This is a genomic window from Ciceribacter azotifigens (assembly GCF_048159625.1).
In the GTDB taxonomy this organism is placed as follows: domain Bacteria; phylum Pseudomonadota; class Alphaproteobacteria; order Rhizobiales; family Rhizobiaceae; genus Allorhizobium; species Allorhizobium azotifigens.
This window is the reverse complement of record NZ_JBLQTA010000005.1, coordinates 110,998-225,665: the sequence shown is the minus strand read 5'-3', so window position 1 is coordinate 225,665 and position 114,668 is coordinate 110,998. Positions and strand designations below refer to the sequence as shown.

Genomic DNA, 114,668 nt, shown 5'->3' with positions numbered 1-114,668 from the left:
ATGGCAGCATGCGTGTACTGACCGCCATTTTCGCGGACACCCGGCGGATAGGCTTTGATATACCCCGGATCCGCCGCCGTCTTCTCAAAGGGAGGGGTGAAAAGCCGGATGATGCCGGCCTCATCATCGACCAGTTTCGCGACGGCAGCGTCGACGGCCGCCGCCGCGTGCTCCGGCGGAGCCTGATGCGAGAGAACGCTCCAGGACTGGGCGATCGAGTCTATGCGGCATTCTTCCGATTGGGCCGACCCCAGTGGGGTGCCGTCGTCGAAATAGCCACGGCGGTAGTATTCACCGTCCCACCCGGCACTCTCGAGAGCGGAGGCGAGTTCTGTAAGGTGCGCCGTCCACCGCGTGATGCGGGCGCTGTCGCCGCGCTCTTCGGCATAGGCAAGGAATGATTTCAGAGTCCCTGCTAGGAACCACCCGAGCCAGACGCTCTCGCCCTGTCCCTTGTGGCCGACGCGATTCATGCCGTCGTTCCAGTCGCCGCCGAGAATCAGCGGCAAACCGTGAACGCCGGTACGGGCGACTGCCAGATCAAGGGCGCGGGCGGCATGCTCATAAAGGCTGAAGCGATCTTCCGTCGGCTGCGGCAAGAAGAATGAGTCGGCCTCGCCTTCCGGCAATGCGGGCCCATCGAGGAACGAAATCTGCTCCTCAAGGATCGCCCTGTCGCCGGTCACGGTGACGTATCTGTCAACGGCATGGGCGAGCCAGACGACGTCGTCCGAGATTCGGGTGCGCACGCCGGCGCCGGTCTGCGGCAACCACCAATGCTGTACGTCGCCTTCGACGAACTGCCGGGAGGCCGCGTTCAGAACCTGCCGCCGGGCCAGGCTCGGATCGACGGTGAGGAATGCCAGCGTGTCCTGCAGCTGATCGCGGAAGCCATAGGCGCCGCTTGCCTGATAGAAGCCTGCGCGTGACAGCAGCCGGCAGCTCAGTGCCTGGTAGGGCAGCCAGGCGTTGACCAGACAGTCGAACGACTTGTCGCCCGTCTTTACCTGCAGTCTGCCGGTGAAGTCACGCCAGAACGCCTGCTGCGTCTCCAGCATGTTTGCGGCGCCTTCGTGGCGGATCTCGGCGATCAGTCTGCTTGCTTCAGCAGCGCTCGCGCAATCGCCAAGGAAGAAGCAGACTTCCTTAGTTGCACCGGCAGGCACTTCGATATCGAAGGCAAGTGCGGCACACGGATCGCCTTCGGTTTCGATCGAGTTCAAGAGCCTCGATTGCCGTGCAACCGCCTGCGGCAGTTCGATCGAACCGTTCCGTCCGATGAACTCCCGGCGGCTGGCCGTGTAGCTTGCGGCGGGCTCGCTTGCGGCGAGGAAGGCGATGCGGCCCGGATAGTTGATGTCATAACGATTCGTCGCGAAGAGCGCTCCCGTTTCCTCGTCGAACGAGGACAGGATAAACGGAGCTGTCTTCTGGGCATTGTTGCCCAGAACCCATTCGGCATAGCCGTAGACCCTCAAGGTGCGGACTGCCTTGCCGGTATTGCGTATCACCATCCGCGACAGCTTTACCGGACGCCCGCGGTCGATCGTCTGGGTCAGTTCGAGCTCTAGTCCGTCATGCCGGCTCTTGAACACGCTGTAGCCCAGGCCGTGCCGCGTTTCGTAACGGCTCGTCTCGTCGAGGTTGAGCGTGCTGAAGGGCGAGAACGTCTTACCGTTCACAAGGTCGGCGAGATAGAAAGCCTCGCCCGGTCGGTTGGTGACCGGATCGTTGCTCCACGGTGTCAGCTGATAGTCGCGCGAGTTCTGGCTCCAGGTGAAGCCGGCGCCTTCGGCCGATACGTGGAAGCCGAACTGTTCATTGGCGATGACGTTGATCCACGGATGGGGCGTTGTTCCGTCGGCACCGAGACGCATGACGTATTCGGTGCCGTCCTTGTCGAAACCGCCGAAGCCGTTCCAGAAAAGTAGATCGCTCTGCTCCGCCGGAAGAACGTCCTGCGCCTTACGCGGTTGAGCGGGCGGCAGCCCGCTCCAGTCGGGTTCGGCGCCCTCTGGCAGCCGAGGTGTGGCGAACAGGGAAACCGCGCGATTGACTTGGTCTACGATCTTACCGTTGCGGGCATGGAGGACGACGCGGGCCGCCGCCACCAGAGCCTGGGTCGTGCCCTCCTCCATGAGGTCATTGCGCACGGTGAACACGTGCTGGCGCCCGCCGTCGGCCTGCCTGTAGCGCAGGTTTTCAGCGAGCCGTTCCAGCGCGTGTTGCATGTCCTGCGCATAGGAGGTTGCCCGTTCGTTGATGACCGCAAGATCGGCGACCACGCCGCGTCGACGCAGGAATTCAAGCGCGCTCAGCGCTTCGCGTGCGATCTCCATATCCATGTCGTCGTTGATGCGGAGCGCGAAGATCGGGAAGTCTCCCGAGATCGCCAGAGGCCACAGCGCGGGCTGCGACGCCAGCCCGGTCCTGACGGTTTCCGGGTCTGCCCGCAGGTGGTTATCCGGATAGACCAGATAGCGTCCGAGATGCTGGAATGCGGCGGCCTGCTGCGAGGTGATGCCGATGTGCCGCAACTCGACCTGCGCGCGCGTCCAGGCATGCACCAGCTCGTGGCTGAAAGCATCAGGGTGACGATAGCGCTCGATGGCGCGATCCACGTCCGGTCGACTCGGTGCCGCAATCGTCCAGAAAATCACGCTGACCTTCTTGCCGGAAGGCACCCGCACGACCCGGCGCAGGCTGAGAATTGGATCGAGCGTGTAACCCTCGGTCCCCGTGAGCGTCGCACCCGGGTCGAAGGCCGCGGCATTGGCAAGGTTCCGGCCGCGACCGAGGAACTTGCGTCGGTCGGTTTCGAATTCGGTCGGCCTGCCCGGGCCTGCATTGTCGACAACGAGGTGTGCGACACAGATATCCGGATCGGAGGGGCTGCGCTTGTTGCGCTCCGCACGAATGACGTCGCGACGGCGGCCGAACTCGGTTTTGATGAACATCCGCGAGAATGCCGTGTGGGCGTTGTCGGCGTCTTCGAAGGCGAGAACCGGTTCGAGGTAGGACGTCACCTCGATGAACCGGTCTTCGGGTCCGGTGTTGAGGAGTGTGACGCGGCGGCCTTCGGCGTCGTGCTCGGTCGCGACAATGCACTCGACGGAACTCGAAATATCGCCGACGGTCTTGAAGAATTCCGCCTTGTCGTCCCCGAAGATTGCCTTGGTCTTCTCGTCCTCGGCGCGTCGGGGCGTCGCCGTGGTCGACCACCACTCGCCGCTTCCCATGTCGCGCAAGAAGATGAAGGTGCCCCAGTGGTCCTCGGTCGGATCCGCCTTCCAGCGTGAAACGGCCTGGCCGTTCCACCGCGAGAAGCCGGAGCCGGTCGCTGTGAGCATGACGGAGTAGTGTCCATTCGACAGGAAGACCACTTCGCGGTCCTTCGTCGCGGGATCGACGATGGTGCGAATTTCGGGTCGCAGAAGATCGGCCTGACCCTTGCCGGGGGTCTGCGGCTCGTATTTCGCGCTCATGACAGGGATTTCGCGCGGCGCCTTCTCCTGCAACAGGAGTTCCGCCGCCTCGATCACGGGATCGGAGTGGAAGAGTTCACGCAGACGGCCATTGAAGGCGACGTTGGCAATGGCCGCAATCGACATGCCATGGTGGTGGGCATAATAATTGTAGATGACCGCGCAGGTCTTTCCTTCAGGCACGCGGGTTGGCGTGAAGTCGACAGCGTCATGGAAGCCGTAGGCGCCCAACGCCCCGAGCTTGCGCAACCTCTCGAGGTTCTCCAAGGCAGCCTTGGGGAAGTATTGGCTGGCCAGGATCGACGCATAGGGCGCGATGACCGCGTTCTGGCCGAGGCCGCGCTTCAGCCCGAGGGTCGGGACCCCGAAATTGGTGTACTGGTACGTCAGTTCGTGGTCGCGTGCGTTGAACGCGGCCTCCGAAATACCCCAGGGAATGTTGAGGCGCTTCCCGTGATTCATCTGCTCCCGGACGACGAGATTGTTCGTCTGGTTGAGAATGCCACCTTGCCGCTCCTGCATCACGAGCGGCGGCATCAGATATTCGAACATCGAGCCGGACCAGGAGATCAGGGCGGCGCGGGCGCCGATCGGCACGACCTGGCGGCCAAGGCGATACCAGTGCTCGGTCGGGAGATCTCCCTTGGCGATGGCGAAAAGGCTTGTGAGGCGGGCTTCGGAGGCCAGCAGGTCGTAGCAGGCCTCGTCGAGTTCGCGGCTGTCGACGCGGTAGCCGATCGACAGAAGGCGACGTTCGGGACGGAACAGGAAACCGAAATCCATCGAGAAGGCGATGTCGCGGGCGCGGTCGCGCAGGACCGTAAGCCGCTGACGGAGCGGTTCGATGTTGGAAAGGTCAAACGTGCTGTCGGAGATATGTGCCTCGCAGGACTCCACCAGTGACTCCGTCCAGCGCGTGACTTCCTTGCTCTGTTCGGAGCGCACCTCGTGGTGGAGGGTCGAAGCGAGCTTCTGGATGTCGCGAGCGAGCACCGCGAGATTGATGACTCGAATGGACGCGAACTCGTGTTCGCGCTTGACGGCTGCAAGCGCGTTATTGAAACCGTTGATGCGCTCTTCGAGGCGGCGGCGCAGCGGGCGCACGGTCTTGCGATCGTCCGGCAGTTCGGCAAGCGCTTCCAGCAGGATACCTCCGACATCGCCGATGCCGTCGAGATTACCCTGCAGGTGCGCGGAAGGCGCCTCGGCCCATTCCCGGCAGGCGGACGAGACGGCGATGAGATGGCCGGCAAGGTTGCCGCTGTCGACGGCCGAAATGTAGCGCGGCCCGAGTGTCTTCAGCGTATCCGTATAGTACCAGTTGTAGAGATGGCCGCGGTATTTCTCCATCTTCTCGACGGTCGCGATTGTCTGTTCGAGCCGCTCGATCGTCTGTTCGAAGCTGATCCAGCCGAAATGTCGCGCCGAAACCACGGAGAGCAGATAGACGCCGATATTGGTCGGCGAGGTACGGCGGGCAAGGACCGGCTCCGGGGTCTCCTGGAAGTTGTCGGGAGGCAGGTAGTTGTCCTCGGCAGTCACGAAGGCTTCGTAGTAACGCCAGGTCCGGCGAGCGATCTTGCGCAACTCAATCGTGACCTCTTCAGGCACGAACAGGCGATCCTCAGTCTCTGCCGACTGGCTGACATACCATGCGACAACGGGCGACAGGATCCAGAAGATCGCGAACGGCAAGCCGATCAGGAAGCCGTAATTGCCGGATAGAGAGGCTAGGCCGATTGCCGCGAGTGCGAGCGCAGGTGCATGTCGCATCGACCGGTAATAGGAGAGGGGGCTCCCCTGGGCGACGGACTGGATGCTACCGGCAGTGCGCCACTCGAGCAGGAGCTTGCGGCTGACGAAGAGGCGATAGAGAGAGCGAACGATCGCGTCCCCCATCATCCACGCGGCGTCGGCGATGAAGACAATGCGGAGGGCAACCTGCGCATTGGCGGACCGGACCTCGGACCAGAGAGACTGGAAATGGGCCTTGGGAACGATATCGGTTTGGCGCGGAACGAGGCCCGAGAGCAGCGACAACGTCGGCGCGACGAAGATGCAGAAGATCAGCAGAAGCTGCCAGATCGCCGCTCCGACCGGGGTCATGGCGTACCAGCCGATCGCCGAGGCCAGGAACCACGCCATCGGCGTCAGGGAGCGGCGAAGATTATCGACCATCTTCCATCGACCGAGCGCGGTGATGCCGCGCGAGGGATCGAAGATATAGGGGAGCAGCTGCCAGTCACCGCGTGCCCAACGGTGCTGGCGGGAAATCTCGACCTCATAGCGGGTCGGGAAGTCTTCGACGAGTTCGACGTCTGTGACGAGAGCACACCTTGCCATCGAGCCTTCGAGCAGGTCGTGGCTGAGGACCGTGTTCTCATCGATGCGGCCCTTCAGCGCACGTTCGAAGGCGTCAACATGATAAAGGCCCTTGCCGGTGAAAGTACCCTCGCCGGTAATGTCCTGATAGACGTCGGACACCGTGAACACGTAAGGGTCGACGCCGCGGTTGATCGAGAAAACGCGCTGGAAGACCGAAGCGTCTTCGCCGGTGGTCAGGGACGGCGTCACACGGGGCTGCAGCACGCCGTAGCCGCTGACGACCCGGCCCGTTTCCGGATCGTGCACGGGCCGATTGATCGGGTGGTGCATCTTGCCGACGAGCTTCGTCACCGCATCCCGCATGAGCCGGGTGTCCGCGTCGAGCGTCATGACGTACTGGACGCCTTCCGGCACGATGTTGGCGCCGGGCAGGTAAGTCGTATCGCGGTCGCCGCGCAGCAGGAGATTGAGCTCGTGTAGTTTGCCGCGCTTGCGTTCCCAGCCCATCCAGACGCCCTCAGCCGGATTGAACAGCCGACGGCGGTGAAGGAAATAAAAGCGCGTCTTTCCATCGTGGGCGTAGCGGGCGTTGAGGGTCGCTACTTCACGCTTTGCATATTCCAGGATCTCGATATCCGCAGGCGTCTCCTCCACCGCGCTGTCACGCCAGTCGCTGAGCAGGGCGAAGGAGATTTCACCCCGAGGGTTCGTGAGGTGATGAACCTCGAGATTGCGGATAAGTTCGTCGACGTCATCGCGCCGGGCGATCAGGCAGGGTACGACGACCAGCGTGCGCGCGTCTTCCGGAATGCCATCCTTGAATTCGTAACCGGTGAGGCGGGCCGGCTTGACGATGAAGGTCACCAGCGTATTGAAAAGGCCGGTCGCGCCTTCGGAGGCCGGCAGCGACAACATCAGCAGCAGCACCAGGATCAGCGGTGAGGAAAGTCCGGCACCGGCGAGGAACCAGCCGACCGCTGCCAGGACCGCGATCGTGATGGCGATCACGGGAATGGCGATCGCCATCCAGTTCATGCGGCGCACGAGATCGGCGATGCGCAGGTGCAGCGGTGGACGGTAGCCGATGGCCTGTTCAAGGCGCTTTCGTTGCGATCCCACCAGGAAGCCGCCGACATTGGAGTGCGCGTCGGCACTTTGCGGATCGCGGGCGGAAGCGGCTGCCATGTCGATTGCAAGCTGCGCGATCTCGATCTCGGTCTTTTCCGAGCGACGGGCGAGGCGTTCGACGGTGTTGCGGTAGGCGTTGCGAGAGCCGAAATCAAGTTGGTGGTAGTCGGTGTGCTGGCCGAGGATCTTGTCGACCTGCGATACCTGTTCGACCCAGACCGACCACTCCTTGTCGTCGATTTCACGAAGACTCTTGACGATGTTGCCCGTGGTGACGTTGCCCGAGGAGAGCCGATTGTGTTCGGCAGTCATCGCCTCGTCGGCAGTGCGGCCCGAGCGCTCGAGGCGTTCTTCCAGCCAATTGACGGCAAAGCTCGTGTCCTGCGACCCGTTTCGCATGCGATAGAGGAACTGGGTGGCGAAGGTGTTGTCCTCAGCCAGAGGCTCGATGCGACTGAAGAGCTCCTTGCATGCAGACGGGTCGTTGAGACGGATGACCTCGTCTGCGATCTCGTTCGACTTTCGCCGCATCCGGCGAGAGCGGTCGACGCGCGTCGAAATGCGTCGCAGGTTTTCGATCAACACGAACCGCACGATCGAAGGCAGCGCCCACAGCTCGCCGATTTCCAGCGTCTGCGACGACTGAAAGCCCTCGACCAGCGCAGTCATGCTTTCCTGGGATACGGTACTGTGGGTATGAGCGACGTAAAGCCAGGCGAGCGCCATCGTGCGCGGGATATCGTATTCCCCGATCTTTATGGTCGGCAGCTGCCGATAGAAGCGGCGCGGGAAGTCCCGGCGGACCTCCTGGATGGCCTCTTCGATGACATAGTGATTGTCGAGCAGCCATTCGGCTGCGGGCGTGATCGTTGCGCCATTTTCGACGTCGGCGGCGGTTGCTCGATAGACCCGCAGGATTTCCCGTTCGTTCTCCTTATGGCGCGCGAAGAAGTCGAAGGCGAAGAGGGCCGGCAATTCGCTGGCGCCGTCGCGTGCGAGCGCTGCTGCGCTTTCGTACAGTTCTTCGTTCGAGAAGTAGGCAGCGCGGATCGAATCGTTGTGATCGATCTGTTTCGTCTCGAAATCTTGCGACGAGGTAAGCAGCGTCATGGGTAAGGACATATTCTCGAGTTCTGTCATAAAGATGATTGCCGGACTGTCCTGACCTGCCCCTGTCCCCGCGCGCACCAATCTGACGGCCATGCTCTTGTTCCGATACCGAACTTTAAGCCGCCGATGGATAACGCTGGTGAAAGAAAACCGGACCTAGACGGAGATAGACTGCCCTCTACGGGAAAATTGGCTTTTTTATGCCTTATTTCAAAGCGGTAGCCAAGAGCTATTGCGCCGAAGCCCGCATGAGGCGACTTGGCCCCCGACCCCTTTGTCCCTTTTACTTCAGTGCCCGGAGGCTTCCGAATCGGTGCCGCGACTCTCCGAAAGGCTCAGACCTCCAAGAAGTAGTTCCACAGCTGCGAGGGCGATGCCGGGCAGAGGGTCGTCCTCGAAGAGGTCCTCTGCCAACGAACCCTCAAGCCAGAGACCATCGATCATGCCATTGATGGCGATGGCAAGCTTTCGGCAGGTGTCGGCGGGCGCGGGCCGCCCGGCGTCCGCGAGGAATCTCTCCACCAGTTGCTGGAGGACGGCCAGATAGGCGAGGTAGTTTTCCCGCTGGATCTTCGCAAAACCCGGATCCACCCGAACGTGACTGATGAAGGCCGCCCACAGCGACATCGTGCGGGGATCGGTAACCGGCGGCGTCAGGTTGGCGACAATGAAATCGTGCAGGCGTGCTCTTGGGTCGTCGCCGGCTTGCTCCAGCGCATGAAAGGCGGCGGAACTCATCGTGTCCATGATTTCGCGGTAGGCGGCCTCCAGCATCTGGTCCTTACCCGAAAAGTAGTGACGGATGAGGCCGCCGGTCACGCCGGCTCTTGCGGCAATCTGCCGAACTGTCGCGCCTTCCAGGCCATATTCGCTGATGCAGTCGAGCGTCGCCCGGATAAGGGCCTTTCGTCGCTCGGCTTCCCCCGCGCGGTGGAAGCTCCGCCGAACCGGCATTTCCTGCGCCTGGTGGGTAGGCTTTTTCTCCGCCATTTGAAGAATCCTCGGGCGCCGACTGGCTTCGCAGGCTGGTTATACGCTTGAAGAATTGCAGGACAAGTGCAAAACTCACCCGTCTCGCCGGTCGAGTTCGCGGCCGGCGAGCCACTTTCATTTTCGCCGGAATCACCGCTGGTGTCCGGATTTCCCCTTTCAATCAACAGCCCGTGAAAAGATGACGATACGCTTTTCGAATTATATGCCCGAGATCGTGGCAACGCGACGCTATCTCCACCAGCACCCCGAAATCGGCCTTTCCGAGTTCGAGACCTCCGATTATGTCGCGGCTCAACTTACCGCCATGGGCTACGAGGTCACACGTGGGCTCGCCAAGACTGGCGTCGTCGCGACGCTTCGCAACGGAAGCAGCAGCAGAAGCATCGGTATCCGCGCAGATTTCGATGCTTTGCCCATCCTCGAAGAAACCGGTGCCGAATATCAGAGCCAGAACCCAGGTGTGATGCACGCCTGCGGACATGACGGCCATACGGCCATGCTGCTCGGTGCTGCGAAGATTCTCGCCGAGCGGAAGAATTTCGACGGTGTCGTGCACCTGATCTTCCAGCCGGCAGAGGAAAATTTCGGTGGCGCCAGGTTGATGATCGAAGACGGTCTCTTCGATAGATTTCCGTGCGACGCGGTCTTCGCGCTCCACAATGACCCCACGATTCCTTTCGGTCATTTCGCTTTTCGCGACGGGCCAATCATGGCAGCGGTCGACGAGTGCAAGATCACAGTCAACGGGCGGGGCGGACATGGCGCCGAGCCGCAGGATACGGCCGATCCCATCGTCGCCGGCGCCAGCATCATCATGGCGCTGCAAACGATTGTCTCCCGCAATGTCCATCCGCTTGATCCGACTGTCGTGACGGTCGGCGCGTTCCACGCCGGCGGGGCCAGCAACGTCATTCCCGAACGTGCCGAGATGTTACTCAGTGTCCGTTCCTTTGATGCCAACGTGCGGGACCAGCTCGAACAGCGGATCCGTGGGATCGCGGAGGGGCAGGCGGCCAGTTATGGCATGACGGCGACCGTTGCCTACGAACGTGGCTACAACGCCACCATCAACCACAAGGCGGAAACCGATTTCGTCCGGGCGCTCGCGACACGGTTTGCGGGATCTGAAAAGATCATCGAGATGGAGCGCCCGACAATGGGCAGCGAAGACTTTGCCTACATGCTGGAGCAGCGGCCGGGCACTTATTTCTTCGTCGGCACGCAGCGGACGCCGAACGATCCTCCGCTTCATCATCCGCGTTACGATTTCAACGACGATATCCTGCCGATCGGTACGAGCTTCTGGGTCGAGCTCGCGGAGGCTTGGCTTCCGACCAAATGAACGCCATCCGGCCGAGCCATTGAATAAGGAAACGCCCGCAAAGCAGTCGCTTTGCGGGCGTTTGCTTTTATCGTTTGGCACGTCAGGTCCGGAGGACGCGGTAGATCGCCGGGATGACGAGGACCGTCAGCAGCGTCGATGACGCTAGCCCGAAGAGGAGCGAGATCGCGAGCCCCTGGAAGATCGGGTCGGTGAGGATGACCGCCGCTCCGATCATCGCCGCAAGTGCTGTCAGCAGGATCGGCTTGAAGCGGATCGAACCTGCCTCGATCAGCACGTCCGTCAGCGGGCGCTCCGGTGTGCGGGCATGGCGGATGAAGTCGACCAGCAGGATCGAGTTGCGCACAATGATGCCCGCAAGCGCGATGAAGCCGATCATCGATGTCGCAGTGAACGGAGCGCCGAACAGCCAATGACCTCCGAGGATGCCGATGAAAGTCAGCGGAATCGGCGTGAGAATCACCAGCGGCACCTTGAACGAGCCGAACTGTGCGACGACCAGAATATAGATCCCGAGGAGCGCGACCATGAAGGCGGCGCCCATGTCGCGGAAGGTGACCCAGGTCACTTCCCACTCGCCATCCCAAAGCAAGATCGGCTTGCTCTGGTCGGCCGGCTGACCGTGCAGGGCGATCTCGGGCTTCTGCAATCCGGTCCAGTCCTGCGCGTCCAGCGCGTCCTGGACGGCAAGCATACCGTAAAGCGGCGCCTCGAAGTCCCCGGCAAGCTCCGCTGTCACCATCTCTGCGTAACGGCCGTTATGGCGGAAGATCGGGAATGAGGCCTGTTCTTCTTTCACGCGGATGACGTCACCAAGCTCGACAACCGATCGGGAGCCGGGCAGGAGATTCGCCGGGATGGGGGTCGCAAGGAAGGTCTCGTCGAGAACCTTCGTGCCCTTCGGTCGAGTGATTTCGATTGGGATCGGCGCGCGCCCTTCACCGCGGTGGCTGTAGCCGATCGTCGTCGTGCCGTTGAGGATCGACAACGTATCGAACACATCGCTTTCCGAGACGCCGTAGAAATCGAGATCGTCGCTCGAGATCGTTGCACGCAGACGCCGGGCAGGCTGACCGTAGCTGTCGTCGACATCGACGATGAAGGGAACCGAGCGGAACGCTGTCTTTACCTTCTCCGCAGTCGTACGGCGGGTGTCGGCGTCGGGGCCGTAGATCTCCGCGAGCAGCGTGGCCATGACCGGAGGGCCCGGCGGCGGCTCAACCACCTTGATCGACGTACCCTCGGGGACATTCACCTGTGCGGCAAGGCGTTGGCGCAGATCGAGAGCGATCTCGTGACTGGAGCGATCGCGCTCCCCTTTCGGCAGCAGGTTGATCTGAACGTCGCCCATTTCAGGCTTGGAGCGCAGATAGGCATGCCGGACGAGACCATTGAAGTTGAACGGGGCCGCGGTCGCCGCGTGGGTCTGAACGGAGACGACCTCCGGCGTGTCCAAGACGACCTTGGCGATGGCCTGTGCGATGGCATCGGTCGTCTCGACAGAGGAGCCTTCCGGCAGGTCGATCGTTACCTGGAGCTCCGACTTGTTGTCGAAGGGGAGCAGCTTGACGGTGACGTCCTTCGTGTAGAAGAGCGCCAGTGAGCCGAGCGTGGCCACGCCGACCAGAAGGAGGAAGATCCAGCTCCTCTTCTTGGACGCCAGGATGGGTGAAGCAACCGCTGCATATCCCCGTCCGAGCGTGCCTCCTGAGCTGTGGTCGGTGTCGTGATGCAGCTTAGCCTTGCCGGCGATCTTCAGCATCAGCCAGGGCGTCACGACGACCGCGACAAAGAAGGAGAAGATCATCGCGGCCGAGGCATTGGCCGGGATCGGGCTCATATAGGGGCCCATCATGCCTGAAACGAACATCATCGGCAGCAGCGCAACGACGACGGTCAGGGTCGCTACGATCGTCGGATTGCCGACCTCCGCGACGGCTTCGATCGCCGCCTCTCTCCGGTCGGATCCGACAGACATACCCCAATGGCGGGCGATGTTTTCGATCACGACGATGGCGTCATCGACCAGGATACCGATCGAGAAGATGAGCGCGAAGAGCGAGACGCGGTTCAGCGTATAGCCCATGAGGTTCGCGGCAAACAACGTCAGCAGAATCGTGACCGGGATGACGATGGCCACAACAAATGCTTCGCGGCGGCCGATCGCAATCCACACCAATGCGATAATGGAGAGGGTAGCGAGCCCGAGGTGGAACAGCAGTTCGTTCGCCTTCTCGTTGGCCGTATCACCGTAGTCGCGGGTGACTTCCACATCCATGGATGTGGGAATGAGGCTGCCCTTCAGTTCTTCGACACGGTGAAGGATCTCTTCCGACACCAGAACGGCGTTTGCTCCGGCGCGCTTGGCAATCGCCAGCGTCACGGCCGGAACGCGCTTCAGTTCGCCGCTTTCGCTACGGGTCACGGTGGAGGCGCGTGCTTCGGCAGTGTCGGTGACGAACGAGACGTCGGCGACGTCACGGACATAGACCGGACGGTTGTCGCGCGTGGTCAGCAGCAGGTTGCCGATATCGGCGGGGGTAGAGAGTGTCTCTCCGGCCACGACCTCGATCTGCTGTCCGCCATCGCGCACGAGGCCGGTCGAGAACGACCGGTTGGCCGCCGTCACCTTGCCGGAAAGCTGCTGGAGCGTCATGCCGTAGAGCGCAAGCTTTTCCGGGTCCGGCGCGATGCGGATCGCCTCGCCGGTTTCGCCGACGAGATAGCTCAAGCCGACATTCTCGATCTTCGCCACCTCGACCCTAAGCTCGCGGGCGATGCGCGTCAGGTCGTTGGCTGTAACCTCAGCGCCTTTTTCGAGAGACGGTGTCAGCGTGAGCGATACGATCGCCACGTCATCGATCGTTCGGCCGACGACGAGCGGCTCCGGAATGCCGACCGGGATGGAGCCCATATTCGCACGGATCTTGTCATGGACGCGCAAAACGGCCGAATCGCCGGACGTGCCGACCACGAACCGCGCCGTGACCATCACCTGATCGTCGGCCGTCTGCGAATAGACATGTTCGACGTCATTGATCCCCTTGACGATCGTCTCCAGGGGTTCCGTGACGAGCTTGACCGCATCCTCCGCCTTGAGGCCATCGGCGCGGACCATGATGTCCACCATGGGAACCGAAATCTGCGGTTCCTCTTCGCGCGGCAGGGTCATAAGGGCGACGACGCCGAGCGCGAAGGCAGCAAGCAGAAACAGAGGGGTCAGCGGCGACGTGATGAAGGTCTTCGTCAGCCCACCGGCTATGCCCAGATTCTGGATTTTCATGGCAGTACGACCTCGTCGCCGGCCCGGATGCCGGTCAGGATTTCCGTCATCGGCACGCCTTCAAGGGTGATCGGCTTGGCCGTCACGACGGTACGTTCCGCGGTCGCCTCTCCGCTCTTTACGGTGACGTAGTCGACGCCGTAGCGGCTCGTGACTGCGGCTTGTGGAACGAGCAGAGCCTGCCGTTCCCCAACGGGCAGGCGGATCAGCAGCCGCTTGTTGACGAAGTTCGTGGGCAATGCGTCGACTTCCACGTCTGCGATCACGCGGCCGTTGTCGATTTCGGGGTAGATCTTTGCAAGGCGGCCCGTGCGATGCTCGCCGGTGGTTCCGTCGATTTCGATCGTGGCGCCTTCCTTAAGCAGGTCGGCATGGCGTTCCGGTACCGCAAGGCGCAGGAAAAAGCCGCCACCACCGATCGTTGCGACCGTTTCTCCAGCCATGATGACGGTGTCGCGGGTTACGGGTACCGTCAGGACCTTGCCGGTCGTCGGCGCGAGCACCGAGCCTTCCTTGCCCTGCTGCACGATCACCGAGCGCTGTGCCTCGGCCGCGGCGATCTGGTTGCGAACCACATCGACCTGCGTGCGGAGTGCATCGAGCCGTTGGGCGGTCGTCACGCCGCGCTTGATCAGTTCCTCGCCGCGCGTGAGTTCGGCCTGGGCGTTGTCGAGCGATGCCTTGAGGCCGAGGAGCTGTGCATCGATCGCCGCGATCTGAAACTCGATCTTGTCGTCCCGAACGGTCGCGATGACGTCACCGGTTGAGACGCTGTCGCCTTCCGTGACCTTCAGTTCGACGACAGTGCCGCCGATGCGCGCGCGCGCCGGCACGCTGTCGCGGGCTTCGACGCGCCCGTAGACGGCCTTCCATTCGGGAATGGTCACCGGCTTGACCTGCAGGGTTTCTGCGGCGGCGGCGGAGGCGGTGAGAGTCAGGGCGAGCGCAACCAGGCGAGCGAGCGGCGGGCGATACATTTTGCTTTTCCTTTTCAGGACTGCGTCAGAAAGCCGTTCCCGGACGGAAGCCGAGCTTCTTGAAGATCATGGCGGCGGGGCAGAATCCGGTGAATGCCGACTGGAGCATATTGACGCCGATGAAGACGGTAAACCAGACGAAAAGCGGATGGACGTAGACCGTCAGAACGACAGACAGGAGAACCATCACGCCGGCGAAGGCGAGTACTGCACGATCGAGAGACATGGGAAACCTCCACAAGACTTTTATCTACAAATATTCGTATATACGATGGTTGATCCGCTTGCAACAGGATTTGCGTCACGAGTAATCTTCACAACACGTTCCGGCGCCCTAGGTGCGACCGTCCGATGTCGTTCGACGTTTCGGCGGGAAACAAAATGTGAGCGCGATTGAGGGAGGTGTTGCTTGCGAGTTCAATCGATTTAAATAGATTGCAAGCGCTTGCAGTGGAGGAAATCATGACCGAAACCCGATGTGAGACGGCAGTTGGAACAGCGACGCGCTCCCTTTTCCCGGCAACGCGCCGGGCCGTATCCCTGCTCTTCTTTCTGAACGGGCTGCTGATGGGATCCTGGGCACCGAAGATTCCGCTCTTTGCCGGCACCCTCGGCCTCTCCGAAAGTGGCCTCGGTATCATGCTCTTTGTCTTCGGGGCAGGGTCGCTGCTTCTGATGCCGATCGCCGGGTTTCAGATCGCCCGTTTCGGATCGCGTCAGGTCGTTCAGGTCACGACCATTCTGTTCATCCCCACGCTACTCGGAATCTCGTTGGTCGATAGTGTCTGGTCCGGCGCCATCGCTGTCTTTCTGTTCGGCGGGCTGACCGGTGCGATGGATGTCGCCATGAATGCCAATGCGGTTGAAGTCGAGCGGGCGATGCGGCGCTCGATCATGTCTTCCTGTCACGCCTTCTGGAGCCTCGGCGGTCTGGTGGGGTCGGCCCTCGGGGGATACCTGATCGCCGTCACCGGGGACCTTGGACACTCGGTGCTCATGGTCGCTACGGCGCTGATATTGTTCCTGATCGCTCGCCCGAGCATCCTTGCCGACCGGCCGCATGTCTCCGAGCAGCGGACGAAAGCACGGCTGCCCTTGACGCCGCTTCCGTGGCTGGTCGGGCTCGTTGCGCTCTTTTCTATGATCCCGGAAGGGGCGACGCTCGACTGGGGAGCGCTCTATCTGCGCACTGAGCTCGGTGCGTCAGTCTCCTTCTCCGGCTTTGCCTTTGCCGCCTTCTCGCTCGCAATGGCGGGGATGCGGTTTGCCGGCGATCTGGTGCGCGACCGCCTGGGTGCCGTCCGAACCTTGCGCCTCTGCACTGCGGCATCCTTCATCGGATTGGTGACCGCCGGCCTTGCTCCCAACCTGACCGTCGCATTGTTGGGGTTTGCCGTTGCCGGCGTCGGCATCTCCAATATGGTGCCGATCGCATTCTCCGCCGGCGGCAACATACCGGGGCTTGCTCCCGGCATCGGGCTGTCGGTGGTGACGACCCTCGGCTACTCCGGAATTCTCTTTGCGCCGTCGGTGATCGGCTTCGTCGCGGAGCACACCTCCCTCTCGGCAGTATTTACCGCCGTCTCGTTCCTGAACGTCGTCGTCTTCGCGCTTTCAGGTCTGGCGAGGCACGCCGACCGCACGAGCGGCTGAGCGCCATCAGGCGAACGTTACCTCTTCGGAGAACGGCAGGCGCCGGAGGCGCTTGCCGGTCAGGGCGAAGATTGCGTTTCCGAGCGCAGGCATGGAGGGCGGCGTTCCCGGTTCGCCGGCGCCACCCAGCCGCGGTGCATTCTCGAGCAATTCCACTTCGATCAGCGGACACTGATTGATACGCAGCGCGTCGTAGTCATGGAAGTTCGACTGCTCGACCATGCCATCGGCGAAGGTGATCTGCTGCCCGACCGCGGCCGACAGGCCGAAGACGATGCCCGACATCATCTGCGCCTTGACATTCAACGGATCGAGCACGATCCCCGGGTCCGCGGCGCACCATACGCGTTCGATCCTGATGTCGCCTGATGCTTCGGCGACCTCGACCACCTGGGCGACCCAGGTCCCGAAGGAAAGGGCGAAGGCGAGGCCGCGTGCTTTGCCGGGTTCCGGTGCTATGCCCCAACCCGACATCGAGGCCACCTTTTCGAGGGCGGAGAGGGCCACCGGATAATCGCGCAAGAGTTTGCGCCGCAATTCAAGCGGATCCGTACCGCCGGCATGAGCGATCTCGTCGACGAAGCTCTCATGCATGAAGGTGTTGTAGGAAAAGCCGACCGAACGCCAGAAGCCGACTGGCACGGCGATGTCGACTTTCCTGCCGTCCACGCGGTAATTCGCGATGCCATAGGGCTGGTTGTAGGCTCCATCGATGAGAGTGCTGTCCGGTCCGCCTGTGGGGAGATCCGGGAAATAACGCCCGAGCGTGCTGCCGACCACCGACGGAGCGGCAACCGATCCGACCAGCGCTTTCGGGAGGCCGTCGTCATCAAGCACCGCCTTGTAACGCCCCATGGCGGCCGGCCGATAGGGCCCGTGGCTTATGTCTTCCTCCCGCGTCCAGGTGACCTTGACCGGCTTGCCATCTGCTTCCTTCGCCAGACGGAGCGCGTAGTCGGAGAAATCGGGCTCGATGCGCCGGCCGAAGCCGCCGCCGAGAAATGTCGTATGAACCGCGATGCGGTCTTCAGGAGCTCCCGTCACACGGCTTGCCACGATCTTAATGAGAGAGGGACTCTGGTTCGGCGCCCATATGTCGACAATGCCGTCGCGGATACGGGCGGTCGCGTTCATCGGCTCCATGGCGACGTGTGAGAGGAAGGGAACCTGGTAGACGGCCTCCAATACCCTTTCCCGCGGCGCGTCGGCAAAGGCGAGGTCCGGATCGCCGATCGTCCTCAGGGAAAAGGAGTCGGTGCCGTTCAGCGCAGCCTCTAGTGCCGTGTCGACGTCGGCCGAACTCGCTGGACCCGGTCCACTCTCCCACTCGATCTCGACAGATTCTGCCGCTTTGAACGCCCGCCATGTATTGTCGGCGATTACGCCGATGCCATGACCATAGGGACTGTCGATCTCAATGATTTTTTGCACGCCCGACATGGCCATCGCGGCCGTGGCATCGAACTGCTTCATTCGCCCGCCCGGTCTGGGGTTCATCCGCACGGTCCCGTAGAGCATGTCCGGCAGGCTCACATCGATTCCGAAGATCGCGGCACCGGTGACCTTGCGCACCATGTCCTGGCGTGGCTGCGACTTGCCGAGAATCTTCCATTGTGACCGGTCACGAAGCACGACGTTTGAGGGCGGATCGAGCTTTGCGGCGTCGAGGGCGAGGGCACCGTAGGCGAGGCGTTTGCCGGATTTGGGATCGGACACGGAGCCCTCGGCTGTCGTCAAGCTCTCCCGTGGCACGCCCATTTGCGCCGCTGCCGCTGCCTTCAGCATTTCGCGGGCAGTTGCCCCTGCGAGACGCATCTTCTCGAAACCGTCGGCCATGGAGGTCGACCCTCCGGTGAACTGCAGACCGGCGAATTTGGCGACGACCCCCATGACATCGCGAAGACTTTCCGCGAGAAACCCGTCGTCGAATTGCGGAAACGGGGCGCCATCGCGAAATGCCGCTTCGTTGAAATAGGCCGGAGATGCCGGACCGTGCTCGATCGCAACCTGCTCGACGGTTACGTCCAGTTCCTCCGCGACGAGTGCCGCCAGTGTCGTATACACCCCCTGGCCCATCTCGGCACGGGGCGCGATGATTGAAATCCGATTGTCGGTGCCGATCTTGACATACGGGTTGAAGGCGACCTCATCCTCCCCGAGTCCATCGCGGAGCGGATTCGGATAAGGCCGCTTGTACTGATAGTAGCCGAATGCAACGCCACCTGCGACAGCGGCGGCGCCGACAAGCAGTGTGCGCCGGGTAATCTTGCCGATGGTGCCCATCCTCATGCTCCCGCCAGCTTAGTCGCCGCCTTGTGAATGGCTGCCCTGATGCGCGGATAGGTGCCGCAGCGGCAGAGATTGCCTGCCATCGCCGCATCGATCTCGTCATCGCTGGGAGAGGGATTGGCTTGGAGAAGCGCGACCGCATTCATGATCTGACCGGCCTGACAATAGCCGCACTGTGCCACCTGTTCCTCGATCCAGGCCTGCTGAACCGGGTGAAGTTCGTTCCCGGCAAGCCCATCTATGGTCATGACCGGTTTGTCGACGTCGCCGACAGCAGTCTGGCAGGAGCGGACCGCCTCCCCATCAATGATCACTGTGCACGCGCCACACAGACCCGCGCCGCAGCCGAACTTCGGACCCTTGATGTCCAGGATGTCACGGAGCGCCCACAGTAACGGCATCTCCGCCTCCGCCTCCAGAATATGCTCTCTGCCATTCACGGTCAGCTTCACGTAGGTCCTCCTCGAGGCCGGAAGAATAAGAACTTTGACAAAGTATCGGCAAATGCCGAAGCGTCAACGATGGATGGCGTAGCGCTACGGCAAGGCTCTCGCGTCCGGGCCTGATGCTCGACCGCTCGTTATGCCGCGAGATCAGCCGCAGAGTTGACAAGAAGCCATGTTTGATCCACCTGAAACACAGGATTTCCCGCAGATTGCGAGCAAGTAATGGCTTCGGCAGAAGAATTTGATCCCAAACCGCGTCGTGCTTCCGTTGCGGTGGACGTCGGCGGAGTGATTGTCGGCGGTGGCGCGCCGGTCGTCGTTCAGTCGATGACGAACACGGACACGGCCGACGTTGACGCGACCGTCGCCCAGGTGGCGGCCCTCTTTCGCGCGGGGTCCGAAATCGTCCGTATCACCGTCGACCGCGACGAGAGTGCGGCGGCCGTGCCGAAGATCCGCGAGCGGCTGCTTCGGATCGGCTTGGACGTGCCGCTGGTTGGTGACTTCCATTACATTGGGCACAAGCTGCTCGCTGACCATCCGGCCTGCGCGGAGGCGCTCGCCAAGTATCGTATCAATCCGGGCAATGTCGGCTTCAAGGACAAGAAGGACAAGCAGTTCTCCGAAATCGTCGAGACGGCGATCCGTCACGACAAGCCGGTCCGCATCGGCGTCAATTGGGGATCGCTGGACCAGGAACTGCTGACCCGGCTGATGGACGAGAACCAGGCGAATGGATTTCCGCTGTCCGCCCGGCAGGTGACGCGTGAAGCAATCGTACAGTCGGCGCTGCTTTCGGCCGATCTTGCCGAAGAGATCGGCCTGCCGCGCAACCGCATCATTCTCTCGGCGAAGGTCAGCCAGGTACAGGATCTGATTGCCGTCTATTCGATGCTTGCCGCGCGCTCGGATCATGCGCTGCATCTTGGACTTACCGAGGCGGGTATGGGTTCGAAGGGCATCGTCGCCTCGTCGGCGGCCATGGGTTATGTGTTGCAGCAGGGGATCGGCGACACGATCCGCGTCTCGCTGACGCCCGAGCCGAACGGTGACCGCACGCGCGAGGTGCAGGTGGCTCAGGAGCTTTTGCAGGTCATGGGCTTCCGACAGTTCGTGCCGGTCGTTGCCGCCTGCCCCGGGTGCGGGCGAACGACGTCCACGGTGTTCCAGGAACTCGCACAGCGTATCCAGGAGGACATTCGCAAGAACATGCCCCTCTGGCGGGAGAAATACCCGGGCGTCGAGGGCCTGAACGTCGCGGTCATGGGCTGTATCGTCAACGGGCCCGGTGAGAGCAAGCATGCCAATATCGGCATTTCGCTGCCCGGCACCGGCGAAAGCCCGGCCGCTCCCGTCTTTATCGACGGACAGAAGGCCATGACGCTTCGCGGCCCCAACATCGCCTCCGACTTCGAGGCGCTGGTGATCGACTATATCGAGAAGCGCTACGGGCATAAAAACGCGGCGGAGTGAGCCCTGCGCAGGGTTGTAACTTCATATTGCCGCAATTGATCTGTTGAGGCCTTTTAGGAAAACCTTTGGAGTGATTCCGACGATGCTCAAGAAAATTGCCGTCCTGGCCCTCGCGGCGACCTATCTTTCTGCCTGCACCACGACCGATCCGTATACCGGCGAACAGAAGATGTCGAACACGGCAGGCGGTGCGATGCTGGGCGCTGCAGCTGGCGCCCTCGGCGGCCTTGCCATCGGCGGCGGCGGTCGCGAAGGCCGCAATGCCGCGCTCATCGGCGCGGGTATCGGCGCCCTCGCGGGCGGCGCGATCGGCAACTACATGGATCGCCAGGAAGCCGAGCTTCGGGCGCAGCTTCAGGGCACCGGGATATCCGTGACCCGCATGGGCGACCGGATCATTCTCAACATGCCGTCGAACATTACGTTTGCGACAGACCAGGACGCGGTGATGCCGCAGTTCTACCCGACGCTCAATTCGGTCGCGATCGTGTTGCGCAAGTTCGACCGTACACTGATCGACGTCAACGGCCATACCGATTCCACCGGCAGCCTTGCTCACAACCAGGCGCTGTCCGAACGTCGCGCCATGTCGGTTGCGAGTTACCTGAACTCGCAGGGGATCGATCCCCGCCGAGTCTCGTCGCTGGGCTTTGGCCCGAGCCAGCCGGTCGCCTCGAACGCGACGCCGGAGGGCCGCGCTCAGAACCGCCGTGTCGAGATTCAGATCGCGCCGATCACTGCAGGTTGACGGATCGACAGACCTGTTCGTCAAAGGCGCCGCCTCCGCGGCGCCTTTTTTGTAGGCGTCACAGGCGCGCGGTCAGCAATTTCACGCCGGCGGCACAGAAGAGTACCGCCATGGCGCCGTCGATCCAGCGGCGCATCGCCCTGTAGGCGTAGAGTGCGCGTTCCGTCGAGAATAGCAGGGCGTAGCCCGTAAACACCGTCAGACCGGTCAGCAGGCAACCACCGACAATGGTCGCAACCGCGCTTGCCGGAGCGTTCGCCGGCAGCCCGAGCGAGATGATCGCGACCCAGGCAAAGATCGCCTTGGGGTTTGTGAGGTGTATGGCATAGCCCCGCAGAAATATCTGTCTCGAGCTCTGCAACTTGTTCATCGCCGGAGTGCTCGGTGTTTCCTCCTTTCGCAGGGCAGACCGCAAAGCCTTGTAGCCGAGATAGAGAAGATAGAAGCCGCCGGCGATCTTCAAGGCATAGAGGAGTTCAGCATAGGTCTGAAGGATGGCAGCCAGCCCCAGAGCAGCACCGACAGCCCACGTGAACGAACCGGCGAAGACGCCGGCGGCAAGCGTAAGACCCGTCTTTCTGCCGCCGCTGATCGAGGACGCGATGATCGCCATGACCGCGGGCCCGGGGCTGATCACCGCGACGAGATAGATGGTGTAGGCGGCCGCAACCTGCGACCAATGTTGCAAGACGAGATCCATGACGCCTCCCTGTATGCCGTAGCACATCGACTGACGATCATTACAGAAAACGCCTTCAAAGCAATCCGGGATAACTGCCCGACGATCAGAGGAGCCCGTCGATCGCTTCGATCAGGCGCCGGCATTCGTCCTCCGTGCCGATCGAGATCCGCAGGAAATCGGCAATGCGCGGCTTGGCGAAGTGCCGGACCAGAACGGCTCTTTCGCGGAGCCTTGCGGCGAGGTCGGCGCCCGGGCGGCCGGACAGGCGGGCAAAGACAAAATTCGCTTGCGACGGCAATACCTCGAAACCGCGTTCCTGCAGCTGCCTTGTCAGCGTGGCACGGTTTGCCATCACCTTGCCGCGACTTTCCTCGAACCAAGCGTCATCATCGATGGCGGCACAGGCGGCAGCCTGGGCGAGCGTGTCCAGCGGATAGGAGTTGAAGCTGTCCTTCATTCGTTCGAGCGCCTCGATCAGGGGACGCTGCCCGATCGCAAAACCGATGCGCAGCCCGGCAAGCGCCCGCGACTTCGAAAACGTCTGCACGACGAGGAGATTTTCGAAGCGCGGCACGAGGGCGACTGCGCTTTCGCCGCCGAAGTCGATATAGGCCTCGTCGATCACCACCACTTGGTCAGGATGCGCGGCGAGGAGGCGTTCAATTTCCGGGAGCGGAAGGCCGATACCCGTCGGGGCGTTCGGATTGGGCAGGATGATCGCCCCACAGGGGATATCGTAATCGTCGACGGCGATGTCGAATTGCTCGCGCAGCGGGATGGTACGGGTCTCGATGCCATAGAGCTTCGCATAGGTCGGATAGAAGCTGTAGGTGATATCCGGGAAAAGCAGCGGCGCATCGTGCTTCAGCAGACTCGCGAAGACGAACGCGAGCACCTCGTCCGAACCGTTGCCGACGAAGACCTCGTCGGCGGAAACGCCGTTGCGGCGGCTGATGGCTTCGCGCAGCCGGCGGGCGGTCGGGTCCGGATATCGGCGCAGATCCGCCGTCGCCGCGTGTCTGATCGCCTCCAGAGCTTTCGGCGACGGACCGTAGGGGTTTTCGTTGGTGTTAAGCTTGACGAGGTTTGGAATGGCCGGCTGCTCGCCGGCGACATAAGGCTCCAATTCAGAGACGATCGGCGACCAGTACTTGCTCATGTCAGCTCTTCCTGTTGGCCACGAAGCGTGCTGCTGCAATCAGCGTGGCGGCGCGTTCTTCATAGGGCGCAAGCAGTGCCTCGGCTTCACCGACCAGTCGTTCGAGCTCCGCCTCTGCCCAGGCCTGGCCTTTGAGGCTCGCAAGCGTCGCCTTGCCCCGCGCGGCGTCCTTGCCGGTCGCCTTGCCCAGGGTTGCGGCGTCGGCGGTGAGATCGAGCAGGTCATCGGCGATCTGGAAGGCACGACCGATCACCTCGCCGAAGCGACGGATTCGCCGGCGGTCGACGTCGGGTGCGCCTGAGAGGATCGCGCCGGCCTCACAGGCGAAGCGAAGGAGTGCGCCCGTCTTCATTGCTTGCAGCGTGACGATGCCGTCCTCGTCCGGCGCCTGCTTTTCCGCGGCCAGGTCGAGCGCCTGACCGCCGGCCATGCCGCCCAACCCGGCAGCGCGGGCAAGCGCCAGGACCAACTCAGTCTTCGCCCGATCCGGCAATGCGGTTTCCGGCGCGGCGATGATATCGAAGGCATAGGTGAGGAGGCTGTCGCCCGCCAGAATGGCTGTCGCCTCGTCGAAGGCAATGTGCACGGTCGGCTGGCCTCGACGCATGTCATCGTCATCCATGGCGGGGAGGTCGTCGTGGACCAACGAATAGCAGTGCAGGCACTCGAGCGCGGCGCCGACACGCAGCGCAGCTTGGCCGTCGCCGCCGAATAGAGCCGCACTTTCGGTCACCAGAAAGGGTCGCAGTCGCTTTCCGCCGTTCAGCACTGCGTGGCGCATTGCCGCCAGCAGGTGATGGGGGCGCGTAACCTCGCCGGCAAGCGCCTCACCCTCCAGCAGTGAAGACAGCAGACGTTCCGTTTCGACGGCGATTTCGCGCAGATGTGTTTCAAACATATTGGCCGAGAGAGTCATGGTGGTTCTTTGGCATGCAAGCCGTGGGGTGGCAACGGCTTTTGCGCGGAAAATGCGGGCGAACGGCGCGCGTGGACTGGCCAATTTCCAAGAGGGAAGCTAAGAGAAAAGGCTCTTGCAGTATTGGACACAGTCACTTTTTGGTGGAACAGAGCGACATCGGAGAAATTATGGCGGATGCGCCCGAATGCGCTCGCTCCGGCCTGCCTGTCGTAAAGAAGATTGCCGCGGTTCTCCTCGGGCTTCTGCTGCTGCCCTATCTTCTCATCCTGCTTTATCGCCCGAGTTTCATACACCCCGTGTCCACGCTCATGCTCGCGGATCTATTTCTCCTGCGCGGCTATGACCGTGAATGGGTGGCTTTCGACGACATCTCGCCGAACCTGGTGCGTGCGGTGATGATGTCCGAAGACGGGCAGTTCTGCTCGCACTACGGTGTCGACTGGGGACAGATGAAGGAAGTTGTCGACGACGCCCTGTCCGGCGAAGCGACACGCGGCGCGAGCACGATTCCGATGCAGACCGTCAAGAACCTTTTCTTGTGGAACAGCCGTTCTTTCGTGCGCAAGGGCCTCGAAGTGCCGCTCGCCGTCGTCGCAGATTATCTCTGGTCCAAGAAACGGGTGATGGAGATCTATCTGAATATTGCCGAGTGGGGCCCGGGGATCTACGGCATCGGTGCCGCGGCGCGGCATCATTTCAAGGTGCCGGCATCGAAGCTCTCGGCCCGCCAATCGGCGCTGCTCGCCGTTTCCCTGCCAAATCCCATCGATCGCGTCGCCAGCCGCCCGAGCGGCAGCATGAAACGCCTCGCCGCCGTGGTCGACCGCCGCGCCAAGCGTTCGGGTGCATATATCACCTGTCTTTATGACTGACTTTCCAAAGATTCGTTGGTGCGTGTCCGTGATGGTCTTTAAAGTCCCGTCGGTCACGATCTGGCGGAGTTAGGATATGGACAGGTTCATTCTCTACATCGGCAACAAGAATTACTCGTCCTGGTCCTTCCGTCCATGGATGGCCCTGACCGGATGCGGCATCGATTTCGACGAGCGGCTCATCCCGTTCGATTTCGACGCCGGCAATCCCAGGATTCGCGAGATTTCCCCGACCGGTCGGGTTCCCGTTCTCTATCACGGCGACGTTTGTGTCTGGGAATCGCTGGCCATCATCGAATATGCCGCCGAGATTTTCCCCGATGCCGGAATCTGGCCAAAGGCTCGCTCCGACCGGGCGGTTGCGCGCTCTGTTTCCATGGAGATGCTGTCGGGTTTTCGCGCCTTGCGAAATGCCTGCCCGATGAACATACGTCGCAAACAAGCGCGGATTGACGTCTCTGACGAGGTCCGTGCCGATGTCGAGCGTATCGAAACGATATGGCGCGAACTGCGTGCGGCTTCCGGTGGGCCCTTCCTCTTCGGAGCTTTCTCGGCGGCAGATGCGATGTTTGCGCCGGTCGTCAATCGCTTCGACATCTATGATCTGGTGCACAGTGAGGACACGCTCGCCTATATGGCGGCCGTCAAGTCACATCCGGCCTGGGCAAAGTGGCAGTCGGCCGCCTTGGCAGAACCGTGGGTCGTTGCCGAAGATGAGGTCTGAAGCACAGGTCATCCGCGTACCACAGGAAAAAATGAATTCGGGGACTGGTCAAGGGCGCGCTTGACATGTATAAGCCGCCCAAATTCCGATACTGAGACGTGTGATCTTCGGCTCCGGTTCTAGCCGATCTGCATGTCTTGCCCGTCAAGTGGAGTAGTTAAAATGGCTGTACCGAAGAGAAAAACGAGCCCGTCGAAGCGCGGTATGCGCCGTTCTGCCGACGCGATCAAGGCCCCGACCTATGTCGAAGACAAGAACTCCGGCGAACTGCGCCGTCCGCACCATATCGATCTGAAGACCGGTATGTATCGCGGCCGCCAAGTCCTGACGCCGAAGGAAAACGCATAAGTCACACCACCGTATGTGCTTTAATCAAGGCCGGCTTTCGCCGGCCTTTTTGCTTTTGTGATAGGACGTTTTCTCAGAACCTTTAATCGTCTATGACATCGTTGAGCGATGCTGACGCGGCTTTATCTGGAGGTACCGAGATGCTGACTGCCATTCCGCTGATGATCGTGCCTCTTGCACTCTATAATCTCGCGCTGGCCGGAGCCTTCGGCGGCGGAGGTGTGGCAGGCCTTTCGCGGGTGGTATTTACGCTGCCGATGCTCTCCGGCGCGACATGGGTCATGTCGGCGGCGGACGTTCTCATTCTGGTGGCGCTGGTGCTTCTATTCGCGGAGATTCTCAAGTCGACACGCAATGGGTCCAGAGCGCTCCTCAACCATATCCTATCGATGCTGGTTTTTGTGGCATTTCTGGTGGAATTCCTGCTGGTGCGTGATGCTGCCACGCAGGTCTTTTTCGTTCTCCTGACGATCGCCTTCATTGATGTCGTTGGTGGATTCGTGATTTCCGTCCGCTCTGCAGGTCGCGACGTATCCATCGGGCTGTAAGCCGCGGGCAGGCCTGGTTATTGTTCAGAGCCTCAGAGGCTGTCCAGTTTGTTCTGCAGGTTGCGGAGCTGTTCCTTCAGCTCATCGATGTCCTTCGATTCCGCCTTTTTCGTTTCCTTCGCCGGTTGCGGCGACAGGAACGGCGAGAACATCTGCATGGCCTGATGGAACATGTCGGTGTTGCGCTTCACCTGCTCCTCCATCAGTTGCATAGGGGCCTGCAGGTTCTTCGACAACGGACTTTCACCGAAGGCGCGTGTCATCTGTTCGCGCATTTGAGTCTGCTGTTCGCTGAAAGCCTTCATCGAATGCTCCAGAAAGCTTGGAACAACCATCTGCATCTGGTCGCCATAATAGGAGATCAGCTGGCGCAGGAATGATATCGGCAGCAGGGTATTTCCGGTTTTTGACTCTTGTTCGAAGATGATCTGGGTCAGGACGGAGTGGGTGATATCCTCGCCGGTCTTGGCGTCCTGAACGACGAATTCCTCGCCTCGCTTCACCATTTTTGCCAGATCGTCCAGCGTGACATAGGTGCTGGTTCCGGTGTTGTAGAGGCGTCGATTGGCGTACTTCTTGATAGTGACTTCGCCGTCGACTTTAGCCATTTCGTTCTCCACCCCATTGAACATGCGTAGATTTCTCTTCCCGATCCAAATCTAAGCCCAAAAGAAGGGTGGTGACAATCTCTTTGTGCGTTGCAGAAGCGACGCCCCTGTGACCCGGACAGAGTCTCGTCCTATACGTGTCTTCAAAGGAAGATCGAGGAACACGTGCTTGCCGTTTGACTCCGGTCGAGAGCTTTGCCAGTTTGGGCGCAAACCGGAACATACGCGAGGACACATCCATGAGCAGTTCGTCAGTCGTCATTGCCAGTGCAGCTCGAACCGCCGTCGGTTCGTTCAATGGTGCATTCGCAAACGTGCCGGCGCACGAACTTGGTGCCGTCGCAATCAAAGGTGCACTTGAACGTGCCGGCGTTGACCCCAAGGAGGTCGACGAAGTCATCCTCGGTCAGGTTCTCTCTGCGGGCCAGGGCCAGAACCCGGCGCGCCAAGCGGCCATGAAGGCGGGAATTCCTCAGGAGGCGACGGCCTGGGGGCTCAATCAACTCTGCGGCTCCGGCTTGCGCGCGGTCGCCGTCGGCATGCAGCAGATCGTCACCGGCGACGCCAAGATCATCGTCGCCGGCGGCCAGGAGTCGATGTCCATGGCGCCTCACTGCGCCCACCTGCGAGGGGGCGTGAAGATGGGCGACATGAAGATGGTCGACACGATGATCAAGGACGGTCTTACCGATGCCTTCTACGGCTATCATATGGGTAGCACCGCCGAGAACGTTGCGCGCCAATGGCAGCTCTCGCGCGATGAGCAGGACCACTTCGCAGTTGCATCGCAGAACAAGGCGGAAGCGGCGCAGAAGGCCGGACGCTTCGCCGATGAAATCGTTCCCGTGACGGTCTCGTCACGCAAGGGCGATGTTATTGTCGACGCCGACGAGTACATTCGTATGGGGGCGACCCTTGACGGCATGGCCAGGCTGAAGCCGGCCTTCGAAAAGGAAGGTTCGGTGACGGCGGGCAACGCTTCCGGCATCAACGACGGCGCGGCTGCAGCCCTTCTGATGTCCGAAGCGGAGGCGAACCGCCGTGGAATTTCGCCACTTGCGCGCATTGCGTCCTGGGCTACGGCCGGCGTCGATCCGCAGGTCATGGGCACCGGTCCGATTCCTGCCTCCCGCAAGGCGCTGCAGAAGGCCGGCTGGAGCGTTTCCGACCTCGATCTCGTCGAAGCCAACGAAGCCTTTGCCGCCCAGGCCTGCGCGGTCAACAAGGACCTCGGCTGGGATACCTCGATCGTCAACGTCAATGGCGGCGCTATTGCAATTGGTCATCCGATCGGCGCCTCCGGCGCCCGCATCCTGAATACGCTTGTCTTCGAGATGAAGCGACGTGGCGCGAAGAAGGGCTTGGCCACCCTCTGCATCGGTGGCGGCATGGGCATCGCCATGTGCCTCGAAGCGCTCTGAGACACGGGGGGACTGGGAGGGCGATCGCAAACCGGCGCAGCGTCTCACGAGCAAACGATACCGACAACGACCCCGATAGAAGGGCCGGTGCACGATCAAATGGCCTCAGAGGAGAGAGAGCATGAGCAGAGTTGCGTTGGTCACCGGTGGTACGAGGGGAATTGGTGCGGCGATCTCGGTCGCGCTCAAGACGGCAGGATACCGCGTCGTTGCGAACTACGCGGGAAACGATGAAAAAGCCAAGGTTTTTGCAGAAAAAACAGGGATCCAGGTGCGCCGCTGGGATGTCTCCAATTACCAGGCCTGTGCTGACGGAATTGCGGAGATTGAGGCGGCGGTGGGTCCGGTCGAGGTTCTGGTCAACAACGCCGGGATCACCCGCGACGCGATGTTCCACAAAATGACGCCGCAGCAGTGGGAGGAGGTGATCGGCACCAATCTCACCGGCGTCTTCAACATGACCCATACGGTGTGGTCCGGCATGCGCGACCGGAGCTTCGGGCGCGTTATCACAATCTCCTCGATCAACGGCCAGAAGGGGCAAGTGGGGCAGGCGAACTACTCAGCGGCCAAGGCGGGCGATCTCGGTTTGACCAGGGCTCTTGCGCAAGAGGGAGCGGCCAAGGGCATAACAGTGAACGCTATCTGCCCTGGTTACATCGCAACCGAAATGGTGCTGGCTGTTCCGGAAAAGGTGTTGAACGAGAGGATCATCCCCCAGATTCCCGTTGGCCGCCTGGGACAGCCGGAGGAAATCGCGAGAGTCGTGGTCTTTCTCGCCTCGGATGAAGCAGGTTTCATCACAGGATCAACAGTCTCTGCCAATGGCGGACAGTTTTTCGCCTAGAGCTTCTCTATCTTTGGCAAAGCGGAAGGACCGGCCCTTTGCGGCCGGTCTTTTTTGTCCGAGTAGACGTGCCTTGATGACTATGTCGCTGCCGTGAGTCCATGAATATCAACGGCCTGCTATGCGCTGTGATCGCGGCAAGATACCATATGTAGTCGTGAACAAATCGGGAAAACTGGCGAGTCAGCGATTCGTAGCCGATTCGTTCCGGATTCATTCGACGAGGCAGGAGAGCGCCAAAAGGCCGACAGAAAACCTGCCGGCCCACCACAATTTCAGTTCTGTCAGCGGCACCGCGCTTCGTAACGACGGCCGTAACGGTCACGGTAGATGCAGTAGCCTTGGCGGTCCGCCTGGGCGATCAGAACGCCGGCCGCACCGCCGATCAGGGCACCGGCCGCGGCCCCTCCAACCGAATTGGTCGCTACCCCTCCGACGACCGCGCCGGTGGCTGCTCCGATACCAGCACCCCGTTCCGTTGCGGTACAGGATGCGAGAGACGCGACGAGCGCAAGCGCGAGCAATGTCTTCTTCATCGTCAGATTCCTTTGCTGTGTCGATTCGGCGTTGTCAGATCTTGTCCATGAGCATCAGTATGATGAGGATGACGACAATCAGACCGAGGCCGCCCGAGGGTCCGTACCCCCAGCTTCGACTGTAGCCCCAATTGGGCAAGGCCCCAATCAGAAGCAAGATGACGACAATGATGAGAATTGTGCTCAGCATGATGGGCTCTCCGTCTCAGCTTCTTGGTCACATTCGGGCTTTCCAACGTCTTTGCCACCGAATGGTTCCACTTGTCCGAGACACCGGCCAACGAGCGCCGTGCGAAGACCTCCCGGATATCGCCGGATCATCCCCGCAGGCCGCGTAACTGGGAATGGGCAGCTCCGTCCTTGTTTTGCCGGCTTGCCTTTGATGACAATCATCGCCATGTCTGTGCCAGACCGCTTCGGCCGATCGCCTTCATTGGCGCTATCCATCCCTATGGAGCAGGAAAGTGAATTCGCAACCCATGATCCTCAGTGGCCGCGGCGTGACGGCGGTGCTGGGGCCTACCAACACCGGCAAGACGCACTATGCGATCGAGCGTATGCTTTCCCACGGTTCCGGCATCATCGGCCTGCCGCTCCGCCTGTTGGCGAGAGAGGTCTACGGCAGAGTCGTCGAACGCGTCGGTGCCGCACAGGTTGCGCTCGTCACCGGAGAGGAAAAGATCGCGCCGCCGGGAGCGCGCTTCTCCGTCTGTACCGTCGAGGCGATGCCGCGGGAGACGCGAGCTTCCTTCGTTGCGATCGACGAAGTGCAGCTTGCCGGCGATCTGGAGCGCGGCCACATATTCACCGACAGGCTATTGCATTTGCGTGGCCGGGACGAGACGCTTCTCCTCGGTTCCGGAACCATGAAGCCGATCCTGCAGCAGCTTCTTCCCGGCATTACGGTGGTGGAACGGCCGCGGCTGTCTCAACTCTTCTATGCGGGGCAGAAGAAGATCACGCGCCTGCCGGAGCGGACGGCAATCGTCGCGTTTTCGGCCGACGAGGTTTATGCGATCGCGGAACTGATCCGGCGCCAGCGCGGCGGCGCGGCTGTGGTGCTTGGGGCGCTCAGCCCCCGAACACGCAACGCGCAGGTCGCGCTCTATCAGGAGGGCGAGGTGGAATATCTCGTCGCGACCGACGCCATCGGTATGGGCCTCAACCTCGACGTCGATCACGTCGCGTTCGCCCAGGATCGGAAATTCGACGGATATCAGTTCCGCAATCTCAATCCGGGTGAACTGGGTCAAATCGCCGGTCGTGCCGGACGTCACCTCAAGGACGGCACGTTCGGCGTGACCGGGCGGGTGGACCCGCTCGACGACGAGTTGGTGGAACGTCTCGAAGGCCACGAATTCGAGTCGGTCAAGGTCCTGCAGTGGCGTACGGCAGAGTTCGACTTTGCCTCGATCGATGCGTTGCGACGCAGCCTGGACGCGGCACCGCGCGTGGCGGGACTGACGCGGGCTCTTCCGGCCGTCGATCAACAGGCGCTCGACCATCTTGCAAAGTATCCTGAGATCAAGGATCTGGCGACGACTCCCGCGCGGGTCGAACGACTGTGGGAGGTTTGTGCCCTTCCCGACTACCGGCGTATCGCGCCTGCCCAACACGCCGATCTTGTCGCGAGCCTCTTTTCCGATCTGGTCCGCTATGGCACGGTGGACGAGAACTTCATGGCGGAACAGGTTCGCCGGGCCGATCACACCGATGGTGAGATCGACACGCTTTCCGCACGGATTGCGCAAATCAGAACATGGACCTATGTGTCGAACCGGCCGGGATGGCTTGCCGATCCGACACACTGGCAAGAAAAGACGCGCGAAATCGAGGACCGATTGTCGGACGCGCTACATGAAAGGTTGACGAAACGCTTTGTTGATCGCAGGACATCTGTGCTCATGAAGCGCTTGAGAGAGAATGCGATGCTGGAAGCTGAAATCAGTGTGAATGGCGATGTCTTCGTTGAGGGGCATCACACGGGACAACTCGCAGGGTTCCGCTTTACGCCCTTGGCGGGCATGGAGGGCTCCGATGCGAAGGCTGTTCAGGCGGCGACGCAGAAAGCTCTCGCCCTCGAATTCGAGGCACGGGCAGCCCGACTGCACGCCTGTGGCAACAGCGATCTGGCGATCGGATCGGACGGTGTCGTGCGCTGGCTCGGCGACCCGGTGGCAAGGCTCACTGCGGGCGATCATGTGCTGCATCCGCGCGTCATCCTGCTGGCGGACGAGCAACTCACCGGGATTGCCCGTGATCATGTGGCGGCTCGCGTCGAGCGTTTCGTCAACCATCACATCTCGACGGTTTTGAAGCCACTCGACGACCTGTCCCGCGCCGAGGATCTGCAGGGGCTCGCCAAGGGCTTGGCGTTCCAGCTGGTCGAGAGCCTCGGCGTTCTCTTCCGCCGTGACGTATCCGACAATGTAAAGTCGCTCGATCAGGATGCGCGCGCGTCGATCCGGCGCTACGGCGTTCGCTTCGGGGCTTACCACATCTTTATGCCGGCACTTCTCAAGCCTTCGCCGGCGGAACTCATCACGCTGCTGTGGGCGCTGCAGAACGACGGTATGGATAAGCCGGGCTACGGTGACCTCATTCCCGTGCTTGCAGCAGGTCGGACGTCGGTGGTCACCGACCCCGGCCTCGACAGGACATTCTACAAACTCGCCGGCTTCCGCTTCCTCGGCAAGCGAGCGGTTCGCATCGATATCCTGGAGAGGCTTGCGGATCTGATCCGTCCTCTTCTGCAATGGAAACCTGGCCCGTCTCCGCGTCCGGAAGGCGCCTATGACGGTCGACGCTTCACGACGACAACGGCCATGTTGTCGATTCTCGGGGCGACACCGGACGACATGGAAGAGATCCTGAAGGGGCTCGGATACCGCGCCGACAGTGTCCCCGCTGACGAGGCCAAGGCTTTCCTCGCTGCTCAGGATGCGAATTCCGCCCCGACTGTGGGCGAGGATGCAGGTTCGACCGAGCCTCAGGTCGAAGACGAGACCTCCAGTGTCGAAGCTGCGCCCGAAAGCGCGGAGGCTGGCGACGTTTCGGCGGAGGCGCCTGCCGACGTAGTTGTCGAGGACGCCGAAGCCAACGAGCCAAAGAACGTACTCCTCTGGCGGCCGGGTGGCCGAAACGAAAGCCAGCAGAACGCCCGCCAAAAGGGCGGCCGCCCGGCGTCCGAAGAGCGTCGCGACGGGCGCCGTCCGGGAGTATCAGCTGAGGGCAAGAACCGTGGCAACGGAGCGAAGCGTGGGGATCGCCAGGAACGCGGTGACCGCAAGGATCGTCCGCAACGCGGTGAGCGGGACAGCAAGCCGCAGGCCGCGCGGTTCGAGGCAAAGCCGCCGCGCAAGGAGAAGCCGGTCGACCCCGACTCACCTTTCGCAAAGCTGGCAGCGCTCAAGGAGCAGATGAAGAAATAGGGCGATGAGCGAAGAGAAACAGCCGCAGTCGGATTCGCGTCAGCGCCTCGACAAGTGGCTGTTCTTCGCTCGTATGGCGAAGTCTCGCTCGATCGCCCAGCGTCGAATCGCGGCCGGAGACGTTCGTGTGAACGATCAGAAGATAGTTCAGGCGAGCCATACGGTGAAAGCCGGTGACCGGGTTGTTTTGACTGCCGGTGCGCGCAGCCGCCTTCTTGTCGTGAAGGCTGCTGGCGCGCGGCGCGGACCTTACGAGGAGGCCCGGCAACTTTATGACGACGTCACGCCTGCCGTGCAGGAGCAGCCGCTTCCCAGCACATCTGGTCACGCGTCTCGTGAGGCGGGGACCGGACGTCCGACCAAGAAGCAGCGCCGAGTGCTCGATGAACTGCGTTCGGACGGCGACTGGTGGAGCGAATAGAAAAACCGTTTCAAATGCGACGTCTTGTCGTAAGGTTTATTCTTGCATTCGCGGAAATAACCCATTAGCTGACTTGCCAGTCCCGCAGACACTATGAGGGTGTGCCCTCCGTCTGTCTCCCGTGTTTTGCCTGTTCGTATCTGTGGCCGGTCGCAGTCCGCCACGGCGCCGAGAACGAAAGATTGCTGGAGTGCCGCAATGACATACATTGTCACCGACAATTGTATCCGCTGCAAATATACCGATTGCGTCGAGGTCTGCCCTGTAGACTGCTTCTACGAGGGCGAGAATTTCCTGGTCATCCATCCGGACGAGTGCATCGATTGCGGCGTTTGCGAGCCCGAATGTCCCGCGGAGGCCATCAAGCCCGATACCGAACCAGGGCTTGACCATTGGCTGAAGATCAACACGGAATTCGCGCAGATCTGGCCGAACATCACTAGTAAACGGGATCCGCTGCCCGAAGCGAAGGAAATGGACGGCGTCCCCGGAAAGTTTGAAAAATACTTTTCGCCAAAGCCAGGTCAGGGTGATTGACGCTCTTGCCGGGGGATGTCGGGATATTTCTTCCCGCGAGTCTAAGTCGTTGAGGGAAAGGACAAACTTTCCTTCCGCAGCCGTTGGAGAGCGGCTGCAGCAAAATATTGATTTATTCATCTTTTTGTGTTAGTTTCGGCACACTGATCCACGTTGCGGCATTGCTATGCCCTGAGCCATCACGAAAGCAAACACCAGACCAAGCGCGGTTTCCGTGACATAAGCGGCAGTTCTGTTGTCGCGTCGCAGTCGCGATGGAGGGTTTTGTTTGCGCCTTGGCCTACCGGATTGGTGTGGAATGATCCGACGGCTTCCCCCGTCTCATCCGGGCCTGACCGACCCGGCTCCGGCAATGCCGGGAGCTCAACAGGGAGTTTTTGATTCGAATGACAATCCAGCAGAAAAAATCTTCAACGCGCCAGGGATTCAAAACCGGCGAGTCGATCGTCTATCCCGCACATGGCGTCGGTACCATCACCGCAATCGAAGAGCAAGAAGTCGCCGGCATGAAGCTTGAGCTTTTTGTGATTGATTTTGAGAAGGACAAGATGCGGTTGAAGGTGCCCGTCGGCAAGGCTGTCAACATCGGCATGCGCAAGCTGTCGGAGACGGATTTCGTTGATCGTGCGTTGAAGGTCGTGCAGGGCAAAGCGCGCGTTAAGCGCACCATGTGGTCGCGTCGCGCGCAGGAATACGATGCGAAGATCAACTCGGGTGACCTGATCTCGATCGCGGAGGTCGTGCGCGATCTCTATCGCGCAGAGAACCAGCCGGAACAGTCGTACTCCGAACGACAGCTTTATGAGGCCGCGCTCGACCGCATGGCCCGTGAGATCGCTGCCGTCAACAAGATGTCGGAGACCGAGGCGGTCCGTCTCGTGGAGGTCAACCTGGCGAAGGGTCCGAAGCGTGGCAAGGTCGTGGACGACGAGGACGCGCAGGAAGAAGAAGCTGCCTGACCCGCGATGATTCGCGGGCCGAGCAAGTTCTGTCGACAAGAACCTCCGGGATCAACCGGAGGTTTTTTGTTGCCTGTGCAGGCAAAGGCCGGTCCAGCGCGAAGAGCGGTTGATGGGTGACATTGATCGCCTCTCTGTCCACCAATAGATGTTCAAGGGCAATAGCCGATTGACGCCCTTTCGCCGCTTGTCTAAGTGCTAGGGAAAATCCCGTGCCGAGTGCCACGGACAGTTGTGTTGAAACTATCAGATCTGCGATGTTTAGATGACGGTAGAAGTAATCGGGCGTGCATGCGCCGCACCTGGAGCGAATTCGCCCGAGGAATTGTTCGAGTTGATGCGCGCCGAGTTATGCTCCGTTACGAGCATACCGGGCGACCGCTGGGATATGGCGCGATTCTGGCACCCGGAAATGGGCGTGGCTGGCAAGTCCTATACTTTCGCCGCGGGCGTTCTCGGCGATAATATCTACAGCTTCGACCCTGCGCTGTTCGGTATTTCGAAACGCGAAGCCGTTTTCATGGATCCGCAGCAGAGGCTGCTCCTCGAGGTCACCTGGCGAGCGCTCGAGGACGCCAATATCCCGGTGGCCAAGATTCAAGGGGAGAGGGTCGCCGTCTTCGTCGGTGCATCCAGTCTCGACCACGCCAATCTTTCAGTTGAGGATCCGGCGGCTCCCGGTCCGTACTTCATGACGGGCAATACGCTTTCGGTCGTCGCCAACCGTATTTCTCACGTCTTTGGTTTGAACGGCCCCAGTTTGTCGGTCGACACGGCCTGTTCATCGTCGCTCGTGGCGCTCGATCAGGCGGTCAAAGCGCTTGAAAGGGACGAAATCGACACCGCAATCGTCGGTGGCGTCAACGTTCTCGTTCATCCTCTTCCGTTCGTCGGCTTTGCACAGGCGCGCATGCTCTCGATGGACGGTCTCTGCAAGGCCTACGACGACGACGGTATCGGTTATGTCCGCGCGGAAGGAGCTGCCGCCCTTGTGCTCAGACGGTCTGACAGGGTGCGCCGGGAGGGCGATCGCAGTCGCGCCACGATCGTGGCGACGGGCACCAATGCGGCCGGTCGAACGAACGGCATCTCGCTTCCCTCGCGGGAGGCGCAAGCAGAGCTGTTGAAGGCTGTCTATGACGGCAATGGCATCGACCCCAACGACGTTGTCTTCATCGAGGGGCATGGGACCGGCACTAAGGTCGGCGATCCGGCCGAAGTGTGGTCTCTCGGCCAGGTCATCGGCAAGCGTCGCCGCCAGCCTATCCCGATCGGATCGATCAAATCCAATATCGGCCATACCGAACCGGCTTCCGGTCTCCTTGGCATGATAAAGGCCATGCTGGCGCTGGAGAATAACTATCTTCCGGCTTCGCTGCATTTCGAGAAGCCGAATGAGGACATAGACTTCGAGGGCCTGAACGTCCGGGTGGCCAATGAGCCGATTCTGCTTGAGAAAACCGACCGTCCTCGTCTTGCCGGCGTCAATTCGTTTGGCTTCGGTGGTGCTAACGCCCATGTCGTCATCTCGGACCCCCAGACGGACGCGGAGCAGTGTGCCGCTGACGATCAGCGCGAGACGCCAGTCTTTTTGGCGTCTGCCCATACGATCGAAAGCTTGCGAGGCCTTCTCGAAGGCTACCGTGAACGGCTGGAAGAGGCCTCGAGCGCAGCGGAGAAGATGGCTATTGTCGCCGCCGCCGGCGCGAACAGAAGCGCGATGCGACACCGCTTCGTCATGCGTGGCTCCGCCGAGAGTGTGTCGGAGACGATCTCAGCCTATCTTGCGGGTGCCGGTCGCGGCGTAGCGGAGATCGGTGAGGCCACGGCACGTGACCCCAAGGTTGCGCTGGTGTTTTCCGGCAACGGTGCCCAGTGGGCTGGCATGGGGCTGGACGCGTTGAACCGTAACGAGGTGTTCCGCACCACGTTCTCGATGGTCTCCCGATTGTTCCATGCCTATTCGCAGGTCGACCTCCGTGAGGTTCTGTCCGATCCGGAACTTGCGGAGAAGCTCGGCGACACCAAGATCGCCCAGCCGCTGCTGTTTGCGATTCAGGTCGCATTGTTCGATGCTCTGGTAGCTCTTGGTCTGGAGACACGGGCGGTGCTCGGTCACTCCGTCGGCGAAGTGGCGGCGGCTTATGCGGCGGGTGCCCTGACGCTCGAGGATGCCGTCACGGTGATCGCAAAACGTTCGCTTCACCAGGATGTGCTGGCGGGTGATGGTACAATGGCCGCCGTCAAACTGGGCGAGCAGGCTACACGCGATCTCATCGAGTCCCTGGAGCTTGATGGAATTACCGTCGCCGCGATCAACGCACACAACTCCGTGACCGTATCCGGCACCTACGAGCAGGTGAAGGCCCTGCGAGAAAAGGCGCGCAAGCGGAAGGTGGCGGTTCAACCGCTCGACATCAACTACCCCTTCCATCATCCGCTCATCGACCGGGCACGCGACGCTTTTATGGCGGACATGCCCGCCATTTCCCCCCGGTCTTCGGCGACTGCCTTCATCTCGACGGTCACGGGAACGGTTCTGGACGGCGCCTCGCTTACGCCGGAATACTGGTGGCGGAACGTTCGCCAGCCGGTGAAGTTCATGCATGCCGTCGAGGAGGCGATAGCGCAGGGCTGCACCGTGTTCGTCGAGGTCTCGCCTCGCGCCATTCTAGGCGGCTATATCGGCGACATTGCCAAGAACCGCTCGGCCTCAGTGAGCGTCGTTCCGACGCTTTCGCGGGATGATCACGAATTCGGCGTCGACCCGGTCTTCCAGTCGATGGCGCGCGCGATGGCGAGTGGTGCGGCTTTCGACGAGGAGCGCGTTTTCGGACGCCGGAATGCATTCGTCTCTCTCCCGGCCCTTCCGTTCGACAAGGTCGATCTGCGTCCCGACCGGACCAGCGACCGCGCTGATATCTATGGTCGTGATAACGAATACGGTTACACGCTCGCCGGCTGGCGCATCGATCCCAACGGGGCATCGTGGAAGAACCATGTCGACGCCCATCTCTTCCCCGATCTTGCCGAGCACGTGGTCGACGGGCGCGCGATCATGCCGGGCAGCGGGTTCATCGAAATCGCGCTTGCTGCCGCACGGCAATTCTATCGCCATGATCAGGTGGAGATCTCAAATCTCGAGATCGTGCGTCCGCTCGAACTCAGCCGTAACCGCCTGATCGAGCTGTCGACGATTATCTCACCGGAAACGGGAGACCTCGAAATTCGTTCACGCGAACGGTTGAGCGAGGACGACTGGTCGGTGCACGTCGTGGCGCGTAGCCGGAAGCTGACGGCCGCCGAGTTGGCATCGGCCCCGGAAATCGAGGTGGACGGCGCCAGTGCCGAGATAGATCCGGCCAACGCCTACCGGATTGCTTCCAATTTCGGTCTTGATTACGGTCCTAGCTTCCAGCTCATGGCGCAGACCGTCTGCCATGGCGAGCGTCTGATCGAGGTGCGCCTCAACGAGGCCTCAAAGCCGGCGCACCCGCACCTGCGGTACAACTTGAACCCCATGTCTGTCGATGCAGTCTTCCACGGTCTGGTCGCGCTATTCGATCGGTTCAGCGGCGATCATGGCGGGGCACCTTATATTCCGGTTCGTTTCGGAGCGATCCGGGTGGGGGCGACGGAGAAGCCGCTCCGTCGCGCCGTCATCGAAATTGAACGATTGAGTCCGACGTCGATCAAGGCGAAGTTCCACCTTTTCGACGAGGACGGCCGCCGCGTTGCGACGTTTGAGGATTGCCGTTTCCGGCGCACCTATCTGAAGCAACGCAAGACGCTTGGCGCGCTCTCCTTCCACTATGAGATACTGCCCGCTGCGGGGCGACGAATGGTTGCTTCGCCGGCGGAGGCAACGTTCGGCAAGGCGCTGTTCAACGATGCCCCTGAAAGCGCGCTCGACAACGAAACGTTTCTCTTCAATGCGGCCGTCTTCCGCGCGATGCATGACCTTCTGTCGATTGTGGGACAAGGGAAACGGATCATTACAGCCTCGGATCTACCGGAAGATCCGCGTCTTCGTCCGTTCCTGTTCAATGGCCTCCATCTTTTGACCGACGCCGGTTTTGCGGAGCAGCGGGAAGACGGATGGGAGCTTGCCAGCGAATGCTCTTTGCCGCCGGTCAGCGAGATCCTGGGAGAACTCTATACGAGTGCGCCCGAACGAGCAGTCGAGGCGGTACTGATCAACGACTGCTATCGGGAAGTCCTCGAGCGCCTTGGCGCGATGCCGGCGACACCCGGCGAGGAAGGCGGAAGGGCCGACCGATTCATCAGCGAGGCGACGCTGGAGCACTTGACGATCCATTCGGTCGCGGCGCGAAACCGCGCCGCTATGCTTGTTGAGGCGCTGCGACATGCGCTCGCAGATGGCAGCGGAACTGCCCGCATTCTCGAGCTTGGAAGCACGTCGGCACACCTGACGCGCAGGCTCGCGGAGATTGCCGAGGCGAAGAATGCCACGCTCGCCATTTACGAGCCGGACAATGGTCTGCGGCACCGCCTTGAGCTGGCCTTCGAAAACGATCCCCGTGTGACGGTGCTTGACCGGCTCGAGACAGAGCTTGCGGCTGATATTGTCGTGAGCGCGAGCGATCGGCTGCGAGCGCTCATCGAGGATGATGTCGCCAAGCTTCCCTCGGACTGGCTTGCGCACTCGGCCGTCTTGCTGGCAGCCGTCAGCGCACCCGGCGTCTTCAAGGATTTCGTCCATGGCTTGAGCGAAGGCTGGTTTTCGCGAAGCAGGTCGGAAGAGTTCCCCATTGGCTCTCTCCCGTCCGCCCCTGAGTGGTCGGAGCTCCTCGAGCAGAGAGGCTACACGAACGCCAATGTTCGCCAGCGGGACATGGCGGGCGGGAGCGCGATCCTGATCGAGGCGAGTGCGAGCCAGGCGACTAGCGCCGAAGCCGTCGTGGAAACCTCGGCGGTTGTCGAACCCTTCCGTCCGGTCCTCATGGTTCGTGGGGGTGGCACCGATAGCAGCACGCTCGCGGACACCGCCAAGGCGGCAGGCTTTCCCCGCACGCAGGCGTTCGCCACCAGCGGCGATCTTGCCGTCGACAAGGCGGCTTTCCTCGACGTGTTCTCCCGCGATGGTGGCAGCAGCGAAAAGATCGTGTTCCTCAGCCCCCGACATTTGCCTGCCGAGGACGCTTCCCGTGAATTGCAGCGCCGAGTTCTGGTGCTGAGCGCACTGGCGCTGGCGCAGGCCGAATATCGCAACACCGCCACTCAGGCGCAGAAGCTTCGCCTGATTGTCGTCGCTCCGGGCGGCGCTCCAGCCTGTGGCTCGTCGGCCGGCCGGCCGGCTGATCCTGTCAATTCCGGCCTGTGGGTGTTCCTGCGCGTTCTGCGCAACGAATTCGACTTCCTTGACGTGGAGTGCGTCGATGCCGCCGGCGAAAGCGATGACCTGAAGGTGTTGCTCGAAGCGGCACATCGGGTCTCCGAGAGCACGGGACGTAACAGAGAATGGCGGATCGAAGCCGACGGAACAGTCTCCGAGATCCGTGCAGTCCCGGGTTCGGCGCCGCACGCGTTCGGCGTTACCAGTGATTTCACGGCGGCGGTCATCCGCCAGCAAGTGCCGTCGCAGGTGGCGAGCATACGGTGGGAAAGCTGTGACTTGCCGAAGATCGGCCCCGACGAAGTGTTGGTCGAGGTCGCTGCGACAGGGCTCAATTTCCGTGACGTGATGTGGGCGATGGGCCTGCTGCCGGAAGAGGCTCTGGAAGACGGTTTTGCCGGCGCTTCGATCGGTATGGAGTTCTCCGGCCGCGTGGTCGGAATCGGCAGCGCGATAGACGATCTGACGATCGGCGATCCGGTGATGGCGATCGCTGCGTCGGCGTTCTCGACGCACGTGGTGGTGAAGCGGAGCGGCGTCGCAAGACTGCCGGCCGGTATCGATCCGGTTGCTGCTGCCTCTATTCCCGTGGTCTTTCTCACGGCATATTACGCGATCGTCGAGCTTGGCCGCGCGCGGCCGGGTGAAACGATCCTGATCCATGGTGCCGCCGGCGGGGTCGGCCTTGCAGCCCTGCAGGTTGCCAAGCATGCCGGTCTCAAGGTCATCGCGACCGCGGGAACCGAGGAGAAGCGCCGGTTCGTCGAGATGCTCGGCGCCGATCACGTCTTCGATTCCCGCACTCTCAGCTTTGTTGGCGACGTCCTCACCGTGACCGGTGGAGAAGGTGTGGATCTCGTCCTGAACTCGCTCTTCGGCGAGGCGATGGAAAAGAGCCTGTCGCTGGTCAAGCCGTTCGGGCGGTTCCTGGAACTCGGCAAGCGCGACTATTATGCCGACAGCAAGATCGGCCTTCGTCCTTTCCGGCGTAATGTCAGCTATTTCGGTATCGATGCCGACCAGCTGCTGGTCCTGCATCCGGAACTGTCGCGTCGTATGCTGGCGGAAATCGGTGCGCTCTTCGAAGAGGGCGTCTTCTCGCCGCTCCCGTATCGCGCCTTCGATCATGACGAGATCGGCGATGCGTTCCGTCTGATGCAGAACGCCGGGCATATCGGCAAGATTGTCGTCCTTCCTCCGAAGGCCGGCATTGACCACGTCGCCGCGAAGCCGCCTAGGACGATGAAGGTCGACCCACACGGTGCCCACCTCGTCGTGGGCGGCATTGGTGGCTTCGGTCTCGTTGCCGCGGAATGGCTGGTGGAGAAGGGCGCACGGACGATCGCGCTCTGCTCCCGCCGAGGAATTGCCGACGAGGCGACCGCCGCGTCCATTTCCCGATGGACACGGAACGGCGTCGACGTCAGGCTTTTTGCCTGCGACGTTACGCGCGAGAGCGACGTAAGGGCAATGCTCGCCGATCTGCGTCGGGCAGCCCCGCTGAAGACGGTGATTCATGCCGCGATGGTCCTGGATGATGCTCTGATCGGCAATCTGACCGAAGAGCGGAACCGTCCTGTCATAGACGTCAAGGCCAAGGGTGCCGCGATCCTTGATGCCGAGACCCGGTCGGACGAGCTCGACAACTTCATCCTGTTCTCGTCGGTCACCACCCTCGTCGGTAACCCGGGCCAGGCAAACTATGTCGCCGCCAACGGCTTCCTGGAGGGGCTTGCGCGGGCGCGCCGGGCCGAAGGTCTACCGGCTCTCGCCGTCGGTTTCGGGGCGATCGCGGACGCCGGCTATCTGGCGCGCAATACAGATGTTGGTCAGCGGCTGGACCGACGGCTCGGCAAGACGGCGATCAATGCGCGCGACGCCCTGAACGCGGTCGGGGAGTACATCGGGAGTGCGCCTGACACGGTCGATGCGGCTGTCGTCATGATCTCGGAGTTCGACTGGGCCGCCGCGCACAATCTTGCGGTGGTGAATGAAGCTCTCTTCGACGTTGTGATGCGTAAGGCTGCTCATCACGCCAGCGGTACTGAGGGCGGTGACATCGACCTCGTTGCGATGATCGAAGGCAAATCGCCGGCCGAGGCGCAGGATGTCCTCTTCGACATTCTCGCCTCCGAGATCGCGACGATTCTCAGGGTTTCTCGCGAAAGTATCCTCAAGGAAAGCGTTCTCAAGGATATCGGGCTCGACAGCCTGATGGCCGTTGAACTCGGCTTGAACTTCGAACAGAATACGGGCTTCGACATGCCGCTGAGCAGCCTCGCCGATAACGCGACGGTGGGCGATATAACGCGTCGTCTCTACGAGAAAGTGAAGGCCCGCAACGGAACGGAAGAGACTGATGCGGACGTCTCGGCGGAAACACGCATTGTCGACGACTTGAGCCGTCGGCACGCCGGAGCGGAGTAGCGACGAGCCGACCAGCGGTCGGGTGCCTGGAGTTATGGACTTATGGACGAAAGCAAGCGGCAGAATATCCTGAATAGGATGAAGGGCCTGCAGAAAAACGTGGATCAGGGGCGAGTTTTTCGAACGGAACAAGCCCTCAATTCGCTGCCTCGTCGTAAGCAGCCGGGATTTGGCGATCTGCCCGAGTACAAGCAGGTGGTCATGCAGCAGCGTGCCAGCGAGTATCTTGGGATGGAGAACCCGTTCTATCGGGCTCACGAGGGCGCAAGCGGGGCAACTGCAACCATCGACGGACGCACCCTCGACAATTTTGCCTCTTACGATTACCTCGGTTTGAACCGGCATCCGGATGTGCTCGGTGCGGGCGAACGTTCTATCCGGCAGTTCGGCATCTCGGCATCTGCGAGCCGGCTTGTGGCCGGAGAGCGCACGATCCACCACGAGCTGGAATCGGCCATTGCCGAGAACTACGGTTCGGAGGCCGCGATTTGCTTCGTCAGTGGCTACCTCACCAACGTGGCGGCTATCAGCTGCCTCATGGGCCCGCGCGATCTGGTGATCCACGACGAGTTCATGCACAATAGCGGGTTGGCCGGTGTCAAACTCTCGGGGGCTACTCGTCGCTTCTTCAAACACAATGATGTTGCCGATCTGGAGCGCGTACTCAAGTCTCTCGCCGACCAGTATGAGCGGATACTGGTGATCGCCGAAGGCGTCTACTCGATGGACGGTGACATCGCGGACCTTCCCGGGCTTCTCCGTCTCAAGGAGCAATACGGCTTCTGGCTGATGCTCGACGAAGCGCATTCGCTCGGCGTGCTCGGGGACAACGGTCGGGGCGTTTTTGAGCATTACGGCGTTGATCCGACCTCTGTCGACATCTGGATGGGAACGCTTTCGAAGACTACATGCAGCTGCGGCGGCTATATCGCGGGAAGCGAGGCCCTGGTTACCCTCCTGAAGGCCCAAGCTGGCGGCTTCGTCTATAGCGTCGGTCTGGCACCGGTTCTCGCAGGTGCGGCCATCGCCAGCCTCGGAGTGCTGAGGGCTGAACCGCAGCGAACACAGGACCTTCGGCGAAACAGCCAGCTGTTCCTCGAATTGGCCCGGCAGCGCGGACTCGATACGGGGCTGAGTCAGGGCTACTCCGTCGTGCCGGTTCTGGTGGCCGACTCGCTTCGTGCCGTGCAATTGTCGAACGAGTTGTATCAAGCAGGTGTGAATGTTCTGCCGATCATTCACCCGGCGGTTCCTGAAGGGCTGGCTCGGCTGCGCTTCTTCATCACAAGTGCGCATACCGAAGAACAGATCTGCCGTGCGGTCGATCTCACGGCGACAATTCTCGAAAAGCTGAAGCAGCAGAACTTCGGGCTCGCGTCCGTGGATGTCGGCCAGTTGATGGCGAGGCTCGGCAAGAGCTGAGGCACCAGCACGCGGCGGCGCCGTATGTGTGGTTGGCCTTTGAGGGATCGAAGAGCCGATGGTTCATGTCATCGTCACAGGCGGATCGAGCGGGATAGGGCTCGCTGTCGCGCGCTGCTATTTGCAGCAGGGCGCTGCCGTGACCCTTATCGGGCGAGATCCCGGTCGGCTGACCGGTGCCCGCGATCGTCTGTGTGGCGAAACCGGTTGTTCTCAGGGGCGCATTCAGCTCGGACAGGCGGACGTTGCCGACGAAATCCAGCTCGAGAGTGTGATCGCGGCGGCAGAGGCGATGCACGGTGCGTGCGATATCTTGGTGGCGTCGGCGGGCGTCGTTGCGCCGGCAGAGTTCCATCTGCAAGAGGCGCAGGACTTTCGTCGGCAAATCGACACGAACCTGGTTGGGGCGGTGAATGCAGTGCGGGCCGTCTATGCCGGGATGAAGGCGCGAGGGCGGGGCAAGATACTGGTGGTGTCCTCCGGTGCCGCGCTCATCGGCATCTTCGGTTATGCCGCCTATTGTGCTTCAAAGTCCGCCCTCATGGCGTTCGTCGAGGCGTTGCGTCTGGAGGCGACAGCTCACGGGATCGACGTCTCGATTTGTTTCCCCCCGGACACCGATACGCCGCAGCTCGCCGCAGAACTGCAGGTTCGCCCGGCACAGGCGGCGGCCATGATGAAAGCCGGCGGTGCCTGGACTGCCGAGGCCGTAGCGTCCAGAATTGTCCGGGCGCTCGACCGAAATGAGCGCACCGTCTATTTCACCGCGACCATCTTCCTCCTTGGCCGCTTCGGCTCGGTTGTACGTCCGTTCGTCTACTGGTGGTTCGAGCGCAAGCGCATCAGGCTGCGGTGACCGGCGCCTGTTCCAGCTCCGGCTGGTAACGGTAGCCATTGACGACTGCAACTGGCCGCTCAAGTGCGGAGGAGGGGGCGAGGATGCGCTCCACGACGTTGCGCGCTCCGATGGCGATTGCTTCCGCACCAAGAAAGCCGCCGCGAACCTGGGTCGTCGCGACCAGTGCTTTTGCAAGTACCTCAGGCATTCCCGGTTGCGGCGTTTGCGGTGCCCTCCAGAAGCTCGCGAGGCTATCCTGATGCGTGATACCGGCTATGTCGTAGATCGCGGCACCGAGTGTGATCACCGGCTTGCCTGCCATAACAGCCGAAAGGCCGACGGTCGAATTGACCGTCACAATTCCGGTTGCTCTGGAAATCAGCTTGTCGAGGTCACCGCCATCAATGAGGTCGACGCGTTTCTCGACGCCATAACGCCCGGCTTCTCTGGCGATGACGCCGGCCCATCCGCTTAGTCCGTTATCGATCGGATGGATCTTGAACAGCAGCCTTGTTTCAAGTGGCGCCTCACGCGCGAAAGACGCGATCGTTGCGGCTACGATCTCGAAATGGTCGCCGAACGGGGCATGGATGCGGATCTGGTAGTCCCCCGGCAGTTGGAGCGGAAACAGGAAGTACCGAGGTGGCGACGTTTCCTTCGGCAGATAGATCCGTTGCACTTCCTGTGCATGGGTACGCCGACGGCGGGAGGTCAGTCCCTTTCTGATCCAGCCGGCGTATTCCACCGCCGGCTGAACGGGGCCGTGCGTCCGGTAATGGGGATGAAGGAGCCAGCCCAGGAGGACATTGGGCACGTGGTAGGCAAGATCACAGAGCGCGTAGGTGAGAAAACTGCTCCTGAAGTGGCTCCGCATGTCGACGGCTGGAACATCATCCGCGAGTGCGCGCAGCGTGGCGGCGTCGCGCGGAAACCAGGAGCGTCCGGACATGCCTTCCGGCTCGATGGTGAGCCAGTCAGGACGAAGATAGCCGTGTTCCAGGATGTGGGCCCTGACACCCGCCTCGCGTGCGATCTCCACTGCGGCGGCGTGTTTCGGGCGGCCGTCTCCAAGCATCAAGATGTCGGTGATGCCGTTACGACGAAGATAGTTACGAAGGAAAACGGGCCAATCCTCGCTCTGGCTGGTAAACCAGTCGGCGTTTCGCGGCCACCAGAAGACGGCGTCTCCCAGGCAGAAATTAATCTTGAAGACTTTCGCGCCGGCGCTCTCCGCTTGTCTCGCGACTTCCTTGAGGAACGGCGAGGCGGGCCCCTGCAAAATAAGGAGTGTCAAACGGCGCATGATCCCGACCTGCAAACTTGTTCGTCCTTGACCGGCCTCTTATAGTCACCTAACGAGAGCGACAAAAGCTCGGTGTTAGCGGATAAGATGTAATGGTCTCGCATATTTCCAGCCTCGGACCTGCCGTCTGATGCAGCGGTCGGTTAATGGGCCTGTCGTTTTATTCCTTCAGGGGCCCCCTTCAGTTTTTTGGCGAGAGCTGGCCGAGGCCTTCGAGCAGGCGGGCGTGCCGACACATCGTGTCAACTTTTCGCTCGGTGACCAAGTCTATTGGCTGAAGCGGGGTGCGATCAACTATCGCCGCTCGTTGCAGCATTGGCCCGGCTTTCTCGAAGAGCTGATCCGGCGGGAAAAAATCACCGATATTCTCTATTATGCGGACCAGTTGCCCTATCACAAGATTGCTTGTGAAGTCGGGGCGAGGCTCGGTGTCCGCTGTCATGCGGTGGAATTTGGTTACCTAAGACCCGACTGGATCACGCTCGAGCGTGACGGGATGGGCCATCTCTCCCATTTCCCCAATGATCCTGCCGCGGTTAGAGCAATCGCGGAAAAGATCAATGTGCCAGATCTTCATGTCCGCTATCCGCACACCTTCGGGCAGGAGGCGTTCAACGAGGTCCTCTATAACCTCACGGCGTTTTTCGGTCGTGCCTTCTTTCCTCTCTACGCGGCGGACAAGTACTATTCGGCGCTGGTCGATTACCTGCCCTGGCTCGTGCGGTGGATACATCGACCTCGCACGACGCCGCCCGAGCTCTTCGAGAACGGTCATGTGCCTTTCTTCATCGTCGCCCTTCAGCTGCAGAGCGACTATCAGATCCGCGCGAACTCCCCCTATCGACATCTGGAGGAGATGCTCGACGAGGTTATCGCGTCGTTCGCGGCACATGCGGCCGTCGGTCACTCCCTCGTATTCAAACAGCATCCGCTCGACAACGGACTGGAGCGATGGGGCAAGAGGATCGCGCGGACCGCTGAAAAATACGGTGTCTCCGAACGGGTCATGTTCATCGAACAGGGTAATCTCGACGCGATCCTCCGGCAGGCGTCTGGGACCGTCGTAGTCAATTCGACGGTTGGTATTCACAGCATCAGAAAGTTGAAGCCGACGATTGCCCTCGGCTGTGCCGTGTACGACATCCCGGGACTGACACATCAAGGAAGTCTGGATGCGTTCTGGACCAATCCTGAGCCGGTTGACGAGCAGCTTCTTCACGATTTCATAGCCGCCTTGGCCGCTACAATTCAGGTCAAGGGAAGCTTCTACAACAAGGAAGGCCGGCACGTCGGAGCGACCGAAGTCGTGCAGCGGATACTCGAAGCCCGGGTCAACGAGCCGGGTGCCTTCGTCGATCCGGCGCCTCGTATTGGCTCAGCCAAGGCATCGCCGCGGCGATAAGGCCCGCACTGCAGTCCGTACAAACGGTAGCGTTTAAGACCCGTTCGACAACGAAAAACCCGCTGGCGTAACCAGCGGGTTCTTGTCCGTTACAGCTGATGTCGCTGTTACTCGCGGTTGCCGAGGAAGCGAAGCAGAAACAGGAACAGGTTGATGAAGTCGAGGTAGAGCTGCAGCGCGCCCATGATCGCCTTGCGGCCGGCGGTATCGTTGCTGTCGGCTTCGTAATAGGATTCCTTTATCCGCTGGGTGTCCCAGGCCGTGAGTCCGGCGAAGATCAGTACGCCGATGATCGAGATCGCGAACTCGAGCGCCGACGAAGCCAGGAACAGGTTCACGAGGCTCGCGATGATGAGGCCGAACAGGCCCATGATCAGGAACGAGCCCATAGCGGAGAGATCACGCTTGGTCGTATAGCCGTAGAGCGAGAGGGCGCCGAAGGACGCTGCCGTCACGAAGAAGGTCTGCACGATGCTCTGCCCGGTGTAGATCAGGAAGATCGAGGAGAGCGACAGCCCCATCAGGGCGGCGTAGATCCAGAAGGTAAGCTGTGCAGCCGCAACACTCATCGTGTGGATGCGGAAGCTCATGAAGAAGACAAGCGCAACCGGCGCGAAGATGACGACCCACTTCAGGCCGCTGACATAGATCGCCTGACCGAAAGCGGTCAGTTGACCGTTGTCTACGGCAAGATTGAAGCTCAGATATGCTGCAACTCCCGTGATCGCCAGACCAAGTGCCATCAGGTTGTAGACCTTCAGCATATAAGCGCGAAGGCCTTCGTCGATCATCGTGGCCGATTGAGCGGTGCCGCTCGCCCGGCTTTGGTAGTTACGAAGTTCAGCCATTGTTTCCTCTTTTCAAGCTTCGGAATGGATACGGTGTCGGGTCATGATCCCGAGGCGCCGCTGCGAAGCTCAGCATGCCTGTGGACAATATGAGGTTTTCCGGGGTTTGCTACAAGAGCAAGCGCCCTCAAAAAACCGGGAGCATCATTCGCCGGTACGCGGCGAGGGAGGTCTCAGAGCTCTCTCAGCACGGGAGCCGCCTTCTGTCCGAGTATCCGCCAGGTGCCCGCGAGCCCGACACCGACCGTAATCAGAAGCGAAAGCGCGAGCGTCGTCAGGGCCACCGCGGGCAGGAACGAAGACGTCAGATTCATGATTCGCGCGGTGACGTACCAGGCCGCCGCGCCGCCGCCTGCAAGCGCAAAAGCAGCCGTGGTGGCGCCGAGTAGGAGGTATTCGTAGGTAAAGGCGCGGATCAACAGGCCGCGCGTGGCACCGAGGGTTTTCAATATGACGGCGTCGTGAGTCCGCGCGCGGTTGCCCGCGGCCAGCGCCCCCGACAGAACAAGGACCGAGGTGACAAGCGCAATTCCCGCCGCCGCCCGGATCGCGGTTGCCAACTGCCCGACCAGACGTTGCACGACGTCGAGTGCGTCCTTGACCCTGACGCTTGTGATGGTCGGATATGCGCGGGTTACCGCTTTCAGGACAGCGGCCTCCTCCGCGCTCGTCGCGTTCGGCAATGTGAGCGTCGCCAACCACGTGTGTGGCGCGCCGGCAAAGGTATTCGGGGAGAAGATCATCACGAAGTTGATCGACAGCGATTCCCAGTCGACTTTGCGGAAATTGGCGATCCGGGCCGTGATGCTTCGTCCAAGGACGTTGACCGTCACCGTGTCCCCGATCTTCAGCCCGAGCTGCGCCGCCTCCTCCGCGGAGAACGAGACCAGAGGCTCGCCGGTGTAGTCCGCCGGCCACCATTCGCCGGCGGTGACTTTTGCATTTGCGGGTAACGTATCCGCATAAGTGATGCCGCGATCGCCGCGAAGCACCCAGCGTCCGGCTGACGGTACCTCCATCTTGGATACGTCGGTACCGTTGAAGGCGAGAATGCGGCCACGCAACATCGGTACTTCTTCGATCTTGCCTGCCGGTGATCCGTTGGCGAGGAGAGTACGGAAGCCGTCAAGCTCTGTCTTCTGGATGTCGACGAAGAAGAAGTTCGGCGCCCGTTCTGGCAGACTGCTGGTCAGTTCCCGGCGCAGGTTGCCGTCGACGAGTGCGAGCGCCACAAGGAGCGTGAGGCCGAGCCCGAGGGAAAGAACCACGGAAGGCGTGAGCGCGCCCGGACGATAGATATTTCCGATCGCCAGACGCAGGGCTGCAGACGACGGGCGCGGGGCGCGTCGCGCCGCCAGTGCGATCAGGACTGCGACGAAACGCAGGACGATGAAGCCGACGGCCATCGAAACCAGAAAGAGGGTTGCGATCCAGCGATCGTCCGAGACACCGATCGCCAACGCTGCGAGCGCGACAAACAGGAACGCGGCTGCAAGAATGTAGGCGCGCGAGGGCCAGCCGCCGGCCTCCAGGCCCTGCTCCCGAAAGAGAGCGGTTGCCGGTATCTCGCGGACGTGCCCCAGAGGCAGGACCGAAAAGGCGAGCGTGACAAGCATGCCGAACAGCGACGCAAGCGCCAGCGCACCCGGGTAGAGCGCCGGCACGAGGGGGATCGGCAGCATCTGCGCGAGATACTGTGCTGCGACGATCGGCGCCACGATCCCGATGACGATCCCGCCGACGATGCCGAGGGTCGCGATGATGGCGATCTGGATGAAATACACCAACACGACCACAGTCGCGGGGGCCCCGAGACACTTCAGGGTGGCGATCACCACGCGCTTGCTGTCGAGGAATGCGCGAACGGCATTGGCAACGCCGACGCCTCCGACGATCAGGGCCGTCAGGCCGACGAGCGTGAGGAACTGCGAAAAGCGTGCGATATTCTCGCTCAACGCCGGCGCTGCGCGATCGCTGGTGCGGATGGACCATCCGGCATTCGGCAGTGTCGTCTGGGCCTTTTCGCGCAAATCGGCGGGAGAGAGCTGCGGATCGCGGAGCCGGACCTTGTAGGCATGTTCGACCAGACTGCCCGTCTCGACGAGGCCGGAGGCCCTGAGACCGTCGAGACTCGTCAGCAGACGAGGAGCAAATCCCATTCCGTCGGAAATGGCGTCCGGCTCGTTCGCGATTATGCCTGCGATGTAGAAGCGGACTTTTCCGACGAGAAGCTCGTCGCCGGCGGCAAGGCCGAGACGTTCCAGCAGGAGCGGTGCGGCGAGCGCCCCGAAAGCGCCGCCTTTCTCTGCGAACGCGTCAGAAAGGGACTGCGGCGGATCGGCGACAAAGATACCATAGAGCGGATAGCGTTGATCTACCGCCTTCACTTCAACCAGCGACTGGTCCGAGCCATCCGGCAGGCGGGCCATCGAGCGCAGGACGGTCGACACCGCAAGAGTTCCGAATTCGTCCAGAAAGCGTCGCTCCTCAGGCGTGGCTTCGCGGTTGTTCAGTTCAAAGCGCACATCGCCGGCAAGCAGGGCCTGGCCTTGCGAGGCGATGGCGTCCGTAATTGCCGTGGAAACCGAATTGACGGCCGCAATCGCCCCCGTGCCCAGCGCGATGCAGGCGAGAAAGATGTAGAAGCCGCGCAACCCGCCGCGCAACTCGCGGACCGCTATCCTGAAAGCCACGCGAAGCCGCGGAAGAAAGGCTTTCATGCCGGCAGCCGCTCATCATGTCGTTCGCTGTACAGGCGGTCCTCGACGATCGTACCCGACATCACCTTGACCTGCCGTGAACAACGCGCGGCCAGCTGTGGATCGTGCGTGACCAGCAGCAACGTCATGGTGCGCTCGGCCTGTTGGGCGAAGAGAAGATCGGCGATCTGGCGGCCAGTCTCCGTATCGAGGTTGCCCGTCGGTTCATCGGCGATCAATAAGGCTGGAGAAGGTGCGAGCGCCCTCGCTATGGCGACACGCTGCTGTTCTCCGCCCGAGAGTTGTCCCGGATAGTGGTTCAGCCGCTCGCCGAGACCGACCGCCTGAAGCTCGCGGCGGGCGATCTCAAACGCATTGCTGACGTTCGCGAGTTCGAGCGGCACTGCGACATTTTCGAGAGCGGTCATGTTGGCGATCAGGTGAAAGGACTGAAAGACGATGCCTATGTTGCGGCCGCGGAAATCCGCCAGCGCATCCTCGTTCAAATCATGCAGCGCCGCACCATTGATGAAGATTTCACCCCGATCGAGCCGCTCGAGCCCGGCCAGCACCATGAGAAGCGTCGATTTTCCCGATCCTGATGGGCCGACGATCCCAACTGCCTCGCCGCGGTCGATGGTGAGGTCGATTCCCTTCAGCACGTGGACTGCCGCCGCCGCGCGTCCGAGCGTCAGGTCAGCCTTCTTCACTTCGATGATTGTTTTTCCCACGCGCGCTCGCCCTATATGTTGAGTATCACCTGCAGGACCGGTCTGCCGTTCTGCCGCGGGCTCTGGTCAATTTAGGGAAGGCAATATGAGATTTAAAGCAGCGATCCCCCTTTTTGCCGCTCTGGCATTCGTTGTCACGCTGATGCCCGGCCCGGTCGAGGCGGAGGATGGCGGCCCGGTTCAGATCGTCGGTCTTGGCGACAGCCTCATGGCCGGCTATCAATTGCCTCCGGAAGACGCACTTCCCGCGCAGCTCGAAAAGGCCTTGGCTGCTGTCAACCGCCAGATCGTCATTACGAACGCCGGCGTGTCCGGTGACACGTCCGCTGCGGGGCTGGCGCGCGTGGATTGGTCAGTGCCCGACGGGACCGACGGCGTCATGCTCGAGCTTGGTGCCAACGACGCCCTGCGCGGCATAGCGCCGGAGGAGACCGAGAGGAATCTCGAGGAGATCATCAAACGGCTGCGCGGACGAGGCATCGAGGTTCTTCTCATCGGCATGATGGCTCCGCCCAACATGGGAACGGATTATCAGCACAGATTCAATCCGATCTACAAACGGTTGGCCGAAAAATACGGGCTGGAATTCTATCCCTTCATCCTCGACGGCGTGGTGACTGAGGCCGATCTGAAGATCGAGGACGGAATGCACCCCAACGCGAAAGGGATTGCCGTCATCGCCCAGCGGATGCTGCCGGCCGCGGAGCGCTTTCTCGACCGCATCTCCTCCGCTACAAATTAGGGGGTTGCGCGGATCGACATTGCGTGATTCGCTATTGTTATCTGCAAGAGATTCGGGGAGCTCGCTATGCCGAGATTATTCACTGCCCTCGAAATTCCGCGTAATGCGGCTCTCAGTCTTTCCCTGTTACGTGGCGGACTTCCCGGAGCTCGCTGGATCGACGTGGAGAACTACCACATCACCTTGCGCTTCATCGGGGACGTCGACGGGCGGACGGCTGACGAGATCGTCGACCGGTTGGACCGGATCGATCGCCCCGAATTTCTCCTCAGTTTGAGCGGCATCGGTTCCTTCGGCTCGAAGAAGCCGCATTCGGTTTGGGCCGGCGTTTCGCCGGCGCCGGAAATGTACGCGCTTCAGGCCGAAATCGAACGCATCTGCCAGCGTATCGGCTTGCCGCCAGACCCCAGAAAGTTCAGCCCGCACGTCACGCTGGCACGGCTCAAGTCTTCAAGGGTCGACGACGTCGTTCACTATCTCTCCGGTCGGGGTGATTTCCACACCGGGCCCTTCCTCGTTCCGCGTTTTGTTCTCCTCTCGTCGAAAGAATCGGTCGGAGGCGGACCCTACCTGACCGAGGAGGTGTTCCCGCTTCACGAGGCCCGTCCGGCTGCAAGCTTTGCGAGCAGGGACTCGCAGTCGGCGAAGAGCATGCTGTAGACGACCCGGAGGCCGGCGTCTCCGCCGTCGTAGAGATCCGGGCAATGAGAGCATGGCTGGTCTCTTGCTGGCGGATTGCCGTCGGCAAGTCATGAGCCGCTGTGGCGAGGGCAATTGAATTCCGCTTCCGTTTTCCCATATCGTGACGGAATGCGAGGACGAACCATGGACGAGATCAAGTTCGGTGAGATTCTGCTGCCCGGGGATGAAGAGACCCAGGAGCGACAGGAGAAGACTGTTCGGGCGAGGTTCTGGCCGACAATGCGCAAGGCCATACGCCAACTGCCCTTCGGACGCGACGTCGTTGCCGCGTACTACTGTGCGACCGATCGACAGACGCCGTTGCGCGTGCGCGGCATCCTGCTGGCGGCGCTCGGCTATTTCGTGCTTCCTTTTGATACGGTGCCCGACGTGCTGGCGCTCGTCGGCTTCACCGATGATATCGCAGTCTTGACGACAGCGTTTGCGTTGATCAACAGCCATATCCGGGAGCACCACTACGAGGCGGCGGATCGTGCGCTCGCCTACGAGCCCGGCGTTGCCGCCCGGTGACGGACGCAGCGACAATCCGTGCGGAAGCGATGTCACTATGTCGACCGTGCCGCTGCCGGGAAAGGACAAACTCTCGCCGGATTTGTTCTGTTCTGATCAGGCTGCTGGGGTGGTGCGCAACGTCAGATGACGTTAGCGATCAAAAATCGGTCTGATCGGCTGAAATGCTGCCTTCGGCGACGAGATCGGATGCCTTGTTGACGGTTTGGTAACCTAAATTAAGTCAAACTGAATCAGGTTTTAAGATGATGGCTCGGCGCGCGGTCGGGTCTTGGACGGAAACGTAAGCGGCAGGACAACATGTTTGTAAGACGTATCGCAACCGCATTGGCAATCGTGCTAGCAGGCTACGGGACAGCCGCTGCTCAGGCGCCGACCCGCATCGAGCAATTCAAGGCATGGGGGGCGTATTCCTACAAGTCGAACGGCGGAACGGTATGCTATGTGCTTTCGGTTCCGACGGCGAAAGAACCTCCGGCCGTCGATCACGGCGACATATTCTTCATTGTCTCGCAGCGTCCCGGCCAGAATATCTCCTACGAGCCGCAGGCGATGATGGGCTACAAGCTGAAGGACGGCTCGAAGGTGAACGTCACCATCGACAACAAGAACTTCGTGATGTTCACGAAGGACAAGGCGGCCTGGGTCGAGAATGCCGCGGAGGAACCTGCCCTGGTCGCGGCGATGAAGGGCGGCTCCTCCATGACCGTGAAGGCGACATCCGCCCGCGGCACGCCGACGTCCTACACTTATTCGCTCTCCGGCATTTCCGCAGCGCTCAGCAAGATCGAGGCCTGCAAGTAACTCGGCGCGGCACGCACATAACAGTCCGCACGTGACGGGGCGACTTACGTCGTCCCGTCACTTAGCGTTTTTGGCTGCCGTCGACGCTGCGTCCACATTCCGGATGACGCCGTCCCCGTTTGGTGGTAAAGGGCCGCCGGAAAACCTATATGGTCCGGATAAAATCCAATTCCTCCGGTGGAACTCTACAGGAACTAACGACCGGCACGCCCGTAACGACAAGATCGCGGGTGAGGCGTGGTGCGTGAGGTGAAACGGTATGGCTTCTCTTGACGCTGTGATTTCAGGCAAACCCAAGATGGCGCTCGCGCCGCTGCAGGACACTGTCTCCGGCAAGCCGTCGCTGATCGGCCTCGACCGGGAGCAGCTTGCTGCGGCGCTGCGCGACAAGGGTGTCCCCGAGAAGCAGATCAAGATGCGTGTCGCGCAGATCTGGAACTGGATCTATGTCCGCGGGATCTCTGATTTCGACGCCATGAGCAACGTCGCCAAGGACATGCGCGAAATGCTGAAGGCCAATTTCACCATCGCCCGGCCGGAGATCGTGGAAGAGCAGGTGTCGAACGACGGCACCCGCAAATGGCTGCTGCGCTATCCGCCGCGCGGCGCCGGCCGCCCGGTCGAGGTGGAAACCGTTTATATTCCCGAAGAAGGTCGCGGGACGCTCTGCATATCGAGCCAGGTCGGCTGCACGCTGACCTGCTCCTTCTGCCACACCGGCACCCAGCGCCTGGTGCGCAACCTGACGGCCGAGGAAATCCTCTCGCAATTGCTGCTCGCCCGTGACCGGCTTGGCGATTTCCCGGATCGCGACGTGCCGCAAGGCGCCATGGTTCCCTCCAGCGACCGCAGGATCACCAATATCGTGATGATGGGCATGGGCGAACCTCTCTACAATTTCGAGGAAGTAAAGAAGGCGCTGCTGATCGCAACCGACGGCGATGGCCTTTCGCTTTCCAAGCGACGCGTGACGCTGTCGACCTCGGGCGTGGTTCCCGAGATCTACCGCACCGGCGAGGAGATCGGCTGCATGCTGGCGATCTCGCTGCATGCGGTGCGCGACGAGTTGCGTGACATGCTCGTGCCGATCAACAAGAAATATCCGCTGAAGGAACTGATCGAGGCCTGCCGGGCCTATCCGGGGCTTTCGAATGCACGCCGCATCACCTTCGAATATGTGATGCTGAAAGACGTCAACGACAGCCTGGAGGACGCCAAGGGCCTCATCCAGTTGCTGAAGGGCGTGCCGGCCAAGATCAATCTCATTCCGTTCAACCCCTGGCCGGGCACCAACTACCAGTGCTCGGACTGGGCGCAGATCGAGAGATTCGCCGATTTCATCAACCAGGCCGGCTATGCTTCGCCGATCCGCACCCCGCGTGGTCGGGACATCCTCGCTGCCTGCGGCCAGCTGAAATCGGAATCGGAGCGCATGCGCAAGACCGATCGCCTGGCCTTCGAGGCGATGATGATCGTCGGTCACGGCGAAGACGACTGAGTCTTTTTTGGCTGGCGAAGACGTTTCACTAGAATTCATCGGCACTGTATCGGGTCATGAATTGATTTCCGGCGTAACGTTACCTAAGACCATCAGTGTAATCTCAGTTAACGGAGGAATTCATGCGCGCCACCCTACTTGCCCTTTTCGCTGCCACCGCCCTGATCTTGCCGGCCAAGGCCGAAGAGGTTACGGTCGCCGTCACCGCCATCGTCGAACACCCGGCGCTCGACGCCGCGCGTGACGGTGTCAAGGCAGCCCTGGCGGAAGCCGGCTATAAAGAAGGCGAGAACCTGAAGTTCGTCTACGAGTCGGCCCAGGGCAATCCGGGCACGGCCGCGCAGATCGCTCGCCAGTTCGTCGGCGATGCCCCGACCGTCATCGTTCCGATCTCGACCCCATCCGCCCAGGCCGTCGTTTCCGCGACCCGCGACATTCCCGTGGTGTTCACTGCCGTGTCCGACCCGCTCGGCGCCGAATTGATCAAGGACATGGAAAAGCCGGGCGGCAATGTCACGGGCCTTTCCGACATGTCGCCGGTGGCCGACCATATCGCGCTGATCAAGGAGATCACTCCGAACGCCAAGTCGATCGGCTTCATCTACAACACCGCCGAAGCCAACTCTGTCTCGACGCTTGCTGCCTTGAAGGCAGAAGCCGAGAAGGCAGGGCTGACCGTCGTCGAATCCGTCGCCACCAAGTCGGCTGAAGTGCAGGGCGCCACCCGCGCGCTGGTCGGCCGCGCAGACGTGATCTACGTGCCGACAGACAACACGATCGTCTCGGCATTCGAGGCAGCCGTCGGCGTCGCCGAGGAAGCAAAGATCCCGCTCTTTGCCGGCGATACCGACTCGGTGAATCGCGGTGCGCTAGCAGCGATCGGCTTCAACTATTTCGACGTCGGCAAGCAGACCGGCGCGATCGTCGCCCGTGTCCTCAAGGGCGAAAAGCCGGGCGATATTCCTGTCCGCGTCGCAGCCGGCACCGACCTCGTGATCAACAAGAAGGCTGCGGCCAAGATGGGTGTGACTTTCCCGGAAAGCATCACCAGCCGCGCCACCAAGACGATCGAGTAATCTTCGACAACCGGGGCCGTGTTCGCGCGGCCCCGCCAACTGCCTGCGCACAGGGCCGTGGCAACCGGCTGTGCGTGGCCTTCAAGGACTTATCCACCGTGAGCCAAATCGCCTTCTGGGGTGCCGTCGAGCTGGGTCTGGTCTTCGCCTTCGTGGCGATCGGCGTCTATCTTGCCTTCCGCGTCCTCGACTTCCCCGACCTGACCGTCGACGGTTCCTTCCCGCTCGGCGCCGCTGTCGCAGCCGTTCTCATCATCGCGGGGCTCAATGCCTGGGCTGCAACAGCCATTGCTATGATTGCCGGATCCGCTGCCGGCCTCGTGACCTCCGTTCTCAATGTCCGGTTCAAGATCCTCAATCTGCTGGCCTCGATCCTGACGATGATCGCGCTGTTCTCGGTGAACCTGCGCGTGATGGGCAAGCCGAATGTTGCGCTGCTCAACCAGGATACGATGCTGACGCCGTTCTATGGCCAGGGTATTCCCGAATATCTGGTGCGCCCGCTCTTCGTCTTCCTGCTGGTGGTCGCCGTTGTCTTCCTCGTTTGGCGCTACCTCGAAAGCGATGCGGGGCTCGCAATGCGGGCGACCGGAGCCAATGCGCGCATGGCGCGGGCGCAAGGGGTACAGACCGACAACCAGATCTATCTCGGCATCGCCCTTTCCAATGCGCTGGTGGCACTGGGCGGCGCCCTGTTCGCCCAGACCAACGGCTTTGCCGACGTCACCTCGGGCGTCGGTACGATCGTCGTGGGGCTGGCCGCCGTCATCATCGGCGAAACGCTGTTTGGCAAGCGCGGCCTGCTGATCGCGCTCATCGGCTGCGTCTTCGGCTCGATCGCCTACCGCCTGGCGATCCAGCTCGCGCTGTCGAGTGACGTGCTCGGCCTGAAGGCCTCTGACCTGAATTTCGTCACCGCCGTTCTCGTTGCTGTCGCGCTCGTCCTTCCGAGACTGCGCCGTGGAGGAGCATCGGCATGATCGCACTCGAAAACATCGAAGTCGTGTTCGGTCGCGGCACGCCGCTGCAGAAGCAGGCGCTGAAGGACGTCAATCTCACCATCGAGACCGGCTCCTTCGTCACCGTCATCGGCTCCAACGGCGCCGGGAAGTCGACCCTGCTCGGCGTACTCGCCGGCGACGTTCTGCCGACGTCCGGCCGCGTGACCATCGGTAAGACCGATGTGTCGCGCAAGACAACGGCGACGCGCGCCGGCCTTGTCGCGCGCGTCTTCCAGGATCCGCTTGCCGGCAGTTGCGGCGCACTGAGCATTGAGGAGAACCTCGCGCTCGCCTCGATGCGCGGCAAGCGGCGCGGGCTCGTGTCTGCACTCGGCGGCTCACGCCGCGGCGAATTCCGCGACCGCATCGCCTCTCTCAATCTCGGCCTGGAAAACCGTATGGCGGACCGCATGGACCTCTTGTCCGGCGGCCAGCGTCAGGCCGTATCGCTGGTCATGGCGACGCTCGCCGGATCCGAGGTGCTGCTGCTCGACGAGCATACGGCCGCGCTCGATCCGGGCATGGCGGAGTTCATCATGAACCTCACCCAGTCGATCGTTTCGGAACGCAAGCTGACGACCCTGATGGTGACCCATTCGATGCGTCAGGCACTCGATTTCGGTACCCGCACGATCATGTTGCATGCCGGCGAGATCGTCCTCGACGTGGCCGGCGACAATCGAAAGGACCTGCAGGTCGAGGATCTGATCGACATGTTCCGCCGCATTCGCGGCCAGACGCTGGATGACGACGAACTGTTGATCGGCTGATCGGCTGAGCCGGTCGTGACGAGGCATGAAAAAGGCGCCATCCCCGCGGGGGCTTGGCGCCTTTTTCTATTCGAGCCTGTTGATCAGCGGGCCTGCGTGAACAGGATCTTGATGGCGAAGATCGAGAAGACGCCGGCGAAGGTGTAGTCGATGGCGCGCAGGATCCTGCGGTTCGTCTGCAGCCAGGACGACAGAACGTCAGCCATGAATATGATGGCAAGACCGATCGGAAGGGAGAGAATGATCGACCAGATGCCGAGGAAGAGCAGCTTGCCGGTCACGTTCGGGTCGCTGGCGCTGACGAATTGCGGCAGGAAGGTCATGAAGAAGATAATGACCTTGGGGTTCAAGAGGTTGACCCAGAGGCCGTTGAGGAAGGCCTTCGTGGGCGAAACCTGCCGCTCGCCATCGGCCCGTACGACGAAATTGGAGCCGTGGCGAACGGCCTGGATCGCCAGCCAGAGAAGATAGGCCGCGCCGCCCGTCTTGAGCAGGGTGAAGGCGGTGGGCGAGGCGACAATCAAGGCCGAAATGCCGAAGGCGACCAGCATGGTGTGGATAGAGATACCGAAGCTCGTGCCGGCAAGCGTCATCAACCCGGTTGCGCGACCGTCGCGCAGCGAGCGGCTGATCCAGAGCGTCATGTCGGGTCCGGGGGTAATGGCGAGCAGGAATATCGCGAGGCTAAAGGCAAGAATGGTGGGCAAGCTGGGAATGAAATCCATGGGAAATGTCCGCAACGAAAGAAGCCCGGAACGGGCGACGCACAGGCGTCATCCATATCGGGCTCCTTGCGGCTTGCCAATCAGCTTTGCTTCTCGACGAGATGGGCCTTGAAACTGTCGGCGTAGTCCGCATGCCAGCGGGAGAGCGGCGGGCGGTTCTCCACGATGTCTCCGGTCGCCCAGAGCATGCGTATTTCATCGGTGCGGCGATCAACTTCATTGTCCGGGCATAGAATGTAGAAGTCTCCGTCCGAAAGACGTTCCATCATGAAGTCCACCGTCTGTTCCGGCGTCCAGGCGCCGGCCGGCTTTTCGGTTCGTCCCTGTGCCGTCAGCGCAGTGAAGACGAAGCCGGGAATCAGCAGATGGGCCGAGACCCGGCAGTCCGGCGTGTTTCGCAACTCGTGCTGCAATGCCTCGGTGAACACCTTTACGCCGGCCTTGGAGACGTTGTAGGCGGGATCGCCCGGCGGCGTGGTGATGCCCTGCTTCGAGCCGGTGTTGATGACAAGCGCCGGTTCTCCGTGGGAAATCATGCCGGGGCCGAAGGTGCGGCTGCCGTTGACAACACCCATCAGGTTGACGGCAAGTACATTCTCCCAGTTGGCCTGCGGCCCGAAGATGGCGCTGCCTGGCTGTATGCCGGCATTGTTCATCAGCACGTGGACGCGGCCGAAACGCTGAACCACGGTACGCTCCAGCGCCTCTAGCTCCTCCCGCTTCGACACGTCCGTCGGAATCGCAACCACGTCGGTCGCACCGCTCGGCGAGAGCGAGGCGACTGCGGCCTCGGCTTCCGCCAGCCGCTCGCCGACCAGATCGGCGATCACGACGCACATGCCGAGGCGCGCGAAGTGCTTCGCAGCGGCCAGGCCGATGCCGGATGCCCCGCCGGTGATCACAGCGAGATTCCCCTTTTTGAATGCCGGGTGAAGTCTTGTCATGCAATTCTCCTCAGCTCATCGGGTGAAGAGGTGATATGGCCCATGGCGGCTGGAAGGTCAAATCTGCAATTTGCCGCGTATTCGGTCTGACGCCGGCAGTTCACCTCGGCACGCTTCCCCTTGCACCCGGCGATAATCTCGCTAAAAGTGCCGCCAAACGCGCACTCCGCTCACCGCTACCCGATACAAGTGGAACTCAACATGGCACTCCCAAAAGACGTCAAGAAGGTCGTCCTCGCCTATTCCGGCGGTCTCGATACTTCCATCATCCTGAAATGGCTGCAGACCGAGCTCGGCGCCGAGGTCGTTACCTTCACGGCCGACCTCGGTCAGGGTGAGGAACTCGAGCCCGCACGCAAGAAGGCCGAGATGCTCGGCATCAAGGAGATCTTCATCGAGGACGTGCGCGAAGAATTTGTCCGCGACTTCGTCTTCCCCATGTTCCGCGCCAATGCGGTCTATGAAGGCGTCTACCTGCTCGGCACCTCGATCGCCCGGCCGCTGATCTCCAAGCACCTCGTCGACATCGCCCGCCAGACCGGCGCCGACGCGATCGCTCATGGCGCCACCGGCAAGGGCAACGACCAGGTCCGCTTCGAGCTGTCGGCCTACGCGCTCAACCCCGACATCAAGATCATCGCGCCGTGGCGCGACTGGGCCTTCAAGTCGCGCACCGACCTGCTCGAATTCGCCGAGCAGCACCAGATCCCGGTTGCCAAGGACAAGAAGGGCGAGGCGCCCTTCTCCGTCGACGCAAACCTTCTGCACTCCTCCTCCGAGGGCAAGGTGCTGGAAGACCCGGCGGTCGAGGCGCCCGAATATGTCCACATGCGCACCATTTCGCCGGAGGCCGCCCCGGACAAGCCGACGATCATCAAGATCGGCTTTGAGAAAGGGGATGCGGTCTCGATCAACGGCGTGCGCATGAGCCCGGCGACGATCCTCGCGAAGCTCAACGATTACGGCCGCGACAACGGCATCGGCCGCATCGACCTCGTCGAAAACCGCTTCGTCGGCATGAAGAGCCGCGGTGTCTACGAAACGCCCGGCGGCACGATCCTGCTGGCAGCTCATCGCGCGATCGAGTCCATCACCCTCGACCGCGGTGCTGCTCATCTCAAGGACGAGCTCATGCCCCGCTACGCCGAGCTCATCTATTACGGCTTCTGGTTCTCGCCGGAACGCCAGATGCTGCAGGCGGCCATCGACCTCAGCCAGAAGGATGTCGAGGGCGAGGTGACCCTGAAGCTCTACAAGGGCAATGTCATGGTGATCGGGCGCGAGAGCGAAAAGTCGCTCTATTCCGACAAGCTCGTCACCTTCGAGGACGACCAGGGCGCCTACGACCAGAAGGACGCTGCCGGCTTCATCAAGCTCAATGCCTTGCGTCTGCGCACACTCGCAAAGCGCAACCTCGGCAATTGATCAGTCACGATTTGTGAGGAGCCTGCCGCGCGCGCGGCAGGCTTTCTTATGTCATTCGCCGGTTGGCTTGGCGAAAGCTACGTAGGCGAGGATGGCGATGAGCTCCATCGCCGGAATGACGATGCCGAATGCGCGCAGCAGATCGCCGATCAGCGCCGCCGAGAAAGCCGGATCCCATCTGTACGAAACCGATCAGGGCCGCGGCAGAGCCGGCAATCGCCGGATGCGGCTGCAGACCCGCCGTGGTGATGTAGGGGATGACGGATGCCATCCCGAAGCCGCAAATCGCGACCGGCATCATGATGGAAAGGAACGTCGGTTCGACAATTGCCACCGAAACGGCAATGCAAGCACCTCCGGTTCCGGCAAGCGTCAGGCCGGTCAAAAGCGCTCGTCGCTCGCCAAGACAAGGCGAGAGAATCCGCAGTGCGACAGATCCGAAAAAGGAAGAGCCGGTCTGCATCAGCATTCCAACTCCGAATTCGGCCGGGTTCAGACCGACGCTCTTGATCAGGATGAAGGGCAGCATCGTCGACTGGGCGTAGAGGGCGCCGACGGTGCGGGCCAACACGAAGGCTGCAATGTCTGATGTTCAAGTCCGCCTGGCAGGCGCGCCGCGAAGAATTCGTGCGGTGCAGGTGGGCGGACCATAGGTCACCCGTCCAAATTTGACGAGAGGCCTATCGGCGACCCAGGGTCGGATTCGTGCCGTGGCTTTGAAGAACCGTAGACCGTTCCGGTTTTGCCTTGCCGGTCCTTGCCAAGGCAGCGTTCGCCGCCCCATATCGGTAGGAAATGTGCAACGCAGCGGTCGGCCGCGACCAGATGAAGGGAATACGAGATGGCTCCAGCTTCTTCGCTCAATACCGCACTCACCGAATGGAATGGTTTCCAGGGATTGCCCCGGTTCGACGCGGTGTCCGACAACGATTTCGCGCCGGCCTTCGAGGCGGCGTTCTTGGAGCACGACGCAGAAATCGAGGCGATCGCAGGCAATCCGGAGCCACCGACCTTTGTAAACACCGTCACGGCACTGGAGATCGCCGGTGAAAGCCTGTCGCGAATTTCGGCGCTGTTCTGGAACCGTGCCGGCGCCCACACCAATGAGACGATTCAGGCGCTGGAGCGGCAAATCGCGCCGAAGCTGTCGCGCCACTATTCGAAGATCGGAATGAACGCGGCGCTTTTTGCACGAATTGACTCGCTTTGGCAGCAGCGTGAGGAACTCGACCTCTCAGTCGAGGAGATGCGTGTCCTCGAGCGTCATTGGAAAGGTTTTGTGAAATCCGGTGCCTTGCTCGCCGAACCGCAGCAGCAGCGTCTCGCCGAGATCAACGAACGACTGGCGGGTCTGGGCGCAAGGTTCGGCCAGAACGTGCTCGCTGACGAGAAGAACTGGTCGTTGATCTTGTCCTCCGATGCGGAGCTTTCTGGGCTGCCGGATTTCCTCAAGGACGCGATGGCCGCAGCCGCGCGTGAACGCGGCGCCGAGGGCAAATATGCTGTTACGCTCTCACGCTCGATCATCGAGCCGTTCCTAACTTTCTCCGAAAGGCGGGACCTGCGCGAGCAGGCCTTCAGGGCCTGGACCGCTCGTGGCATGAACAAGGGTGAAACCGACAACCGTGGCATCGTGAGCGAGACGCTCTCGCTTCGGCAGGAGCTGGCCGGCCTGCTCGGTTATGCCAACTTCGCGGAGTTCAAGCTGGACAATACGATGGCGAAGACGGCGAGTGCCGTGAATCATCTTCTGATGACCGTCTGGGAAAAGGCCGTCCGGCGCGCGGCAGAAGAGGAGGCGGACATCGCTCGGCTAATTGCCGCCGAAGGCCGTAACCATGAGGTCATGCCGTGGGATTGGCGCCATTACGCCGAAAAGATCAGAGCGCAGAAGTTCGATTTCTCGGAAGCCGAGCTGAAACCATATCTCCAGCTCGAGAAGATCATCGATGCTTGCTTCGATGTAGCCGGCCGGCTCTTCGGCATCATCGCAGTCGAAAAGAAGGGAATTCCTGCCTACCACCCGGACGTCCGCGTCTTCGAGATCCGCGACCGGAGCGGGACGCTGGTCGCGCTCTTCCTCGGCGACTATTTCGCCCGTTCCTCCAAGCGGTCGGGCGCGTGGATGAGTGCTTTCCGCTCGCAGCACAGGCTGACGCTGAAAGACGGCACGACCGGCGAAATGCCTATCATCTACAATGTGTGCAACTTCGCGAAGCCCGCGGAGGGTAAGCCGGCGCTGCTTTCGCTCGACGACGCGCGCACGTTGTTTCACGAATTCGGCCACGCACTGCACGGGATGCTTTCGAATGTCACCTATCCCTCGGTCGCTGGCACCGGCGTTTCCCGGGACTTCGTTGAATTGCCCTCGCAACTTTACGAACATTGGCTGACGGTGCCGGAAATCCTGACGCGTTATGCGGTCCATTACGAGACCGGCCAACCAATGCCGAAGACACTCCTCGACAAGGTCCTGGCAGCCCGCACCTTCAACGCGGGCTTCAACACCGTGGAGTTCACATCGTCTGCCCTGGTCGACATGGCGTTTCACACCCGGACCTCAGCCGATGATCCTATGGCCGTACAGGAGGAGGTCTTAAAGGAGATCGGCATGCCGCGTTCGATCGTGATGCGGCACGCCACGCCGCATTTCCAGCACATCTTCGCCGGCGGCTATTCGGCAGGATATTATTCATACATGTGGTCGGAAGTCCTCGATGCGGATGCGTTCGCGGCTTTCGAGGAAGCTGGCGATGCCTTTGACGCGACGATGGCCAAAAAATTGAAGGATAACATCTATTCCGTCGGCGGTTCGATCGACCCGGAGGACGCCTATCGGGCTTTCCGAGGCAAATTGCCGGACCCGGAGGCAATGCTGCGCAAGAAGGGGCTGGCGATGATGGAGGAGATCCACGGCAGCGATGCCTAGATCGTCGGGGGAGTGTCACAGAACGGTGACGTAAGTTTCATCTCCGGATCAAGTGACTGACATGAAGCTCTGATTGTTTCCGCCGGCGGGCGATGGTCGCCCGCCGGCCAAAACGAGGAGAGGTTTCATGACGCAGTCACCGAGGGCGCTGTCGCGCCGTTCGTTTCTTCTGTCCGCAGGTGCGACCGGCGCCGTCGCCGTGTCGGGCCTGCCACTGCCGTTTTATGCCCGTGCCGCGGAACGGCCGCTCTTCACCCACGGTGTCCAGTCGGGCGACGTCGACGTCTCTTCGGGTATGATCTGGGGCCGGGTTGATCGCCCCTCGCGGATATTCATGGAGTACGCGACGAACGAGAGCTTCTCCAACGCTGTCAAGCTGGCACCGCTTGATGCGCTGCCGGAAAGCGATTTCGCCGTAAAGCGCCTGTTGACGGAACTGCCGTCCGATCAGGACATCTTCTACCGTTTTGTCGCAGCCGACCTCTCGTCCATCAATACGCTTTCCGAGCCGGTTACGGGTCGCTTCCGCACGGCGCCGGCCTCGAAACGCTCGGTACGTTTCGCTTGGTCCGGCGACACCGCCGGGCAGGGCTGGGGCATCGACGAAACCGGCATGAAGACCTATTCGACGATGGCCAAGCATCAGCCGGACTTCTTCATTCATTCCGGTGACACGATCTATGCGGACGGCGCGATGAAGGACGAGGTCACGCTTTCGGATGGCAGTGTGTGGAAGAACGCGGTGCTGATCGACGAGAAGCGTAAGGTGGCCGAGACGCTTGCCGAGTATCGCGGGCAGTGGAAGTACAACATGCTGGACAGTCATGTCCGCGACTTCAATGCCGTTTGTCCGACCTTCTTCCAGTGGGACGACCACGAGGTCGTCAACAACTGGTCTGCGTCGAAGGACCTGACGAGCGACGATCGTTATACGGAAAAGTCCGTCGCCCTCCTTACGGCCCGTGCGGCGCGCGCTTTCCACGAGATGGCGCCGATCCGCTACACGCCTGCCGAGCCGGGCCGCGTCTATCGCAAGATCGCCTATGGCCCGCTCGTCGACGTCTTCTTCATCGACCTGCGCTCCTACCGTGGTCCCAATCACGACAGCATGGAAACGGAGCTTTCGCCCGAGGCACGGATCATGGGCATCGAGCAGGTCAACTGGCTGAAGCGCGAGCTCGCCGCCTCGAAGGCGACCTGGAAGGTGATCGCCTGCGATATGCCGATCGGAGTCATCGTCTGGGACGACTCCAAAAACCGAAAGGGGGCAGAAGCGATCGCGCAGGGCGACCATGGTTCCGCAAAGGGGCGCGAGCTCGAGATTGCCGACCTTCTGCGCTACATCAAGACCGCTGGCATCACGAACACCGTATGGTTGACCGCCGACGTTCATTATACGGCAGCCCACTACTACAATCCTGACAAGGCTCAATTCCAAGATTTCGAACCGTTCTGGGAGTTCGTCTCCGGTCCGCTCCACGCCGGCACGTTCGGGCCCAATGATCTCGACATGACCTTCGGACCGGAACTCAAGTTCGTGAAGGGGCCGACTGCCGAGCAGGGGCAGAACCTACCGCCCTCGATGGGCCTGCAGTTCTTCGGCCTTGTCGACATCGACGGGCAGAGCGAGCAGCTGACGGTTCGGCTCATGGACCGCGACGATAACGAGCTCTATAAGATCACGCTCGATCCGGTGCGTAGCGCCTAAGACTTGGAGGCAGGGTCGGCTTTCCGGCCCTGCCTCCGCGAAATGCGTACCGGCGGCAGAGGTCCCCGGAAAGGGCCGCAGCCGGGGCTTTTGCCTTTTTTTCTTTCGCAAACGCAAAAAACACGGTATGAGCGCGCCAAACAAACAAGGCGCCCACAGTTTTGCGCCCAGCCCCAGAGATACCTAATATGAAACTTCGCAATATCGCCATCATTGCGCACGTCGACCATGGGAAAACGACCCTTGTGGACGAGCTCCTGAAGCAGTCGGGTTCATTCCGCGAAAACCAGCGCGTTGCAGAACGCGTGATGGACTCGAACGATCTGGAAAAGGAACGCGGCATCACGATTCTCGCCAAGGCGACTTCGGTCGAATGGAAAAACACCCGCATCAATATCGTCGACACCCCCGGTCACGCCGACTTCGGCGGCGAAGTGGAACGCATCCTGTCGATGGTGGATGGCGCGATCGTTCTGGTTGATGCTTCGGAAGGCCCGATGCCGCAGACCAAGTTCGTCGTCGGCAAGGCGCTGAAGGTCGGCCTTCGTCCGATCGTCGCGATCAACAAGATCGACCGTCCGGACGGCCGCCACGAAGAAGTCATCAACGAAGTTTTCGACCTGTTCGCCAATCTCGACGCGACCGACGAACAGCTCGACTTCCCGATCCTCTACGGTTCGGGTCGCGACGGCTGGATGAACGTCAATCCGGAAGGCCCGAAGGACCAGGGGCTGGCTCCGCTGCTCGACCTCGTGCTTGAGCATGTTCCGGAGCCGAGCGTCGGCGACGAGGACGGCGCTTTCCGCATGATCGGCACGATCCTCGAAGCCAACCCTTTCCTCGGCCGTATCATCACCGGTCGTATCCATTCCGGCTCAATCAAGCCGAACCAGGCCGTGAAGGTGCTCGGCCAGGACGGCAAGCTGATCGAAAGCGGCCGCATCTCGAAGATCCTCGCCTTCCGCGGCATCGAACGCACCGCCATTGACGAAGCCCATGCGGGCGACATCGTTGCAATCGCCGGCCTTTCCAAGGGCACGGTTGCCGACACGTTCTGCGATCCGGCCGTGACCGAGCCGCTCACCGCGCAGCCGATCGACCCGCCGACCGTTACCATGTCCTTCCTCGTCAACGATAGTCCGCTGGCCGGCACCGAGGGCGACAAGGTCACCAGCCGCGTCATCCGCGACCGCCTGTTCAAGGAAGCCGAAGGTAACGTCGCTCTGAAGATCGAAGAAGCCGAAGGCAAGGACTCCTTCTTCGTCTCGGGTCGCGGCGAATTGCAGCTGGCCGTCCTGATCGAGACCATGCGCCGCGAAGGCTTCGAGCTTGCCGTTTCGCGTCCGCGCGTCGTCATGCACAATGACGAGACGACCGGTCAGCTCATGGAGCCGATCGAGGAGGTCGTCATCGACGTGGACGAGGAGCATTCCGGTATCGTCGTGCAGAAGATGTCCGAGCGTAAGGCCGAGATGGCCGAGCTTCGGCCTTCCGGCGGCAATCGCGTCCGTCTGGTGTTCTTCGCGCCGACCCGTGGCCTCATCGGCTACCAGTCGGAACTGCTGACCGATACCCGCGGCACGGCGATCATGAACCGCCTGTTCCATGATTATCAGCCCTATAAGGGCGCGATCACCGGTCGTACCAACGGCGTGCTGCTGTCGAACGGCGCCGGCGAGGCTGTCGCCTATGCCATGTTCAATCTCGAGGACCGCGGTCCGATGATGATCGAGCCCGGCGAGAAGGTCTATGCAGGCATGATCATCGGCATCCACACTCGCGACAATGACCTCGAGGTCAACGTTCTGAAGGGCAAGCAGCTCACCAACATCCGAGCCGCGGGCAAGGATGAAGCGGTCAAGCTCACCCCGCCGATCCGCATGACGCTCGACCGTGCGCTGTCCTGGATCCAGGACGACGAACTGATGGAAGTCACGCCGAAGTCGATCCGCCTACGCAAGATGTATCTTGACGCCAACGACCGCAAGCGGTTCGACAAGGCCCGCGCTGCACAGGCTTGATTAGTTATCGCTCATATAAATCATTAACCCCGGTTCCAGAAACCGGGGTTTTTATTTGTGGTTACGAATCCTCCGGTCTTGTCGGAGCGTTTAAAAAAGCGTTAAATTTCCACCTATGGTCCAGATGACAAGTCTGTTGGCAATGCCGGTTCGCACGACGGGCGGATGGTGAGATTGTCCAGACAGGACGAGAGTGGCGTTATGAAGACGTTGTCGATTGATGTTCGGCCTGCGGAACCGCAGGACGCTGCAGCCATCGCGGAGGCGCACCGCCTCTCGTGGCAGCATGCCTATGCCGGACTCATTCCACATCGCGCCCTGACCAAGATGATCGAGCGTCGCGGCGAGACCTGGTGGCGCAAGGCCACGCGTGGGCCGGCGACCATCCTTGTCGTCGACGTTGCCGGTACGATCGCCGGGTATGCGACCGTCGGCCTCAATCGCTCCCGAGCCTTGCCTCAGGAAGGCGAGATCTACGAGATCTACATCCGTCCGGAATATCAGGGAATCGGCCTCGGCTACCTCCTTTTTGGAGAGGCGCGGCGTCTCCTGAAATCACTCGGTTGCTCCGGTTTAGTGGTCTGGTGCCTTGAGGAAAGCGACCACGCCTCGCAGTTCTTCCGTTCGAACGGCGGTGTCGACGCTGTCGAAGGCATGGAAGACTTCGGCAACCTGCAGCTGAAGAAGCTCGGATTCATCTGGAAATAGGCTCCCGCCCTGGAGCAGATCAGGGGGAGGTTTCTGGCCAGACGTAGGTTGGTTCGCCGCTCTTGTCGCCGCGTTTCCCGAACCACGTGCTCTTGTCGCGACCGCAGGCGAAGTCTTGCGCCTGCTCATCGGCCACCTTGCGGGCGAGTTCGTTGGCGTCCGGATTGGATAGCGCATCCACGTAGCCGACGACGCAGCCGAGGCCGTCACCCGGCTGAGCGACACGGGAAATCACGAGAACCTGCCCGGTACTTTCCTTGGTCGGCATTCCGGCCTGGTCGTCGACGTTCTCAGTGAACCAGCGCAGGATTGTTGCGAAGGGTGTCCCCGTGGTATCGCGCCTCCATTCGATCTTGCTGCCGACATGGTTGAAAACCTCGAAGGACTCGAAGACTTCGTTCTCCAGTATCTTGTCGACTGCGCCGTAAAGGATGCTTTGGCGCAGATCGCTCTCGGCGAAGTGCACGTCATATCCAGCGTACCCACGGCAAAGCAGGCTGGCGCCCATCTCGTCCTCGGCGACGGTGCGGCACTTGTCGAGGTCGAGGTCCGTATAGGCGCTGTCGTTGGCCTGTGCCGCATGCGTGATCACCGGCCAGATCAGGGCCGCCGCCAGCAATGTGAAAATAGGTGGTTTCATCGTCCATCCCCCGTTTGTGTCATTATAACAGTCATGCGACGGTTGGCGCGAGATGCCGTCGACAAAACAGCGGGTTTGGCGGGCCGCGCGCGGCGACGGCGGACGCGACGTTCTCCCAAAGCCGTGTTGCATTGCGCAATGAATCCCATTAGGACAGCCGGGATTTCAACATACCCATGGGGTTAGACATGCGCATCGATGCAATTGCCGTTGGCAAGAACCCGCCCGACGACATCAACGTCATCGTCGAAGTTCCGGTCGGTGGTCATCCGATCAAGTATGAAATGGACAAGGACGCCGGCGCACTCATCGTCGACCGTTTCCTTTATACTCCGATGACCTACCCGGGCAACTACGGCTTTGTACCGCATACGCTGTCGGACGACGGCGACCCGATTGACGTCCTGATCTGCAATACCCGTCCGCTGCTGCCTGGCTGCGTGATCAACGTCCGCCCGATCGGCGTCATGATTATGGAAGACAATTCCGGCAAGGACGAGAAGATCATTGCGGTTCCGTCCCACAAGCTGACGCAGCGCTATGACAAGATCGAGAACTATACCGATCTGCCGGAAATTACGCTGAAGCAGATCGAGCACTTCTTTGAGCACTACAAGGACTTGGAGCCTGGCAAGTGGGTGAAGATCGGCGGCTGGCAGGACGTCAACGTCGCCAAGCAGCTCATCCTCGAAGCCGTGCAGCGGGCCAAGGATTCAAAGTAAGGCTTTCAGCGCGAGAGCAGTTCGCTAATCTTCTCTGCCACTTCCTCCGGGTCGCCGTCGATCCGGAGGATTTTTTGTCTGGCGGTGTCACCGGATACGACCGAGATAGAGGATTTCGGAACCCCGATCGCCTTTGCGAGCAGAGCGATCAGCGCCTTGTTCGCCTTTCCCTTCTCCGGGACGGCAGTCACCTTCGCCTTTAGATAGACGTCATCGTTGGCATTCATCTCCACGCCGTCCACCTGGTCACGCCCGGCATTCGGCGTCAGCCGAATGGACAGTCGCAAGTGGTCGCCGTTGATGCTGTATGGCGGCTTCAAGCGAAGATCGGATAGATGCTCGTCCACATCAGGGACCGGACGAAGAAGATGATTAGTAGGACGATGATCGGGGAAATGTCGATGCCGCCGAGATCCGGCAGTACGCGCCGGATTGGCCGCAGCGCCGGCTCGGTCACATTGTAGAAGAAAGTTCCGAGCGAATTGACGAAACGGTTGCTCGAATTGATGACGTTGAAGGCATAGAGCCAGGAGAAAATGGCACTCCCGATCAGGACCCAGGTGTAAAGGCTGAGGGCCAAATCGATCGTTTGAAACAACGCCAGCATAATCGTCTCCATTTCAAGGTTGACAGAGATGTAGACATTGGCAGCTTATCGGGCAAGTGCCGCAGGTAGGCACAGGGGGAATCATCCTTAATGGTCCCCCGGATTTCGGCCGAGTCCCACCTTCCGAAAGGATTGCTTCCCGACCATGTCTGTACATCTGTCCGGCGACCGCTTCGCAGCCTTCAGGCATGCCTCCTACCTCCGCTTCTTCCTGTCGCGGTTCCTCGCCGCTTTCGCGACGCAGATCCTCAGCGTCTCGGTCGGCTGGCAGATGTATGACGAGACGAAAAGCGCCTTCTATCTCGGGCTGATCGGTCTTTTTCAGTTTCTGCCGGCACTGCTCCTCATGCTTGTGACTGGTTCGGTCGCGGACCGCTATAACCGGCGCGCCATCGTCGCGATCTGCATGATCGTCAGCGCCCTTTGCGGCGCGTCCTTTCTCGCGCTCACGCTCATGGACGCATTTACGCCGGTTCTGGTGTTCGCGATCCTCGTCGTCTTCGGGATCGAGCGCGCTTTCAACGCGCCGGCGACCCAGTCGCTCGCGCCCAATCTCGTTCCGGAGGAGGATCTGCCGAATGCCGTTGCGTGGAACTCCACCTCCTGGCAGACGGCTTCGATCCTCGGGCCGGTTGCAGGCGGCCTGCTTTATGGCGTGAGCCCCGTGGTCGCCTACTCGGTCGCTTTGGCATTTTTTTCAACCGCGGCGCTTCTCGTCTTTCTAGTCGAGCGACCGGCGCAGAGGATCTCCAACAAGGCAGTGACCTGGACGACCGTACTCGCTGGGTTCCGCTTCATCTGGAGCGAAAAGGTCGTTCTCGGCGCGATATCCCTCGATCTCTTTGCGGTGCTCCTCGGGGGTGCCGTCGCCCTCATGCCGATATTCGCGCGCGATATCCTCGTGCTCGGTCCATGGGGACTCGGCTTGCTGCGTGCGGCTCCCGGCATTGGCGCCATTCTCGTCGCGATCGTGCTCGCCGGCTTCCCGGTCCGTCATAATGCCGGTCTGTTCATGTTTGCGGGCGTCGCATTGTTCGGTGCCGGCACGATCATCTTCGGTCTTTCGGAAACGGCCTGGATTTCGATTTTGGCGCTCATGCTGATGGGCGCTGCCGACATGGCGTCGGTCTATGTCCGCGAGACGCTGATCGCACTCTGGACGCCGGATGACGTGCGTGGCCGGGTGAACGCCGTCAATATGGTGTTCGTCGGCGCTTCCAACGAGTTGGGTGAGTTCCGCGCCGGCACGATGGCGTCGCTGGTCGGAGCCGTGCCCGCGGTCGTGATCGGTGGTGTGGGAACGCTTGCGGTTGCCATCCTGTGGGCCGCCGGTTTTCCGCAACTGCGGCGCATCGATAGCCTCGACGCGCCGATGCGTCAGGATACGCGCTGAGACTTTCGCTCGAAGACGAGATCGAGAAAATCAGAGAGCCATGCTCTGAGCGGGGCATCAAAGATCATCCGCCCTTCGAGATGGTCGTGCCCGGGCTGCGCGTTGGGCATGACGAAGCGATGGGCACCGTGGACGACCCAACGCTGCATCATGGCGCGGGTGAGCTCGGCGTGAAACTGCAGGCCCCAGGCATTCTCGCCGTAACGGATCGCCTGGTTGCGGTAGACGTCGCCCTCGGCGAGCAGTTCGCACCCATGCGGCAGGTCGAAACCCTCCCGATGGAAGTGATAGACCATTTGCGGCCAGCGCATGAGCAGGCGGCCCCGTTCGGTCGGGCGGATCGGATACCAACCGATCTCGACCAGACTGTTGTGGTCGGCGGAGACCTTTCCGCCGAGATTGCGGACCATCATCTGCGCACCGAGGCAGATCCCGAGAAACGGCTTCTTCTCCTTGAGCGGAACGTTGATCCATTCGATTTCGTCGAGGATGAACTGATCGGGATCGTTTGCGCTCATCGGCCCGCCGAAGATGACTGCTCCAGAGTGTCCGGCCAGCGTCTCTGGGAGCGGGTCGCCGAGCGGCGGTCTGCGGATGTCGAGCGGGTAACCTTTCTCGAATAGCATTTGGCCGACACGGCCGGGGCTCGAGCGCTCCTGATGGAGTACGAGCAGGACTGGTGCCTTCTGCCGCGATCTCAAGGGATCATGAAGCATCCTTGCTCCCCTGGGCCGCGCGCATGACCGCTTCGCGGCGCTGGCTCACGCGGTCGCGGTCGGAGACTCCGAGCAGATCGGCGATCCGCCAGACGACGTGATCTTCCATTTCGCTTCGGCTGCCATCGGCATAGACGATGTCCCACAGGATGCCGAGCAACTGAAGCCGCTGCTCCTCGTCGAGGTGTCGCTTGATGTCGGACGTGAAGCGATAATAGTCGACGGCTTCACTTTCGGCCCTCTGGCCCGCCTTCAGCAGCGCCTGGAGCTCCTCGTCGTCCAGCCGGTATTCGTCCTTCAACAACTGTTCGAGTTTCTCGCGTTCTGCCTCGTGGACGACACCGTCGGCTTCCATTACCTGGAAACAAAGGGCTGCGACTGCGACCCGCGGGTCGTCGGGAGATATCGCGTCATTGCCGCGACCCTGTGTCAGACTTTGGAAAAAGGCCTGGAGGCGTTCGAGCATCTCTCTTCCTTCAGAAAAGGCGCAAGCGGTTTTTGTCTTCGGCCGGCCGTTGGCCTTCGCGCACGCCCGGGTCGTCCGGAGGATGGCCGAAGAAGGGCGTGGTCGTTTCGGCTTGCTCCGGCTTGCGGACCGGCTCTGCGAGCGTTTTGGGTGACGCCGGCACGTCTGTCTTCTCGATTTGCTCGACGACCGCGCGTTCCTCAGTCGAGGACTGAGCGTTCTTGACCGGCGGAAGCGCATTGATCGCGGCGTCTCCGCGCGAGACGACGCCCTCCTCGACGGGACCTTCCAGTTGATCGAAGGGAACCTTCCACTCGAAGGCGTCGAGGCGACCGGTCACGGGGGACACGGGCAGCCACTTTTCCGAAATGTGACCGTCGGCGATCCACACCGGATCGCGCGGTGCGCGCAGGGCCTGGGCCATCCAGTAGCGTACGCGTCCCTGGTCGCCGGTTTCCGCTTCCTCGATATCGGCCAGCAACAGGTAGACCCGCTCGCGGGCATCCATGCGCGCCGCCTCCTCCGCCCTGGCGCGGGCCCTGGCAAAATCCTGGGCGTCGAGCGCCGCTTCGGCGACGATCAGAAGACTTTCGACGTTGTTCGGGTGCAAGGAAGCCAGCCGTTCGGCGCGTTTCAGGCGATCGACGGCGCTGTCGCCGCCGCGGGCGCGGAGGTACGTTCTGGCAACATCCGGATGCGGAGAATTCTTCCAGATCTGCTCGAGGACAGATGACGCCCTGCGTACATTGTCTTCCCGCAAGTAGGCTTTCGCCGCGACAACGGCCGCCGGAACGAGATCCTTTGCAAGCTTGAGGGCGTGCGCGGCGTTGTCTCGGGCACCGGCAGGATCACCTTCGAGCTGCTCTTCGGCCCTGGCCGTCAGCAGGACCGCTTTCAGGCGATCAGCCTCAGGCCGGGTGAGGACGTGGGCTACGCGCTGCTGGTCGAGCAGACGAATGGCATCTTCCCACTGGCTGGACTGGCAGCGGTATTCAAGCGTGGCTTTTGCGGCCCAAGGCAGATAAGACGCCTGCTCTGCGGCCGTCTCCGCATACTGCCGTGCGGCTTCATGCGCGCCGAGCCGACTTGCTTCCGCATAGAGGCCGTGGAGGCCGAGCTCTTTGGTTTCAGGATCCTCTGCCATCTGCTGGTAGAGCCGACGCGCCTCGTCGTGCCTGCCTTCGATCGCGGCCGTCTGTGCTTCGAGAACGAGGATCAGCGGCTCCTGTTCCGCCCGGAGAAGACCACGGGCGCGGGAACTCATCTTGTGAGCGAGCAACGCGTTGCCGGCGCCGGCGGCGATGAGGCCCGTCGAGAGCGCCTGATAGCCGCGGTCTCGCTTGCGCGCGCGGAAGAAGCGGCGGGCCGAGTGCGGTGATGTCCAGAGCAGGCGGACGATCCACCAGGCCAGCATCACCGCAACGATGATCGCGAGGACGACGGTCGCGGCAACGGTCAGACTCATCTCGATCAGTTGACCCTGCCAGAGGATCGAGAGGGAGCCCGGCCGCTCGGCAAGCCAGGCAAAGCCAAATCCGAGGGCCAGAACGATGAGAATGAAAAGAAGTGTCCGGATCATCGCGCGCTCCTCAGCCCCGGTTGCCGCCGACGGCGCTGGTCATGGCGGTGCCCACCAGCTTCTCGACCTCGATCCGGGATTTCAACGCCTTGGCGAAGTCGGCCGATGCGGCCTTGCCGGCCTCCGGCAGCGTGTCCCATTCGAGCGAAGCGCCCTGGAGATCACCGTTTCGAAGCTTGTCCTCCATGCGCGCGACGATCGCTTCCGGCGTGTCGCCCTCGACATTGCCGACCGGCCGCACCTTGACGACCGAAAGTGCACTCGAAAGCAACCGCTCGGCTAGCCCCTGGTTCGGATCCGGCTGGTTGACCGCTGAGAGAATGGAGCTTGCGGTATCCTGGAACTGACGCACGAGATCCGCACGCGAGGGAATTCCCGTGCGTGCGTAATCCCGGAGCGAGCCAACGATCGGGTCGTCGGGTGTGATGCCGGCGAGGGTGTCGAGTTCGGTCAGAAAGGTTCCGCCACGATCAACGGCAGCCTTCAGTCCGGCGACGGCGATCGCGCGGGCCACTTCGACGTCATCCCGCGGTTCTTCAAGCTTTTTCTCGATTTCGGCGATGCGACCATCGAGGCTGGTCTCAAGCTCTGAAAGTCTGGTTGTCGCCGCTTCCCCGCTCGTCCGAAGGGTCTCGAGCGTGCTCTGCAAACCTGTCAGTTGTTCCCGCACCTGGTCGAGCCCGGTGGTATCGGCGGCCGGTACCGGCTGGCTTGCCGCGCTTTCAAGAGCCGCCAGCCGCTCCTCGATCTGCTTTGTGTCCGCGCCCTGCGAAACGGCCGAGCGAAGGCCTTCAACCTCGCTCCTCAGGGCGGCGAGCTCCGCAGTCTGGTCGGCGGTGGAGCGCTCCGAAGTGGGAGACAGTGCGGGTAGATAGCCGGCATATTGCATGCTGCCGGCAGCGGCGAGGGCGACGAGGCCACCAACGATGCCGGCAGCCGCAACGGCTGCCATCGTGGGTGTCCCTTTGGGCTGACGTGGTGTCTCAAGGGGCAGGGATCCGGATTTCGCGTCGTCCGCCTCGATGGTGTCGGTCGCCGGCGCGGCCTCGGTCTCTGTGTGAGCCGCTGTCTCCGTCCCGTCGGACGCCAGCATCTCCGCGTCCGTCGCACGTTCTTTCGGGCTCTCCGTCTCGGAGGCAGATGCGGCGGCATCAGCTGAGGTTTCCTCTGCCTGCAGGTCGATGGTGACCGGTTCGTTCGAGGACTTGGAGCGACGTGGCGGCTTTCCGGAAACCATGGGTACCTCTTCTTCCGTGCAGTGCTTCGAAGTTAGTCAGTGACGGCCTTCATGGGAAGGGCTCATGTCCATTTTGCGCCTAAGGAAGGGGTTCCAGCAACGCCAGAAGCGCCGTTTCGTCGGGTGATGTCGCCACGAATGCCTTTTCATGGAATTCGGGAGGAATGGCGTTGAGTACATTGCTGCTGAGGCAGCAAAAGCGCATGTCTAGCAACGTCTCGCCTGCGCCGGAGGTTTCTGCTGCGGCTAAAAACCGCTTCGCGGTCTCCGCCGAATAGAGAAGTACGACGTCAATCCGGCCACTTTCGAAGATGCGCCGGAGCGCGTCCGGTGCGTCCTCGGCGGGCTTCATCTCGTAGCATTCCGCGACCGTGACCTGGATGCTGTCCTCGGCGAGGCGGGCTTCGAAGCCGGGTGCCCGCGGTGTGCCGGTGAGATAGAGGAGAACACCGCATTGCTTTGTCTCCCTTAGGTGAGCGCTGACGGAGGTCGCGAGAGCGGCCCCATCTCCGGCTGCGGCGGTGACGTTTGTAAAGCCCAACTTCCGCGCAGCATCGGCAGAGGCCTCGCCGACTGCGAAAACCGGTTCGGCGAGAAAGGGTTTCAGGCGATCTGCGAGCACCGAGAGCGTTCGGACCGCCTCCGCGCTCGTGATGGCGATGGCTGCATGGGGAAGGACAAGGGCGGCGAGCGCCTTCTCCGGATGGCGGATCGGTGTGCTCATCGGCAGAAGGACGGGTTCATGACCAAGTGCCCGCAGCTTCGCGGCCGTCTTTTCTCCTGCGTCCAAAGGACGGGTCACGAGGACGCGCATCGGGTCAGGTCCAGTCGACGAAAAAGCCGCTGCCTGCCCTGCTCCGGATCGTCTCGCCGGCAGTCCGTCCGATGACAGCGGCTTCACTTGCCTTGCCTTTGGCGCGGATCTCATGGAACTGCGCACCGTCCGGTGTGAGAATCATGCCATGGAAGGCGATATGCGGACCTTCGACCTTCGCCAGTCCTGCGATCGGTGTCCGGCAGGAGCCGTCGAGGGCGGCAAGGAAGCCGCGCTCGCAGCTGACCGCGGTCCATGTGATCGGATCATTGACGGCGGAGACCAGGTCGTCTGTCCGCTTGTCGCCCAGCCGGCTTTCGATACAGATCGCGCCTTGGGCGGGTGCCGGCGGGAAGTGTTCCGGGTCAAGGACTTCGGTTGCGACGTCAGCCTTGCCCAGCCGATTCAATCCCGCCATGGCAAGCAGTGTCGCGTCTGCTTCGCCCTCGGCGAGCTTCCGCAGGCGTGTATCGACCTGGCCACGAAAGATGGTGACGTTGAGGTCGGGGCGCAGGTGGCGGATTAGCGCCTGGCGGCGGAGCGAGGCCGAGCCCACCACGGCGCCGGATGGAAGATCCATGAGTGTCGGAGCCGTCTTTCCGACGAAGGCGTCGCGAACATCTTCTCGTGGCAGGAAAGCGGATATGTAGAGGCCTTGTGGCAGGAGTGTCGGCATGTCCTTCGACGAATGCACGGCGAGATCGAGACGTCCGTCGGCGAGCTGTTCTTCCAGTTCCGCCGTGAAGAGGCCCTTGCCGCCGATGGCTGCCAGCGCCCGATCCTGAATCCGGTCGCCCTGCGTCGAGAGCGCGACGATCTCGAACATCTCCTCCGGCAGGCCATGCGCTTCCATCAATCGTCTGCGGGTTTCATGAGCCTGAGCGAGCGCAAGCGGACTGCCCCGGGTTCCGATTCGGAAAGGTTTTGTTTGCATCCGATTTCATCCGTTGTTACCGACGTTCCTCGTAAACGGGTTTCCCGACCACCGCAATTAACGATCAGTTCCATGGGTTCCTTTCTTCGCATCCTCGGCATCGAAACCAGCTGTGACGAGACGGCAGCGTCCATCGTCCTGCGTCATGACGACGGGCGCGGCGAGATTGCTGCCGACGTCGTGCTCAGCCAGCTCGACGAGCACAGCGCCTATGGCGGTGTCGTGCCGGAGATTGCCGCCCGTGCGCATGTCGAGGCGCTCGATACGTTGATTGAGGAGGCGCTGGCGCGCACCGGCACGTCTCTCGGCGACATCGACGCCGTTGCCGCAACCGCAGGTCCCGGCCTCATCGGCGGCCTGATCGTCGGCCTCATGACCGGCAAGGCGATTGCAAGGGCCCTGTCGAAGCCGCTCTATGCCATCAACCACCTCGAAGGTCATGCGCTGACCGCAAGGCTGACCGACGGACTTTCCTTTCCCTATCTGATGCTTCTGGTGTCGGGAGGGCATACACAGCTCGTCCTGGTGCGCGGTGTAGGGCAGTACGAACGTTGGGGCACGACGATCGACGACGCACTGGGCGAAGCCTTCGACAAGACGGCGAAACTACTCGGGCTTCCTTATCCGGGCGGGCCGGCCGTCGAGCAGGCGGCGGCAGCCGGCAATCCGAGGCGTTTCGATTTCCCCCGGCCGCTGGTGGGCGAGACGCGACTCGATTTCTCCTTTTCCGGTCTGAAGACGGCCGTGCGCCAGGCTGCGGAGACCATCGCACCCGTCACCGAGCAAGACATCTCGGATATCTGTGCCTCGTTCCAGCGGGCGATTTCCCGGACGCTTGATGATCGTATCGGTCGCGGCCTCGCGCGCTTTTCCTCCGAATTTCCAGCTCTTGGCCACCCACCTGCGCTTGTCGTCGCGGGCGGCGTTGCCGCAAATCAGGAATTACGCCGCACTTTGCAAACCCTTTGCGAGCGGCACGGCTTCCGCTTTGTGGCGCCGCCGCTTCGCCTCTGTACCGACAATGCCGCCATGATCGCCTGGGCCGGGCTCGAACGCATGGCTGCCGGCTTTGCCGCTGATCCGCTGGACGTGCAGCCGCGGTCGCGCTGGCCGCTCGACAGCAGCGCAGAGGTGCGGATCGGTCATGGAAAGCGTGGGGCAAAGGCATGAGTGACGGGCACCGGATCGCCGTCGTCGGGGCGGGAGCGTTCGGAACCGCACTCGCTGCGGTCATCGCGCTCGAAGGAAGATCCGAGGTAACGCTCCTCGGACGCGATCCGTCACTGATGGCGGATTTGCGTGCCGACGGCATGCACAATGCAGCGTTGCCGGGTATCCATCTGCCGGACGCGCTCCAATATTCGGCGGAACCGGAGATCCTCGCCGGCGCCGAAACCGTGCTCTTTGCAATGCCGTCGCAGGCGCAGGCCGACGCCGCCGCGCAATTCGGCCCGTACCTTGCCCCCGGCGCGACAGTGGTTACTTGTGCCAAGGGTATCGATCGCGGCACTTCACGGCTGCTCACCGAAGTCCTCGAAGCGGTGCTGCCGCATCATCCGGTTGCGGTTCTCTCGGGGCCCGGCTTCGCTGCCGATATTGCCCGGGGGCTGCCGACGGCGATGGCCATCGCCGCGGCAGATCTTGCCGCTGCAGAGCGGCTGGCCTACGCCATTTCCGGGCGAACCTTTCGGCTATACGCATCTTCCGACCGAACGGGCGTTCAGCTCGGCGGGGCGCTCAAGAACGTGCTCGCCATCGCTTGCGGCATCGTCGAAGGCATGGGACTGGGTGATTCCGCTCGCGCGGCATTGATCGCACGAGGGCTGGCCGAGATGTCACGCCTTGTCGAGGCGCTCGGTGGCCGCGGCAGCACCGTCCAAGGCCTTTCGGGGCTCGGCGATCTCGTGCTGACTGCCACCAGTCACCAGTCGCGAAACCTGCGTTTCGGCATCTCGCTCGGCAAGGGAGAACCTCCGGATTTTGCGCGCGGCGACCTTGTCGAAGGTGCGTTTGCGGCGGCTGTCGCTGCCCGCCTCGCCGAAGGACATGGGATCAGCATGCCGATCACCAGGGCGGTCGCCGAAATCATCGAGGGCAGGCTCGATATTCCGTCCGCCATCGAGCAACTGATGACCCGTCCGATCACTACAGAATAGACCAAGTTCCCTCACGAAGGAGTAGCCGATGCTTTTTGCCGTTCTTTGCCGCGACAAGCCCAACCACCTCAACGTCCGCATGGAGACGCGTCCCGCACATCTTGAATGGCTGAACGGGCTGAATGCCGAAGGTGTTCTGAAGATTGGCGGGCCTTTCCTCGATGACAATGGCAAGCCGTGCGGCTCCATGCTGCTCATAGCGGCGGAAGACATGGCGGGTGCGAAAAAGGTTGCCGCGCAGGATCCCTATGCTGCTGCCGGTCTCTTCGAAACCGTGGAGATCAAGGCCTACAACTGGGTCTTCAACAATCCGGAGGCATGACGGCGGATGGCTTACTGGCTCTTCAAATCCGAACCCTTCAAATGGTCATGGGACATGCAGAAGGCCAAGGGTGAGGTCGGCGAAGAATGGACCGGTGTGCGCAACTATCTGGCACGCAATAACATGCGTGCGATGAAGATCGGCGACAAAGGGTTCTTCTATCACTCGAACGAGGGACTTGAGGTCGTCGGCATCGTCGAGGTTTGTGCTCTCTCGCACCCCGATTCGACGGCTGAAGGTGATCCGCGGTGGGATTGCGTCGACATCCGTGCCGTTATCGACATGCCGAAGCCGGTTTCATTGAAGGATATCAAGGCGAACGAGAAGCTCTCGAAGATGTCGCTGGTGACGTCGATGCGTCTCTCCGTTCAGCCGGTGACGGAGGAGGAATATCTCGAAGTCTGCCGTATGGGTAAACTCGATAACCCGCCGCATTGAGGCCGTTTCCTTGAAAACCGACCCTGAGCGCTTCATTCGTGCCAATACATCGCTGCTGGCGCCGCCGCACGTGCCCGAGGTCCGGCTTCACCTTGCGAGCGAAGTGCACGATCTCTGGCTCAAGACCGAAGACGAACTCCAAGAGATCGGTCTGCCGCCGCCTTTCTGGGCCTTTGCCTGGGCGGGCGGGCAGGGGCTTGCCCGGTATGTGCTGGACCATCGGGAAACCGTCGCCGGCAAACGTGTCCTCGACTTTGCAAGTGGGTCGGGGCTTGTGGCGATCGCAGCCAGGCTCGCCGGCGCGGAAAGTGTCGTGGCGGCCGACATCGATCCCTGGGCGGAAACGGCGATCCGCCTGAACGCGGACGCGAACGGCGTCGCGATCGAATTCACCGGAAGGAACCTGATTGGCGAGACGCTGGAGAGTGACGTCGTCCTTGCCGGCGACGTTTTCTATGACAGTGGCTTTGCGGCGGCACTAATTCCCTGGCTCGATCGCCTTGCAGGGGCGGGCGTCGAGGTGCTGGTCGGAGATCCCGGCAGAAGCTACCTGCCAAAGGAGCGGCTGACGGCACTCGCTTCGTACCGGGTGCCGGTGACGAGGGCGCTCGAAGACAGCGAGATCAAGAACACGACGGTCTGGCGATTTACGCCACAGTGACTGCGCTGCTCAGGGCCTGATGACGCAGACCCCGGCTTCGTAGCGGCAGGCGCTTTCCATGGACTTCTTGTCCGCGGTGATGTTCGCGTTCACGTCGATGATGAGCGCCTTCGGAGCGAGATGGAACGGAGCCGGCCTATAGGTCGAACGCTCGACCATGAAGTAAATCCCGTTTCCACGGATGCGCAGCGCGGAAACATCCCCCGCATATGTTCCGATGCCCGGCAACACCGATGGAAGGCCCGAGCCGGCGACGACGCCCGGATTCGGCTGGTGTCGGCCGCGTGCCTCAAGTTCGCCTGCCGAAAAGACAAACATGGCTGTCGCAATAATGGCGCCCGTTCGCTTCAGCGTCGCCATGGTGTTCTCCGGTGACTCGACATGTTAAGAAATGTTTAACGGCACCATGGCGCAAAATCGTAGCAAAGTCATCCCGCACCTTGTTTTTCGCTCTTTGAGAGAACGTGTCGACGTTCGTGCGACCAAGGTCTAAGCTCTCGTTCGTCCGAATCGATTAAAATCCATGCGGACCGCAATTGTGCTTGTCGTGCCGCCTTCTGGTGAGTAAACGTCGCCCTGACGCAATGCACTGCAGCAGGCGGTTGCATGGCGCTGGGGACAGTCCTGATCAGGACCGCATTAGAACGCCGCGAGGTTCAGATGGCGAATGTGACAAACAAGCGGCCGTTGTCGCCGCATCTGCAAATCTACAAGCCGATCCCGACCATGGTGATGTCGATTCTGCATCGCGTCACCGGTGGTGCGCTCTATTTCGGCACCTTGCTGGTCGCGTGGTGGCTGATTGCGGCGTCCTCCGGCGCCACCTACTTCGAGTGGGTCAGCTGGTTCATGGGTACCCTCCTCGGTCGCCTGATTTTGTTCGGTTACACCTGGGCGCTCGTCCATCACATGCTTGGCGGCCTTCGCCACCTGCTCTGGGACATGGGTTACGGTTTCGAAAAGAGTTTTTCGACGAAGCTCGCCAAGGCAAATCTCATCGGCTCGATCCTTCTCACCCTCGTGATCTGGGTCATCGGCTACATGGTCCGCTTCTGAGGTGAACGACATGGATATGCGCACTCCACTCAGTAAGGTTCGGGGCCTCGGCTCTGCGAAGGACGGCACCACGCACTTCTGGCGCCAGCGCCTCACATCAGTTGCCGGCATCCCGCTCCTGATCTTCTTCATCCTCTTCCTCGTCGCCTACAACGGGGCTCCCTACGCCGAAGTCGTCGGCGCGCTGTCCAATCCCGTCGTTGCGGTGATCATGGCTTTGACGGTGATCAGCAGTCTCATCCATATGCGACTGGGCATGCAGGTGATCATCGAGGACTATGTTCACGCTGAAGGCATGAAGATCATCCTTCTGATGCTCAACACGTTCTTTGCGGTTATCGTCGGCGGCCTCTGTCTTTTCGCCATCTTGAAGATCGCTTTCGTAGGATAATTCATCATGGCACCGAACAGTTCTCCCGCCCAAGGCGGCAAGGCATACAAGTACGTCGATCATTCTTATGACGTGATCGTTGTCGGCGCCGGCGGCGCCGGTCTTCGCGCGACGCTCGGCATGGCGGAACAGGGCTTCAAGACCGCCTGTATCACGAAGGTCTTCCCGACCCGCTCGCACACTGTTGCAGCGCAGGGTGGCATCGCCGCCTCGCTGACCAACATGACGCCCGACTGCTGGCAGTGGCACCTCTACGATACCGTCAAGGGCTCCGACTGGCTCGGCGACGTCGACGCGATGCAGTATCTTGCCATGGAAGCGCCGAAGGCCGTCTATGAACTCGAGCACTATGGCGTGCCGTTCTCGCGCAACGAGGAAGGTAAGATCTACCAGCGCCCGTTCGGCGGCCATATGCAGAACTACGGCGAAGGCCCGCCGGTGCAGCGTACCTGCGCGGCCGCGGACCGGACCGGCCACGCGATCCTCCACACGCTCTACGGCCAGTCGTTGCGCAACAACGCGGAGTTCTTCATCGAGTACTTCGCCCTCGACCTCATCATGTCGGATGATGGCCGCTGCACAGGCGTGGTCGCCTGGAACCTCGACGACGGAACGATCCATCGCTTTGCCGCCAAAATGGTCGTGCTTGCGACCGGCGGTTACGGCCGCGCCTACTTCTCGGCGACCTCGGCGCACACCTGCACCGGTGACGGCGGCGGCATGATCTCGCGTGCAGGCCTGCCGCTTCAGGACATGGAATTTGTGCAGTTCCACCCGACCGGCATCTACGGCGCCGGCTGCCTGATTACCGAGGGCGCACGCGGCGAAGGCGGCTATCTCGTCAACTCCGAGGGCGAGCGCTTCATGGAGCGTTACGCGCCGTCGGCGAAGGACCTTGCCTCCCGCGACGTCGTCTCCCGTTGCATGACGCTGGAGATCCGCGAAGGCCGCGGTGTGGGCAAGAACAAGGATCACATCTACCTGCATCTCGATCATCTGGATCCGGCCGTTCTGCACGAGCGCCTGCCGGGCATTTCCGAGAGCGCGAAGATCTTCGCGGGCGTCGACGTGACCCGCGAGCCGATCCCGGTTCTGCCGACCGTTCACTACAACATGGGCGGTATCCCGACGAACTATTGGGGCGAAGTCCTGAATGCCGACAGCCAAAACCCGGAACGCGTCGCGCCCGGCCTGATGGCCGTTGGCGAGGCCGGCTGTGCCTCGGTGCACGGCGCGAACCGCCTGGGTTCGAACTCGCTGATCGACCTCGTGGTCTTCGGCCGTGCCGCCGCGATCCGCGCCGGTCAGGTGATCGACAAGTCCGAGCCGGTCCCGGCTCTCAATACGGCTGCCTGCGACAGGATCATGGAGCGCTTCGACCGCATTCGCTTCGCCTCCGGCGCAACGCCGACGGCGGTCGCTCGCGACAAGATGCAGCGCGCCATGCAGGAAGACGCCGCCGTGTTCCGCACGCAGGAAGCGCTGGAATCCGGCTGCCGCCGCATTTCGGCGATCTGGAAGGGCGAGTTGCAGGATGTCAAGGTCACCGACCGCTCCCTGGTCTGGAACTCCGATCTGGTCGAAACGCTGGAACTCCACAACCTCATGGCCAATGCGATCACGACCGTCCATGGCGCCGAAGCGCGCAAGGAGAGCCGTGGTTCGCACGCTCGCGAGGACTACGCGACCGGTCCGCTCGGTGGACGAGACGACGTCAACTGGCGCAAGCATACGCTCGCCTGGGTGAGCGAAGCGGGCGAGGTCAAGCTCGACTACCGTCCGGTTCACACCGACCTCATCGCCGAGGGCATCGATCCGCAGAAGATCGCGCCGAAGGCGCGCGTCTACTGATCTGAGAGGAACAGGACATGGTTGAACTCGCTCTTCCCAAGAACTCGCAGATCACTGAAGGCAAAGTCTGGCCGAAGCCGGAGGGTGCCAAGAACCTGCGGGAGTATCGAATCTACCGCTGGAGTCCGGACGACGGACAGAATCCGCGCATCGATACGTACTATATCGACGTCGACAACTGCGGCCCGATGGTTCTCGATGGTCTGCTGTACATCAAGAACAACATCGATCCGACGCTGACGCTCCGCCGCTCCTGTCGCGAAGGCATCTGCGGCTCGTGTGCGATGAATATCGACGGCACCAACACGCTCGCCTGCACGAAGGGCATGGACGAGATCGGCGGTACGGTGAAGGTTTATCCGCTGCCGCACATGCCGGTGGTCAAGGACCTCGTGCCGGATCTCACCAATTTCTATGCCCAGCATCGCTCGATCGAGCCGTGGCTGAAGACCGTCTCTCCTCCGCCGGCCAAGGAATGGAAGCAGAGCCACGAGGACCGTCTGAAGCTCGACGGCCTCTATGAGTGCATTCTCTGCGCCTGCTGCTCGACCTCCTGTCCGAGCTACTGGTGGAACGGAGACCGTTATCTCGGTCCGGCCGTCCTGCTGCAGGCCTATCGCTGGCTCATCGACAGCCGCGACGAAGCGACCGGCGAGCGTCTCGATAACCTGGAAGACCCCTTCCGGCTCTATCGCTGCCACACGATCATGAATTGTACGCAGACCTGCCCGAAGGGGCTCAATCCGGCGAAGGCGATCGCCGAGATCAAGAAGATGATGGTCGAGCGCCGCGTCTGATCGGCGCCGATTTAAGCGTACTGAACGGGTCGCATCCGAAAGGATGTGACCCGTTCACGTATTCGGCATCGGTCGACGCCCGGTTGCAGAAGCGAATGGATCGTAATATTTGAGTGCCGACTTGATTTGAAAGGTCGCTGGCGATAATTCCGCCGTGTTCCTGCGCGATTGACCCAATGAAGCGGATGAACGGGAGTATCGATATGAAATTCAAATATGCCGCGACGGGTGTTGCTGTCGTGCTTTCACTTGCTGGCTGCCAGCGGACCTCTTACAGCGGTCTCGACAACTCGTCGTCATCGCTGCCGCCGTTGCAGGCCCAGCCGGTGCCGTCGGTACAGTCCGGTCAGCTTCCGCCACCCGGTGGGGCAACCGATTCATCGCAGTTCCCCGCAGCCCCCGCCGGCGCGCCGACTTCGGTCGCTGCTGCGGCGCCCGCGACCGCTCTCGACGTCACCAAGGAGTCGATGGTCGGCAACTGGCGCGTCACGAATGCGGGCGCGTCGTGCGATATGTTCCTGACACTCACCAATCTCGGTTCCGGTTCGCGCGGAGGCACGCGCGGCTGTGCCGGCCCGCTGACGACCATGGGTTCCTGGGAAGTCGAGGGCAAGCAGGTCGTTCTGAAGGATCGCAACGGTAACGTGATCGGTCGGCTCTACAAGACGGCGGATGCCCGTTTCGACGGAACGACGAACAACGGCCAGCCGGTCAGCCTCAGCCGTTAGTCCCAATTCTGGAGCGGGCCCAGCCTTCCTCGTTCCCGCTCGGAGCATCATATGCAGCCCATTCCCGATTATGCGCACAGCGTCTGCGAGCACTTGCGCTCGCAGGCCGCCGCCGGCTTGTTGCAGGCCGATTCCGCCCAGATGGAGGTTGCGCAGTCTCTCGACAACATTCTGTTTGACCTGAGGCAGCAGCGCCCTGCGGCAAAGTCGAGCGCGCTCGGCTGGATGTTCGCCCGCAAGAAGAAGCCCGTCGGTACACGACGTGGCCTCTACGTCCATGGTAGTGTCGGGCGCGGTAAGACAATGCTCATGGACCTCTTCTTCAAGTTTGCCCCGGTGGAGAAGAAGCGTCGCGCGCATTTTCACGAGTTCATGGCAGATGTCCACGCACGTATTCACGCCCATCGTGTGAAACTGAAGAACGGAGAGACGCGGCAGGCCGACCCGGTTCCTCCAGTGGCGGCCGCCCTGCGCGAGGAAGCGGAGTTGCTCTGCTTCGACGAGTTCGCCGTCACCGACATTGCCGACGCGATGATCCTGTCACGGCTTTTCACGGAGCTCTTCTCGCGAGGCTGCATTCTTGTCGCCACCTCGAACGTGGAGCCGGATAGTCTCTACCGGGACGGACTCAACCGCGGCCTCTTCCTTCCCTTCGTCGCGCTTCTGAAACGGCACGTCGACGTCGTCAGCCTCGACTCGCCGACCGACTACCGAATGGAGAAGAACCAGCACCTGCCGGTCTATGTGACGCCGCTTGACGAGCGAGCCGATCTCGCGATGAATGCGGCCTGGCATAGTCTCGTTGCCGGCAGAGCCGAGGGGCCGGTGGAGATCGAGAGAAGCGGGCGGTCTGTCCACGTCCCTCACGCTGCCGGCAGGATGGCGCGGTTTACCTTCGCCGACCTTTGCGAAAAACCGCTCGGCGCATCGGACTATCTCGAGATCGCCAAGAGGTTCGACACGATCTTCCTCGAGCACGTACCTCTTCTCAGTCCCGAGAAGCGAAACGAGACGAAGCGGTTCATCATCTTGATCGACGCTCTCTACGATCATTCGGTGCGATTGTTCGTGTCTGCCGCGGCTGTCCCGGAGGAGTTGTTGGTGGTGCGAAAGGGAACGGAGGGCTTCGAGTTCGACCGCACGGTTTCGCGCCTCTTCGAGATGCGGAGCGCCGACTATCTTGCACTGCACAAGCGGCAGCGTTCGGAAATGTGACGATCTCAAGTCGAAAAATCTTACGTTTACGTAAGAAAATAATGATCTAACCGATTGAAAATCCTATCTCCAAAAGAATCGGTTGCGGTTCTGCGCGCTTTTGTCTATGCGATCTGACGCAACGGTCGGCATAAAGCCAATGTCTGCCCGGGTTTTGGATCTAGAAGGAAGCTCTTCAATGGCGCGCAAAAAGATCGCACTTATCGGTTCTGGAATGATCGGTGGCACGCTGGCACATCTCGCCGGCCTCAAGGAACTGGGCGATATCGTCCTGTTCGACATTGCCGACGGTATTCCGCAGGGCAAGGGGCTGGACATTGCGGAGTCCGCGCCGGTTGAGGGCTTCAATGCGAAGCTTACGGGCGCCAGCGATTATGCCGCTATTGAAGGTGCGGACGTCTGCATCGTGACCGCCGGTGTCGCCCGCAAGCCGGGCATGAGCCGCGACGATCTGCTCGGCATCAACCTGAAGGTCATGGAGCAGGTCGGTTCCGGCATCAAGAAGTATGCGCCGAACGCCTTCGTGATCTGCATCACCAACCCGCTCGACGCCATGGTGTGGGCGCTGCAGAAGTTTTCGGGTCTGCCCAAGAATATGGTCGTCGGCATGGCCGGCGTACTCGACAGCGCACGCTTCCGCCACTTCCTCTCTGAAGAATTCAACGTTTCGGTCCAGGACGTTACCGCCTTCGTTCTGGGCGGTCACGGTGACAGCATGGTGCCGCTCGCCCGCTACTCGACCGTTGCCGGCATTCCGCTCACCGATCTCGTCAAGATGGGCTGGGTCACCAAGGAACGCCTCGAAGAAATCATCCAGCGCACCCGTGACGGCGGCGCCGAAATCGTAGGCCTGCTGAAGACCGGTTCTGCCTATTATGCACCGGCCGCTTCGGCGATCGAAATGGCCGAGTCCTACCTCAAGGACAAGAAGCGCGTTCTGCCCTGCGCGGCTCATCTTTCCGGCCAGTACGGCGTCAAGGACATGTATGTCGGCGTGCCGACCATCATCGGTGCGGGTGGCGTCGAGCGCGTCATTGAGATCGACCTCAACAAGGCGGAAGAGGAAGCCTTCCAGAAGTCTGTCGGCGCCGTCGCCGGTCTCTGCGAAGCCTGCATCAATATTGCCCCGGCGCTGAAGTAACCGCCGCGACCCATCAAACAGGGACAAGACGATGAACATTCATGAATACCAGGCCAAGGCTCTCCTGAAGGGCTACGGCGCACCGGTTGCCGAAGGTGTTGCCATCCTCAAGGTGGAAGAAGCCGAAGCTGCCGCGAAGAAGCTTCCCGGGCCGCTCTACGTGGTCAAGAGCCAGATCCACGCCGGTGGCCGCGGCAAGGGCAAGTTCAAGGAACTCGGTCCCGACGCCAAGGGCGGCGTCCGCCTCGCCAAGTCGATCGACGAAGTCGTCGCGCATGCCAAGGAAATGCTCGGCAACACGCTGGTGACGGCACAGACCGGCGAGGCCGGCAAGCAGGTCAACCGCCTCTATATCGAAGACGGTGCCGACATTGCCCGCGAACTCTACTGTTCGCTGCTGGTCGACCGTTCGGTCGGTCGCGTTGCCTTCGTCGTGTCGACCGAAGGCGGCATGGACATCGAGGCGGTTGCGCACGACACGCCGGAAAAGATCCACACGATTGCGATCGACCCGGAAGCCGGCGTCACCGCATCGGATATCGCCAAGATCGCAAAGGCGCTCGAACTTGAAGGTGCCGCTGCGGAAGACGCTAAGTCGCTGTTCCCGGCGCTCTACAAGGCCTTCGACGAGAAGGACATGTCGCTCCTCGAGATCAACCCGCTGATCGTCATGAAGAACGGCCACCTGCGCGTCCTCGACGCCAAGGTCTCCTTCGACGGCAACGCGCTGTTCCGCCATGACGACGTCCGCGCCCTGCGCGACGAAACCGAAGAAGATGCGAAGGAAATCGAGGCCTCCAAGTGGGATCTCGCCTATGTCGCGCTCGATGGCAACATCGGCTGCATGGTCAACGGTGCCGGTCTCGCCATGGCGACGATGGACATCATCAAGCTCTACGGCGCCGAGCCTGCCAATTTCTGCGACGTCGGCGGTGGCGCCGGCAAGGAGAAGGTGGCTGCGGCCTTCAAGATCATCACGGCCGACCCGAGGGTCGAGGGCATCCTCGTCAACATCTTCGGCGGCATCATGAAATGCGACGTCATCGCCGAAGGCGTGATCGCCGCAGTGAAGGAAGTTGGCCTGAAGGTTCCGCTCGTCGTGCGCCTCGAAGGCACCAATGTCGAACTTGGCAAGAAGCTCCTGAACGAATCCGGCCTCGCGATCACAGCGGCCGACGATCTGGACGACGCTGCCAAGAAGATCGTCGCGGCGATCAACGGCTAATTGAAGGACCGGAACATATGTCCATTCTCGTAAACAAGAACACCAAGGTCCTCGTGCAGGGCCTGACCGGCAAGACCGGCACCTTCCACACCGAACAGGCGCTCGCCTACTACGGCACGCAAATGGTCGGCGGTATCCATCCGAAGAAGGGTGGTGAAACCTGGACGGGTTCCAAGGGCGAAACTCTGCCGATCTTCGCGACCGTCGCCGAAGGCAAGGAAAAGACCGGCGCCGACGCGACCGTGATCTACGTTCCGCCGGCAGGCGCTGCCGACGCGATCATCGAGGCGATCGAAGCCGAGATCCCGTTCATCACCTGCATCACCGAGGGTATCCCGGTCATGGACATGGTGCGGGTGAAGGCCAGGCTCGACAAGTCGAAGTCGCGTCTGCTCGGACCGAACTGCCCGGGCATCCTGACTCCGGAAGAGTGCAAGATCGGCATCATGCCGGGCTCGATCTTCCGCAAGGGTTCGGTCGGTATCGTTTCGCGCTCCGGCACGCTGACCTATGAGGCCGTGTTCCAGACTTCGAACGAGGGCCTCGGCCAGACGACGGCAGTCGGCATCGGCGGCGACCCGGTCAAGGGCACCGAGTTCATCGACGTCCTGGAAATGTTCCTCGCCGACGAGGCCACGACGTCGATCATCATGATCGGTGAAATTGGCGGCTCGGCCGAGGAGGACGCCGCCCAGTTCCTGATCGACGAAGCCAAGAAGGGTCGCAAGAAGCCGATGGCAGGCTTCATCGCCGGCCGCACGGCGCCGAAGGGCCGCACCATGGGCCATGCCGGTGCGGTCGTTTCCGGCGGCAAGGGTGATGCGGAATCGAAGATCGCCGCGATGGAAGCTGCAGGCATCAAGGTATCGCCTTCGCCGGCGCGTCTCGGCAAGACTCTGGTCGAAGTCCTGAAGGGCTGACCTATCTAAGGCAATAGGCCGGGCAAGGGGAGATCAGAAATCCCTTTGCCCGGATCAGGCATTTCCGCCACTGCGGTTGCGGATCGCATCGAGAGTGGCAAAGCGGCGGGCCGGTTTCCGGCCATCACCACAAGTGGGAGGCGGGCGCGAAAGCCCGCGAACAGTATGGCAAGGCAAGAAGCCAACGAGCAGTTCCTGATCACGTCGTTCCTCGACGGATCGAACGCAGCCTATATCGAGCAGCTTTATGCGCGTTACGAGGACGATCCGGCCTCTGTGCCGGCCGAATGGCAGTCCTTCTTCAAAGCGCTGGACGACAAGCCTGAAGACGTGAAGAAGGCGGCAGCCGGGGCATCCTGGCAGCGCAAGAACTGGCCGATTGCGGCTAACGGCGAGCTCGTATCCGCACTCGACGGCAACTGGGGTCTGGCCGAGAAGGCCATCGAAACCAAGGTCAAGGCGAAGGCTGCAGCGGCTGGAACGCCGCTCAGCGAAGCCGAAATCATGCAGGCGACACGGGATTCCGTCCGCGCCATCATGATGATCCGCGCTTATCGCATGCGCGGTCACCTCCATGCCAACCTCGATCCGCTCGGCCTTGCCGCTCCGGTCGAGGACTATAACGAGCTCTCGCCCGCGGCCTACGGCTTCACCGACGCCGACTACAGCCGCAGGATCTTCATCGACAACGTTCTGGGGCTGGAATATGCCACGATCCCGGAAATGCTCGATATCCTGAAGCGGACCTATTGCTCGACGCTCGGTGTCGAGTTCATGCACATTTCCAACCCGGAAGAGAAGGCCTGGATCCAGGAGCGCATCGAAGGCCCGAACAAGGGCGTCGAGTTTACGGCAAACGGCAAGAAGGCCATCTTGTCCAAGCTCATCGAGGCGGAAGGCTTCGAGCAGTTCATCGACGTCAAGTACAAGGGTACGAAGCGTTTCGGCCTCGACGGTGGTGAATCGCTTATCCCGGCGCTAGAGCAGATCATCAAGCGCGGTGGTCAGGAGGGCCTCGAGGAAATCGTTCTCGGCATGGCCCATCGCGGACGCCTGAACGTACTCACCAACGTGATGGCCAAGCCGCATCGCGCCGTGTTCCACGAATTCAAGGGTGGTTCGTTCAAGCCCGACGAAGTCGAAGGCTCTGGCGACGTCAAGTACCACCTCGGTGCTTCGTCCGACCGCGAATTCGACGGCAACAAGGTACACCTGTCGCTGACGGCCAACCCGTCGCATCTCGAGATCGTCAACCCGGTCGTCATGGGCAAGGCCCGCGCCAAGCAGGACCAACTCGCCAAGGTCTGGGAGGGCGACATCATCCCGCTCAAGGAGCGGTCGAAGGTTCTGCCGCTCCTGCTGCACGGCGATGCGGCCTTCGCCGGCCAGGGCGTCGTTGCGGAAATCCTCGGCCTTTCCGGCCTGCGTGGTCACCGCGTCGCCGGCACCATGCACTTCATCATCAACAATCAGATCGGCTTCACGACCAATCCGGCCTTCTCGCGTTCGTCCCCCTATCCGTCGGATGTTGCGAAGATGATCGAGGCGCCGATCTTCCACGTGAACGGCGACGATCCGGAGGCGGTGGTCTATGCGGCAAAGGTCGCGACCGAATTCCGCATGAAGTTCCACAAGCCGGTCGTGGTCGACATGTTCTGTTACCGCCGCTTCGGTCACAACGAAGGCGACGAGCCGGCGTTCACCCAGCCGAAGATGTACAAGGCGATACGCGCCCACAAGACGGTCGTACAGCTCTACGCAGAGCGCCTGATCGCCGAGGGGCTGATCACCGAAGGCGAATTCGAGAAGATGAAGGCCGACTGGCGCGCGCATCTCGAACAGGAGTTCGAGGCGGGGCAGGCCTACAAGCCGAACAAGGCCGACTGGCTGGACGGCGTCTGGTCGGGTCTGAGGACTGCTGACAACGCAGACGAACAGCGTCGCGGCAAGACCTCGGTCCCGATGAAGGCTCTGAAGGAGATCGGGCGCAAGCTTTCGACGATCCCGGAAGGTTTCAAGGCACATCGCACCATCCAGCGCTTCATGGACAACCGGGCGCAGATGGTCGAGACCGGCGAAGGGATCGACTGGGCGATGGCCGAAGCGCTCGCTTTCGGTTCGCTCTGCCTCGACGGGCACAAGATCCGCCTCTCGGGCCAGGATTGCGAACGCGGCACCTTCTCGCAGCGTCATTCGGTGCTCTACGACCAGGAGACCGAGGAGCGCTACATTCCGCTCGCCAATCTGTCGCCGACCCAGGCGCGCTACGAAGTCATCAACTCGATGCTTTCGGAAGAGGCAGTGCTCGGCTTCGAATACGGCTACTCGCTTGCCCGTCCGAACGCTCTGACGCTCTGGGAAGCGCAGTTCGGTGACTTCGCCAACGGCGCCCAAGTGGTCTTCGACCAGTTCATCTCCTCCGGCGAACGCAAGTGGCTCCGCATGTCCGGCCTCGTCTGCCTTCTGCCGCACGGCTACGAAGGGCAGGGGCCTGAGCATTCGTCCGCCCGTCTGGAGCGCTTCCTGCAGCTTTGCGCCGAAGACAACATGCAGGTCGCCAACGTCACGACGCCGGCGAACTATTTCCATATCCTGCGCCGGCAGATGAAGCGCGACTTCCGCAAGCCGCTGATCCTGATGACGCCGAAGTCGCTGCTGCGCCACAAGCGTGCGATCTCGTCGCTTTCGGAGATGGCGGGCGAGTCGTCGTTCCACCGTCTGCTGTGGGACGATGCCGAAGTCATCAAGGACGGCCCGATCAAGCTGCAGAAGGACAACAAGATCCGCCGGGTCGTCATGTGCACGGGCAAGGTCTATTACGACCTGCTCGAGGAGCGCGAGAAGCGCGGCATCGACGACATCTACCTCCTGCGCATCGAGCAGCTCTATCCGTTCCCGGCCAAGGCTCTCATCAACGAGCTGTCGCGCTTCCGGAACGCGGAAATGGTCTGGTGCCAGGAAGAGCCGAAAAACATGGGTGCGTGGTCGTTCATCGATCCGTATCTCGAATGGGTGCTTGCTCATATCGACGCCAAGTACCAGCGTGTCCGCTATACCGGGCGCCCTGCAGCTGCCTCGCCGGCAACCGGCCTCATGTCGAAGCACCTGGCACAGCTCGAAGCATTCCTCGAGGACGCGCTGGGGGGCTGACGCTCCCCACGCTCAACCGACCCATTCGATAGAAACCGATAACTGATCAACGGAATTAAATCATGGCCACAGAAATCCGAGTCCCCACCCTGGGCGAGTCCGTCAGTGAAGCCACGGTCGGCACCTGGTTCAAGAAGGTTGGCGATACCGTTAAGGCCGACGAGCCTCTCGTTGAACTTGAAACCGACAAGGTAACCGTCGAGGTGCCGGCTCCGGCTTCCGGCGTCCTCACCGAGATCGTCGCCGCGAACGGCGAGACTGTCGGTCTCGGCGCACTTCTCGGTCAGATCGCCGAAGGTGCCGCTGGTGCAGCCACGGCTGCTTCCGCTCCGGCAGCCGCTCCCGCTGCAGCGCCGAGCGCTGCCCCGGCCACCGCCGCTCCCGCGGCCTCCGTCTCCGCGATGCCGGCTGCGCCGGCTGCCGCCAAGATGCTCGCCGAGAGCAATCTCTCGGCCGACCAGGTCGAAGGCAGCGGTAAGCGTGGCCAGATCCTGAAGGGCGATGTCATCGCCGCGGTCGCAAAGGGCGTTTCCGCGCCTGCTGCCGCTTCGGCTCCGGCAGCACCGCGCGCTCCGTCGGCTGCGGAAGATGCCAGCCGCGAGGAACGCGTCAAGATGACCCGCCTGCGCCAGACCATCGCGCGCCGCCTGAAGGATGCGCAGAACACGGCCGCCATGCTCACCACCTACAACGAGGTGGACATGAAGGCGGTCATGGACCTGCGCAACAAGTACAAGGACATCTTCGAGAAGAAGCATGGCGTGAAGCTCGGCTTCATGGGCTTCTTCACCAAGGCCGTCACGCACGCGCTCAAGGAACTGCCGGCGGTCAACGCCGAGATCGACGGCACCGACATCATCTACAAGAATTACGCCCATATCGGCGTCGCCGTCGGCACCGACAAGGGCCTTGTCGTGCCGATCGTGCGCGACGCCGACCAGATGTCGATCGCCGAGATCGAGAAGGAAATCGGCCGCCTCGGCAAGGCCGCCCGTGATGGCGCGCTCTCCATGGCCGACATGCAGGGCGGCACCTTCACCATCTCGAACGGCGGTGTCTACGGTTCGCTGATGTCCTCGCCGATCCTGAATGCGCCGCAGTCGGGTATCCTCGGCATGCACAAGATCCAGGAGCGTCCGGTCGCCATCGGCGGTCAGGTCGTTATCCGCCCGATGATGTATCTGGCGCTTTCCTATGACCACCGCATCGTCGACGGCAAGGAAGCGGTGACCTTCCTCGTCCGCGTCAAGGAAAGCCTGGAAGATCCGGAGCGTCTCGTTCTCGATCTCTAAGGACAAAGACGGGGCGCCTCCGGCGCCCCGTTGTTTCCGCGGGTGGCCGTCTTGCGTCGCATCTGGGTCGGCAGAGTGCCTAACGATCTTCAGCCGGGGTGTCGCAGTGGATCGCCTGCTGCTAGAGTCGCAGTGACGTTTTCCGGATGCGGAGTTCCTTTCGATGATGCAGCAGTACCTTCTAGAGCTCCTCTCGCTGATGGCGATCTTCTCCTTTGCCATTGTCTCTCCGGGTGCGGACCTCGCGATGGTCATCCGCCAGTCGCTGGTACATGGCCGGCGGGCGGCAATCATTACCAGCTTCGGCATCGGCGTATCGCTGATGGTCCACGTTGCCTACACGATCCTCGGCCTCGGCCTGGTCATCTCGAAGTCCATTCTGCTCTTCAACGTCATCAAGTGGTGCGGCGTCGCCTATCTCGTCTATATCGGCGTGCAGGCGCTGCGCGCGGGCGAGGCGAGTGTCGGTCCGGCGGAGGCGACGGAGGCGGATGCCGAAAAGCGGCAGTCGGGTATCAAGGCCTTTGGCCTCGGCTTCATGGCGAACGCGCTCAATCCAAAGGCCGTCTTCTTCTTTCTTTCGATCTTCTCGGCGGTGGTCAGCCACGAGACGCCGGGGCTGGTGAAACTCGGCTACGGCGTCGTCATGGCGGCCTGCCTGATCGCCTGGTTCGTGGGTGTCTCCTTCTTCATGACGACTCCGCGGATGCGCGCGGCGTTTTCTCGGGCGAGCAAATGGATCAATCGAACCTCTGGTCTCGTCTTCATCGCCTTCGGGCTGAAGCTTGCAGCAGCAAAGGCGAGCTGACATGCCGGGCATGAGGTCCGTCCCGATCGTCGCGTTCTCGCTCTTGGGCGCGCAGTCGCTCGCGGCTGCCGAATGCCCGATCGAGAAGGCGATTTACAGGGAACCGGAGGTGCGCGCCGAGTTGCGGTTTGCGCCTGCCAATGGTGAGAATTCGCCCCTCAGTCATCGTTTCTCCCTTGTCCTCGGTGGCAAGCACTTCGATGGGCATGTGATGTACGACCCCGAGATAGAGCGGCCGGTTGCGATGGTGCTCAACAACTGCCCGGAAGGAGACGTTACGGGCGCCGATATTGCGGCATGCACCGTCTGGCGTGGAATCATCTACGCGGGAGACCAGCGGAACGGTCGCATCGACCTGCTGCCGTCCGAAGGAGAGCCGGCGGCGCCAGCGATCGTATTGCCCGGTTTCGGGCCGGCATGGATGGCGTCGTCCGCGGGTAAGTCTGCCGACGCAATGCCATGGGATGTCTTTTCCCTGGAGGGATGCGACCAATGAGTGACGGGCCGGTTCTTCTGATCACGGGTGCGAGTCGCGGCATCGGAGCGGCCGTGGCGCGCAAAGCCGCCGGGCTCGGCTGGCAGGTACTGATCAACTACGTCTCGCAAGAAGGTGCCGCCTTGGCTCTCGCTGAAGAGATTGCGGCTACCGGCGGTGTTGCCGACGTCGTTCAGGGCGATACCGGTACCGAAGAAGGCATTTCGGCGATTTACGCGAAACTCGACGCGCGCTTTGGCCGCCTCGACGGGCTGGTCAACAATGCCGGCATCGTCGACGTGTCCGCCCGCGTCGAGTATTTCAGCCGTGAGAGGCTCGAGCGCATGTTCGCCATCAATGTGATCGGCAAGATTCGTTGCGCCGCCGAGGCGGTAAAGCGCATGTCGACGAACAGTGGCGGCCGAGGCGGTGCCATCGTCAACGTCTCGTCGATGGCGGCGGTTCTCGGCAGTGCGGGTCAATACGTGGACTATGCCGCATCGAAAGGTGCGATCGACACCTTCACCGTTGGCCTCGCGCGCGAGGTGGCCGACGAGGGCATCCGCGTCAATGCCGTTCGGCCAGGCATCATCGAGACCGATATCCACGCGTCCGGGGGCATTCCCGATCGGGCAAGTGCACTTGCTCCGAGGATTCCCATGCAGCGTCCCGGAAAGCCCGATGAGGTCGCTGATGCGATCCTTTATCTCCTCTCCAGCCAGGCATCTTATGTGACTGGCTCCATTTTGAATGTCAGCGGCGGACGATAGTCGCCGAATACGAAGGAAGCAGTCATGTCTTATGATGTCATCATTATCGGATCCGGCCCCGGCGGTTATGTGTGTGCAGTCAAGGCGGCACAACTCGGCCTGAAGGTCGCCGTCGTCGAAAAGCGCGCGACCTACGGCGGGACCTGCCTCAATGTCGGCTGCATCCCGTCGAAAGCGCTCCTGCACGCGTCGGAAATGTATCACCATGCGGCCCATGGCATGGATGCGCTCGGCGTCGAGCTTGCAGCTCCCAAGCTCAACCTCGCAAAGATGATGGCGCACAAGGACGCGACCGTGAAGTCGAATGTCGAGGGGGTCTCGTTCCTGTTCAAGAAGAACAAGATCGATGGTGTCCAGGGTACGGGGAAGATTCTCGCCGCGGGCAAGGTCGAGGTCACCAACGACAAGGGTGAGACGCAGGTTCTCGAGACCAAGAACATCATCATCGCGACCGGATCCGAGGTTGCCGGCATTCCGGGCGTTCAGGTCGACATCGACGAGAAGGTGATCGTTTCCTCGACGGGCGGTATCGCGCTCGACAAGGTGCCCGCCAAGATGATCGTCGTCGGTGGTGGCGTGATCGGCCTCGAACTCGGTTCGGTCTGGTCGCGCCTCGGCGCGAAGGTTACCGTCGTCGAGTACCTAGACAACATTCTCGGCGGCATGGACGGCGAAGTATCGAAGCAGTTCCAGCGCATGCTGGCCAAGCAGGGCATGGAATTCAATCTCGGCGCCAAGGTCACGGGCGTAGAGAAGACCGACAAGGGCGCGAAGGTCACCTTCGAACCGGTCAAGGGCGGTGAGGCGCAGACGCTCGAAGCGGATGTCGTGCTGGTCGCCACCGGCCGCAAACCCTACACCGCCGGTCTCGGGCTGGAAGAAGCCGGTGTCGCGCTTGACAATCGCGGACGCGTCGAGATCGACGGCCACTTCCGCACCAACGTCGCCGGAATCTATGCGATCGGCGACGTCGTCCGCGGTCCGATGCTCGCCCACAAGGCCGAGGACGAGGGTGTCGCGCTGGCGGAAATCCTCGCCGGACAGCACGGCCATGTGAACTATGACGTCATCCCCGGCGTCGTCTACACCCAGCCGGAAGTCGCCTCCGTCGGCAAAACGGAGGAAGAACTGAAGGCTGCCGGCGTTGCGTACAAGGTCGGCAAGTTCCCCTTCAGCGCCAACGGACGTGCTCGTGCGATGCTGGCAACCGACGGCTTCGTGAAGGTGCTGGCAGACGCTGCAACTGATCGCGTTCTCGGTGTCCACATCATTGGTTTCGGTGCCGGCGAGATGATCCACGAAGCCGCCGTTCTGATGGAATTCGGTGGCTCGTCGGAGGATCTCGGCAGGACCTGCCATGCGCATCCGACGATGTCGGAAGCCGTCAAGGAAGCGGCGCTCGCTACCTTCTTCAAGCCGATCCATATGTGACGTACACGCTGGATTAAATGTTCTTCACAATAGAAGCCGCGGCTTGCGAAAAGGGCCGCGGCTTCTATCATCTGGACGTAATTGCCCTGAAACGTTTGACAAAAGGCAAGAAGATGACGTCCTCCCCTGTAATGTCCTATTCGCTGTCCCAGCGGCTGATCCACTGGATCATGGCCGTTTTGATCCTGTTCAACCTCCTGTTCACCGAAGGCATGGAGGAATTCACAGAAGCCGCCGAGGAAGGTCAGGCTGTCACGCCTGACATGATCGCTTCGGCCAACGTCCATGCCTACGTCGGCATTGCAGTGCTCTGTCTCGCCGTCGTCCGGTTGATCCTGCGCTTCACCCAGGGCGCCCCGGCGGCCCCCGCCGATGAGCCACCGCTGGCGCAGATGGCTTCGAAGGTTACTCACGCGACGTTCTATTTGCTGTTCTTCGCGCTGCCGCTCGCCGGCATTGCCGCCTACTACTTCAACATCGAGGCCGCCGGTTCTCTTCACGCAGGGCCGCTGAAACTGCTGATGTGGGTGCTGATCGTCCTCCACGTCGGTGCGATTCTCGTTCACCAGTTCTTCTGGAAGACGCCCGTCGCGCAGCGGATGATCAGAGGCTGAACCCCGCAGTCCAGCCATAGCGTAAGACAAAAACAGGAAGCGCCGTGATCTTTTTTAGAAGAGCCGGCGCTTCCGCATACCGCGTTGATAGAGGCGGACTGGGCCGATCGATATGCGGTGATCAGTCCGGAACGGGCGATGCGAGAACCACGCTCGGCCGTCTTGCGGGTCCGCCGGTCATCAGCCGTTGATTGCCGTTACGCTATAGCCCCGTGCGCGCAGTAGTTTCACAAGCCCTTCTTTGCCCGGCAGGTGCAGGGCTCCGACTGCAATGAAGACACCGCCTTTTTCGAGCAACGGCGTTGCACGTTCCGCCATTGTCTTGTTGCGGTCAAGAACGATCCGGCGTTCGAAGGCGACGTAGCCACTGTCCTTCTCTCCCCCCTTGCCCGGCGCGACCTTCTGCAACATCGGCATGGTCATGCCGATCTCGCCCGTCGTGTAGAGCCTGATCATCGTCTCGACGACGTCATTCATCCGGTCACCCAAGGCAAGCGTTTCGATCAGGGCTTGAAGGTGAAAGTCGACGGGCAGAGAGGATACGGCCTCGAGTTGCTCGGCAAAGGTTTCCAGGCCGACCACCGGCTTGCCGGCCTTCACCGCCTCCTCGGCAATGTGCTTGTCGAGGAAGGAAGCGCCTTTCGCCTTGCGCGCGACTTCGCAGCCGGGAAGCGCGACGAAGCTCGAGATGATCCACGGCTTCATGCGCAGGACTGTCGCGAGCGGAATTCCGCGTTTCTCCAGTCCCGCCTTCAGCCGGGTCGCATCCTCGGGCGAGAGGCGATCGGTGATCGACGTGCCATCGGTGAACATCGTAAGATCAGGCCGGAGCAGAAAAGCAGCCGCCGCCTTCTTGTCGTCGAGGATCTCGTCGGACTCGACGACGATGGTCGACGAAGCGGCGAGTGCTTCGGGCGCGCCCTGCGGCATCTTGAGGACGCGTGGATCGGTCACGTGCATGGTGCCGAGCAGATAGGATGGTGCGAGGCCGTCCTTCTCGATCTTCCAGAAGATGCCCTTGCCGTTCGGGGTCTCTGCCGCCTCCCGGAGGATATCCCCGTAGGCGCCGGGATCCTTCTGCTTCAAGTCCGCAAGAAGATCAATGCCCGGACACTCGCTGTCACTTTCCGCGCGAGCGGGCGAGAGAGATGTCAGGACAAGAAGCAGCGACAACGCGAGCGCCACATGGAGGGCGGCAAGGAACCAGAGTACCAGATCGCCTGCACGCGCGAGGGAGTGATGAGATCTGTTTCGGTTGAAGAGGCTGGCGACCATCGAAGCGTTCCGGTTGCAATCGTGGCAGACTACGGTGTCCGTCCCTCACGTTTCTTTAACGCCCTTGGTTAACGCCCGTATCAGGCGCGCGGGTGGGCCTTCTCGTAGACGTCGAGAAGCCTCGCGGCATCGACGGCGGTGTAGACCTGCGTGGTTGAGAGGCTCGCATGTCCCAACAACTCCTGGATCGTGCGCAGATCGCCGCCGCCGCTCAGGAGGTGTGTCGCGAAGGAGTGGCGGAGCGCGTGGGGTGTGGCGGAATTCGGCAGTCCAAGCGCCGAGCGTAGCCGCTGCATCTCGCGTTGGATAATCGCCGGCTGCAATCTGCCGCCGCGCGCGCCGCGGAACAGCGGGCCGTCTGGGTCGAGATGGTAGGGACAAAGTCGTACATAGCTCTCGACGGTCTCGTTCACGACCGGCAATAGCGGAACGATGCGCGTCTTGCGGCCCTTGCCCGTGACCCGCAACGTGTTGCCCTTGCCGTCGAACGCTTTCGGCGTCAGGTCGAGCGCTTCGGAAATACGCAGTCCGCAGCCGTAGAGGAGAGTCAGGACGGCGGCGTTGCGCGCGGCGATCCAGGGCTCGTCGCTCAGTTGGGAGTCCGCCTGCACGACGGAGATCGCCTGGTTCCCGGTCAATGGCTTCGGCAGTGATTTCGGCTGTTTCGGTGACCGAATGGCGCCGGCGCCGGCGGCGTTGACGAGCCCTTTCCGTTCCATGTGGCGCAGAAACGAGCGAAGCCCGGCAAGATGTCGCCCGAGCGAGCGGGCGCCTGAACCTTCCCGTCTGCGGGCGGCCAGGAAGGCTCTGAGATCTGCCGGCCGGAGCTCGGCGATATCATTCACGCCGGGCGGTGCGCCAAGATGCGCGGTGAGAAAGGCGAGGAATTGGCGGGTGTCCCGCTCATAGGCTTCGAGCGTGTTGTCGGCGAGCCGCCTCTCGCCCGCGAGGCTCTCCAGCCATTGTTGGCGTTCCTTCATGAGGTCGGGTGCGGCGATGACGAGCAGCACGTTCAAGTTTACGAACCTTTACTTTGGGAGACTGCTGAACCAACATGCCCGGCATGTGTTAGTGAAGAGCTAACATACAGATTCGTCACGCTTCCATCACATTGAGCTGCGATGAAGCAGATCGACAGAACCGGGGTATTCCATGGCTCGCCGTGATTCGACGATGTTGGGACAGTTCGCAGAGGCGGTCGCCCTGATATCGCAAGGTCAACCCGGACACATCGTCGATACGCTGATTGCCGAACGCGGCGAGAAGATCGTCAAGCACCCGCTCTGGCCGGTGATGCGGCCATTCCTCTATACGCTGCTGCGCTATGCCAAGGCGATCGAGTTTGCCGACGACGTTGCCAACATGCCCGGCTTTCAGGCGTTTGAATATCTGAGTAACGTGCTGCGGCTGGACATTCAGGCGCGCTACCTCGAGCGCATTCCCTCGTCGGGCGGCTTCATCATGGTCAGCAACCACCCGACGGGTATCGCCGACGGGGTGGCAGTCTTCGACCTTTTGAAGGAGCGGCGGCCGGACATGATGTTCTTCGCCAACCGGGATGCCGTGCGCGTGAACCCGCGGCTGGTGGAGATGGTCATCCCGGTCGAGTGGCGGGAGGAATACAAGAGCAAGCTCAAAGCGCGCGAAACGCTGCAACTCACCAACCGTGCCGTCGCCGAGCAGAAGGCGACGATCCTCTTTCCCTCCGGACGCATTGCCTACTGGGCGAATGGACGCCTCAACGAACGGCCGTGGAAGACCTCGGCTGTCGGTCTCGCCCGCAAATACAATCTGCCGATTTTGCCGGTCCATATGAAGGCGCGCAATTCCGGACTGTTCTACTGGTTCGCGAAGTGGTCGACGGAGTTGCGCGACATGACGGTCTTTTACGAGCTTCTCAACAAGAAGGGTGATCGTTTCGAATTCACCATCGGACAGATGATTCCGCCGGAACAGCTTGAAGGCGATGCTGCGGAGGTGACCGCCGCGCTCGAGCGGCACACGGTTCACCATCTCGCGGCGGACGGGGATATATTGTTCTCGCGGTGAATGACTGGCCTCGTGTCGACCATATTGCTTTTGCGGTTTCCTTTCGGGCGCACGAGAGTCAATTTGCAGGCCGATGAAAGACGATTCGCCCGAACTCTTCGCCGCTCCGAAATCCCGCCTGGTCCCGGTTCTGGTTCCCATGCCGGCGCCGGTTCCCTATTCCTATGCAGTGCCGGAAGGCATGGCAGTCGAACCGGGTTCGATCGTGCAGGTGCCGCTCGGGCCCCGTCAGGTGATCGGCGTCGTCTGGGACGGACCGGAGGGAGGCGAGGTCGACCCGCGAAAGCTACGACCGATCGAGAAGGTTTTTGACTGTCCGCCTATCGACAAGGACATGCGCAGCTTTCTGGACTGGGTGGCCGGCTATACTCTGTCGCCACCGGGACTCGTCGCCCGCATGGCTCTTCGGGCCCCGGCGGCCCTCGATCCCGACCCTATGGTCGAAGGATTGCGCTTTTCCGGCATTGTACCGGAGCGCGTGACACCGGCACGGCGCAAGGTGCTCGACCTCGCGGGAGATGGATTGTCCTGGACGAAGAGCGGCCTTGCCCACGCGAGCGGCGTGTCGGCGAGCGTAATCGACGGGCTTGCTGCCCAGGGTGTGTTCGAGACCGTTTTCCTGCCGCCGCCGCCTTTGGTCGCGAAGCCGGACGCGGACTACGCCCCGGCGCGTCTGGAGGGACCTCAGAAGGCGGCGGCGGAGGATATCCTCGAAGGCATTCGGAGCGGTGGGTTTTCGGTTGCCTTGATCGACGGTGTCACCGGGTCCGGCAAGACCGAGGTCTATTTCGAGGCGATTGCGGAGACGATCCGGCAGGGCCGGCAGGTACTCATCCTCTTGCCGGAAATCGCGCTCACGGCGAATTTTCTGGAGCGTTTCCACGATCGCTTCGGATCGAAACCGGCGGAATGGCATTCCGATCTCGCCACCCGCACTCGGGAAAAGGTCTGGCGACAGGCCGCGACCGGCGAAGTCCGCGTCGTCGCGGGTGCGCGATCGGCCCTGTTCCTCCCCTTCGAAGATCTCGGCCTGATTATTGTCGATGAGGAGCACGACCCGGCGTTCAAGCAGGAGGATCGTGTTTTCTACAACGCCCGCGATATGGCGGTGGTTCGCGCCAGGATCGGGGATTTTCCTGTCGTTCTGGTTTCCGCGACGCCTTCTGTGGAAAGCCAGGTCAACTGCCTTGCCGGGCGCTACCGACGCATCCATCTGCCGACACGGTTTGCCGGTGCTGCGCTGCCGGACCTTCATCTTGTCGACATGCGGCGACATCCGCCGGAACGTGGCGGCTTCCTTTCCCCAGTTCTGCTGAAAGCTGTCGGCAAGACGGTGGAGCGCGGCGAACAGGCACTGCTCTTCCTCAATCGCCGCGGTTATGCGCCCCTGACGCTGTGCCGAGTCTGCGGCCATCGCTTCCAGTGCCCGCAATGTTCCAGCTGGCTGGTGGAACACCGCTTTCGCGGCCAGATCCAGTGCCATCAGTGCGGTTATGCCGAGCCGACGCCGCAAGCCTGTCCGGAATGCGGGACGCTTGATCACCTGGTGGCTTGCGGTCCGGGCGTGGAGCGCATCGCCGAGGAGGTCGAACGGCATTTTCCGGATGCGAGAACGCTGGTGCTTTCCTCGGACTTGGGAGGTGTCAAACGTCTTCGGCTCGAACTGGAGGCGATTGCCAACGGCGAAGCGGACATCGTGATCGGCACGCAACTCGTCGCCAAAGGACACAACTTCCCTCTGATGACCCTGGTTGGCATCGTCGATGCGGATATCGGCCTCGCGAACGGTGACCCGCGTGCGGCCGAGCGGACTTTCCAGCTCCTCTCGCAGGTCACCGGCCGCGCCGGGCGCACCGGGCGCAAGAGTCACGGCCTCATCCAGACGTTCCAGCCTCCGCATCCGGTGATGCAGGCCCTTGTTTCCGGCGATGCCGCAGCCTTTTACGAGCGCGAGATCGCCGAACGCGAGCGGGCGAGTCTTCCTCCCTTCGGACGCCTGGTGTCGATCATCGTCTCTGCCGATACGCGCGGGGAAGCGGAAACGCATGCGCGACAACTACGGAATTCCGCACCCTCTATAGACGGCGTCGCGATCCTGGGACCGGCGGAGGCACCTCTCGCCCTGATCCGCGGACGGCACCGCTTCCGCCTGCTGGTCCATGGTCGGCGCAGCAGCGACATGCAGGCCTTCATCCGCACAATGCTCGAGCGCGGACCGAAGGAGAGGCGGTCAATCCATGTACAGGTGGACGTCGATCCGCAGAGCTTTCTCTGAGCGACCGCACAGGTGCTCTGGAAAATGGCCGGCGATTCCACTAGGGAGAGAAGCGGAAAGCCGACGAATTCCGGCAAGACGAAGACTGGCCGGCGCAAGAGAGGGGCATCATGGAATTCTATTTTCCGACCGAGTTTGGCGAGCAACTGGCCTTCGTATCGGCCGTCATCACGACATTGATCGGTCTTGTCGTAATGTTCGCTCCAGGACTGACGCTCAGGTTTTGCGGGCTCCAACCGCGTGAAGGGAAGGTAGAGGGTTTCGCGGCCGTTCGTTCCTACGGCGGAATGCTTTTCGGCTTCGCGGCGAGTGCATTGCTGCTGGCCCAGCCGATGGTCTACCTCGCCTTCGGCGCTGCGCTCGCAATGTCCGTCTTTGGACGAATACTCTCGGTCATGTCGGACGGCGGCAGTTCCTTGCGCGGAATTCTACTTTTGGTTGTTGTTTCGGTGCTTGCCTCACTGCCGATAGCCTATGTCTTCGGACTGACTTGAGCTCTGTCAGGCCAGCCTGACCGAGGTCTTTGTCCAATTCGCCGCGGCCGGGTACAAAATTGCCGGTTTGGGCTTGTGCTAAAGGCGTAATCGGGCAATACGCGTGTTGCGAGTCTAGACTTCGTATGCTAGACGGACCGCGAAATTAGGAGAAAGCAAGTCCAAAAGGCTTGTGTTTCTGGGAAAAACGTAACGATTTCAATACCGTAGCGCTTCCGTCCGGAAGTGGTGGCGGTCTTGGGTCAAAATCAGGGAATTTTTGCCCGTGGCAGACACATCCCAGCTTATCTCAGGTGTGGCGGAGCGGTATGCTTCCTCGCTTTTCGAGCTCGCGCTCGAAGCCGGCGCCGTCGACACCGTGAGTGCCGATCTTGATCGTTTCCAGGCAATGATCGATGGCAGCGCTGATCTGAAGCGCCTCGTTCAGAGCCCGGTCTTCTCTGCGGAGGACCAGGTCAAGGCCGTTTCGGCGCTCTGCGAGAAGGCGGGTATCGGCGGTCTCGTCGGTAATTTCGTCAAGGTCGTGGCCGGCAATCGTCGGCTTTTTGCCGTCTCGGGAATGATCACGGCGTTCCGCCGTATCGCCGCTCGTCACCGTGGCGAGATCACGGCGGAGGTAACCTCCGCCCATGCGCTGACCGGCGAACAGGAAAAAGAACTGAAGGCGGCGCTGAAGGGCGTGACGGGAAAGGATGTGGCGGTCTCGCTAACCGTTGATCCCTCCATTCTTGGCGGCCTGATCGTCAAGGTCGGCTCCCGCCAGATCGACACGTCTCTTCGCACCAAACTTTCCACCCTTAAGCTTGCACTGAAAGAGGTTGGCTGATGGATATCCGCGCCGCGGAAATTTCCGCAATTCTTAAAGATCAAATCAAAAATTTCGGCAAGGAGGCTGAGGTCTCGGAAGTCGGCCAGGTGCTCTCCGTCGGTGACGGTATCGCCCGCGTCTACGGTCTCGACAATGTTCAGGCCGGCGAAATGGTCGAATTCCCGGGCGGCATCCGCGGTATGGCGCTCAACCTCGAAGCCGACAATGTCGGCGTCGTTATTTTCGGTAACGACCGTGACATCAAGGAAGGCGACACCGTCAAGCGGACCGGCGCAATCGTGGACGTTCCGGTCGGTCCGGAACTGCTCGGCCGCGTCGTTGATGCGCTTGGCAATCCGATCGACGGCAAAGGCCCGATCAACGCCACCCGTCGCGCTCGCGTCGACGTCAAGGCTCCGGGCATCATTCCGCGCAAGTCGGTTCACGAGCCGATGTCGACGGGCCTCAAGGCCATCGACGCCCTGATCCCGGTCGGTCGTGGCCAGCGCGAGCTCGTCATCGGCGACCGTCAGACCGGCAAGACCGCCATCATTCTCGATACCATCCTCAACCAGAAGGCCATTCACGACAATGGTCCGGACGGCGACAAGCTGTTCTGCGTCTACGTGGCCATTGGCCAGAAGCGCTCGACCGTTGCCCAGTTCGTGAAGGTTCTGGAAGAGCGCGGTGCTCTGAAGTACTCGATCATCGTTGCTGCGACCGCGTCCGACCCGGCTCCGATGCAGTACCTCGCTCCGTTCGCCGGTTGTGCGATGGGCGAATACTTCCGTGACAACGGCCAGCACGCCCTGATCGGCTATGACGACCTGTCGAAGCAGGCCGTCGCCTATCGTCAGATGTCGCTGCTGCTGCGTCGTCCGCCGGGCCGCGAAGCTTATCCGGGTGACGTGTTCTACCTGCACTCGCGTCTCCTCGAGCGCGCTGCAAAGCTCTCCGACGAGCGTGGCGCCGGCTCGCTGACCGCTCTGCCGGTCATCGAAACCCAGGGCAACGACGTTTCGGCCTTCATTCCGACCAACGTGATCTCGATCACCGACGGCCAGATCTTCCTCGAAACCGACCTTTTCTATCAGGGTATCCGCCCGGCCGTTAACGTCGGCCTCTCGGTTTCCCGCGTCGGTTCGTCGGCCCAGATCAAGGCGATGAAGCAGGTTGCCGGCTCGATCAAGGGTGAACTCGCCCAGTATCGCGAAATGGCCGCCTTCGCACAGTTCGGTTCTGACCTTGACGCCGCAACTCAGCGCCTGCTGAACCGTGGTGCGCGTCTGACCGAACTTCTGAAGCAGCCACAGTTCTCGCCGCTCAAGACGGAAGAACAGGTTGCGGTGATCTTCGCCGGTGTGAACGGTTACCTCGACAAGATCGCCGTCAATCAGGTCGGCAAGTTCGAGCAGGGCCTGCTCTCCTACCTGCGGTCGGAAGGTAAAGTCATCCTCGACACTATCCGTGCCGAAAAGGCTATCAGCGATGACACCAAGGGCAAGCTCAAGGCTGCTCTTGACGCCTTCGCCAAGTCTTTCGCGTAAACGGGGCTCAAGCCAAGGACGGATAACGGATGCCTTCACTTAAGGATCTGAAAAACCGGATCGCCTCCGTCAAGGCGACGCAGAAAATCACCAAGGCGATGAAAATGGTCGCCGCGGCGAAGCTGCGTCGTGCGCAGGAGGCGGCCGAGGCCGCTCGTCCCTATTCGCAGCGCATGGGTGCCGTCCTCGCCAATATCGCCCAGGCGGTTGGCAGTGATGACAGCGCCCCGCGGCTGATGACCGGGACCGGCAAGGACGATGTGCACCTGCTCATCGTCTGCACCGCCGAGCGCGGCCTTTGCGGCGGTTTCAATTCGCAGATCGCCCGCTTCGCCCGCGACCATGCGCGCAGGCTTCTCGCCGCTGGCAAGACCGTGAAGATCTTTTGCGTCGGCAAGAAGGGCTACGACAGCCTGCGTCGCGAGTTCTCGGCCAATATCGTCGAGCGTACCGACCTTCGCGAGGTCAAGCGCGTCGCTTTTGAAAATGCCGACGCGATTGGCCGCAAGGTCATCTCGATGTTCGACAAGGGCGAGTTCGACGTCGCCACGCTGTTCTATTCGGAATTCAAGTCCGTTATCAGCCAGGTGCCGACCGCGCAGCAACTCATCCCGGCTGCTGCTCCGGGAGCGGTCGCCGCAACCGGTGCATCCGCGGTCTATGAATATGAGCCCGATGCCGGTGCGATCCTGAGCGATCTCATTCCGCGCAACATCTCGGTGCAGGTCTTCCGGGCTCTGCTCGAAAACGTCGCCGGCGAAATGGGCGCCAAGATGAGCGCAATGGACAATGCGACACGCAATGCCGGCGAGATGATCAACAAGCTCACGCTCTCGTACAACCGTCAGCGCCAGGCTCAGATCACCAAGGAACTCATTGAAATCATTTCGGGCGCGGAAGCGCTCTGAGGTTAAGGAAAGAGGGTAAGAAACATGGCTAAGGCAGCTACCCCGAAATCTACCGCGGCGAAGGCCGCAACCGGCTCCGCAGGCCGGGTTACCCAGGTCATCGGTGCTGTTGTTGACGTTGCGTTCGACGGCGAGCTGCCTGCGATCCTGAACGCGCTGGAGACCGACAACGGCGGCAATCGCCTCGTTCTCGAAGTTGCCCAGCACCTCGGCGAAAACCAGGTTCGCACGATCGCGATGGACTCGACCGAGGGTCTGGTTCGCGGCCAGCCGGTCATCGATACCGGCGCTCCGATCACCGTTCCTGTCGGTCCCGAGACGCTCGGCCGCATCATGAACGTCATCGGCGAACCTGTCGATGAAGCTGGCCCCTTGGTCACCTCCGGCAAGCGCGCCATCCACCAGGAAGCTCCGGCTTACATCGAGCAGTCGACGGAAGCCCAGATCCTCGTCACCGGCATCAAGGTCGTCGACCTTCTCGCTCCTTACGCAAAGGGCGGCAAGATCGGCCTGTTCGGCGGCGCCGGCGTCGGCAAGACGGTTCTCATCATGGAACTGATCAACAACGTCGCGAAGGCGCACGGCGGTTACTCCGTTTTCGCCGGTGTTGGCGAACGTACCCGCGAAGGCAACGACCTGTATCACGAAATGATCGAGTCGGGTGTCAACAAGCACGGCGGCGGCGAAGGTTCCAAGGCTGCCCTCGTTTACGGCCAGATGAACGAACCGCCGGGCGCCCGCGCTCGCGTCGCTCTCACCGGTCTGACGATCGCTGAAGACTTCCGCGACAAGGGTCAGGACGTTCTGTTCTTCGTCGACAATATCTTCCGCTTTACCCAGGCTGGTTCGGAAGTGTCCGCACTTCTCGGCCGTATCCCGTCGGCCGTTGGCTACCAGCCGACGCTCGCCACCGACATGGGCGCAATGCAGGAACGTATTACCACCACGACCAAGGGTTCGATCACCTCGGTTCAGGCCATTTACGTTCCCGCCGACGACTTGACCGACCCGGCGCCGGCAACCTCGTTCGCCCACCTGGACGCAACGACCGTTCTGTCGCGTTCGATCGCCGAAAAGGGCATCTATCCGGCCGTTGACCCGCTCGACTCTACCTCCCGCATGCTCGACCCGCTGGTCGTCGGCGAAGAGCACTACGAAGTCGCTCGTAAGGTTCAGTCGACCCTGCAGCGCTACAAGGCTCTCCAGGACATCATCGCCATCCTCGGCATGGACGAGCTGTCTGAAGACGACCGCATCGCGGTTGCCCGCGCCCGCAAGATCGAGCGCTTCCTGTCCCAGCCGTTCTTCGTTGCCGAAGTCTTCACCGGCTCTCCGGGCAAGCTGGTCGCGCTCGAGGACACGATCAAGGGCTTCAAGGGCCTGGTCAACGGCGAGTACGATCACCTGCCGGAAGCTGCGTTCTACATGGTTGGCTCGATCGAGGAAGCCATCGAGAAGGCAAAGAAGCTGGCCGCGGAAGCTGCCTGATTGCGCAACGGGCGCGCGTTCTGACGCGCGCCTCTGCCCTCCATTCAAAAAGTGAAGAGTCATGGCCGACAATTTCAACTTTGAACTCGTTTCGCCCGAACGTCTGCTGCTTTCCGAAAAGGTGAGCGAAGTGGTCATCCCGGCGACCGAAGGCGAGATGACCGTCATGGCCAATCATGCGCCGACCATGACCACGATCAAGCCGGGTGTCGTTTCGGTGAAGCTTGCCTCCGGGCAGACCAGCCGGTACGTCGTCTTCGGCGGTTTCGCAGATATCCTTCCGACCGGCTGCACGCTTCTTGCGGAGTCGGCGGTCGAGATGAGCGAGCTGAACCGGGAGACGTTGGTGAAGCGCATCGAGTCGGCCAAAGCCGAGCTCGAAAAGGCCGACAGCGCGGAGCATAAGACAAAGCTCGAGCAGTATCTTGCAGAGTTGACCCATCTCAACGGCGTCATAATTCCGGCCTGATCGGGCTATGAAATGCAGAGAAGAGCGGCCGGAAGGCCGCTTTTTTTGTTGCCGGAAACACGCTCGGCCATGCAGTCGTTTGCCATGGACTTGACGCACGCTGCCCTGATTTGCGGGCTTGGGTACCCGTCGTGCATGGCTCCAGCTGCTGGTAGGTTCTCATGAAGATCGGAATCGTGGGTGCAGGCATGCTCGGTGGCTCCGCCGGCTATCCTATGGCGATGATGGGAGGCGTCAGCGAGATCGTGGCGCCGTCGGTGCGGCCGGGGTACTTGACGATCTCTTCCCAGAGCTTGACCGCGAGGAGCAGGCGGCCCTGCGGAGACGTGGAATGCTGCTCAGGGAAGCGACGGAGCCCCTTTGCCTCTGACGGAAACACAGGAAAACTGCGGCTTGGTTTTGCGAGACAGATACACTATGACAATGACATTTCGTGAATTAGGCATATGCGTGCCTCAACCGAACTGCGATGGTAATTGCCTTGCTGGACGACGTGACCGATAAGAGCCGTCTCGACGACTTCACGTCGAAAGCAGCGGCCGCGAGCGAATTGCTGAAAGCGCTTTCGCACGAATCGCGCCTGCTCATTCTCTGCATCCTCGTGAACGGGGAGCGGACTGTCAGCGAGATCGAGACGATCCTCGGCATTCAACAGGCGGTGGTTTCGCAGCACCTCGCACGGCTGCGGATCGAGGAACTGGTCAAGACACGCCGAGAGGGCCGACAGGTCTATTACAGCATCGCCAATCCCGGTCTCACTGACCTGCTAGCCGTTCTTTACCGGATGTATTGCGAGCCGGAACGCGATACCCGCTCCTGATCGTCATCCCGCGGCCGCTTCCCGTGCCGGCGACAGCTGTGCTATTTCTCGCGCAGAGGAGCGGCGATGATCGACAAGCTGGAATTTTTTATCGCCTTGGCGCGCGAGCGGCACTTCGGGCGTGCGGCCGAGGAGTGCGGGATTTCGCAGCCGACGCTTTCGGCGGCCATTCGCCAGCTCGAGGATCAACTCGGTGTCGTATTGGTCCAGCGCGGTTCCCGCTTCCAGGGGCTGACGCCGGAAGGACAGCGCGTGCTCGAATGGGCGCGGCGTATCGTCGGCGACACCCGCACGATGCGCGAGGAGATGCGGGCCGCCCGCCATGGATTGGCCGGTCACGTCCGAATAGCAGCCATCCCGACGGCGCTCGCCATCGTTCCAAGAATCACGGAACCCTTCCAGGTCAAGCATCCGGACGTGACGTTCTCGGTGATCTCGCGGACATCGCTGCAGGTCCTGAGCCAGCTCGAAAACTTCGAGGTGGATGTCGGCATCACCTATCTCGACAACGAGCCGCTCGGCCGCGTCAGCATGGTGCCGCTTTATGCGGAGCGCTACCATCTCATCACTGCCTCGGATTCGCCTCTGGCCGATCGCGAGACTGTGACCTGGCGCGAGGTTGCTGATCTTCGGCTTTGTCTATTGACGGCGGACATGCAGAACCGCCGCATCATCAACCAGCATATGGCTGAAGCAGGCGTGGTGCCCAAGCCCACGCTCGAGTCAAACTCGATGATCGTGCTCTTTTCGCACATCCGCACCGGCCGATGGGCCTCGATCATGCCGAAGAACGTTGCGGAATCTTTCGGTTTTTCCGCCGGTATCCGGATGATCCCTCTTGTGGAGCCGGAGGCGGAGCATGTCGTCGGCCTCGTCGCCCAGCATCGTGAGCCGTTCACCCCGCTTGTTTCAGCCTTGCTGCATGAAGGCCGGAGGCTGGCCGAGGTCGAAGCGTTTTGATAGGTTTTATCTATCGACTGACGAAACACCATTATTGACCCCGACGCTCCCCGTCGGCCATCCTTGCTGCCATAATCAGCGGACAGCGAAGGTTTCCGGTCTAGTACACTGAGCGGTACAGCTACTGAACAGAAGACCGGCACGCCCAAACGGTTCAACACGACCCGCTGAAGCCATTTCGTGTCGGTTTGGGAGGACTGATCATGAATATACGGTCATCGGTTGATGACGTTTTGTCTCGCACGAGTGCGATCATCGAAGCGCACAAGCTCTCGGAAGGACCGTTGCTTCCGATCTTGCATGCGATCCAGGAAGCGTTCGGCTTCATTCCGGAAGATGCAAAGCCCCTCATTGCGCACGCCCTCAATCTTTCTCGCGCCGAGGTGCATGGCGTCGTTTCCTTCTATCACGATTTCCGTTCGGAACCTTCCGGCCGGCACGTGCTCAAGCTCTGTCGCGGAGAGGCGTGCCAGTCGATGGGAGCGGACCGGCTCGCGGACGAATTGAAAAGGGCGCTCGACGTGGAGTGGGGCGGTACGGCGGCCGACGGTGCCGTAACCGTGGAGCCGGTTTTCTGTCTGGGCTTATGCGCCTGTGCGCCATCGGCAATGCTGGACGGCGAGGTATACGGCCGGCTGGACAACGAGAGCTGTGAAGCGCTGGTCGCGGAGGTGCGTCGATGACCATAACCGTGTTCGTTCCCTGCGATGCTGCCGCCCTTGCAGTTGGCGCCGACAGGGTCGCCGCGGCGATCTCCCGCGAGATCGAGATGCGTGGTGTCGACGCCCGTGTCGTCCGTAACGGTTCGCGCGGACTTCTCTGGCTCGAACCCATGGTGGAAGTCAGGACCGAACACGGACGCATCGCTTATGGCCCCGTCAGTCCCGGTGACGTGCCGGGGCTGTTTGCTGCCGGTTTCCTGGAAGGAGGAGCGCATCCGCTGTGTCAGGGACGGACCAGAGACATCCCGTTCCTGCGCAACCAGACGCGCCTCACCTTTGCCCGTTGCGGTGTCACCGATCCCCTGTCACTCGAGGACTTCCGCGCCTATAGCGGCCTCAAGGGGCTCGAAAAGGCGCTGACGATGTCTCCCGGCGAGATCGTCAGCGCTGTAACCGAGAGCGGACTGCGCGGCCGCGGTGGTGCGGGCTTCCCGACCGGCATCAAGTGGAA

At 61.6% G+C, this 114,668-nt stretch carries 98 protein-coding genes (2 of these 98 only partly in view); 67 read left to right on the top strand and 31 right to left on the bottom strand.

Features of this window, described 5'->3' with window-relative positions; genetic code table 11:
- A protein-coding gene (locus tag ACM6UT_RS10430; RefSeq protein WP_416797262.1) for a GH36-type glycosyl hydrolase domain-containing protein crosses the window boundary here: on the bottom strand, window positions 1-8,060 show its 5' portion. 442 nt of this gene lie to the left of the window's left edge; the window shows 8,060 of its 8,502 coding nt (coding positions 1-8,060); it begins with the start codon at window positions 8,058-8,060; the stop codon falls past the left edge of the window.
- 276 nt (window positions 8,061-8,336) lie between these two features.
- Window positions 8,337-9,038 (bottom strand): TetR family transcriptional regulator C-terminal domain-containing protein, encoded by a 702-nt coding sequence (locus ACM6UT_RS10425; protein ID WP_416797261.1) that lies wholly within the window; start codon window positions 9,036-9,038, stop codon window positions 8,337-8,339.
- Between the two features lie 181 nt (window positions 9,039-9,219).
- Here ACM6UT_RS10425 and ACM6UT_RS10420 point away from each other — a divergent pair, with 181 nt between their 5' ends.
- Complete coding sequence (locus tag ACM6UT_RS10420; protein ID WP_416797260.1) at window positions 9,220-10,383, top strand: M20 aminoacylase family protein; 1,164 nt, start codon at window positions 9,220-9,222, stop codon at window positions 10,381-10,383.
- Window positions 10,384-10,465: 82 nt separating this feature from the next.
- Here ACM6UT_RS10420 and ACM6UT_RS10415 read toward each other — a convergent pair whose 3' ends face one another.
- The 3 genes from ACM6UT_RS10415 to ACM6UT_RS10405 are packed head-to-tail and all read right to left on the bottom strand — an operon-like array spanning window position 10,466 to window position 14,869.
- Window positions 10,466-13,666, bottom strand: a complete 3,201-nt coding sequence (locus ACM6UT_RS10415) for an efflux RND transporter permease subunit (RefSeq protein ID WP_416797259.1) — start codon at window positions 13,664-13,666, stop codon at window positions 10,466-10,468.
- Entirely contained in the window at window positions 13,663-14,643 is a 981-nt protein-coding gene (locus ACM6UT_RS10410) for an efflux RND transporter periplasmic adaptor subunit (RefSeq protein WP_416797258.1), read from the bottom strand. Before ACM6UT_RS10410 ends, ACM6UT_RS10415 begins: the two co-directional genes overlap by 4 nt.
- A 25-nt stretch (window positions 14,644-14,668) precedes the next feature.
- Window positions 14,669-14,869 (bottom strand): YgaP family membrane protein, encoded by a 201-nt coding sequence (locus ACM6UT_RS10405; protein WP_148176163.1) that lies wholly within the window; start codon window positions 14,867-14,869, stop codon window positions 14,669-14,671.
- Between the two features lie 341 nt (window positions 14,870-15,210).
- Between ACM6UT_RS10405 and ACM6UT_RS10400 the strand changes: the two genes are divergently transcribed.
- On the top strand, window positions 15,211-16,296 hold the full coding sequence (locus tag ACM6UT_RS10400; RefSeq protein ID WP_416797333.1) for an MFS transporter: 1,086 nt from the start codon (window positions 15,211-15,213) through the stop codon (window positions 16,294-16,296).
- Window positions 16,297-16,302: 6 nt separating this feature from the next.
- Here the strand turns inward: ACM6UT_RS10400 and ACM6UT_RS10395 are convergent, their stop codons facing one another.
- Complete coding sequence (locus tag ACM6UT_RS10395) at window positions 16,303-18,579, bottom strand: xanthine dehydrogenase family protein molybdopterin-binding subunit (protein ID WP_416797257.1); 2,277 nt, start codon at window positions 18,577-18,579, stop codon at window positions 16,303-16,305.
- Between the two features lie 2 nt (window positions 18,580-18,581).
- Complete coding sequence (locus ACM6UT_RS10390) at window positions 18,582-19,037, bottom strand: (2Fe-2S)-binding protein (RefSeq protein ID WP_416797256.1); 456 nt, start codon at window positions 19,035-19,037, stop codon at window positions 18,582-18,584.
- A 216-nt stretch (window positions 19,038-19,253) separates the two neighbouring features.
- Between ACM6UT_RS10390 and ispG the strand changes: the two genes are divergently transcribed.
- Both ispG and ACM6UT_RS10380 read left to right on the top strand, forming a co-directional pair.
- Window positions 19,254-20,504 carry a flavodoxin-dependent (E)-4-hydroxy-3-methylbut-2-enyl-diphosphate synthase gene (ispG, locus tag ACM6UT_RS10385; RefSeq protein ID WP_416797255.1) on the top strand — a complete coding sequence of 417 codons (1,251 nt, stop codon included), beginning with the start codon at window positions 19,254-19,256 and terminating at the stop codon, window positions 20,502-20,504.
- An 82-nt stretch (window positions 20,505-20,586) separates the two neighbouring features.
- Window positions 20,587-21,252: a YiaD family glycine zipper/OmpA-like lipoprotein gene (locus ACM6UT_RS10380; RefSeq protein ID WP_416797254.1), complete on the top strand. Its 666-nt coding sequence runs from the start codon at window positions 20,587-20,589 to the stop codon at window positions 21,250-21,252.
- 58 nt (window positions 21,253-21,310) lie between these two features.
- Here ACM6UT_RS10380 and ACM6UT_RS10375 read toward each other — a convergent pair whose 3' ends face one another.
- The 3 genes from ACM6UT_RS10375 to ACM6UT_RS10365 form a co-directional block, all read right to left on the bottom strand.
- Window positions 21,311-21,952, bottom strand: a complete 642-nt coding sequence (locus ACM6UT_RS10375; RefSeq protein ID WP_416797253.1) for a LysE family translocator — start codon at window positions 21,950-21,952, stop codon at window positions 21,311-21,313.
- A gap of 85 nt (window positions 21,953-22,037) precedes the next feature.
- Entirely contained in the window at window positions 22,038-23,093 is a 1,056-nt protein-coding gene (gene hisC / locus ACM6UT_RS10370) for a histidinol-phosphate transaminase (protein WP_416797252.1), read from the bottom strand.
- A 1-nt stretch (window position 23,094) separates the two neighbouring features.
- Window positions 23,095-24,009, bottom strand: coding sequence for a polyprenyl synthetase family protein (locus ACM6UT_RS10365; protein WP_416797251.1), 915 nt, complete (start codon window positions 24,007-24,009; stop codon window positions 23,095-23,097).
- Window positions 24,010-24,179: 170 nt separating this feature from the next.
- On the opposite strand from ACM6UT_RS10365, the gene mtgA reads away from it, so the two are divergent.
- The 4 genes from mtgA to ACM6UT_RS10345 all read left to right on the top strand — a co-directional run bounded on the left by mtgA (window position 24,180) and on the right by ACM6UT_RS10345 (window position 26,504).
- Window positions 24,180-24,884, top strand: a complete 705-nt coding sequence (gene mtgA / locus ACM6UT_RS10360) for a monofunctional biosynthetic peptidoglycan transglycosylase (RefSeq protein WP_416797332.1) — start codon at window positions 24,180-24,182, stop codon at window positions 24,882-24,884.
- A 76-nt stretch (window positions 24,885-24,960) separates the two neighbouring features.
- Window positions 24,961-25,608: a glutathione S-transferase family protein gene (locus tag ACM6UT_RS10355; protein WP_416797250.1), complete on the top strand. Its 648-nt coding sequence runs from the start codon at window positions 24,961-24,963 to the stop codon at window positions 25,606-25,608.
- A 162-nt stretch (window positions 25,609-25,770) separates the two neighbouring features.
- On the top strand, window positions 25,771-25,956 hold the full coding sequence (gene rpmF, locus ACM6UT_RS10350; RefSeq protein ID WP_112686348.1) for a 50S ribosomal protein L32: 186 nt from the start codon (window positions 25,771-25,773) through the stop codon (window positions 25,954-25,956).
- Window positions 25,957-26,096: 140 nt separating this feature from the next.
- Window positions 26,097-26,504 (top strand): hypothetical protein, encoded by a 408-nt coding sequence (locus ACM6UT_RS10345; protein ID WP_416797249.1) that lies wholly within the window; start codon window positions 26,097-26,099, stop codon window positions 26,502-26,504.
- Between the two features lie 32 nt (window positions 26,505-26,536).
- Here ACM6UT_RS10345 and phaR read toward each other — a convergent pair whose 3' ends face one another.
- Window positions 26,537-27,112 (bottom strand): polyhydroxyalkanoate synthesis repressor PhaR, encoded by a 576-nt coding sequence (gene phaR, locus ACM6UT_RS10340; protein ID WP_416797331.1) that lies wholly within the window; start codon window positions 27,110-27,112, stop codon window positions 26,537-26,539.
- A 239-nt stretch (window positions 27,113-27,351) separates the two neighbouring features.
- Here phaR and ACM6UT_RS10335 point away from each other — a divergent pair, with 239 nt between their 5' ends.
- Both ACM6UT_RS10335 and phbB read left to right on the top strand, forming a co-directional pair.
- Window positions 27,352-28,533: an acetyl-CoA C-acetyltransferase gene (locus ACM6UT_RS10335; RefSeq protein ID WP_416797248.1), complete on the top strand. Its 1,182-nt coding sequence runs from the start codon at window positions 27,352-27,354 to the stop codon at window positions 28,531-28,533.
- 121 nt (window positions 28,534-28,654) lie between these two features.
- Entirely contained in the window at window positions 28,655-29,380 is a 726-nt protein-coding gene (gene phbB / locus ACM6UT_RS10330; RefSeq protein ID WP_416797247.1) for an acetoacetyl-CoA reductase, read from the top strand.
- Between the two features lie 284 nt (window positions 29,381-29,664).
- Here the strand turns inward: phbB and ACM6UT_RS10325 are convergent, their stop codons facing one another.
- Together ACM6UT_RS10325 and ACM6UT_RS10320 are read right to left on the bottom strand one after the other, a co-directional pair.
- Window positions 29,665-29,916, bottom strand: a complete 252-nt coding sequence (locus ACM6UT_RS10325; protein WP_416797246.1) for a glycine zipper domain-containing protein — start codon at window positions 29,914-29,916, stop codon at window positions 29,665-29,667.
- Between the two features lie 34 nt (window positions 29,917-29,950).
- The gene (locus ACM6UT_RS10320; RefSeq protein WP_129333945.1) at window positions 29,951-30,106 is read right to left on the bottom strand and encodes a DUF3309 domain-containing protein; all 156 of its coding nucleotides are present in this window, start codon (window positions 30,104-30,106) and stop codon (window positions 29,951-29,953) included.
- Between the two features lie 289 nt (window positions 30,107-30,395).
- Between ACM6UT_RS10320 and ACM6UT_RS10315 the strand changes: the two genes are divergently transcribed.
- From ACM6UT_RS10315 to ACM6UT_RS10285, 7 genes are all read left to right on the top strand, one after another.
- Window positions 30,396-33,347, top strand: a complete 2,952-nt coding sequence (locus ACM6UT_RS10315) for a helicase-related protein (RefSeq protein ID WP_416797330.1) — start codon at window positions 30,396-30,398, stop codon at window positions 33,345-33,347.
- Window positions 33,348-33,351: 4 nt separating this feature from the next.
- The gene (locus ACM6UT_RS10310) at window positions 33,352-33,768 is read left to right on the top strand and encodes an RNA-binding S4 domain-containing protein (protein WP_416797245.1); all 417 of its coding nucleotides are present in this window, start codon (window positions 33,352-33,354) and stop codon (window positions 33,766-33,768) included.
- 198 nt (window positions 33,769-33,966) lie between these two features.
- Window positions 33,967-34,305, top strand: coding sequence for a ferredoxin FdxA (gene fdxA, locus ACM6UT_RS10305; RefSeq protein ID WP_112686362.1), 339 nt, complete (start codon window positions 33,967-33,969; stop codon window positions 34,303-34,305).
- Between the two features lie 386 nt (window positions 34,306-34,691).
- Window positions 34,692-35,264, top strand: a complete 573-nt coding sequence (locus ACM6UT_RS10300) for a CarD family transcriptional regulator (protein ID WP_416797244.1) — start codon at window positions 34,692-34,694, stop codon at window positions 35,262-35,264.
- 265 nt (window positions 35,265-35,529) lie between these two features.
- On the top strand, window positions 35,530-43,047 hold the full coding sequence (locus ACM6UT_RS10295) for an SDR family NAD(P)-dependent oxidoreductase (RefSeq protein ID WP_416797243.1): 7,518 nt from the start codon (window positions 35,530-35,532) through the stop codon (window positions 43,045-43,047).
- 42 nt (window positions 43,048-43,089) lie between these two features.
- The gene (locus ACM6UT_RS10290; protein WP_416797242.1) at window positions 43,090-44,469 is read left to right on the top strand and encodes an aminotransferase class I/II-fold pyridoxal phosphate-dependent enzyme; all 1,380 of its coding nucleotides are present in this window, start codon (window positions 43,090-43,092) and stop codon (window positions 44,467-44,469) included.
- Window positions 44,470-44,527: 58 nt separating this feature from the next.
- A complete protein-coding gene (locus tag ACM6UT_RS10285) occupies window positions 44,528-45,325 on the top strand; it encodes an SDR family oxidoreductase (RefSeq protein WP_416797241.1) in 798 nt (265 codons plus the stop codon).
- Here ACM6UT_RS10285 and ACM6UT_RS10280 read toward each other — a convergent pair.
- Window positions 45,312-46,610, bottom strand: coding sequence for a capsule biosynthesis protein (locus ACM6UT_RS10280; protein ID WP_416797240.1), 1,299 nt, complete (start codon window positions 46,608-46,610; stop codon window positions 45,312-45,314). The genes ACM6UT_RS10285 and ACM6UT_RS10280 overlap by 14 nt on opposite strands.
- Before the next feature lie 130 nt (window positions 46,611-46,740).
- On the opposite strand from ACM6UT_RS10280, the gene ACM6UT_RS10275 reads away from it, so the two are divergent.
- Entirely contained in the window at window positions 46,741-48,012 is a 1,272-nt protein-coding gene (locus ACM6UT_RS10275) for a capsule biosynthesis protein (protein WP_416797239.1), read from the top strand.
- 107 nt (window positions 48,013-48,119) lie between these two features.
- Here ACM6UT_RS10275 and ACM6UT_RS10270 read toward each other — a convergent pair whose 3' ends face one another.
- The 3 genes from ACM6UT_RS10270 to ACM6UT_RS10260 all read right to left on the bottom strand — a co-directional run bounded on the left by ACM6UT_RS10270 (window position 48,120) and on the right by ACM6UT_RS10260 (window position 52,290).
- Window positions 48,120-48,860 (bottom strand): Bax inhibitor-1/YccA family protein, encoded by a 741-nt coding sequence (locus ACM6UT_RS10270; RefSeq protein ID WP_416797238.1) that lies wholly within the window; start codon window positions 48,858-48,860, stop codon window positions 48,120-48,122.
- Between the two features lie 173 nt (window positions 48,861-49,033).
- The gene (locus tag ACM6UT_RS10265; RefSeq protein ID WP_416797237.1) at window positions 49,034-51,580 is read right to left on the bottom strand and encodes an ABC transporter permease; all 2,547 of its coding nucleotides are present in this window, start codon (window positions 51,578-51,580) and stop codon (window positions 49,034-49,036) included.
- Window positions 51,577-52,290 (bottom strand): ABC transporter ATP-binding protein, encoded by a 714-nt coding sequence (locus ACM6UT_RS10260; protein WP_416797236.1) that lies wholly within the window; start codon window positions 52,288-52,290, stop codon window positions 51,577-51,579. Before ACM6UT_RS10260 ends, ACM6UT_RS10265 begins: the two co-directional genes overlap by 4 nt.
- Before the next feature lie 85 nt (window positions 52,291-52,375).
- On the opposite strand from ACM6UT_RS10260, the gene ACM6UT_RS10255 reads away from it, so the two are divergent.
- The 8 genes from ACM6UT_RS10255 (at window position 52,376) to ACM6UT_RS10220 (ending at window position 59,393) form a co-directional block, all read left to right on the top strand.
- Window positions 52,376-53,032, top strand: coding sequence for an arylesterase (locus ACM6UT_RS10255; protein ID WP_416797235.1), 657 nt, complete (start codon window positions 52,376-52,378; stop codon window positions 53,030-53,032).
- Between the two features lie 66 nt (window positions 53,033-53,098).
- Window positions 53,099-53,692, top strand: coding sequence for an RNA 2',3'-cyclic phosphodiesterase (thpR, locus tag ACM6UT_RS10250; RefSeq protein WP_416797234.1), 594 nt, complete (start codon window positions 53,099-53,101; stop codon window positions 53,690-53,692).
- Window positions 53,693-53,857: 165 nt separating this feature from the next.
- Window positions 53,858-54,244, top strand: coding sequence for a YkvA family protein (locus ACM6UT_RS10245; RefSeq protein ID WP_416797233.1), 387 nt, complete (start codon window positions 53,858-53,860; stop codon window positions 54,242-54,244).
- Between the two features lie 300 nt (window positions 54,245-54,544).
- Window positions 54,545-55,048: an invasion associated locus B family protein gene (locus tag ACM6UT_RS10240; protein ID WP_416797232.1), complete on the top strand. Its 504-nt coding sequence runs from the start codon at window positions 54,545-54,547 to the stop codon at window positions 55,046-55,048.
- Window positions 55,049-55,346: 298 nt separating this feature from the next.
- Window positions 55,347-56,546 (top strand): dual-specificity RNA methyltransferase RlmN, encoded by a 1,200-nt coding sequence (rlmN, locus tag ACM6UT_RS10235; RefSeq protein WP_416797329.1) that lies wholly within the window; start codon window positions 55,347-55,349, stop codon window positions 56,544-56,546.
- Window positions 56,547-56,668: 122 nt separating this feature from the next.
- Entirely contained in the window at window positions 56,669-57,622 is a 954-nt protein-coding gene (locus ACM6UT_RS10230) for an ABC transporter substrate-binding protein (RefSeq protein ID WP_416797231.1), read from the top strand.
- Between the two features lie 98 nt (window positions 57,623-57,720).
- Window positions 57,721-58,602, top strand: coding sequence for an ABC transporter permease (locus tag ACM6UT_RS10225; protein WP_416797230.1), 882 nt, complete (start codon window positions 57,721-57,723; stop codon window positions 58,600-58,602).
- Entirely contained in the window at window positions 58,599-59,393 is a 795-nt protein-coding gene (locus ACM6UT_RS10220) for an ABC transporter ATP-binding protein (protein ID WP_416797229.1), read from the top strand. The genes ACM6UT_RS10225 and ACM6UT_RS10220 overlap by 4 nt, the downstream gene beginning before the upstream one ends.
- An 83-nt stretch (window positions 59,394-59,476) precedes the next feature.
- On the opposite strand, the gene ACM6UT_RS10215 is transcribed toward ACM6UT_RS10220, so the two are convergent.
- Window positions 59,477-60,118 carry a LysE family translocator gene (locus ACM6UT_RS10215; protein WP_416797228.1) on the bottom strand — a complete coding sequence of 214 codons (642 nt, stop codon included), beginning with the start codon at window positions 60,116-60,118 and terminating at the stop codon, window positions 59,477-59,479.
- 80 nt (window positions 60,119-60,198) lie between these two features.
- A complete protein-coding gene (locus ACM6UT_RS10210; RefSeq protein ID WP_416797227.1) occupies window positions 60,199-61,062 on the bottom strand; it encodes an SDR family NAD(P)-dependent oxidoreductase in 864 nt (287 codons plus the stop codon).
- A gap of 201 nt (window positions 61,063-61,263) precedes the next feature.
- Here ACM6UT_RS10210 and ACM6UT_RS10205 point away from each other — a divergent pair, with 201 nt between their 5' ends.
- The 6 genes from ACM6UT_RS10205 to ACM6UT_RS10180 all read left to right on the top strand — a co-directional run bounded on the left by ACM6UT_RS10205 (window position 61,264) and on the right by ACM6UT_RS10180 (window position 69,853).
- Window positions 61,264-62,487 (top strand): argininosuccinate synthase, encoded by a 1,224-nt coding sequence (locus tag ACM6UT_RS10205; protein ID WP_416797226.1) that lies wholly within the window; start codon window positions 61,264-61,266, stop codon window positions 62,485-62,487.
- A 97-nt stretch (window positions 62,488-62,584) separates the two neighbouring features.
- Window positions 62,585-63,076, top strand: a complete 492-nt coding sequence (locus tag ACM6UT_RS10200) for a hypothetical protein (RefSeq protein ID WP_416797225.1) — start codon at window positions 62,585-62,587, stop codon at window positions 63,074-63,076.
- A 252-nt stretch (window positions 63,077-63,328) separates the two neighbouring features.
- Window positions 63,329-65,416, top strand: a complete 2,088-nt coding sequence (locus ACM6UT_RS10195; RefSeq protein WP_416797224.1) for a M3 family metallopeptidase — start codon at window positions 63,329-63,331, stop codon at window positions 65,414-65,416.
- A gap of 127 nt (window positions 65,417-65,543) precedes the next feature.
- Window positions 65,544-67,124: an alkaline phosphatase D family protein gene (locus ACM6UT_RS10190; RefSeq protein WP_416797223.1), complete on the top strand. Its 1,581-nt coding sequence runs from the start codon at window positions 65,544-65,546 to the stop codon at window positions 67,122-67,124.
- Window positions 67,125-67,312: 188 nt separating this feature from the next.
- A complete protein-coding gene (gene typA, locus ACM6UT_RS10185; RefSeq protein WP_416797222.1) occupies window positions 67,313-69,145 on the top strand; it encodes a translational GTPase TypA in 1,833 nt (610 codons plus the stop codon).
- Between the two features lie 201 nt (window positions 69,146-69,346).
- Entirely contained in the window at window positions 69,347-69,853 is a 507-nt protein-coding gene (locus tag ACM6UT_RS10180) for a GNAT family N-acetyltransferase (protein ID WP_416797221.1), read from the top strand.
- A gap of 19 nt (window positions 69,854-69,872) precedes the next feature.
- Here ACM6UT_RS10180 and ACM6UT_RS10175 read toward each other — a convergent pair whose 3' ends face one another.
- A complete protein-coding gene (locus ACM6UT_RS10175; RefSeq protein ID WP_416797220.1) occupies window positions 69,873-70,493 on the bottom strand; it encodes a hypothetical protein in 621 nt (206 codons plus the stop codon).
- A 188-nt stretch (window positions 70,494-70,681) separates the two neighbouring features.
- On the opposite strand from ACM6UT_RS10175, the gene ppa reads away from it, so the two are divergent.
- The gene (gene ppa, locus ACM6UT_RS10170; protein WP_416797219.1) at window positions 70,682-71,215 is read left to right on the top strand and encodes an inorganic diphosphatase; all 534 of its coding nucleotides are present in this window, start codon (window positions 70,682-70,684) and stop codon (window positions 71,213-71,215) included.
- A 5-nt stretch (window positions 71,216-71,220) separates the two neighbouring features.
- Here the strand turns inward: ppa and ACM6UT_RS10165 are convergent, their stop codons facing one another.
- Together ACM6UT_RS10165 and ACM6UT_RS10160 are read right to left on the bottom strand one after the other, a co-directional pair.
- Window positions 71,221-71,535 (bottom strand): DUF167 domain-containing protein, encoded by a 315-nt coding sequence (locus tag ACM6UT_RS10165; RefSeq protein ID WP_416797218.1) that lies wholly within the window; start codon window positions 71,533-71,535, stop codon window positions 71,221-71,223.
- The gene (locus ACM6UT_RS10160) at window positions 71,532-71,822 is read right to left on the bottom strand and encodes a YggT family protein (protein ID WP_416797217.1); all 291 of its coding nucleotides are present in this window, start codon (window positions 71,820-71,822) and stop codon (window positions 71,532-71,534) included. Before ACM6UT_RS10160 ends, ACM6UT_RS10165 begins: the two co-directional genes overlap by 4 nt.
- A 145-nt stretch (window positions 71,823-71,967) precedes the next feature.
- Between ACM6UT_RS10160 and ACM6UT_RS10155 the strand changes: the two genes are divergently transcribed.
- Window positions 71,968-73,215: an MFS transporter gene (locus ACM6UT_RS10155; protein ID WP_416797216.1), complete on the top strand. Its 1,248-nt coding sequence runs from the start codon at window positions 71,968-71,970 to the stop codon at window positions 73,213-73,215.
- On the opposite strand, the gene ACM6UT_RS10150 is transcribed toward ACM6UT_RS10155, so the two are convergent.
- The 6 genes from ACM6UT_RS10150 to hemC form a co-directional block, all read right to left on the bottom strand.
- Window positions 73,200-73,931 (bottom strand): glutamine amidotransferase, encoded by a 732-nt coding sequence (locus tag ACM6UT_RS10150; protein ID WP_416797215.1) that lies wholly within the window; start codon window positions 73,929-73,931, stop codon window positions 73,200-73,202. The two genes, ACM6UT_RS10155 and ACM6UT_RS10150, sit on opposite strands and share 16 nt — an antisense overlap.
- Window positions 73,921-74,397 (bottom strand): tellurite resistance TerB family protein, encoded by a 477-nt coding sequence (locus ACM6UT_RS10145; RefSeq protein WP_416797214.1) that lies wholly within the window; start codon window positions 74,395-74,397, stop codon window positions 73,921-73,923. The genes ACM6UT_RS10150 and ACM6UT_RS10145 overlap by 11 nt, the downstream gene beginning before the upstream one ends.
- A 10-nt stretch (window positions 74,398-74,407) precedes the next feature.
- Window positions 74,408-75,976 (bottom strand): heme biosynthesis protein HemY, encoded by a 1,569-nt coding sequence (locus ACM6UT_RS10140; protein WP_416797213.1) that lies wholly within the window; start codon window positions 75,974-75,976, stop codon window positions 74,408-74,410.
- Window positions 75,977-75,986: 10 nt separating this feature from the next.
- A complete protein-coding gene (locus ACM6UT_RS10135; protein ID WP_416797212.1) occupies window positions 75,987-77,213 on the bottom strand; it encodes a mitofilin family membrane protein in 1,227 nt (408 codons plus the stop codon).
- A gap of 79 nt (window positions 77,214-77,292) precedes the next feature.
- Window positions 77,293-78,027: a uroporphyrinogen-III synthase gene (locus tag ACM6UT_RS10130; RefSeq protein ID WP_416797211.1), complete on the bottom strand. Its 735-nt coding sequence runs from the start codon at window positions 78,025-78,027 to the stop codon at window positions 77,293-77,295.
- A 4-nt stretch (window positions 78,028-78,031) separates the two neighbouring features.
- The gene (hemC, locus tag ACM6UT_RS10125; RefSeq protein ID WP_416797210.1) at window positions 78,032-78,961 is read right to left on the bottom strand and encodes a hydroxymethylbilane synthase; all 930 of its coding nucleotides are present in this window, start codon (window positions 78,959-78,961) and stop codon (window positions 78,032-78,034) included.
- 72 nt (window positions 78,962-79,033) lie between these two features.
- Here hemC and tsaD point away from each other — a divergent pair, with 72 nt between their 5' ends.
- From tsaD to ACM6UT_RS10100, 5 genes are read left to right on the top strand one after another with little or no spacing between them, the layout of a single operon-like run.
- On the top strand, window positions 79,034-80,131 hold the full coding sequence (gene tsaD / locus ACM6UT_RS10120; protein ID WP_416797209.1) for a tRNA (adenosine(37)-N6)-threonylcarbamoyltransferase complex transferase subunit TsaD: 1,098 nt from the start codon (window positions 79,034-79,036) through the stop codon (window positions 80,129-80,131).
- Entirely contained in the window at window positions 80,128-81,117 is a 990-nt protein-coding gene (locus ACM6UT_RS10115; protein WP_416797208.1) for an NAD(P)H-dependent glycerol-3-phosphate dehydrogenase, read from the top strand. Before tsaD ends, ACM6UT_RS10115 begins: the two co-directional genes overlap by 4 nt.
- A 28-nt stretch (window positions 81,118-81,145) precedes the next feature.
- Entirely contained in the window at window positions 81,146-81,439 is a 294-nt protein-coding gene (locus ACM6UT_RS10110; protein ID WP_416797207.1) for a YciI-like protein, read from the top strand.
- A 6-nt stretch (window positions 81,440-81,445) separates the two neighbouring features.
- The gene (locus ACM6UT_RS10105) at window positions 81,446-81,877 is read left to right on the top strand and encodes an EVE domain-containing protein (protein ID WP_416797206.1); all 432 of its coding nucleotides are present in this window, start codon (window positions 81,446-81,448) and stop codon (window positions 81,875-81,877) included.
- Between the two features lie 10 nt (window positions 81,878-81,887).
- Window positions 81,888-82,538, top strand: a complete 651-nt coding sequence (locus tag ACM6UT_RS10100; RefSeq protein ID WP_416797205.1) for a class I SAM-dependent methyltransferase — start codon at window positions 81,888-81,890, stop codon at window positions 82,536-82,538.
- A 9-nt stretch (window positions 82,539-82,547) separates the two neighbouring features.
- Here ACM6UT_RS10100 and ACM6UT_RS10095 read toward each other — a convergent pair whose 3' ends face one another.
- The gene (locus ACM6UT_RS10095; RefSeq protein WP_416797204.1) at window positions 82,548-82,898 is read right to left on the bottom strand and encodes a hypothetical protein; all 351 of its coding nucleotides are present in this window, start codon (window positions 82,896-82,898) and stop codon (window positions 82,548-82,550) included.
- A gap of 300 nt (window positions 82,899-83,198) precedes the next feature.
- On the opposite strand from ACM6UT_RS10095, the gene sdhC reads away from it, so the two are divergent.
- The 16 genes from sdhC (at window position 83,199) to ACM6UT_RS10015 (ending at window position 100,402) form a co-directional block, all read left to right on the top strand.
- Complete coding sequence (sdhC, locus tag ACM6UT_RS10090) at window positions 83,199-83,594, top strand: succinate dehydrogenase, cytochrome b556 subunit (RefSeq protein ID WP_416797203.1); 396 nt, start codon at window positions 83,199-83,201, stop codon at window positions 83,592-83,594.
- Between the two features lie 10 nt (window positions 83,595-83,604).
- The gene (gene sdhD, locus ACM6UT_RS10085; RefSeq protein WP_416797202.1) at window positions 83,605-83,985 is read left to right on the top strand and encodes a succinate dehydrogenase, hydrophobic membrane anchor protein; all 381 of its coding nucleotides are present in this window, start codon (window positions 83,605-83,607) and stop codon (window positions 83,983-83,985) included.
- Window positions 83,986-83,991: 6 nt separating this feature from the next.
- Complete coding sequence (gene sdhA / locus ACM6UT_RS10080) at window positions 83,992-85,836, top strand: succinate dehydrogenase flavoprotein subunit (RefSeq protein WP_416797201.1); 1,845 nt, start codon at window positions 83,992-83,994, stop codon at window positions 85,834-85,836.
- Between the two features lie 17 nt (window positions 85,837-85,853).
- Complete coding sequence (locus ACM6UT_RS10075; RefSeq protein WP_416797200.1) at window positions 85,854-86,633, top strand: succinate dehydrogenase iron-sulfur subunit; 780 nt, start codon at window positions 85,854-85,856, stop codon at window positions 86,631-86,633.
- Window positions 86,634-86,836: 203 nt separating this feature from the next.
- Window positions 86,837-87,361 carry an AprI/Inh family metalloprotease inhibitor gene (locus ACM6UT_RS10070; protein ID WP_416797199.1) on the top strand — a complete coding sequence of 175 codons (525 nt, stop codon included), beginning with the start codon at window positions 86,837-86,839 and terminating at the stop codon, window positions 87,359-87,361.
- 51 nt (window positions 87,362-87,412) lie between these two features.
- Entirely contained in the window at window positions 87,413-88,576 is a 1,164-nt protein-coding gene (gene zapE / locus ACM6UT_RS10065) for a cell division protein ZapE (RefSeq protein ID WP_416797198.1), read from the top strand.
- Between the two features lie 178 nt (window positions 88,577-88,754).
- Window positions 88,755-89,717 carry a malate dehydrogenase gene (gene mdh / locus ACM6UT_RS10060; RefSeq protein WP_416797196.1) on the top strand — a complete coding sequence of 321 codons (963 nt, stop codon included), beginning with the start codon at window positions 88,755-88,757 and terminating at the stop codon, window positions 89,715-89,717.
- A gap of 31 nt (window positions 89,718-89,748) precedes the next feature.
- On the top strand, window positions 89,749-90,942 hold the full coding sequence (gene sucC / locus ACM6UT_RS10055) for an ADP-forming succinate--CoA ligase subunit beta (protein ID WP_416797195.1): 1,194 nt from the start codon (window positions 89,749-89,751) through the stop codon (window positions 90,940-90,942).
- Between the two features lie 17 nt (window positions 90,943-90,959).
- Window positions 90,960-91,862 (top strand): succinate--CoA ligase subunit alpha, encoded by a 903-nt coding sequence (sucD, locus tag ACM6UT_RS10050; RefSeq protein ID WP_129333895.1) that lies wholly within the window; start codon window positions 90,960-90,962, stop codon window positions 91,860-91,862.
- 165 nt (window positions 91,863-92,027) lie between these two features.
- Window positions 92,028-95,012: a 2-oxoglutarate dehydrogenase E1 component gene (locus tag ACM6UT_RS10045; RefSeq protein WP_416797194.1), complete on the top strand. Its 2,985-nt coding sequence runs from the start codon at window positions 92,028-92,030 to the stop codon at window positions 95,010-95,012.
- Window positions 95,013-95,074: 62 nt separating this feature from the next.
- The gene (odhB, locus tag ACM6UT_RS10040) at window positions 95,075-96,304 is read left to right on the top strand and encodes a 2-oxoglutarate dehydrogenase complex dihydrolipoyllysine-residue succinyltransferase (protein WP_416797193.1); all 1,230 of its coding nucleotides are present in this window, start codon (window positions 95,075-95,077) and stop codon (window positions 96,302-96,304) included.
- 166 nt (window positions 96,305-96,470) lie between these two features.
- Entirely contained in the window at window positions 96,471-97,112 is a 642-nt protein-coding gene (locus ACM6UT_RS10035) for a LysE family transporter (protein ID WP_416797328.1), read from the top strand.
- A 1-nt stretch (window position 97,113) separates the two neighbouring features.
- The gene (locus ACM6UT_RS10030; RefSeq protein ID WP_416797192.1) at window positions 97,114-97,608 is read left to right on the top strand and encodes a hypothetical protein; all 495 of its coding nucleotides are present in this window, start codon (window positions 97,114-97,116) and stop codon (window positions 97,606-97,608) included.
- Window positions 97,605-98,357 (top strand): SDR family oxidoreductase, encoded by a 753-nt coding sequence (locus ACM6UT_RS10025; protein ID WP_416797191.1) that lies wholly within the window; start codon window positions 97,605-97,607, stop codon window positions 98,355-98,357. Before ACM6UT_RS10030 ends, ACM6UT_RS10025 begins: the two co-directional genes overlap by 4 nt.
- Window positions 98,358-98,381: 24 nt before the next feature.
- Window positions 98,382-99,788 (top strand): dihydrolipoyl dehydrogenase, encoded by a 1,407-nt coding sequence (lpdA, locus tag ACM6UT_RS10020; protein WP_416797190.1) that lies wholly within the window; start codon window positions 98,382-98,384, stop codon window positions 99,786-99,788.
- Between the two features lie 113 nt (window positions 99,789-99,901).
- Window positions 99,902-100,402, top strand: a complete 501-nt coding sequence (locus ACM6UT_RS10015) for a cytochrome b (RefSeq protein WP_416797189.1) — start codon at window positions 99,902-99,904, stop codon at window positions 100,400-100,402.
- A gap of 180 nt (window positions 100,403-100,582) precedes the next feature.
- Here ACM6UT_RS10015 and ACM6UT_RS10010 read toward each other — a convergent pair whose 3' ends face one another.
- Complete coding sequence (locus ACM6UT_RS10010) at window positions 100,583-101,677, bottom strand: TraB/GumN family protein (RefSeq protein ID WP_416797188.1); 1,095 nt, start codon at window positions 101,675-101,677, stop codon at window positions 100,583-100,585.
- Window positions 101,678-101,757: 80 nt separating this feature from the next.
- A complete protein-coding gene (locus ACM6UT_RS10005; RefSeq protein WP_416797187.1) occupies window positions 101,758-102,693 on the bottom strand; it encodes a tyrosine recombinase XerC in 936 nt (311 codons plus the stop codon).
- Window positions 102,694-102,829: 136 nt separating this feature from the next.
- Here ACM6UT_RS10005 and ACM6UT_RS10000 point away from each other — a divergent pair, with 136 nt between their 5' ends.
- From ACM6UT_RS10000 to ACM6UT_RS09945, 12 genes are all read left to right on the top strand, one after another.
- Window positions 102,830-103,726 (top strand): GNAT family N-acetyltransferase, encoded by an 897-nt coding sequence (locus ACM6UT_RS10000; protein ID WP_129333887.1) that lies wholly within the window; start codon window positions 102,830-102,832, stop codon window positions 103,724-103,726.
- A 73-nt stretch (window positions 103,727-103,799) separates the two neighbouring features.
- Window positions 103,800-106,001, top strand: coding sequence for a primosomal protein N' (locus ACM6UT_RS09995; protein ID WP_416797186.1), 2,202 nt, complete (start codon window positions 103,800-103,802; stop codon window positions 105,999-106,001).
- 110 nt (window positions 106,002-106,111) lie between these two features.
- Complete coding sequence (locus ACM6UT_RS09990) at window positions 106,112-106,495, top strand: AGROH133_08824 family phage infection protein (RefSeq protein WP_416797185.1); 384 nt, start codon at window positions 106,112-106,114, stop codon at window positions 106,493-106,495.
- Between the two features lie 259 nt (window positions 106,496-106,754).
- Window positions 106,755-107,321, top strand: coding sequence for a F0F1 ATP synthase subunit delta (locus ACM6UT_RS09985; RefSeq protein ID WP_416797184.1), 567 nt, complete (start codon window positions 106,755-106,757; stop codon window positions 107,319-107,321).
- Entirely contained in the window at window positions 107,321-108,850 is a 1,530-nt protein-coding gene (atpA, locus tag ACM6UT_RS09980) for a F0F1 ATP synthase subunit alpha (RefSeq protein WP_416797183.1), read from the top strand. The genes ACM6UT_RS09985 and atpA overlap by 1 nt, the downstream gene beginning before the upstream one ends.
- A gap of 29 nt (window positions 108,851-108,879) precedes the next feature.
- Complete coding sequence (locus tag ACM6UT_RS09975) at window positions 108,880-109,758, top strand: F0F1 ATP synthase subunit gamma (protein ID WP_416797182.1); 879 nt, start codon at window positions 108,880-108,882, stop codon at window positions 109,756-109,758.
- A 24-nt stretch (window positions 109,759-109,782) separates the two neighbouring features.
- Window positions 109,783-111,246 carry a F0F1 ATP synthase subunit beta gene (atpD, locus tag ACM6UT_RS09970; RefSeq protein WP_114362895.1) on the top strand — a complete coding sequence of 488 codons (1,464 nt, stop codon included), beginning with the start codon at window positions 109,783-109,785 and terminating at the stop codon, window positions 111,244-111,246.
- Window positions 111,247-111,307: 61 nt separating this feature from the next.
- Window positions 111,308-111,715: a F0F1 ATP synthase subunit epsilon gene (locus tag ACM6UT_RS09965; protein ID WP_129333880.1), complete on the top strand. Its 408-nt coding sequence runs from the start codon at window positions 111,308-111,310 to the stop codon at window positions 111,713-111,715.
- A 469-nt stretch (window positions 111,716-112,184) separates the two neighbouring features.
- A complete protein-coding gene (locus ACM6UT_RS09960; protein ID WP_416797181.1) occupies window positions 112,185-112,535 on the top strand; it encodes an ArsR/SmtB family transcription factor in 351 nt (116 codons plus the stop codon).
- 66 nt (window positions 112,536-112,601) lie between these two features.
- Complete coding sequence (locus tag ACM6UT_RS09955; protein ID WP_129333877.1) at window positions 112,602-113,495, top strand: LysR family transcriptional regulator; 894 nt, start codon at window positions 112,602-112,604, stop codon at window positions 113,493-113,495.
- A 203-nt stretch (window positions 113,496-113,698) separates the two neighbouring features.
- The gene (locus ACM6UT_RS09950) at window positions 113,699-114,178 is read left to right on the top strand and encodes a formate dehydrogenase subunit gamma (protein ID WP_416797180.1); all 480 of its coding nucleotides are present in this window, start codon (window positions 113,699-113,701) and stop codon (window positions 114,176-114,178) included.
- Window positions 114,175-114,668 carry the beginning of a formate dehydrogenase beta subunit gene (locus tag ACM6UT_RS09945; RefSeq protein ID WP_416797179.1) on the top strand. The gene runs 1,063 nt beyond the window's last position, so 494 of the gene's 1,557 nt are visible here — the first part of the coding sequence; the start codon lies at window positions 114,175-114,177; the stop codon falls past the right edge of the window. Before ACM6UT_RS09950 ends, ACM6UT_RS09945 begins: the two co-directional genes overlap by 4 nt.

What these genes read in the sequence shown, in the direction of transcription:
- ACM6UT_RS10425 (WP_416797261.1), bottom strand. Translation starts at nt 9,038, where the DNA reads ATGGCGGAGAAAAAGCCTACCCACCAGGCGCAGGAAATGCCGGTTCGG.
- ACM6UT_RS10420 (WP_416797260.1), top strand. Translation starts at nt 9,220, where the DNA reads ATGACGATACGCTTTTCGAATTATATGCCCGAGATCGTGGCAACGCGA.
- ACM6UT_RS10415 (WP_416797259.1), bottom strand. Translation starts at nt 13,666, where the DNA reads ATGAAAATCCAGAATCTGGGCATAGCCGGTGGGCTGACGAAGACCTTC.
- ACM6UT_RS10410 (WP_416797258.1), bottom strand. Translation starts at nt 14,643, where the DNA reads ATGTATCGCCCGCCGCTCGCTCGCCTGGTTGCGCTCGCCCTGACTCTC.
- ACM6UT_RS10405 (WP_148176163.1), bottom strand. Translation starts at nt 14,869, where the DNA reads ATGTCTCTCGATCGTGCAGTACTCGCCTTCGCCGGCGTGATGGTTCTC.
- ACM6UT_RS10400 (WP_416797333.1), top strand. Translation starts at nt 15,211, where the DNA reads ATGGGATCCTGGGCACCGAAGATTCCGCTCTTTGCCGGCACCCTCGGC.
- ACM6UT_RS10395 (WP_416797257.1), bottom strand. Translation starts at nt 18,579, where the DNA reads ATGGGCACCATCGGCAAGATTACCCGGCGCACACTGCTTGTCGGCGCC.
- ispG (WP_416797255.1), top strand. Translation starts at nt 19,254, where the DNA reads ATGGCTTCGGCAGAAGAATTTGATCCCAAACCGCGTCGTGCTTCCGTT.
- ACM6UT_RS10380 (WP_416797254.1), top strand. Translation starts at nt 20,587, where the DNA reads ATGCTCAAGAAAATTGCCGTCCTGGCCCTCGCGGCGACCTATCTTTCT.
- ACM6UT_RS10375 (WP_416797253.1), bottom strand. Translation starts at nt 21,952, where the DNA reads ATGGATCTCGTCTTGCAACATTGGTCGCAGGTTGCGGCCGCCTACACC.
- hisC (WP_416797252.1), bottom strand. Translation starts at nt 23,093, where the DNA reads ATGAGCAAGTACTGGTCGCCGATCGTCTCTGAATTGGAGCCTTATGTC.
- ACM6UT_RS10365 (WP_416797251.1), bottom strand. Translation starts at nt 24,009, where the DNA reads ATGACTCTCTCGGCCAATATGTTTGAAACACATCTGCGCGAAATCGCC.
- mtgA (WP_416797332.1), top strand. Translation starts at nt 24,180, where the DNA reads ATGGCGGATGCGCCCGAATGCGCTCGCTCCGGCCTGCCTGTCGTAAAG.
- ACM6UT_RS10355 (WP_416797250.1), top strand. Translation starts at nt 24,961, where the DNA reads ATGGACAGGTTCATTCTCTACATCGGCAACAAGAATTACTCGTCCTGG.
- rpmF (WP_112686348.1), top strand. Translation starts at nt 25,771, where the DNA reads ATGGCTGTACCGAAGAGAAAAACGAGCCCGTCGAAGCGCGGTATGCGC.
- ACM6UT_RS10345 (WP_416797249.1), top strand. Translation starts at nt 26,097, where the DNA reads ATGCTGACTGCCATTCCGCTGATGATCGTGCCTCTTGCACTCTATAAT.
- phaR (WP_416797331.1), bottom strand. Translation starts at nt 27,112, where the DNA reads ATGGCTAAAGTCGACGGCGAAGTCACTATCAAGAAGTACGCCAATCGA.
- ACM6UT_RS10335 (WP_416797248.1), top strand. Translation starts at nt 27,352, where the DNA reads ATGAGCAGTTCGTCAGTCGTCATTGCCAGTGCAGCTCGAACCGCCGTC.
- phbB (WP_416797247.1), top strand. Translation starts at nt 28,655, where the DNA reads ATGAGCAGAGTTGCGTTGGTCACCGGTGGTACGAGGGGAATTGGTGCG.
- ACM6UT_RS10325 (WP_416797246.1), bottom strand. Translation starts at nt 29,916, where the DNA reads ATGAAGAAGACATTGCTCGCGCTTGCGCTCGTCGCGTCTCTCGCATCC.
- ACM6UT_RS10320 (WP_129333945.1), bottom strand. Translation starts at nt 30,106, where the DNA reads ATGCTGAGCACAATTCTCATCATTGTCGTCATCTTGCTTCTGATTGGG.
- ACM6UT_RS10315 (WP_416797330.1), top strand. Translation starts at nt 30,396, where the DNA reads ATGATCCTCAGTGGCCGCGGCGTGACGGCGGTGCTGGGGCCTACCAAC.
- ACM6UT_RS10310 (WP_416797245.1), top strand. Translation starts at nt 33,352, where the DNA reads ATGAGCGAAGAGAAACAGCCGCAGTCGGATTCGCGTCAGCGCCTCGAC.
- fdxA (WP_112686362.1), top strand. Translation starts at nt 33,967, where the DNA reads ATGACATACATTGTCACCGACAATTGTATCCGCTGCAAATATACCGAT.
- ACM6UT_RS10300 (WP_416797244.1), top strand. Translation starts at nt 34,692, where the DNA reads ATGACAATCCAGCAGAAAAAATCTTCAACGCGCCAGGGATTCAAAACC.
- ACM6UT_RS10295 (WP_416797243.1), top strand. Translation starts at nt 35,530, where the DNA reads ATGACGGTAGAAGTAATCGGGCGTGCATGCGCCGCACCTGGAGCGAAT.
- ACM6UT_RS10290 (WP_416797242.1), top strand. Translation starts at nt 43,090, where the DNA reads ATGGACGAAAGCAAGCGGCAGAATATCCTGAATAGGATGAAGGGCCTG.
- ACM6UT_RS10285 (WP_416797241.1), top strand. Translation starts at nt 44,528, where the DNA reads ATGGTTCATGTCATCGTCACAGGCGGATCGAGCGGGATAGGGCTCGCT.
- ACM6UT_RS10280 (WP_416797240.1), bottom strand. Translation starts at nt 46,610, where the DNA reads ATGCGCCGTTTGACACTCCTTATTTTGCAGGGGCCCGCCTCGCCGTTC.
- ACM6UT_RS10275 (WP_416797239.1), top strand. Translation starts at nt 46,741, where the DNA reads ATGCAGCGGTCGGTTAATGGGCCTGTCGTTTTATTCCTTCAGGGGCCC.
- ACM6UT_RS10270 (WP_416797238.1), bottom strand. Translation starts at nt 48,860, where the DNA reads ATGGCTGAACTTCGTAACTACCAAAGCCGGGCGAGCGGCACCGCTCAA.
- ACM6UT_RS10265 (WP_416797237.1), bottom strand. Translation starts at nt 51,580, where the DNA reads ATGAAAGCCTTTCTTCCGCGGCTTCGCGTGGCTTTCAGGATAGCGGTC.
- ACM6UT_RS10255 (WP_416797235.1), top strand. Translation starts at nt 52,376, where the DNA reads ATGAGATTTAAAGCAGCGATCCCCCTTTTTGCCGCTCTGGCATTCGTT.
- thpR (WP_416797234.1), top strand. Translation starts at nt 53,099, where the DNA reads ATGCCGAGATTATTCACTGCCCTCGAAATTCCGCGTAATGCGGCTCTC.
- ACM6UT_RS10245 (WP_416797233.1), top strand. Translation starts at nt 53,858, where the DNA reads ATGGACGAGATCAAGTTCGGTGAGATTCTGCTGCCCGGGGATGAAGAG.
- ACM6UT_RS10240 (WP_416797232.1), top strand. Translation starts at nt 54,545, where the DNA reads ATGTTTGTAAGACGTATCGCAACCGCATTGGCAATCGTGCTAGCAGGC.
- rlmN (WP_416797329.1), top strand. Translation starts at nt 55,347, where the DNA reads ATGGCGCTCGCGCCGCTGCAGGACACTGTCTCCGGCAAGCCGTCGCTG.
- ACM6UT_RS10230 (WP_416797231.1), top strand. Translation starts at nt 56,669, where the DNA reads ATGCGCGCCACCCTACTTGCCCTTTTCGCTGCCACCGCCCTGATCTTG.
- ACM6UT_RS10220 (WP_416797229.1), top strand. Translation starts at nt 58,599, where the DNA reads ATGATCGCACTCGAAAACATCGAAGTCGTGTTCGGTCGCGGCACGCCG.
- ACM6UT_RS10215 (WP_416797228.1), bottom strand. Translation starts at nt 60,118, where the DNA reads ATGGATTTCATTCCCAGCTTGCCCACCATTCTTGCCTTTAGCCTCGCG.
- ACM6UT_RS10210 (WP_416797227.1), bottom strand. Translation starts at nt 61,062, where the DNA reads ATGACAAGACTTCACCCGGCATTCAAAAAGGGGAATCTCGCTGTGATC.
- ACM6UT_RS10205 (WP_416797226.1), top strand. Translation starts at nt 61,264, where the DNA reads ATGGCACTCCCAAAAGACGTCAAGAAGGTCGTCCTCGCCTATTCCGGC.
- ACM6UT_RS10200 (WP_416797225.1), top strand. Translation starts at nt 62,585, where the DNA reads ATGAGCTCCATCGCCGGAATGACGATGCCGAATGCGCGCAGCAGATCG.
- ACM6UT_RS10195 (WP_416797224.1), top strand. Translation starts at nt 63,329, where the DNA reads ATGGCTCCAGCTTCTTCGCTCAATACCGCACTCACCGAATGGAATGGT.
- ACM6UT_RS10190 (WP_416797223.1), top strand. Translation starts at nt 65,544, where the DNA reads ATGACGCAGTCACCGAGGGCGCTGTCGCGCCGTTCGTTTCTTCTGTCC.
- typA (WP_416797222.1), top strand. Translation starts at nt 67,313, where the DNA reads ATGAAACTTCGCAATATCGCCATCATTGCGCACGTCGACCATGGGAAA.
- ACM6UT_RS10180 (WP_416797221.1), top strand. Translation starts at nt 69,347, where the DNA reads ATGAAGACGTTGTCGATTGATGTTCGGCCTGCGGAACCGCAGGACGCT.
- ACM6UT_RS10175 (WP_416797220.1), bottom strand. Translation starts at nt 70,493, where the DNA reads ATGAAACCACCTATTTTCACATTGCTGGCGGCGGCCCTGATCTGGCCG.
- ppa (WP_416797219.1), top strand. Translation starts at nt 70,682, where the DNA reads ATGCGCATCGATGCAATTGCCGTTGGCAAGAACCCGCCCGACGACATC.
- ACM6UT_RS10160 (WP_416797217.1), bottom strand. Translation starts at nt 71,822, where the DNA reads ATGCTGGCGTTGTTTCAAACGATCGATTTGGCCCTCAGCCTTTACACC.
- ACM6UT_RS10155 (WP_416797216.1), top strand. Translation starts at nt 71,968, where the DNA reads ATGTCTGTACATCTGTCCGGCGACCGCTTCGCAGCCTTCAGGCATGCC.
- ACM6UT_RS10150 (WP_416797215.1), bottom strand. Translation starts at nt 73,931, where the DNA reads ATGCTTCATGATCCCTTGAGATCGCGGCAGAAGGCACCAGTCCTGCTC.
- ACM6UT_RS10145 (WP_416797214.1), bottom strand. Translation starts at nt 74,397, where the DNA reads ATGCTCGAACGCCTCCAGGCCTTTTTCCAAAGTCTGACACAGGGTCGC.
- ACM6UT_RS10140 (WP_416797213.1), bottom strand. Translation starts at nt 75,976, where the DNA reads ATGATCCGGACACTTCTTTTCATTCTCATCGTTCTGGCCCTCGGATTT.
- ACM6UT_RS10135 (WP_416797212.1), bottom strand. Translation starts at nt 77,213, where the DNA reads ATGGTTTCCGGAAAGCCGCCACGTCGCTCCAAGTCCTCGAACGAACCG.
- ACM6UT_RS10130 (WP_416797211.1), bottom strand. Translation starts at nt 78,027, where the DNA reads ATGCGCGTCCTCGTGACCCGTCCTTTGGACGCAGGAGAAAAGACGGCC.
- hemC (WP_416797210.1), bottom strand. Translation starts at nt 78,961, where the DNA reads ATGCAAACAAAACCTTTCCGAATCGGAACCCGGGGCAGTCCGCTTGCG.
- tsaD (WP_416797209.1), top strand. Translation starts at nt 79,034, where the DNA reads ATGGGTTCCTTTCTTCGCATCCTCGGCATCGAAACCAGCTGTGACGAG.
- ACM6UT_RS10115 (WP_416797208.1), top strand. Translation starts at nt 80,128, where the DNA reads ATGAGTGACGGGCACCGGATCGCCGTCGTCGGGGCGGGAGCGTTCGGA.
- ACM6UT_RS10110 (WP_416797207.1), top strand. Translation starts at nt 81,146, where the DNA reads ATGCTTTTTGCCGTTCTTTGCCGCGACAAGCCCAACCACCTCAACGTC.
- ACM6UT_RS10105 (WP_416797206.1), top strand. Translation starts at nt 81,446, where the DNA reads ATGGCTTACTGGCTCTTCAAATCCGAACCCTTCAAATGGTCATGGGAC.
- ACM6UT_RS10095 (WP_416797204.1), bottom strand. Translation starts at nt 82,898, where the DNA reads ATGGCGACGCTGAAGCGAACGGGCGCCATTATTGCGACAGCCATGTTT.
- sdhC (WP_416797203.1), top strand. Translation starts at nt 83,199, where the DNA reads ATGGCGAATGTGACAAACAAGCGGCCGTTGTCGCCGCATCTGCAAATC.
- sdhD (WP_416797202.1), top strand. Translation starts at nt 83,605, where the DNA reads ATGGATATGCGCACTCCACTCAGTAAGGTTCGGGGCCTCGGCTCTGCG.
- sdhA (WP_416797201.1), top strand. Translation starts at nt 83,992, where the DNA reads ATGGCACCGAACAGTTCTCCCGCCCAAGGCGGCAAGGCATACAAGTAC.
- ACM6UT_RS10075 (WP_416797200.1), top strand. Translation starts at nt 85,854, where the DNA reads ATGGTTGAACTCGCTCTTCCCAAGAACTCGCAGATCACTGAAGGCAAA.
- ACM6UT_RS10070 (WP_416797199.1), top strand. Translation starts at nt 86,837, where the DNA reads ATGAAATTCAAATATGCCGCGACGGGTGTTGCTGTCGTGCTTTCACTT.
- zapE (WP_416797198.1), top strand. Translation starts at nt 87,413, where the DNA reads ATGCAGCCCATTCCCGATTATGCGCACAGCGTCTGCGAGCACTTGCGC.
- mdh (WP_416797196.1), top strand. Translation starts at nt 88,755, where the DNA reads ATGGCGCGCAAAAAGATCGCACTTATCGGTTCTGGAATGATCGGTGGC.
- sucC (WP_416797195.1), top strand. Translation starts at nt 89,749, where the DNA reads ATGAACATTCATGAATACCAGGCCAAGGCTCTCCTGAAGGGCTACGGC.
- sucD (WP_129333895.1), top strand. Translation starts at nt 90,960, where the DNA reads ATGTCCATTCTCGTAAACAAGAACACCAAGGTCCTCGTGCAGGGCCTG.
- ACM6UT_RS10045 (WP_416797194.1), top strand. Translation starts at nt 92,028, where the DNA reads ATGGCAAGGCAAGAAGCCAACGAGCAGTTCCTGATCACGTCGTTCCTC.
- odhB (WP_416797193.1), top strand. Translation starts at nt 95,075, where the DNA reads ATGGCCACAGAAATCCGAGTCCCCACCCTGGGCGAGTCCGTCAGTGAA.
- ACM6UT_RS10035 (WP_416797328.1), top strand. Translation starts at nt 96,471, where the DNA reads ATGCAGCAGTACCTTCTAGAGCTCCTCTCGCTGATGGCGATCTTCTCC.
- ACM6UT_RS10030 (WP_416797192.1), top strand. Translation starts at nt 97,114, where the DNA reads ATGCCGGGCATGAGGTCCGTCCCGATCGTCGCGTTCTCGCTCTTGGGC.
- ACM6UT_RS10025 (WP_416797191.1), top strand. Translation starts at nt 97,605, where the DNA reads ATGAGTGACGGGCCGGTTCTTCTGATCACGGGTGCGAGTCGCGGCATC.
- lpdA (WP_416797190.1), top strand. Translation starts at nt 98,382, where the DNA reads ATGTCTTATGATGTCATCATTATCGGATCCGGCCCCGGCGGTTATGTG.
- ACM6UT_RS10015 (WP_416797189.1), top strand. Translation starts at nt 99,902, where the DNA reads ATGACGTCCTCCCCTGTAATGTCCTATTCGCTGTCCCAGCGGCTGATC.
- ACM6UT_RS10010 (WP_416797188.1), bottom strand. Translation starts at nt 101,677, where the DNA reads ATGGTCGCCAGCCTCTTCAACCGAAACAGATCTCATCACTCCCTCGCG.
- ACM6UT_RS10000 (WP_129333887.1), top strand. Translation starts at nt 102,830, where the DNA reads ATGGCTCGCCGTGATTCGACGATGTTGGGACAGTTCGCAGAGGCGGTC.
- ACM6UT_RS09995 (WP_416797186.1), top strand. Translation starts at nt 103,800, where the DNA reads ATGAAAGACGATTCGCCCGAACTCTTCGCCGCTCCGAAATCCCGCCTG.
- ACM6UT_RS09990 (WP_416797185.1), top strand. Translation starts at nt 106,112, where the DNA reads ATGGAATTCTATTTTCCGACCGAGTTTGGCGAGCAACTGGCCTTCGTA.
- atpA (WP_416797183.1), top strand. Translation starts at nt 107,321, where the DNA reads ATGGATATCCGCGCCGCGGAAATTTCCGCAATTCTTAAAGATCAAATC.
- ACM6UT_RS09975 (WP_416797182.1), top strand. Translation starts at nt 108,880, where the DNA reads ATGCCTTCACTTAAGGATCTGAAAAACCGGATCGCCTCCGTCAAGGCG.
- atpD (WP_114362895.1), top strand. Translation starts at nt 109,783, where the DNA reads ATGGCTAAGGCAGCTACCCCGAAATCTACCGCGGCGAAGGCCGCAACC.
- ACM6UT_RS09965 (WP_129333880.1), top strand. Translation starts at nt 111,308, where the DNA reads ATGGCCGACAATTTCAACTTTGAACTCGTTTCGCCCGAACGTCTGCTG.
- ACM6UT_RS09960 (WP_416797181.1), top strand. Translation starts at nt 112,185, where the DNA reads ATGGTAATTGCCTTGCTGGACGACGTGACCGATAAGAGCCGTCTCGAC.
- ACM6UT_RS09955 (WP_129333877.1), top strand. Translation starts at nt 112,602, where the DNA reads ATGATCGACAAGCTGGAATTTTTTATCGCCTTGGCGCGCGAGCGGCAC.
- ACM6UT_RS09950 (WP_416797180.1), top strand. Translation starts at nt 113,699, where the DNA reads ATGAATATACGGTCATCGGTTGATGACGTTTTGTCTCGCACGAGTGCG.